This is a genomic window from Clostridium sp., assembly GCF_050717635.1.
Classification (GTDB): domain Bacteria; phylum Bacillota; class Clostridia; order Clostridiales; family Clostridiaceae; genus Clostridium_AD.
Window position 1 is genome coordinate 1 of the sequence record NZ_JBOITO010000040.1, and the last position, 83,589, is coordinate 83,589.

Consider the following 83,589-nt stretch of genomic DNA (forward strand, 5'->3'; position numbering starts at 1 on the left):
ATTGGATTAACAACTATCCCAGAAGGATTTTTAACGGTTTATCTGCTAATATGATGGAACAGAAAACCTTTACAGCTTAACATTATTTTTTCTTGAAATTTTCGGACATTTTATATTGCAATCTACAGCTGATGCTACAATATCATCATCTTTTTTTAAATAAGAAGCATAGTTTTGAATAATCCCCATACCAAGTGACAACGTAAAGAAAATTTGACCTGCTGCTGCAAGAGCTCCTTTAAAACTTAAATCTGCCCATCTTGGAGTCCAAAGGTAATTAAGACCCTTGATAGCTGACCAATCTGGATTAACTGGTGATCCTATAGTTAACGCTTTATAAATTAACACAAATCCAAATATATAAAGAGCAGGCATCATTAATTTTGCCCAAGATTCTATGCCCTTTTGAATTCCTCTTGTAACTGCTAGTGCTAAACAGGATAAACTAATGATCCAGAAAGTAAATACATAAACAGGATTTTGTATATAGTTCACAAAAAACTCTCCTGTGCTTACAGCCATATCTGAGTATCCACCAGTGGCAGATAGAACAGCATAGCCCAGGGTCCACCCTATTATGTGATTATAATATGAATTTACGAGTAATGTGACTCCAATAACTAACATTCCACATATAGAACCTAGTATGATTGCTTTTTTAGGTTTAATCTTGTCCCTTGATTGAATATAAATCATAAATCCTACAGTACCATGTCCATATCTTCCACCGAGTCTTCCCATCATCCATTCTACTAGCATTAGTGGAACTCCGATTAAAAGAAGGGCTAGTACATAAGGAATCATGAATGCTCCGCCGCCATTTTTTGCAGCTTGATATGGAAATCTCCAAAAGTTTCCAAGACCAATTGAATTTCCCGCCATTGCTAAAATAAGTCCAATTTTCGAACCCCAGTTTTCTCGTTTCTCAACCATTATTAGCCCCCTTTTTATTTGAATTTTAAAAACCAATTATATATAATATATTAATTTTTTTAAAATATATTACAAATTAAATTTGCTTTAATCTGTGTATTCATGATGCAACAAATATGCTATAATTTAGTAAATAAAATAATTAACTAAGGAGGTAATGTTTTATGAGAATTGGTTTTATACTTTCTTTAATTTTTGCTATTATAGTAACACTATTCGGTATTCAAAATGCCTCAATTACTACAATTAATTTCTTATCAGCAAAATTTGATGTGTCATTGTCTCTTGTAATCTTTATATCTGCAATTATAGGTGCTATAATTGTGACTTTGTTGGGTTTACAAAAAGAATTTGTATTAAGTCGTGGTAATAAGAGGTTAACAAAAAAGGCTAATAATTTTGAAGAAGAAATTGAAACCATTAAAAGTGAAAACACTGATTTAAAGGTTGAAAATGAAACTTATAAAAATAAAATAGAGCTATTAGAAGCTAATAATAAAATTTCAACTGATGAAATAAGTACGCTAAATGTTGAAATCAAACGACTTAATGATAATCCTAAAGACGAAATAATTCTTTAATGCATGTCAAATCCTAGCAATACAAAAATGAGCAGTAGTAGCTATTTATAGCTACTACTGCTCATTTTTGTATTTTACCATCTGTTTTTCTATTCTAAACTTACTAATTAAAAAATATCATTAACAATATATTAATTACTTTATAGCCTTTAATTTAGCAATATCTGACCAATTATTGGCTGTGATAATTTCCACACTACTCATGTCTTTTCTCATACTCTTAACTTCACCTTTAATTTCTGCAACATCATGCTTCATATTTTCTTGTTCAGCTGCTATAACATCAGTCTTATGCTCCAAAGCTCTCAATATTTGAGTATGTTCATTCTGTGTGGTTTTAATTGAGTTCATCTCTCCATGCATGGAGTTCATATCCACTTTCATTTCTTTCATATCACTTTGCATTGCTTTTAGAATATCTAATATTTCCTTATCCATAAATCCACCACCTAAGTGTTTTCTTTTATTATATCATATCACAACTGTGGTTGAAATCATAAATATATTTTAACCACAACTTCCAAAATTTACACCCCTGGGGTGTCTTCCAACAAAATGAGCATCAGCAGCTATTCTATAGTCACTAATGCTCACTCTAATTTTTCGCCGTCTTTTGTTCTTCTGCTATCACTATCTATTGCACTAACCTGTGCCGCTAACTTGTCTAACCTATGATTCAAATTTCTAAGTTGTAGCGGAGTGACAACAGCTTGCTTACCTTGTTCAGCTATCTCTCTCATTTGTAGCAGCTTTACTTCTTTGAGGTTAAGAAGAATCTGTTTCTCCTTTGCCCACTTTATTTCCTGTTGCAGCTTTCTATGTAGTTCTTCTTTTTTATCCATTTGATTATCTGCAATTGCATCTAATTTCTGTCCTAGGTTAGAGTCTATTGCAACATTGCGTATCCTTTCTATATTTGGATTAGCATTTTCTTTCTGTAAATCCATAGGCGACTTTATTTCTACTATATCAGCACGTTGTTGAACCTTTGATAGTGCTGCTATATCCATATGATTACCCCCTATTTACTTTTTTTCTTAGTTCTCTATCTATTTCTATGCAATAGTATCCAAGTTCTGTCCTACATTAGTGTCTACTGCAACATTATTTCAGTAATCTGAGTAACATTTTCCTTTCCAACATTCATAGCCATCTTCATTACTGCAATGCCAGCTGATTGTTGCACTCTAGATTGACTCATTATCATTGATAATGCCCCTATGTCCATTATATTACCTCCCGTTTGATCTTAAAAATAGAAATAATTCACTCTTTAATTTTGTATCTAATTGTAATTTCCAAATTTTACACCCCTGGGGTGCTTGCGAAGGCTTGCCAGAGCTTGCTAATCATTATTTCCCATTATATCAGTCCGCGTAGCCGTATTCATCCCTACTGTATTAGGATATTGTTGAACTTTAGGTTGACTCACTTCCATTAATAGTGATGCTATATCCACATGATTACCACCTATCTATTTTATTGAGTTTATTATGTTATTTCTATAGCCACTGATACTTATTCAACTATTCTTTCACTTTCTATATTTTTACTTTCCTCATCTATTGCATTCACCTTTGATGCTAGATTGTTTAACTTAGTATTTAAAACTTCTATTTCCATAACACTCAAATTCTCATCTTTTGCCTGCTGCGCTATTTCTCTCATTTGAAGTAACTTCACTTCCATGATTCCTAGCATATTATGTCTGTAATTTACCCTGTTTAATTCCATCATTAGTTCTTCTCTTTCACCCATACCTATGCCCAAGTATCCAAGTTCTGTCCTACACTAGGGTCTACTGCAACATTCTTCATTATTTCTGTCATCTGAGCAGCAGATTCTTTTCCAGTATCCATTGCCATCTTCATTACCGCTACTCCAGCTGATTGGTGCACTCTTGACTGACTCATTATCATTGATAGTGCTCCTATATCCATTTTATTACCTCCCTTTTGATCTGATAAATAAAAATAAATTACTCTTTAATTTTGTATGCAATTGTATGATTTCCAAATTTTACACCACTGGGTACTTGGCGGACCATCGGGACGCCTTGCTATATTCCCATATACTAGGTGGCTGACACGACCCCCTTCCAATAAATGTATGAAGCGTAGCGAATACGTTTATTGGTTGCTAGAAATAATTCACTCTTTAATTTTGTATCTAATTGTAATTTCCAAATTTTACACCCCTGGGGTGCTTGCGAAGGCTTGCCAGAGCTTGCTAATCATTATTTCCCATTATATCAGTCCGCGTAGCCGTATTCATCCCTACTGTATTAGGATATTGTTGAACTTTAGGTTGACTCACTTCCATTAATAGTGATGCTATATCCACATGATTACCACCTATCTATTTTATTGAGTTTATTATGTTATTTCTATAGCCACTGATACTTATTCAACTATTCTTTCACTTTCTATATTTTTACTTTCCTCATCTATTGCATTCACCTTTGATGCTAGATTGTTTAACTTAGTATTTAAAACTTCTATTTCCATAACACTCAAATTCTCATCTTTTGCCTGCTGCGCTATTTCTCTCATTTGAAGTAACTTCACTTCCATGATTCCTAGCATATTATGTCTGTAATTTACCCTGTTTAATTCCATCATTAGTTCTTCTCTTTCACCCATACCTATGCCCAAGTATCCAAGTTCTGTCCTACACTAGGGTCTACTGCAACATTCTTCATTATTTCTGTCATCTGAGCAGCAGATTCTTTTCCAGTATCCATTGCCATCTTCATTACCGCTACTCCAGCTGATTGGTGCACTCTTGACTGACTCATTATCATTGATAGTGCTCCTATATCCATTTTATTACCTCCCTTTTGATCTGATAAATAAAAATAAATTACTCTTTAATTTTGTATGCAATTGTATGATTTCCAAATTTTACACCACTGGGTACTTGGCGGACCATCGGGACGCCTTGCTATATTCCCATATACTAGGTGGCTGACACGACCCCCTTCCAATAAATGTATGAAGCGTAGCGAATACGTTTATTGGTTGCTAATTAGAAACTGATTGAATGATTGCAGACTATTTAGTTTCTTATTGATGGTGTTGATTTCATAGTTACTTTGTACAAGTTCACTCTTATAGGAAGTTATGTGAAATCTCTTCATATTTCCTGTGAAAATGTTGCCCTTAGACTCCAACCATTCAAGAAAGGCTCTAATATCTCCTGTATAGCTCTCTACTGTTTTAGGTGCCTTACCATCTGCAACTAATGATTCCTCAAAGCTAGATACTATTTTTTCAGCTACTATTTCAGTGTGATTATCATTCATGGCTATTTCCCATGTACTTCAGTAGTTCTTTAGGTGTTAGACTTAGTAGTATTATGAGACTTATACTATAGTCACTGCTCAGAAGCATTAGGGAATTGGTATAGCTGTCTCCATTTTCACAAGATATTAGCTCAACATACTCTGGTAATGTATATCCAAAATCTATTAGTTTCTTTATAGTTTCCACATCTTCTGGAACCTCTGCTATTAGTATATAGCCTCCTAGGTCATGGTCTATATTCCTTGTTTCTCCGTAGTTATCTTCAAGAATAGTTGTAATCTCCATCGCTTTTACTACTACTTCTACTGGTAGATTTGGTATAGTTATTACTTCTCTTTTATGAGCTATCTTTATCATTATTACTCCTCCTTGAATTCTATTTCTATTACTCAAGGTAATAATATATCTTTGATTTTCCAGTAGTTACAGGCACAAAAAAATAGCCTAAGACAGATTTTACTCCATCTTAGGCTATTACCTTTTCACTGCATTATTTAGATTATGCAGTCAAACTTTTGTGTCTGATTTCCTGTTAACCCTTGCACTACAATAGATGTTGCTACTGTAGCCATTACACTATATTTTTGCAGTGAATTTTCACATAGTTTTGCAGTGAACCCATCTTTCTCCCCTAGATATCGTCACTATCGACATACTACTTTTAGAGTGCCAATAGTGCTGATATTTTAGGCTTAGTACTGTCTTTTCAGTACAATTTTCAGTCTACTTCCACACCTACTTATATTCTAGAGGGCTTTTAGAGCTGAAAACTATGCCCTCTTTGCCTTACAAAATAGGAGTATCCCTATCCACCACAACAAAATGAGCACCAGTAGCTAATCCAATAGCCACTAATGCTCACTCTAATTTTCTTCCGTCTTTTGTTTTTCTGCTATCACTATCTATCGCACTAACCTGCGCTGCTAACTTGTCTAGCCTATGATTCAAGTTTTTTAATTGCTCTGGAGTAACGACAACTTGCTTACCTTGTTCCGCTATCTCTCTCATTTGTAGCAGCTTTACTTCTTTGAGGTTAAGAAGAATCTCTTTCTCCTTCGCCCACTTTATTTCCCGTTGTAGCTGTTTATGTAGTTCTTCTTTTTTATCAATTTGATTATCTGCAATTACATCTAAATTCTGTCCGATATTAGGATCTATTGCATCAATATGTGTCTTTTCTTTCATTTGGTTATTGTTCTTTACCTCTGTATCCATAGCCGCTTCCGTTTTTATTATGTCAGCACGTTGTTGAACCTTTGATAGTGCTGCTATGTCCATATGATAACCCCCTATCTACTATTTTTCAATACCTATGCCCTTACATCCAAGTTCTGCCCTACATTAGGGTCTACTGCAACTTTGCCCATCATTTCATTAATCTGAGTTGCTGCTTGCTTCCCAGTATCTATAGCTATCTTCATCACTGCTATACCTGCTGATTGTTGTACTCTTGATTGACTCATTATCATTGATAGTGCTCCTATGTCCATTTGATTACCTCCTTATTAAGAATTCATTAGTATATCCATTTTGACCACACTTTCACATTTTTTTCTTGCTTCATCAGCTGTTTTTCCAGCACCATCTATATTTTTATAAGAAGCAGCAGCGTAGAATGGATATTCTTTATTACTAGTTTTACTGATAGTAATATCAATATTCTTATTACAAATCATTACTTGATATGTTTCCATTAATTAATACCTCCATTTAAGAAAAAAGAGCCAGAGTTTTCACCCTGACTCCTTAATATTACTTTTATAAGTTTATCAATTATCTTAATAATTGAAGAACTTGTTGTGGTTGTTGGTTTGCTTGTGCAAGCATTGCTTGAGCAGCTTGATTAAGAATGTTGTTCTTTGAGAATGTTGACATTTCTTTAGCCATGTCAACGTCTCTGATTCTTGATTCAGCTGATGTCATGTTTTCTGATGCAGTTCCTAAATTAGCTATTGTGTGCTCTAATCTGTTTGAGAAAGCACCAAGTTTTGATCTTTCTGATGAAACAGTATCAATTGCAGTTTGGATTGTAGTAATAGCTGCTGTTGCTGTAGCAGAATCAGTAACTTTAACTCCAGCTGTTCCTAAAGCTGCAGATCTCATGTCAGCAATGCCTACATTTAGCATTTGACCTTCATTTGCTCCAATTTGGAATGATAGTGTACCATTGTTATCAACTGTAGAAGTTGCAGTACCACCTGTAAACGTACTAAGAACATTTAATTCTAATCCTTTACCTGTACCATCTTGAATAGTTACATTATTTCCAACAGCTGAATATTGAGCTCCACCTGCAATAGTAACTACTGCATCTGTTCCTGTATCAGTAGCTATGCCAGCAAAATCTCCTGTTACTCCTGAAATATCCATTTTAGAAGCACTTCCAACACTATTAGCAGTAATGTTAAATGTACTAGATGCATCTAATGTAGCTTTTACACCTACTCCAGCATTATTAATAGTATCTAATACATTCTGATTTGTAGTTCCTAGTTCAAATGAAAACGATGTTCCATTTACTGTAATAGTACTAGCTGCAGCTAATGCAGTCGTAGATTGAGCAGTAGTAGCTTTATCAGTGGCAGCAGTAGCTACAGTTGCAGCAGTCATTGTTACAACAGCTCCTTTAGTAGTATCTCCAGTACCTCCTACTATAGCTATGCTTGCTGCATCTGCGCCTGTAACAGTTCCACTTACATTAGCTCCACCATTAAGAAGTTTCTTAGTATTGAACTCTGTGTTATTACCAATTCTATCTGTTTCAGCAACTAACTGATCCATTTCTTTTTGGATTTGTCCCCTATCATTTGAATTTAGAGTATCATTTGATCCTTGAACTGCAAGCTCTCTCATTCTTTGAAGTATTGAAGTAGTTTCATTTAATGCACCTTCACCAGTTTGTAATAATGAAATACTGTCTTGGGCATTAGCTCCAGCCTGGTCAAGTCCTCTAATTTGTCCTCTCATCTTCTCTGATATAGCAAGACCTGCTGCATCGTCTCCAGCCTTGTTAATTCTAAGACCTGAAGAAAGTTTCTCCATAGATTTGTTAGCGTTACTTGCGTTTATACCCATGTTTCTGTTAGCGTTCATTGCACCTAAATTGTGATTGATTATCATAATATTATTCCTCCTTGAAATTTTAGTAGGACATCCTTGTCCTCTAGTTTTATTTATAGTTAAGCTCGCTCTGAGCTGTACTAACTTGTTGAAATGTTTCTTTTCAATTTGTCATTGTTGCTTTTTGTTGAATTTCATCATATTTGCGATATCAAGGCTTTCAGAGCATTGTAAACATCAAGTTGATTTTCAACAGTTAGGCAACCTTCTGCCGTCATTTCCTTCTAATCTGAAGAAGTTTATTTGTAATTTCAACTTCTAATATTAATATCGTAAGTTAAATTTAATACTTTATAGTTTTATGAAAATAATTTTTAATTATATTTTCGACCTTTTTTCTAGAATATAACTTACTCATCTTCTTCATAATAAGTATATCGTACGAAACATTTCATACTTTATAGTTATTTGAAAATATTTTATACTTATTATATTTGTTTATCAAATGTCCCTGAATTTGCATAAAAACTTTTGTTATAATTCCTATTAGCACTCCTCGTAACTTGTATCTTATCTAATTCACATTTTGTACTTTCTTTCTTCTCTAGCATTAATTCTGATAATTCTTTCTCTGCATTTAATATATCTAGTTCACTACATAGCTTTCTGAATTCTTCAGTAGAACACTGAAACTTCTCCATATTCTCGATAACCGTTTGCCTACTATTAAGTAATTCATCTAACTTATAAATTTCGTCCTGTTTAAGTACCTTAATAAGCTCTACAGTCACTTGCTTGAATTGTACTAACATTTGTTTTAATTCACTCATAAACATTTCTCCATTTTATAGATTTTACTGACCTTGGCTAAATTGTTGAGTTAACCAACTTGATTGAGAATTCAATTTATTCATTGCAACTTCTAACCTAGCAAACCTTGTATAAAAACTATTTTCCCTAACAGCAAGCTTTTTAGTAAGTTCACTTATAAATTTATCTTTTTGTTTCATCTGTTCAGATAAAAGGTTTTTAAATTCTGTAGTATTACCTTTTATACCTGCTTTTTTAAGTAATATTCCTTTTTCGCCAAAAGGATTAGTATAGTCTTCCACTATAGCATTTAATTTCTGGAATATGCCCTTTTCATTATCATTTTCACCAGATTTACTAAATAAATCAGCAACTCCAGGTCCATTACTTTTTAATGCATCAGAAAATTTCTTTTTAGCTTGGTCAGCTGTTAAACTCTCATCAACAACAATTTTTCCTCTCTGCGTATAGTCCTTTGAAGTAGTAAATCCTAAATCTTTAAGAGTAATGGAAACTCCCTCCACAGAATCAAAGAAAGCACTTCTCATTGAACTTAGCATAGAATTCAGATTGCTATCTCCCTTAATTAAGCCTTCTTTGGCTTTATCTTCCCATATTTTTATTTCTTCTGGTTCCATTTCTTTCTTTTGGTCCTCTGTTAAAGGTTTGAAACTATATTGTTTCTTTTGTTCTACTTTTTCCTTTACTTTATCAATAAGTTCATTGTATTTAGTTATAAAACCCATTATTTTATCATAGGTTTTATCTGTGTTTACTGTTACTGATAATGTTGTTTCTCCTATTCCTTTTAATGCATAATTGATTCCATCTATAGTAAAATTATTTGTTGCTTTGTTGTCTACAGAAATTGGATTGTCAATATCTCCACCAGGAGGTACTACAGTTAGATTAGCATATCTCCCTAATTTCTTTGCTAAAGTTATTATGCCACTTGTTGGATCAAGTGGATCTTCTAAAATCGCTGGAATTCCACCATCAATCTTTAAAGCCTGCATTAAATCTTCTGATCCAGATATATCTAAAGTAGCTAATTCACCTTGCCCTTTTGTTTCGAAGGAAAAACTCTGCGTAAGTTCACTAAATCTTGCAATTACAGTTCCATTTGTTTCACTATCGACTTTGTCTGTAAATTGTTGAATTGTCATACTAGCAGCACCATCAACAGTAATATCAATAGCCGCTTCTCCATTTACAGCAAATGTAATCTTGTTTCCATCAAGTAAATTAGGAGTTAACTCTGATAACTTACTTGAAGTAGTTTTACCCACTAAAGCTATTCCACTTACTTTGGCTCCCTTAGCAAGTTCCGTTACATTTACTATATAATTTCCTTCCACAGCGCCAACCCCAGCTGTTGCTGTTGCCGATGATGAACCTACACTACTTGAAATATCATATCCTGAATAATTCTTCTGCATTAATAAATTATCATTTGGCTTAATATTATCCATATAAGAATTTTTAAGCCCTCTAGTGTCATTTATAAGCTCTCTATATATATCCTGCTTCCATTGAATAACTTGTTTATCTTGCTTTTGTTTATCCACTTTCATATTATAAGGCTGCATCATTTGCTTCACTAATGTATCCGTATCAAGCCCCGTAGCCATACCGCCAATTCTCATACCTGCCATATATTATCATCCCCTATTTTATTTCTTACCTTTAGTCCTCTTATAAGCCTCATTCCAAGTGTCCCTAACATCATCAATCAGTGGAATTATTTCATTCATAATCTCTTCACTCTTCTTCATATTTGCATCTGCAAGTCTTCTAACTATAAAATCATAAACCTTCATCAAACTCTCTGCCCACTCTCCACCTTTTGCCACATCCAAAGTTACCATTAACTCATAAAATATATTCTGCGTTTTCACAATATTCTCATGAGCCTTTTTAACATCTCTATCTATAATTGCTTGTCTACCTATTTTTGCGAACTTCGTAGCTCCCTCAACTAGCATTAAAAGGAGTTGATCCTTTGATGCAAAATTCACGCTATTATTTTTATAAGTATTAAATGCATTTCCATAAGCGTTCATTGCCATACTCCTCCACCCCTACTTTTTAGTATCTATAAAATTTCCAATTATTCTTTGCTCTTTTTCCAATGCCTCTTTAAATACCTCAATCTCATATTGATTATTTCTCGACGCACCTATGGATATTTTATGTTTCTTCTTATATTTTGAAAGCTTGTACTTATATTCTTCATAGGAGCTTGAATTATCTCTAGGATTTCTATCTTTGTTTACAGTTATTGCATTTTTCCTATGAACTACACCAGATTTTGTTGTATCCTTAACTCTTTGTCTTAATTCAACATCAATTTTATTTAATTTAAATTCCATAATAGCCCTCCTATCTTTATTCTAAAGGGTCATGCTTTTTTATTTACTAAAATACCAGCCATTTCACACATTTTAGCTACCATATCCAATATCTTTTTAGAAGGAATTTCTTTTATCACTTCATTGGTGTTATTATCAATTACGCTTACAATCATTTGGTTAAGAACATCATGCTTTTGATATCTAACATGGGTACCTTCACCTTCTAAAAATTTATTAATTTTAATAACTGCATTTTTAATTTGTTTTTCACTATCATCTTTTTCATTAAATAAATTATTAACTTCAACAGGTTTTGATACCACAACAGTTTCTGGTGCTTTGTAAAATCTATCTATATCCATCGTACTACTTTGACCAATACCCCCAATATTCATAACTTCCCCCTAATTTATTTCTTTAACTTTTCTAACGCTGATGCATCAAAGGTCATAGCTTTTTGATTTTCAGACTCTACTTCTATATAGAGCTCTTTCCGAAGTATTCCAATTTCTTTTGGTGCACTTATTGCAATTTTTACTGAACCATTTTCAATCTTTACTATAGTTATCTCTACATCTTCACCTATAAGTAATGATTCACCTTTTTTCCTACTGATTACTAACATTACCTGTCCCCCTTGCTTCTCTTTATCATGATAGAAATTATTATTTATTGACTACTTTAAATAGAGGTTCTTTTACTTTGTATTTATCATTATCTAATATTAATTGTTCCCCTAATTTTGCTTTTATATTAATAATGATTGGGGCTTTTAAATTAGTAGTCATATTCTCTATATTTGAATTTAAAGTTACTGTAGTTAGTACTTCTACATCTTCAGGTATCTCTATTCCAAGTTCTTTTAAATTAGTTTCTGGTATTTTAAATTCATAATCTATAAGGATGGTAAAGGGGGATACCAAAACTAAACCAATTGCAATATTTTCAATTGAGTGTAATATACTAAAGGCCTCATTACTTTTTAGTGGAAAAATTATAAACTTTTTAAGTTCCTTAAAGCCTGGTAACCCTTTTTTGAACACTATAACATCTTCTTCGCTGTATGATACAACTCCATGGTACTTAGTAACTATCTCCATATTACAAACTCACTCCCTTAGTTTTAATCTATCTTAAGTAATCAAGTAATGTAGGTTGAATAACCTTAGCACTTGTTTGAAGAGATGCCATATATATATTTTGCATAGTAGCATATTCCATTACTGTTTCTGTAATATCTATATCTTCTGTTGCAGATAAAATTTCAGTCATATTAAAGTTTGCATCTACATTTCTAGATTCAGCACTTTCCATTCTGTTTTGCTTAGCACCAACTTGTGAACGTAGTTTTAGTATATTAGTCATAGCACTTTGAATACCTTCCAAGTCTCCACCAGTCAATTCACTAGTAGCCCCATCATCAAGATGGTTTGTAATATTACTCAATAATTCCATAAGATTATCCCCATCTCCATAGTTCATAATTTCTGTGGCTGTAACATTGTACTCCATAGTTACTCCTTGGGATACTTCCACTGAAATCTTTGAATTTATTTGATTATATTCTGTAGCACCTGCTCCTGTAATATCTACTAATTCTCCTCCTCCAACCTGTGAATATACTAATCGGCTATTCTTATCGTCTATACCACCCGAGGCTATTTCTGTAGGTTTAGTAGTTCCTCTTGTCCCACCAAATATAAATTTACCATCAAAAGATGTATTTAATAAATTTGACAGTTCCTCTACTCTTTGATTTACTTCATCCTTAACAGCTTGTCTTTGATCATCACCATAGCCACCATTTCCGGTAGAAACTAAAAGTTCGTCTATTCTTCCTACTACAAAGCCCATCCTATCTAATGTTTCATCTGTCATGTCAAGCCAATTTGTTGTACTTTTTATATTACTATTATATTGCTTATTTGCATCTATTTCTGAATACATTTGCATTATCTTAGATGCTTTAGCAGGATCATCTGAAGGTTTTGTTATTTGTTTACCTGAACTCATTTGGTTCTGTATCTTACTCAGATTTGTTAAATTTGTTCTCATATCCCTTAAAAAATTGTTAGATAGCATTTTATTGGTTATTCTCATATCTTCACCCCTTCATACAATTGAATTTATTATTTATCTTTTTAAGCCATTAATAATAAGATCTAGTAGTTCATCAACAGTTGAAATAATCTTTGCATTAGCTTGATAAGCATGTTGATATTGAATCATATTAGCCATTTCCTCATCCAAAGATACGCCTGATATGGAGGCCCTTGACTCATTTAATCCTGCTAGTAGCACTTCATGGTTTTCAACAGTTTTTTTAGCTGTTTGTGTTTGAACTCCTAGTCTACTTACGAAATCTGTAAAATAGCCGCTAATAGTCATTCCATTGGAAGATGAGTTAATAGAACTAACTTTTGTAGCATCGAGATTTACTTTACCGGTCAAAAATAGATCTCTTGTTGTACCCTCATTTATACCTTGAATCTCTAATTTAATATATCTAAGCTGGGCAATAGCAACTGCTCTGGTATTATCAGTTGGCCCAGATGTAGCATCTTTCCCAGTGTTTATAAGCATTGGATTTTCAAGGATATCTTCATTAACTGTAATGTTCCCTGCTGTAATTTCTGTTTCACCAGAAACATTATTATCACTGTTAACGAAAAACTTAAGGCCATCACCTGCTTCAGTTAGACTACCACTATGCACAGCATTTATAGAAAAAGCAATCCCTTTAGCTAAGGCATTTAACTCTCCTACATATTTATCTATATCCTTTTGTACAGACATATATCCTTGTAATTCTCCAGTTTTAGGAGTAAATAGTTTTAAATCACTAAACTCTGGATCAGTTATATCTTCAATTTTAGTACCAGCTCCATCTATGGCATTGCCATCCTTATCTGCCCATAGAACTCTACCTTGATCTAAACTTTTATATTGGTCATCAGTCAATTCCATATTTATAGTTACTTTATTAGCATCCGATGACGTATCCCCATTTTTATAATAAGTAACATCATAAGTTGTTCCATCTACATTTTTTTCTATTGAACTTATGTAAGAAAATCTTCTAACATCATCGTTAGGACTAGACTTTATAAGATATGAGTTTACCATACCACCATTTTTGTCCGTTCTAATATCTTGCCCACCAAGCGTTTTCTTTTCAATAGTAATACCAAACTTTACACTTAGCTGATCTACTAGAAGATCCCTTTTATCCATTAAATCATTCGGCTCATTTCCACCAACTTTTACAGCTACAACCTGTTGATTTAACTCATTTATTTGATCAAGCATATTATTTACATCCACAACATTCAGCTTAATAACATCTTGACTATTGCCTTTTATTTTTATAAGTTGGTTATAAGTATTGTTTAATTCATCTGTAAGCGCTCTAGATTGTTCTGCTACCACTGTTCTTGAGTTAGAGCTTTCAGGGCTTCTGGTAAGATCTTGCCAAGAATTAAACATCTCATCCATTAAGCTTGACACACCACTGTCACTAGGTTCATTCATAATACTCTCAATCTCTGAAAGGAATTTTTCGCGCCCTGCGTAGTAACCCATTGTTCCATTTTCCGTTCTTACCTGATAATCTAAAAAGGTATCTCTAATTCTTACTATGGCGGATACCTGTACACCAGTACCGAGTTGTCCAACACCCATAGCATTATTCATACTAGGCATTCCAAAAGGCCTTGTCGTCTCCATAGTAGCTCTTTGCCTTGAATAGCCTTCTGTGTTAGCATTAGCTATGTTATGACTAGTTACATCAAGCGCCTTTTGTTGAGCGCTCATACCCCTTGTAGCCACATTAAAAGTTGAAAATAATCCTGACATTTAAATCACCTCACACTATTTGTTTATTTTACCTCTTGAATTGTAAGTTGCTTTCTCTCTTACTGGATTTAATATATTAAGAATTCTACTTGTAAAACTAAGTCCTTGTTTTATAAGTAACTCATTAGTATCCTTTTGCACTTTAACTTCTTGTAATATAGCTTTAATTTTATAATAATTTTTCTCAATCTCTACGTCTCTAAATTCTTCAACTATCTCACTCATAGCTCTGTTTTCAGTGATTTTTCTCCGGGAAACTTCCATAGCTGCAATGTTTGTATTAGCTTTTTTTATGGTATCCACGCAATTTTCCATTCCAAAGATGTCACTTTTAATTATGCATCTATGTTGCTCTTCAAGTGCACTCAGAAGCGTGGTCACAGCTTCTATTTCCTGAATCATAACAGTATTTAGTTTATTTTTCATAACTAAATATCTCTCCCCTTCATTATATCCATCATCTTTTTAGCAGTTAAAGCTGAATCCATCTTGTAAGTACCCTTATTTACATCATTTTTAATTGCTTCTATTTTCTCTTTCGAATTGTGCATTTTACTATCTAATGATAATGCACTTAGGTTTTTCCCAGCCGAGGATAACTCTATTGTGTCTTTTTTTATAGCAGTTGCCTTTGGCTGTGTTTTAGCTTCACTTTTTTTATAGAAATTAACTACATTATTTTTTACTCCATCTATTTTCATTTATATCCACTCCTTGCTTTTTATATGTTTTAGTCCTCACGGTATTCTATCTATTTATATTATCGTATATAACACTCGAAAGTTTATACAGTATTTTATTATTAATGATTTATTTACATATACATTTAAATAAGTAGTCTTATTTTCAATGTATCTTGTATATAATAAAGCTATAAAAAAATAAAAGGGAATAAATTTTCATTATTCCCTTTATAAAATATATAATTCATATAATATTATTCTACTAATGCCTTAACTCTTTCTTCTCCACTAATTATGCTAGTAATTCTAACTCCAAAATTCTCATCTACAACTACAACTTCTCCATATGCTACCTTTTTGCCATTTACCAATATATCTACTGGCTCTTCAGCTAGCTTATCAAGTTCAATTAGAGAACCTGTTCCCAAATTTAAAATATCCCTAATGTTCTTTTTAGTTTTTCCAAGAACTACAGAAATTTCTAAGGGTACATCTAATATTAAGTCAATGTTTCTAGTAGCATTATAAACCGGAGCTTTTGTTAGTGGTTTAAATTCTGCCTGTCTAACCTCTACTTGCGGCTGCTGCCTCTCAATTGTTTTTGGCTCATATTCTGGTTCTGGCTGAACATTGTTATAAGTTGGTGCATATTGTGGCACTTCTGTTACAGGAGCTGGTACAGGTGTAGGAGTACTTTCCACCTTAGGAGCTTTAGTTTCTTCTGTGCCCATCATAATAGCCACTATTTTTTTAGCAGTCTCCGTAGGTAATACTTGCATTATAACACTATCTATTAACTCCCCTATAGTTATTTTAAAGGCTACCTGAACAATTTCCTCGTTTTCATCTATACTATCACTTAGTGGTGAAGTGGTTGCATCCCAAATCTTAGAACTTGGAGGTGAAATATTCACTTCTCTAGCAAACATTGTCGCCATAGATGTTGCCGCAGACCCAATCATTTGATTCATAGCCTCCGAAACAGCACTAATTTCAATTTCTGATAGCACCGGCACTCCTTCAAGTACACCATCTCCGCCCATCATTAAACTGGCTATAACTGCTGCATCAGTAGTTTGCATTACTAAAAGGTTTCCACCCGTTATTCCACTTGTGAATTTCACGTCTAGTGCAATACTTGGATCTGGATATTGTTCTTTTAACTTTTTAAGCGTACTTACCGTAACTACTGGCGTAGCAATGTTAACTGGCTGCCCTACTATAGTGGAAAGAGCTGTTGATGCTGATCCCATAGAAATATTTCCAACTTCACCTAGCAAATCTTTCTCAATATCAGAAAGCTCAAACGCCTGTATAGGTTCAGGAGTTATGTCAGGTTCCGAACTCATGTCGCCTCCATTTAAGAGAGCGTCAATTTCTTCTTGTGAAAGAAAGCCGTTACTCATAATTTTCCACATCCTTATCTATTATATCTAATATCTGAATCCCCTTATTTTTACCTATAGTACCAGGAATACCTGTATAACACAATTGTCCTTCCACAAACACTTTGACTGGACTATCACTGGTGTTATCCAGTGTTATAACATCACCCTCGGTTAACTGTAAAAACTCATCTACAGTAATATTGGTTGAACCTAGAAGTCCTGTTAGTGGAACACTTACTATATTTAGTCGTTCTTTTAATCTAGTTCTAGAATCACTGACAATGTCTTCATCATTTTCTCTAAACCAATATTGCACAACTAGCTTATCAAGTACTTTTTCAATACTTAAATAAGGAATACAAATATTTATGAAATTATTAGTATTCATCATTTCTACCGAAAAAGTAATTAGTGCAACAGGTTCATTTGGAGCTAGTGTTTGATTAAGTGCAGGATTGGTCTCAAGTGCCTCAATCTCTGGTTGTACATCTAAAACATCTTCCCAAGCAAGTTTTAAGTTAGATATAAGTCCGGCATTAACCTTTTTCAATATGTTTTTATCTATATCAGAAAAATCTTTTAATTTGATCTTTCTATTTCCCATCCCTCCAAGGAGTATGTCAATTACTTGAAACGCAAATTGAGGATTAGTTTCAAATAATATAGAACCACTTAATGGTGGCATTTTAAATATAGTTAAAACAGTAGGATTAGGAATTGAATGAATAAATTCATCATAGGTTATTTGCTGAATACTTTCAATTTTAACCTTCACATTGTTTCTAAGTTGCGCCGATAAATAACTTGATATTATTCTTCCATAATTATCGTGAATAAGCTCAAGCGTTCTTAAGTGATCTTTTGAGAACTTTTGAGGGCTTCTAAAATCATATAGCTTAATTTTATGTTTTTCATCTTCGCTTGGAATTTGGTCTGCTTCTATTTCCCCAGAGGATAGGGCAGACAAAAGTGAATCTATTTCACTTTGTGATAATACTTCTGCCATATTTCTACCTCATTTCTCCATATGCATTAGGATTATTTCTCTTATTGTTCAATCAATTTTTATCTTTCGATCAGCTTGTTAATATCAATTAATGTGACAATTCTATCTTTAAAGTTTATAACACCACGAATATAACCTTTATCTCTTTCATTTTCAACTTTTTCTATTTGGTCTTCTTCAATTTCTAATACTTCATCAACTTGATCTACAGTTACCCCAACAGATTCTTCTTCTAGTTTCAATATAATGATGTTTTCTTGGCTCTCTGCTGCATTTTCTATATTTAAAAGAAGGTTTATATCTAGTAGAGAAATTATAGTCCCTCGTAGATTAATTAGACCTTTTATATAATCTTCCGACTTTGGTACTTTTGTTATTTCCATCATGTCATTAATACTTTGAACTTTAGATGCTTCCACTGCAAATTGTTCCTCGTTAACCTTAAATACAACTACTTGCATAATGTTCCCCTCCTAGCCTACAACTTTTTTTATTGCTTCAAGTACTCTATCTGCTTGAAACGGTTTAACAATAAAATCTCTTGCACCAGCTCTTATTGCATCCATAACCATAGATTGTTGACCCATAGCACTACACATAATTATTTTTGCAGTAGGATCAAAAGCTTTAATAGCTTTAACAGCTTCAATTCCATCCATATCTGGCATTGTAATATCCATAGTAACAACATCTGGTCTTTCTACTTTGTATAGCTCCACAGCTTTAATTCCATTGTTTGCTTCACCTATAACATTAAACCCGTTCTTCTCTAATATGTCTTTTATCATCATTCTCATAAATGCCGCGTCATCAACAATTAATACTTTAGCCATTTTATATTACCTCCAATTAATTTACACCTAATGAATTCAATATTTTTTCTAGTGATCCGGGCATTGGTATATAGTAGAAATGCCCACTGATTTTTTGATTTTCCTGTAAAAAATGTGTTTCTAAATCAAGTATATATTCATCGAATTGCCCTGACTCAATAAACGTAGTTGAAAGTATTGCTCCAACCATATCTAAAGCAACTGCTGGCACCGAAGGAACAAGCACAAGATTTGTAAGTTTTGCTATTGCATTCATGAAAGAGCTGGAAATAATATTTCCTATTTCACACAAGGCCGAACTCCCGATTTCCGTTATTTCCATCTGTTCCTCGCCCATAAGTTTCGAAATGAATTTCAAAGCAGTTTCCTTATCTAAAGTATACAGTATATTTCCTGGTATATCACCAAGAACTCGCACGATTACACCAATTACTATTTCTTCCACACCAACTTTACAAAAAATATCATCAAAAGGAATAATATTTACTGATGGCACCGTCATATCTACCTTTTGGTTCAATAATTGTGATAATGAAGTAGCTGCATTCCCTGCACCAATATTTCCTACTTCTTGTAGCACATCTAATTGCATAGGACTAAGCTTTGAATAATCCATATAATAATATCCTCCTTAGACTAAAGCAGCAACATCTAATATTAATGTAACTAAGCCGTCTCCTAAAATCGTTGCTCCTATATATTCTTTTAGTCCATGAAGAGTCTTCCCTAAAGGCTTAATTACAATTTCTTGTTGCCCCAGAAGGGAATCTACTAAAAGACCTACTGTTTTCTCTCCTACTTTTACGATAACAATATATTTCTTTGCTTTACTCTCCGTTTCTGTTTGTAATCTTTTACTCACCCTTACTAATGGAATTACACTATCATTATAAAAAATAACTTCTTTATTATTAGTTTTCTTAACGAGTGTTTCTTTATAATCTATTACCCTATCAATATAACCAAGAGAAATAGCCATTGTTTCATCGCCAATTTTTACAAGAAGAGCTTGTATAATCTGTAGTGTCAGTGGTAATCTTATAATAAAAGAGGTACCTTTGTCAATTTCACTAGTAGCATCTACGCTTCCACCTAAGGCTGCAATCTTAGTTTTAACAACATCCATGCCAACTCCACGCCCTGAAATATCTGTTACTTCTTCATTAGTACTAAATCCTTGTGCAAAAATCAAATTCTTTATGTCTACATCTGACATTCCATCTGTGTTTATACCTACTTTATTAGCTTTGGCCACTATTTTCTTAACATCTAAGCCCTTTCCGTCATCTTCCACTTTTATTATGGCTTTAGTACCTTCAGCGTAAGCTATAAGCCTAATTGTCCCAATAGGATTTTTACCCTTTGAAATTCTCTCTGCACTGGATTCAATACCGTGATCCGCTGCATTACGAAGCAAATGTAATAATGGTTCACCTATTTCATCAATAACTGTTCTATCAAGTTCTGTTTCCTGTCCTTGTATTTCAAGTTCCATTTCTTTTTCAAGATTTTTGGATAAATCTCTTATCATCCTTGGAAACCTATTGAATACTACTTCCAGTGGAAGCATCCTTATTTTCATTACTAAATCTTGTAGTTCTGAAGTTGCCCTACCCACTTGTTCTAGTGTTTCGTTTAAATCATCCAATTTATGAACACTACTTATTTGTTCCAGTCTTGTTCTGTGAATTACAAGTTCTGACACCATATTCATAAATTTATCTAACCTATCTAGTTCAACTCTTACAGATTGATGAGCTTTTTTATGAACTACCGCTTCTTTTTTATCTTCATTTTCATTTTGAACAACTTCCGAACCTTTTACTTCTATTTTTTTAAATTCCCCTATGTTTTCTGCCAGTTCATCATCACTATTTTTTAACACAACATCTTCCACTATTACCTGATCTACTTCGGAAATGCTCATCAAAATGTCAACAACTTCATCTTTAGTTTTACTGGTAATATAAATTAACTTTATTTCAAATTCAAAGTTCTCACTTTCTAAATCTTCAGCTCCAGGTATAGATTTTATTATTTCACCATGTTCCTCTAAGCTCTTAAAAATGAGAAACGCTCTTGCTGATTTAAGCAGCGTATTTACACTTATTAAAATATTTATATCAAAAGCATTATACGATTTCTCCATAGCTTGCTTAACAATATTAACGTCATATTCATTAAGGATAATTTTATCACTTTTAGTAGAATTATTAATCGTAACAGGAGCTTCTTTTTTTGTTTTAGCAGAAATATTCTCTCCTTCTGCTATGGAATGTAAGTCATCTATTATATCTTGTATTAAAAGTTCTTCAGATATACCCTCTGAAATATTATTCACCATTTTTTCTAATGTATCCAGACATCTAAATAAAACAGTTACAACCTTTTCAGTTACGTTAAGTTTACCTTCTCTAAATTTAGATAGAACATCTTCCATTTTATGTGTTAATTCAGCCATCTGACTAAATCCCATAGTTGCAGCCATACCTTTTATGGTATGAGCTACTCTAAATATTTCGTTTAGTTTATCTATGTTTTCTGGCCTCTGTTCTAGCTCAAGAAGTGACTCATTCAATGTCTGCAAATTTTCTATTGACTCTTCTAAAAACATTGACATATATTGTGATGTATCCATTTTTTTCCCTCCCATTAATTGTTATAACTTTTACATTTTTTTATAAATAAATGTAGACGCTTTTTCAAATCCATATTCTTTATAATTATATATACTTTCTGTAGCCCCTACAAACAGTAATCCTCCTTTTTTTAGAGATTCACTAAATTTTTTATATATTTTATCCTTAATGTCTGCATTAAAATAAATAACTACATTTCGGCACACTATCAGATCAAAATTGCACTCATACTTATCTAAAATAAGATCATGTTTCTTAAAATTTACCATTTTTTTAATTGTAGAATTAAGACAGTGTTTATCTCCCACAACCACAAAATATTTATTTAAAAATTCACTTGGTACATTTTTAATTTCTGCGTAAACATATTCGCCATTTTTAGCCTTTTCTAGTATTGTGCTATCTATGTCTGTAGCTAGAATCTTATGACTGGCTCTAGGATATAAATCATCCATAATCATAGCTAGCGAATAAGGTTCAGCTCCAACAGAACATGCTGCACTCCAAATTTTAAGCCCTGATCTATATGGTAGCTCCAATGCTATTTTTTTTGAAAACTCTGAAAATATTTCAGGATTTCTAAAAAATTCTGTTACGTTTATTGTGATGAAATCTAAGAACTTTTGCTTTTGCAAAGGATCACTCTTTAATAAATTAATATATTCATCTACAGAATTAACTCCAACTCTAGACATTAAGCTTAAGATTCGTCTATGTAATTGATTAGATTTATATGCTGATAAATCTATCTTATATTCTTTTAAAACCCATTGCTGAAAATAAATTAAGTCCATTGCTATCTCATCTCCCTACTAGAATTTTACTGATTCTTTCAGCAATATCCGAAAGTGGGATGACTTCATCCACTTTACCCGTTTCAAAAGCTGCCTTTGGCATGCCATAAATGATGCAAGTAGACTTATGCTCAGCTATTGTAATTCCTCCATTATCTTTAATCACTTCGGTTCCATTTGCTCCATCACGTCCCATTCCAGTGAGTATAACACTTAGTAGCCTTGGTCCATAAACTTTAGTAGCAGATAAGAAGAGTTTATCTGCGGCGGGTCTAACGCCCCATAGCGTAGGTTCTGTATTTAGATGTATCTTCTTGTCAGTACCTACCTCCATGTGAAAACCACCAGGAGCTATATATACTACATTTTTTTCTAGGATGTCACCATCTTGTGCTTCTACAACCATAATTTCACTGTTCAAATTAAGTCGCTGCGCAAAAGCCTTTGTAAAGCCTGCTGGCATATGTTGCACTACAAGTACCGGCACCCCTAAATCTTTAGGTAATTCTGTTATTACTTTATATAATGCTTTGGGACCACCAGTGGAAGCTCCAATAACTATAGCCTCTATGCCGCAAGCTCCTAAATTTTTAGTGTGGACCGCCACCTTTTGAGAGTTATTTATACTTAATTCGATATTTTTTTTAACTTTCATTTTGTTTTCAGCCATACTACGAGTAAAAGCTAATTTTATCTTTTGCACCAGTTCATCTTTAACTTTATTAATGTCTAGTGATATTGCCCCAGATGGTTTTGCTATAAAATCAAAAGCTCCTAGCTGTAGACATTCCATAGTGAGTTCCGTTCCAGTTTTAGATATACTACTAAGCATGATAACTGGTATATCAACGTTATTTTTTTTAAGTTGCCCTAAGGTTTCAATCCCATCCATTTTAGGCATTTCAACATCCAAAGTTATTATATCAGGTTTTTCAAGGGTGATTTTTGATAACAGTTCTTCGCCATTTTTTGCTGTATCTATAACTTCCATTTCTGTTTCGCTATTTACCATATCAGAAATTATTTTTCTCATTAATGCTGAATCATCCACTACAATAACTTTAATTTTTTTTGACAATATATTTCACCCCATTGTGGTTTGCATAAAATCTAAATTTCCCTTATACCTATACCTACAGTTCTAATAGACAGCAATCCACTAGCGGTATCGAATATCAGTGTTCTTCCTTTATTCCCACCAATATCTTCTGCTATTATCGGTATAGATAGTTCTTTAAGCGCATTTTTCACAGCTATACCATTTCTATTACCAATGTCCATTATTATACTTTTATCTGCAAAATTAAACATGGAAGCTCCACCTGCTATTTTAGCTCTCATATTTTTAAGCTTTGCACCTTTTTTTATCATGTCGCGGACGAGTATTGGTATAGCTAAATCTGCAAATTTTATTTCATTGGTTACTTTGTTAAACTGACTACTATCTGGAAGCATTATGTGTGCCAATCCTCCAAGTGATAGTACTCTGTCATAAATTGCAATACCCACACAAGAGCCCAGGCCCACAGTTATTAATTTATCCGGAGAGTATGCTACATTTAAATCTGCAATTCCTACTTTTATTTCAATATATTCCATCTCAACACCTTTTTTACATTATTTGTATTTTTTCTTGCTCTGTTAATATACCTGAAAGGTTTAAATATATAATTATTTTACCATCAATTTTAATAAATCCTTTGATGTATCTTTTTGAAATTCCAGAAATCATCTCAGGTGAATCTTCTATGCTATCGCACTTTACATCCTTAACTTCAGAAACAAAATCAACTATTATACCTATTTTGCTATGGTTTTGCTTAGCAACTATTATCTTAGTTTGTTCTGTGTTTTCAGTAATAGGCAAATCGAATCTTTTCGATATTGATATAATCGGCAAAATTCCACCTTCATAATTTATCACACCTTCAACAAATGCTGGTGAATCTGGAATTTTAGCTGCTTTTTCGTATCCTAGTATTCTTTCTACTTCCATAATACTAGTAGCATAATGCTCATCATTTACACTAAAAATCAAGATTTTAATATCTTGGTCCTTCATATTAGCTCCCCCTACAATAGTAATTTATCAACAATTAGCTCTCCAGAATCGTCTATATAAGCATGTACATTTTTACTATCAATATCTAAAACGTATTCTCTAGCCCCTATAGTAAACCTAGTATTTGAATAAGCAACTTCTGCCCATATTTGACCATGGTTTTCAACAATAAGCTGAGTCGATACCCCCCCATGTCCACCAACTGTTTTACATTTAATTTCTTTCCCGGCTTTTATAATTCCACCTCTGGCTACACTTTTATCTTTTTTGAATATCACACTATTGCTTGCACATATTTGTGATACATATTGTCCTTTTCCACTAAAGATTACATTACCTGAACTCTTAATTGTTGAATCTTGACAATAATCTAGAACTACATCCACAGGAAGAGTTAAATCTATTGTGAGGTTTACAATTTTATTGTCAATAATTGTAACAACATCATTTAATTCCTCATAATGTTCTATACTAAGAGGGCCTAAATTAAGTATTTTATGTTTTATGATAAATATTAATGGATCCTCTTCACTTTCCGACTGTGACATTTGTTCAAGAACCTTAATTGATGTTTTAGGAAGTTTCTTAAATTTAGTTTCAAGCAAAATTTTAATTAATTCACCATCACTAGTATTTTTTTCTAAAAGGTTCATATCTTTAAGTTGACCTATTGAAGCAATTATTTTCCCTAGATCGTTTTTCATGCTCTTTAAATCGCACAAATATTCTTGAGTTAATACATCTTCTTTACCGGCAGAAACAGATGAATGAAATATATTGCCGCGTATTACAATATCTCCGTTAGCAGTAATTATCGCTTCTGCTACATTATCTTTAATTAAAATAGAATTACCCGATTCTACGCTCATTCCTTCGTGTACACTGCCATGGATAATTATATCTCCTAAAAATTTAACATTCCCAGTTTTAAGTTCCACATCTCCATTTACTTCATAGGTTTTATAAACAAAAAAAGTACTTCCCTTAGCAGAGGGTCTACCTTCACTTGCTGCTACAACAGTACATGCATCTTTCATTTCAGCACCAGAACCAGCAGCTAATACTATTTTTTTGGCATTTTTAGCTTTTACAGCTTTCCCTGTAATATCCATTCCATCTTCTCCATCTGCTCCTGGATAAAGAATAGCTAAAACTTGTCCTTTTTCAACTGCATTAACGGTTCCTATGGCCTTATAGTCTACAATTTGTTCGGTTTCATAATTTTCAGAGTGTTCTTTGCTTGCCAAATCATACTTGATTTCAAGCCTGTCATCTATTTTCTTTATAGGCTCTTTTCCTTTTGCAATTAATAGTTCACAGGTTTCCATAGCTTCAGAACATTTTATAACTTCATCTTTTAAAATACCATATTTAATATTATGATTTATAAGTTCATTTTCAATTTCAAGTACAGTGAATTTCGGTGGTACAATTTCCTCTTTTTTTTCTATTTCTAAGGCAACTGAACTTGTGGCCTTCACATCTTTTAGTTTATAAGTAATCTTAGGTTCGTATATAATACTAATATAAGCTTCCATCTTATCTAAACTTGTCCTTAAATCCATCTTCCTTTTAGCTTCATCTTCTTTAATTAAAACTTCTATAATACTTTCCGTGTATACAGGTGTACGGAGGTTTACACTTTCACCATCCACTGTTATCGTAAGATTATTTGTAGTAGAAATTAGTGCTGGCTTTCCACCTTGTTTAGGATCTTTTATAACAATTTCACCAAACAGAATTTCTATAGTTCCATTTATTTCTTCACTAGGTGTTTGTTTTTGTTTTAAGTAAGCTATATCATCTATAGAAATCACAGCATGTTTCTTAAAAAAACCATTTTTCTCTTCTAGAATTGAATATTTAATCTTTTCTACTGGGATACCTAAACTAATACTCGCATTTTGTAAACACTCTAAAACATTAGCCCCTTGAAAATTCTTAGTGCCTACTTTATCTATCAATTATACCACCTCTTTCTATATTGAAATTATACCATGATTTATCCTTATATTTGTGTATAATACAAGATGTTTTATTTATTTATCGTCTTATTCGAAAGAAACTTTATAAATTTCTTTTTATCTTGATTTAATTCAACATCAAATCCTACCATTATTGAATTTATAATAGGATTTTGTGATGAATTAAAAGAGTACTCATCCACACTTTTTATTGGTAATACCTTTGGTGAGGTCCCTGAAATAAACAAACCCGTTAAATCCTTTAAATCACTTTCATGGATATCGTCTTCTTTAAAGTTTAAATTTAAATTCTTACAAACTTTTATAATAAATTGTCTTGTGATACCTGGAAGCACTTTTAAAACCTTTGAAGTTACTACAGTAGTTCCCCTTATCATGAAAATATTTGATTTACTACCTTCAGTAATAAGCCCCTGATTGTCTATAAGAATTGCCTCATATGCCTTTGTATTTGCAATCTCTCTGTTTACACCCTCTCTAAAAGCACTATCAATAACTTTAGCATTTGGATTACTACGTTCGCCATGATATGTAATGGTTTTCACACCTTTTTCATATTGCTCCCGTGAGGGATAGTCATGTGGAATAAAATAAGCTAAGAATGTTTCACTGAAAGTATTACTATTTTCACCTTTCACCTCTGTTGGGTCATAATTTATAATTAATTTTAAATTTTCATTTTGAGCACTATTTATATCTATTAATTTAATAATTCCATCTATAATTTCATCCCTTGTAATATGGGGACTATATTTCATAATGCTTGCAGAGTTTTCTAGCCTATCTAGATGTTCCATAAGAAAAATCGGAATTCCATCACTTACTCTTATAACTTCATATAAGGTTTTACCTTCACTCTTATAATAGCCATCGAATTCTGCACTGTTTTTAATTTCTTCTCCCAATAAAAAATATGAATTTGTACACTTTTCCATATATATTTCCCCTTCGTTATTCTATTATTTTTATTTGTTATTTCCATTTTAAAATTTCTATTTTATCGTGTGTTTTCTTAAAGTTTATTAAATATGGATGCCCCACTAAGTTGAAAAGTGGCAGATCTGATAGAGAATCAGAGTACATATATGAACCTTCAAAATCAACCTGAATATTTTCTTCCTTTAGTACCTCTTTTAATCTTATTACTTTTTCCTCGCCTTTGCAATTTTCTCCAATAATTTCATTTCTATGAAAGCCGCCATCAGTCAAAAACCTAGTTCCTATTACCTTGTCAACTTCCTTTATATTATATAGTTCACACAAATAGAATTCTGCAGAAGCTGAGATCAAATAAATCTTGTACCCCTGTGCCTTCATCTTTTTAATGGTGTCAATAGCATCCTTGTATAATATTTTACTTAATCGTGTTTCATAAAATTCACTTACGATTTTCTTCATTTCCTCTTCCTCTATACCGTCAATAAATCTTATAAAAATTTTCTTCAATTTTGAAGCATCATATATCTTAAAAGCGTAAAATATAGATGAAAATATACTTTCAGGTAAATATTTTATTAGTCTACGATTTTTTTTCATCATAAATAGATAAAACTCTACTAATGTTTCTCGTTTAGTTAGAGTGTAATCCACATCAAAAATAGCCAATTTTTCTTTCATAAGTTCTCCTCTCTTAAAAAACATATTAATATTGTTATTATTACCATAAGCTTACTATTAATGCTTTTTAAAAAAACTTTAAAAAGAGCCGATGCATATGCAACGACTCTTTTATAAAATTATTTTTCTTCTTTAATCATTTTTTCGTAATATGCAGTTACTTCTGCAAATTCTTCATCTTCAGGAATAACGAGTTCTCCTGTTTCTTCATCTCCAACTACCTTGAAAAGATAAATTGAATCATCCTCAGGATTTTGAACTAACGCAAATTCATTATCTTTATAAGTAAATCCATCTACTACTTCACATGGAATTACATTACCATTTTCATCCTCTAAATCTACTGTTAATGCTTCGCCTTCTCCTTCTCCGCAACCACAACCACAACCTTCATCGTCATGCTCATGACCTCCGCATCCACAACCTTCATTTTCATTGCTTCCACATCCGCATCCTTGGCTTTCTATTTCATTTTCTTCTTCGTTACAACCGCATCCGCAATTTTTCTCTTCATTCATAATGTAATACCTCCTATTTTGAGTATGTTATAATTTTACCCTTAATTATACTATTTTAAAAGGGTTTTTTGAATTATTTTTATTAAATTATTGTTAAGTTTTTAATATAATCTAAAATTCAAAAGAAGATAGAATTTAATCTATCCTCCTTTGAATTCATAATTCTAAAAATTATTTTTGGTTAGCAAGTTTTTTGTAACCTTCTAATCTTTCCATAGCTTCTTTTTCTGTTTTAATAAATAATTCTTCTGCTATTTCTGGATATACTTTTGCAAGTGATGAGTATCTTACTTCACCCATTAAGTATTCTCTAAATGATGTAGTTGGCTCTTTAGAATCTAATATAAATGGATTCTTTCCTGCTTCTTTGAGTTCTGGATTAAATCTAAACATACCCCAGTATCCTGATTCAACAGCTCTCTTAGTTTCAAGTTGTGTACAACCCATTCCAACTTTGAGGCCATGATTGATACATGGTGCATAAGCAATTATAAGTGATGGTCCTTTATATGCTTCTGCTTCTTTTATAGCTTTTAGTGTTTGATTTTTATCAGCACCCATTGCTATTTGAGCAACATAAACATAACCATAGCTCATTGCCATCATACCTAAATCTTTTTTCTTAGTTCTCTTTCCAGTTGCAGCAAATTTAGCTATAGCAGCTGTTGGAGTAGATTTTGAAGCTTGACCTCCAGTATTTGAATACACTTCTGTATCCATTACAAATATATTTACATCTTCGCCAGATGCAAGTACATGGTCAACTCCGCCGTATCCAATATCATAAGCCCAACCGTCTCCACCAAATATCCATTGAGACTTCTTGATTAAATGATCTTTTATACTAAACATTTCTTTTAGTGCTTCACTACTATCTTTTTCAGCAGTTAATAGTGGTAATAATTTAGATGTTGCAGTTTTTGAACCCTCTGAATCATCTTTGTTTTCTATCCATTCATTAAGTGCTGCTTTTAATTCTTTGCTTGTGTTTGATGTTAATGCTTCAACAGCTAACATTTCAACCTTATCTCTTAATTGCATAGTTGCAAGGTACATTCCAAGTCCAAATTCAGCATTATCTTCAAATAATGAATTGGCCCAAGCAGGTCCTTTACCACATTCATTAACTGTATATGGTGAAGCTGGTGAACTTCCTCCCCAAATTGATGAACATCCTGTAGCATTAGCTATAAGCATTCTATCACCAAATAATTGAGTAATAAGTCTAGCATATGGTGTTTCTCCACATCCAGCACAAGCTCCGCTGAATTCCATCAATGGTTGTTCAAATTGGCTTCCTTTAACAGTTGCTGTTCCCATTGGGTTTTCTTTTTTAGTTAATGATAGTTCAAATTCCCAATTTTCTATTTTTGATTCTTGAGTTGCAATTGGTTTCATAATTAATGCTTTTTCTTTTGCTGGACATACTTCTGCACAATTACCACAACCAGTACAATCTTCTAAACTAATACCAATAGTGAAATTAAGACCTTCAAATTTCTTTCCACCAGCAGCTTTTTTACTTTCATAACTAGCTGGAGCATTCTTAATTTCTTCATCAGTTGCTAAGAATGGTCTTATTACAGCATGTGGGCATACATATGCACATTGATTACATTGTATACATTTATCTACCTGCCACTCTGGTACATTAACAGCAATACCTCTCTTCTCGAATGCAGCTGTTCCTGGTACTATACTTCCATCTTCTATTCCAACAAATGCTGAAACAGGAAGTGAATCTCCTTCTTGTCTGTTCATTACATCAGCAATATTCTTAATGAAATCTGGTCTAACTTTATTTGAAGTTTCAGTTGTATCTTTAGCATTTTTCCAGCTTTCTGGTACATTTATCTTAACAACTGATTCAATTCCTCTGTCTATTGCAGCATTGTTCATATTAACGACTTTTTCACCCTTTTTACCGTAAGATGTAACAACTGCTTGCTTAAGATACTTAACTGCATCTTCTGCTGGTATAATGTCAGCTAGTTTAAAGAACGCTGATTGCATTATCATGTTTGTTCTTCCACCAAGACCTATGGATTGAGCTATACCAACTGCGTCAATTATGTTGAAGTTAATATTGTGATTTGCAATATATCTCTTCATTGTCGCTGGTAAATATTTCTCTAACTCTTCCATATTCCATATGCAGTTTAATAAGAATGTTCCATTATCTTTAATTCCTTTTAGAACATCATATTTATTTACATAAGACTGGTTACCGCAAGCAACATAGTTTGCAGCTGTAATTAAGTATGGTGATTTTATAGCTTTCTTACCGAATCTTAAGTGAGAAACAGTTATTCCACCAGATTTTTTAGAATCATATGCAAAGTATGCTTGAGCAAACATATCTGTATGATCTCCTATTATTTTTATAGCACTCTTGTTAGCTCCAACAGTACCATCTGATCCAAGTCCCCAGAATTTACATTCTTTAGTGCCCTCTGGAGTTGTTGTTACAGTTTCTCCAATAGAAAGTGATGTGTTAGTAACGTCATCTACTATACCTACAGTGAATCCTGTTTTAGGTGAATCTGCTTTTAATGAATCATATACAGCAACAATGTGAGCTGGAGTAGTATCTTTTGAACCGAGTCCATATCTTCCACCAACTATAATTGGTCTAATTGCTTTATCAAAATAAGCATTTCTTACATCTTGGAATAATGGTTCTCCAATAGATCCTGGTTCTTTAGTTCTGTCAAGTACAGATATTTTTTTAACTGTAGATGGTATGTATTTGAAGAAGTGGTCTAATGAGAATGGTCTGTAAAGATGTACTTTAAGTACTCCAACCTTTTCTCCTTTTGCCATTAAGTAATCTATAGTTTCTTCAATTGTATCACAAGCTGATCCCATTGCTATTATCATCCTATCTGCATCAGGTGCACCATAGTAATTAAATAAATGGTAGTCAGTTCCGATTAATGAATTAATTTTTCCCATGTAATTTTCAACTTTTTCTGGAAGAGCATCATAGTATCTGTTTGCTGCTTCTCTTCCTTGGAAATAAATATCTGGGTTTTGTGCTGTTCCACGAGTTACAGGGTGCTCTGGGTTCATCGCATTATTTCTAAATGCTTCTACTGAGTCTTTATTTATAAGACTTCCTAATGTTTCGTAATCCCATATTTGAATTTTTTGTATTTCATGAGAAGTTCTAAATCCATCAAAGAAACTTACAAAAGGAATTTTACCTTCAATTGCTGATAAATGAGCAACTGGGGATAAGTCCATAACTTCCTGTACTGAACCTGATGCAAGTATTGCACATCCTGTTTGTCTAGTAGCCATTACATCTTGATGATCCCCAAAAATATTAAGAGCATGAGTAGCAAGTGATCTAGCAGCTACATGGAATACTCCTGGTAGAAGTTCTCCTGCTATTTTATACATATTAGGAATCATTAGTAGTAATCCTTGAGAAGAAGTAAATGTAGTAGTTAGTGCTCCTGCTTGAAGCGAACCGTGAACTGTTCCTGCTGCTCCAGCTTCTGATTGCATCTCCACAATTTTAAGTACTTGACCAAATACATTTTTTGTACCTTTTGCTGCCAATTCATCACAATATTCAGGCATGTTTGAAGATGGTGTTATAGGATAAATTGCTGCCACATCAGTAAATGCATAGGCAACGTGTGCTGCTGCTGTATTACCATCCATAGTTTTCATTTTTCTCATTTAATATACCTTCTTTCATTAAATAGTATTGCTCAGATAAAAGCTTAATTGAGACATTTTTACGCTTAGTTTTTAGTTTGACCATATAAAGAGCTTTTATCCAAATTGAAATAACCTTATGTACAAGATAATTTGCTCACAAATTATCTTTTCTTTACATAGTCACAAGAATTTATATAATTAAATGCTATTTTACCAAACTTTTTCCCATTTCTTCTGCTAGTACTAATTGCTCATTAGTAGGTGCTTCGTTAACAGTTAAACTTTGAACAACATTAAATTGGTAATCTTTCATTAAACTTATCCATTTGTTCATAAATTCTCCGTCATCCCAACCATAAGATCCAAATAATCCTGTAACTTTATTTTGGACTGGAATTAATTTGAATTTTTCAATATAAGGTTGCATTTCATGTTGCTCAATCCTATTGTTATCCATTGATGGGCTTCCAAAGGCAACCGCATCTGCTGAAGTTACATCTTCCACAGTAGCTTCACTAACTAGTTTAATTAGTACCTGTGCACCTGCTTCTTTTGCTCCTTTAGCTACATGATTTGCCAAAACTTCAACATTTCCACCATTGCTCCAATAAATTATTGCCAATTTTTTAATTACAATCACCTCACGAATTTATATTAGTAGATAGTTTTTAATACCCTTTAATTATACATCAAAAATAAAAACATTCAAGTTTATTTGTTGTAAATATTCCAATATGGGCTAAGATTTTCATCATAATGTATAAAATAACTAAATTCTTCTAAATTCTTCTTTTAAATGTATTTATTGATTCAAATTATACTTTTCATTACTCTTAACTATTACAGAATCGTATTTCTTCAAATCCAAAAGTTCCTTAAAACACTTTTGAGAATCTGCATCCCCGTGTACCAGGAAAACCTTTTTAGGTTTTATCACAATATTTTCTAGAAAGTTAAACAAGCCATTTCTATCTGCATGACCAGAAAGCCCTTGCAAATTATATATTTTTGCTGCCACTGAAATATCTTCCCCGAAAATTTTAACCGTCTTATTTCCATCTAAAATCCTTCTACCTAAGGTACCCTCTGCTTGATATCCTACAAATACCAGTGAATTTTCACTTTTCCACAAATTATGCTTTAAATGATGTTTTATTCTGCCTGCATCACACATTCCACTGCTTGATATGATAATCATTCCCGTTTCTATATCATTCAGCTTCATAGACTCCTCCGCTGAGTGCGTAAAAGTAAGTCCTTTAAACTTCAGTACATTACTATCATGTTTTTGATACTCCTTTGCATCAGCATCGAAATATTCTGTATTACTTTCAAAAATTCTCGTTGCTTTTTCTGCAAGAGGGCTATCCACATAAACACTACAGTTTTTAATAATATCTTCTTCAACATACATATTAAGCGCATATAGTACTTCTTGCGTTCTTCCCACTGCAAAAGATGGGATTATAACATTTCCACCTCTATCAAAAGTTTCTTTTATTATATTAGCTAACTCTTTTAATACATCTTCTAATTTACTATGTACCTTATCACCATAAGTAGTCTCCATAATTACATAGTCTGCACTATCTATAATTGTAGGATCATTTATTAGTGGTATATTTAAATTTCCTAAATCACCACTATAAACAAGTTTTACTGGTTTTTCATTTTCTTCTTTTATTTCTAGTTCGGTAATAGCTGACCCAAGTAAATGACCTGCGTCCTTTAAAACAATTGACAACCCGCAAAAGGGCTTTATTTCCTCATTATAATTATAACCTTTAAAAAGTTTTATACATTCTTCTGCTATTTTTGAAGTATACAATGGTTCTTTCAGCAGTAGGCCTTTCTTTTCAAGTTTCTTATTTTCCCACTGAACTTCCATCTCTTGAATATGTCCACTATCGGGTAGCATAACACTACATAACTCCAATGTAGCTTTGCTACAAATTATTTCACCACCAAATCCATTCTTATATAATAGTGGAATTCTACCACTATGATCTATGTGAGCATGGGACAATATCACTAAATCTATATCCTTTGGATCAAACCCAAAACCTTCATTTTTACCTTGGTCTCCATCTTTTCCTTGGTATAACCCACAATCCAGTAGAATAGTTTTGTCTCGTAACCTTAGAATATGACATGAACCTGTAACACACTGCGCGGCACCAAAAAATTCAAGTTCCATTTTCTCCTCCTTTAATTTAAATTATTATTATATCCTTATAATTACAGTCTTCACCACTTTCGTTTTTTTTATATACAAAATATTTTTTTAATAATTACTAGCTAATTAGAACAGAATAAAAAGATGAAGAATTTATACATTCCTCATCTTTTTCTATATTTTTCTATTAACTCAACTATTAAGTCAATACTTTTTTCTGTATTACTAGAACTCATGTTTTTAATATATTTATATCTATCATTATAGAGTTCATTAATTTTTATTTCTAAATATTCACAGGTGAGCTCTTCCTCTTGGATTACCATACTATAACCGCTTTTTTGAAAAGACTCTGCATTAAGTATTTGATCTCCTCTGCTCGATTTACCGGATAAAGGAATTAATAAATTAGGCTTCCTCATTGCCAAAAGTTCAAAAATAGCATTGGCTCCTGCCCTTGACACAACAAAATCTGAGCTAATAAGTAAATGAGGTAATTCATCTTTTACATACTCATACTGCACATAACCATTTTTATTTTCAAGTGATGTGTCAATATTGCCATTGCCACAAATATGAACAACATTATAGAGTACTAACAATTTTTCAAGTTTTGATCGTATTGCGTCATTTATAATTTTAGAGCCTAAGCTCCCACCAATAACCATAAGTATTGGCTTATTATTTTTAAAACCACATATTTCTTTACCTTTTATCTTGCTTCCCTGAAATAATTCGGCTCGTATAGGATTTCCAGTTAATACACCTTTATTATTTTTTATTTCTTTTAAGGACTCTGGAAAAGTTACACATAATTTAGTACAATAAGGAGCTACTAGCTTATTAGCAAGTCCTGGTGTAATATCACATTCATGTGCAATTACTGGCACTTTATTTAGGTATGCTGCAATCACTACAGGTACAGAAACGAAACCACCTTTAGAAAATACAATGTCTGGTTTTTGCATTTTTATAATTTTTTTAGCCTCAAAAATACCCAAGATCACTTTAAAAGGGTCAGCAAAATTTTTAAAATCAAAATATCTACGAAGCTTTCCGCTAGATATAGCATAATATTTTATATTTTCTCCCTCTATTATTTTTCTTTCAATACCATCCTTTGTACCTATATATTCAATTTCATAATCTAGACTTTTAAGTTTTGGTATAAGTGCAAGATTTGGTGTTACATGTCCCGCAGATCCGCCACCAGTCATTATTATTTTATGTTTTACCACTTTAACACTCCTTCTGAAAAACATGTTTTAATCAGTATATTCTACATTATTATATACCAAGTTGGATGAAAAGTTCCAGTATATATTAAAAAACTAGTGAACACTAAAATTATAGTTGTCCATAATTTACTAAAGTGTATATAATATTCAAATCTATCCTTCAACTCACTATAATAAAAATAAGATATACGGATAAACTACTATTATAAAATAATCCCACAAAAAAAAAGGAGGAATTACAAATGGCAAACAGAACATTAGTACCAGAAGCAAGAGAAGGACTAAACAAATTTAAAATGGAAGCTGCTAAGGAAGTTGGCGTTAGTTTGAAGAATGGATACAATGGAGATCTTACTTCTAGACAAAACGGTTCCGTTGGCGGACAAATGGTTAAAAAAATGGTAGAACAATATGAGAAAAATTTATAATTAAAATTTAAAATTAGTCAAGAGGTATATGCTAGTCATATACCTCTTGACTTTATATAATTAATTTTTTAAAGTATGTTACTTTTTTGCAATTAAAATAATTTATTGATATATTGGATACAATTAATTTAATATATTGTACTTGCCTTATTTCCCTTAAATATTCTGTTATATATTTTGAATTTCTGCACAGAATACTATCATAACACAAACAAAATATAATTTAAAAGGAGTGATTAACAATGTCAAACAGAAAATTAGTACCTCAAGCTAAAGCTGGATTAAATTCATTTAAAATGGAAACTGCAAAAGAATTAGGTGTTAATTTCACAGATTATAATGGTGATTTAACTTCAAGGGAATGTGGTTCTGTTGGCGGAGAAATGGTTAAGAAAATGGTACAACAATACGAAAGTAATTTATAATTTTTAAAAAGATATAACAAAGACACATAGGCGCAATGTCTATGTGTCTTTAATACTTTAATGTATCTTAAATTCTATAATTTTTAATTGAATAGATGTGCGTCCATTATATTCATTAATTTGAGGTGAATAAATTAGATCTAGTTTCATACCCCTAGGGTTTTTAAGATAGTTCATATGATCTTGTCCATAGGTATCACTTAGCATTTCTATAAATTCATCAACTCTATTAAAACATATTCCATCTATTGTTTTATTTTCTCCTGGCATTATGAATTTTATTTTTAATGTATTAGCTTTTTTACCTAGTATATCTATCTTTAAAACAGAAATATTCTTTTCAGCAAGCAGTGGCGCTGGATTACCTTTACCAAAAGGTTCTAGGATTTCTAATTCTTCAATTATTTTGTAATTTATTTTGTTTAACGGCATCCGCTTATCTATCCTTACCTTTGGAATTATATCCTCATCTGTTAATGTGCAAATGCGATTTAACTTTTCCCTTAACCTATCTATATTTTCTTCTTTTATAGATAGCCCGGCAGCCATGGGATGACCACCAAATTTCTCCATAAGTTCTTCACATTTTATTAGTTCCTCAAATAAATTGTATTCTTCGATAGACCTTGCAGAGCCTTTTGGGTTATCTTTTCCCTTAGTGAGTATTATAGTGGGAACATGAAAAGCTTCCCTAACACGCCCTGCTACAATTCCAGCTATGCTCTCATGAATAGTATCTTTATAAATTACTAGTACTTTATCACTTTTAAAAGTAGAATTTTCTATGAGATTTATTACCTCCTCTACATTATCTGTTGTCATCTCTTGTCTTGTTTTGTTAAGTTCAAATAATACCTTAGCTAGGTCCCTTGCTCTAGTTTCCTCTTCACATAGGAGTAACTCCACGGAAAGTGCTGCTGTGTCTAACCTTCCTGTAGCATTTATGCATGGTCCTATTTGAAACCCAACATGGTAAGATTTCATCTGCTTGCCTTCAATGCACAAAATTTCCTTTAGACATTTAAGTCCAAGATTTTTTGTATTTGTTAACATTTTTAAAGCGTTTTTAGCAATTATTCTATTCTCTGAAACCAAATCTACTACGTCGCATATAGTTCCTATCCCTGCTATCTCCATAAATTCTTGTATCTTTTCACAATCAATCCCAAGTTTTATATATAATGCTTGTACAAATTTAAAAGCTATACCTGCACCACATAAATTTTTAAATGGATAATTGCATTCTACTTGTTTTGGATTTATAACCGCATCTGCCAGTGGAATTTTAAAAGTTCTTACACCCTTATCATCTTCGTCAAATGCTAACTCATGGTGATCAGTGACTATAACCGTCATTCCTAGTTCTTTTGCTAGTTTAACCTGTTCAATAGCAGCTATTCCATTGTCACAAGTTAAAATTAGCGAAACTCCCTTTTGCTTTAGTTTTCTTATTCTATCACTATTTATCCCATATCCTTCATTTTCTCTATCTGGAACATAGTAATCTACCAGTGCACCGCAGTATTTTAGTGCCTTGTACAGTATGACAGTACTAGTAACTCCATCCGCATCATAATCTCCATATACAACTATTTTTTCACTATTTTTCATAAATACTACTATTAAATCTATGGCTTTTTCCATATCTTTCATTAAAAATGGATCATACAAATCCTCTACACTGGCCCGCATAAATTTTTTTATTTCTATTTCATTATTTAATCCTCTATTGATTAAAATCTTAGCAATAACTTCACTTACCCCAGAGTTTTTTGCAAGTAAACTAATATCCTTCGAGGTATTTCTTAGTAACCACTTTTTCTCCATATTTATCTCCTATTTATCATTATTTAAATTTGGCATTAGTACTTGTATAGTAGGATTCACTAAAACACTATTTACTACTGCCATTATTTCACTTTCACTTATACTTTGCATACCTTGAATTTTAGAAAATATTTTCAGTCCATTTGCATACATGATTTCGTGTACACATAAATTCATGCTAGTCTGAATTGATTTCTCTATTGCTAGCATTCTTTTTAATTTGTAACTTTTGCATAGCTTTAAAATACACTGCTCATCAAAATAATTTCTAAGTTTTTTAACTTTCTCTATTTCATCATTAATGATTTTAATAGTATTATGGACATTTTCATAGGAAGTTCCAAGGGAAATTATAAAGAGTTTTATCCCTGTTTCATTTTTAATTTTACTACCAATATCATAGACAAGACCTCTCTTAGTTCTAATTTCATGATACAATATGCTACTTGTACCTTCTCCGAACACTAAATTAAATAACTTTAGCGCACTAATTTCTCTAGAATTTAAATTTTGTATTGAGAAACAATATTGAATTTTCGCCCCTTGAATACCATCTTTATATTCAAAGTAGGTGCCAGGATTATTGTTTTCGTATACGTACTCCTCATTCTCATCCAATATACAGTTTTCACTAGAGTGGTTTGGATTAAAATTATAAAGATGCTTCTCTACTATTTCTGAAACTTTAGTAAGACTCATAGAAGATACTACGCTTACTACACAATTATCCGCGGTGTAATGCTTGTGGTAAAAATCTATAATTTGCTCTATAGTGATGGAATGAATGCTTTCCTCTGTTCCAATAATTAGATTTTTTAGTCTTCTATTTCTAAAACAATTATAGTACATGGAATCTTCACAGCACTGGTTTAAGTCATCCTTCCAGTCTTTTAGTTCTTCAATTATCACTCCAACTTCTTCTTTGAATCCATTTAGTGGAAAAGTTGGATTTATAAGAATATCAGAGTAAATTTCAAAACCCTTTTCAAAATCCTCATCTAGGGTAGTTCCATAATAAACTACATAAGGATAATTAGTCATTGCATTACAAAATCCAAAGGTTTCATCACATAATTTATTTATTTGGTATTCTGTAAGGGAAGCTGTTCCCTTAAAAACCATATGCTCTACCATATGTGCAATTCCCAGTTGTTCTTTTTTTTCACTATTTGCACCAGCATTAAATCCTATTGTAAAAGATGTTAAATTATTTTCTGCACTCTTATATAATAATTTTATTCCATTTTTAAGTATTATTTTTTCCATATAAACACCTTCATTAATTTTTATTTTTTTAAAATATAAAAAAGGCATGCTAAGATTAGTTTTATATAAACTCACATTGCATGTCTTTTTTTATTTCTATTCTAAAATAACAACCTCTACGTAATCGTCTACTAATGCATTGGTCAAGTTCTTACCTCTACCAGCTCTATTTTGAACGTTTATATCATCGAGTCTTATAATCTTTTTTTCACCTTTAAAGGAACTAACTGTTAGTGATAATCCCTGGTCTAATGTAGCAACTACTTCACTACTAGATTCTGTGTTTTTCGTTACTGCAACTACCAAATCCACAAAAATAACTTCATCATCATCTTTTAAACTTATTCCCGTTACCCCAGAGGCAACTTTTCCCATATAATTAATATTATTCACATTAAATCTTATGCACATTGCCTTTTTCGTTACTAACAATACGTCTTTCTCTACAGTATCAATGTTAATTTTTACAGAAGTTATTTTATCTTCCTCTGTTTTAAGCTTATAAACAGGTGTTGACAAAAAGTCTCCCTGAAGTTCACTAAGCTTAGTTCGTTTTGTAAACCCTCTTTTAGTAAAGAAATATATGCTAGCTTCTACGTTAAAATCGTCAACGGAAACAATATCTACTATTTTATCGTCAAGGTTAAAATCATCTAATAGTGTATTAATAAGTATACTCTTTTTTAAGGTATTCTGAATGGTATAGCTAGGTAATTTATGAACTATGCCCTTTTCAGTGAATATAAGTAATGTAGAAGAGGATTTAGTATAAGTACTTAAGGGAGCATTACTCCTTCTATTAGATATTTTAATTGCACCTTTTCCATTTATACTAATATTAAATTCCTTATAGTCCGAAACCTCTGTAAGTTCTATTTGGACAACTTGATCCCTTGAGGTTAGATGGAATAACTGAGTGCCCATTGTATTCCTATCAATAGCTTCAAGCTCTGGCCTTTCTACAGAAAAATCCAAACCTTCCTGAGTTACTACCTTTATAAACTTCTCTTGCTTTCCCTTGCCTATTAGCCAAACACTTAGAAGTGTTTCATTTTCTCTTAATCTCAAAGCTGTTAATTTAGTATAACTAGTAACAAATTTATCTAAATCAGTTTTCTTTATATTCCCTTTGCTAGTAAAAAACATAAATTCATTATGTGCAGATAAATTCCCCACTGAAAAACAAGCAACAATCTTTTCTCCTGTAAGATCTATCCCTTTGATAAGAGTATCAAGTCTTTCACCTTTTTCTTTCCACTTATATTCTGGAACTATATCTCCTTTTAACTTATACATATTTCCTACCTCAGTAAATATCATTAAAGTATCTTTAGTGTTTGTATCAATTAAGTGTGTATTAAAATCTCCCTCTCTATACTCAATATCTTCTATATTAGTGTTAGACCTATTATAAGATTTCATAGGTACTCTCTTTATATATCCGTCATTGGATAGGGTTATCATAACATCCTCTACCACGATTAACTCATCTAGGTCTATTTTAGCTTCGTTATCATCTTCAATAATTTCAGAACGCCTTGGGTCATTATATTTTTCTTTAATTTCTATAATTTCCGTTTTTATCACTTTCAAAAGTTCATTTTTATTTTCAAGAATTTTCTTATATCCCTTAATTAATATTTCTAATTTTTTATACTCTTTTAGAAATATTTTTAATTCAAGACCCGTAAGCTTATATAGCATAAGTTCGAGTATAGCTTCCGTTTGAATAGCTGTGAAACCAAACTGTGCTTCAATATTTGCACCAGCATCCTTTTTAGATTTTGAGCTTCTAATAGTGGCAATAATTTGATCCATCACATCTATAGCCTTAATAAATCCTTCTACGATATGAAATCTCTTTTCTGCAACTTCTAATTGACTTTGAGTTCTTCTAGTAACAACATCCTTTTGATGATTTAAATAATGCATTAATATAGTTTTAAGTCCCATAGTTTCAGGTTTTCCATTGGCCAGGGCTACCATATTAAAAGGTACAGTACATTGAAGTTCTGTTTTCTTTAATAAGTATCTAAGTACCATAGCTGCAGTGTCCTTGCTTGTAGACTTTTTAAATTCAATTACTGATCTAAGTCCACTTCTATCAGATTCATCCCTAATATCTATAATGGATTCTAATGCTTTTGAATGCTTTTTATCTGCTGTCATCTCAGAAATAGATCCTAGTAATTTCGCCTTGTTTTTCCTGTACGGGAACTCTGTGATAACTATGCCAAGACGTCCAGTTTCTAGCATTTCAATGTTAACCTTAGAACGTAGTGTTACCTTACCTTCTCCAGTTTCATAAGCAGATCGCATAGCATTCTTGCCAATTAAGATTCCACCTGTTGGCAAATCTGGTCCTTTGATATACTTCATTAATTCTTTTGTGGTAATTTCCTCATTATCAGCATAAGCTAGTACTCCATCAATTACCTCTCCTAAATTATGAGGGGGTATGTTTGTAGCTATTCCTACCGCTATTCCAAAAGTTCCATTTACAAGTAAATTAGGATATCTTGCTGGAAGTACAGCTGGTTCTTTCTCTGTGTCAGAATAATTATCTACCATATCCACAACACCTTTATCAATATCCCTTATCATTTCAAGCGCAATAAGAGAAAGCCTTGCTTCTGTATAACGCATAGCAGCTGCATTATCCCCATCTTGACTTCCCCAGTTTCCATGACCATCTATTAATGGTTTTCTTGTAGAAAAACTTTGAGCAAGGATTACCATAGCCCCATAAACAGAACTGTCTCCATGTGGATGATATTTACCAAGTATATCTCCAACAATTCTTGCTGATTTAAAGTAGGGTTTATCCGGAAATGCCTTTAGCATATACGCTCCATAAAGAATTCTTCTATGCACTGGTTTTAAACCATCTCGTACATCTGGAAGGGCCCTTTCTCTAGCAACTTCCACGGCATAAGGAAGATAGTTATCTGGCATTGCTTCTTCAATTGGAGTCATTATTATATTATTATCTTTAGGTATATCAATTTTTTTTGCCATTTAATAAATTCCTCCTAAAATTCAGCGTATTTGTACATGTAATTTTTTCTAGGTGCAACAACATCCCCCATCAAAAGTGAAACCATTTTTTCTGCCTTAGCTGCATCTTCTATAGTCACCTGTTGAAGTGTCCTAGTAGTAGGATTTAATGTAGTTTCCCAAAGTTGATCTGGGTTCATTTCCCCAAGACCTTTGTATCTTTGAATAAGGTAACCCTTACCGATTTCTTTTTTCGTCTTAACTAATTCTTCATCACTATATGCATATTTGGCAACTTCACCATTTTTTCCATTTTTATAAACTTTATAAAGTGGAGGCATACCCATATAAAGATGACCATTTGCAATTAAGGGTCTCATATATCTATAAATAAAAGTCATCCATAGTGTTCTAATGTGATATCCATCAACATCAGCATCACTTAAAATAATGATCTTATCGTATTTTAAGTCTTTTTCATTATAATTGCCCAAAACACCAGTTCCAATAGCAGTATTGAATATTTTAAGTTCTTCACTAGCTAGTACGTTTTCTAGCTTCTGTTTTTCAGTATTCATAATTTTACCTTTCGAAGGCATTATAGCTTGAAATCTTCTATCCCTAGCTTGCTTTGCACTTCCACCAGCTGAGTCACCTTCCACCACTATAAATTCTGTAACTCCTGAATCTTTTAGTGTACATACTGCAATCTTACCTGCAAGAGGAGATGCTCCCTTACCTACTTTTTTTCTTTCAGCGTCATTAATTTTTTTTATTTTATCCCGTCTTGTTGCAGCTGACACTGCATTATTTATTATGTTAGTAGCTATTTCTTTATTGTCTTCTATCCATTCTGAAATTTTAACATAACACAGTTCATTCATCATACTATAAGCTTCATTATTACCAAGTTTGCTTTTAGTCTGACCTTCAAACATTGGGTTACTTATTTTAATTCTAACAATTGCCGTCATTCCTTCTCTTAAATCATCACCTTCAAATTCCTTATCCTTATCTTTTAAAAGGTTAAGCTTTTTGGCTCCTTCTTTAAAAGCTCTTGTCATCCCTGTTTTAAACCCTGTTTCATGAGTTCCTGATTCTGTAGTTGGTATATTGTTAACATAACTTGCAATGTATTCTGTAGTAGAATCTGTAAATTGCATACATATCTCTCCATATAATTGCATTTCATTTATTTCTTTTTCACCTTGAAAGAATATAGCCTCCTTATGTAGGAGCGTTTTGCTTTCATTTAGATAATCAATAAAATCTAATAGACCTCTCTCAGAATGATATTCCTTTTCTGTTTTTTCTTCCTTACGCTTGTCTATAAACACTAAGGTAATTCCCTTGTTTTGGAAGGCTAATTCTTGTAATCTTTCATCAATGACATCTGTTTTAAACTCTAAAGTAGTAAATACATTTTTATCAGGCATAAAAGTAACCTTACTACCAGTTTTTTTTGTTTCCCCTGTGATTTCAAGCTTATTTATCGGAGTACCTGGCATAAGTCTTTTTAGATTCTTATCGTAAGCATATTCAAATCTTTGAGTAAAAACTTTCCCCTTTTGTCTTATTTCAACTACTAACCATTCTGATAATGCGTTTACAACTGCGGCTCCAACACCATGAAGCCCTCCAGAAGTTTTATAATTTTTATTATTAAATTTTCCACCAGTGTGCAGCTCAGTAAACACCATCTCTACACCAGATTTATTTTTTATAGGATGCATTCCCGTAGGAATACCACGACCATTATCTACAATAGTAACACTTTTATCTTTATTTAAAATTAGCTCTGCTCTATCACCATAGCCATTAGCTATTTCATCTATAGAATTGTCCAAGATTTCCCATATACAATGATGTAATCCTTTGCTTCCTGTAGTTCCTATGTACATACCAGGTCTTATTCTTACAGGCTCTAGTTTTTCTAGAGAAGTTAAGTCAGTTACATCATAGGTTTGCATTTCTTCAACATCTAAACTCATAAAAATCCTCCAGTAAAATTGTTTTTATCCAACTTTTAATTTCTTCAGTAGCAGTTTTTATATCTACTACTTGAACTTCTAATGCATATTCATATTTATTAGAACCATGAGTGTACATAGGGTCATAATGCTTTATCATAAGTTCACTTACCACTTCATAGTATTCTGATTTTAAAACTAACTCCGAATACCTATCAATATTTTTTGCCCCAATATATTTTTCCAGTCTTTTTAAACATTCAATTATTTCCTCGTTACAATTTTCAAGTTTTGTATATTCATTAACAATAAGCTCTACTCTAAACCCAATATCTGCTTGTACAAAAATATGTATACCCGTTTTCATTTTCTGAAATATAAAATCAGGTATTGTAGCGTTTCCTATTCGTTTGCTTTCTGCTTCAACAAATACGTAAGAGCCTTTAGCCTTTTGTAACATATGAAATATATTAGATTCAAATTGTTTTTGACTAGTAGATTTACCAAGCCCTACTGTTCCTAATAGTGATCCTCTATGATTAGCATATCCTTCTAAGTCTAAAATATGAAATCCATCTTGCTGTAACTGTTTAAGAATTTCAGTTTTTCCAACACCAGTGTTACCATGTAAAACAATATATTGAACACTTTCGTTAACCTTTGGTAGGTTTTCAACTACAAACCTTCTATATCCTTTATATCCCTCATTTATTCTCTCTGTATTTACCCCAAATGCGCTGAGTAGCGAACCAAGTATACCACTTCTCATTCCTCCTCTAGCACAAAATAAAATAATTTTATCATATTGTTTCTGGAGTTCTTTAATTTCATCATAAATATGGAGTAATTTTGTAGAAGCTACTTCAAGACCTATTCTTTTTGCCTTTTCAACACTTTCCTTTGTATACACGGTACCAATAATTTTTCTCTCTTCATCATCAAATAAAGGGATATTTATTGCTCCATTTATAGTTCCATCCATGAATTCACCTGGACTTCTTACATCAACTAATATATAATTTCCTTCAATTTCTCCATATTCTATAGTTCTCAACATTAATTTTGCCTCCTAGTGTAACTCATACTTTCAATGTTATCTTTTATAAAAACATTAACCGGCAGAATTAAAAACTCCTACCGGTTAATACAGTAATTCGCTCTAATTTTGTTAAGTCCTTAACCAATTGTGTTACTAGTTGGTGGCAATAATGCCACAGCAAGTCTCACCAGATATTTTATGCTTTCGTCATCTATGTTACTTTGAAAACACAATAAATTAGTAGCATTCTTTGAAAGTTGAATAGCTTTCTCTTCTTTAAAGTTATTATCTTTATCACTATAATTAGTTTCTACATATTGAACTGTTTTTGAAATTACTCTAATGACTTTTTTTACATTTTCAGCTGTAGCTTCTCCCTGGTCTAAAGATCCAAGTATTACATAATTGAGTCCATAATAGTCATCCACAATATTTACATCATTATCCTTTAGCAAATAAACTAAATATCCAAGGCCTATCACTAAAAGAAGTATTAATACATATTGAATAATTATCTCTACCATGAACGTACCCCCTTTATTTGAATTTATACTACTTTATATGCAATTCAAATAAGAAAGGGTACAAGTTTCGGTTTAATCTGAAAATGTTTTTTTAAATTTTTACTAAATCCACAATAGTCTCTATGTGTGGAGTATGAGGAAACATGTCCATAAGTACTATCTTTTGCACACTATATCCTCTACTCATCATTTCCTTTAAATCGACTACTAAACTTTTAGGGTTGCAAGAAACATAAACTATATGAGGCGCATCAAATTTTATCACATAATCTAAGGCTATAGGATGAACTCCAACTCTTGGTGGATCTAAAATAATGCTATCCGGTTTATACTTTATATTTTGAATAACCTTAGCAATATCACCTGCTATAAACTCACAATTATTAAGGTTATTAATTTTTGCATTTTCATTTGCAGCAGCCACCGCTTCTTCTATTAATTCAATTCCCAAAACTTTTTTTGCTTTAGGTGCAACAATTTGTCCAATAGTTCCCGTTCCACAATATAAATCAAACACTGTTTTTGATTCTGAATCCCCAAGAAAGTCCCTAACAATACTATAAAGCTTTTCTGCTCCCTTTGTATTAGTTTGAAAAAAAGCTAAGGGATTAATTTTAAATTTAAGATCTAATAATTCTTCAATAATATAATCTTTTCCGTATAGTATTTCAGTTTTATCATCTTTAACCATATCTGACAACGAGTCATTAAACATATGTATTATTCCTGTAATGTTACCATCACATTTTAATGCTATAAGCATGTTAGTTAACTGCGTAAGGTCAAGGTCAATTTGAGTTGTAGTTACTAGATTAACTAATATTTCACCAGTATTTTTAGCCTTTCGTACAACTAAATTTCTTAAATACCCCTTACGCGTCATTACGTTATATTGTGGCAATTTAAGTTCTCTAAAATAATCTAATACTAGTTTTAATATTTCTCTAAAATCATTATCTACAATTTTACAATCTGATACATTAACTATACTAAAGCTTCTTCCTTTGGTATGCATACCTAGAGCAAGTTCTCCACCCTTTTGAAAATCACCGAAAGTAAACTCCATCTTATTTCTGTACTCGAATATCTCAGGACTTTTTTCAACACCTAAAAACTCAAAATCTTTAATTTCTGCCTCCTCAAACAATTTCAATACCTGTTTCTCTTTTAATTCTAATTGTTTTTCGTAAGAAAGAAATTGATGACTACATCCACCACATAAATCCGTAATGCTACATCTAGGCTCAATTTTATAGTCTACATCTTTGAGTATTTTTATTAGTTTAGCTTCTACACCTACTTGTTTCTTTTTTGATACTCTACCAATTACTGTTTGCCCTGGTAGTGTACTTTTAATTGAAACTTTTTCACCTTCATAAAAGGCTATGCCCTGTGCTGGAAATTCTATATCTTCTATGTAAAATTCATATTCTTTTCTTTTTTTCATAATATTTCAGAATCTCCTATCCTTTTATAATCGTTAATCCTGATAATTTCTTACCAAGTGTAGTTGACGCTTTTCCACTTTCCATAATACTCATATATAATACCATTACAACCATAAATATTATAAATGACATTTGGAATTTTTGAGTTAAATAATACCCTGTTAATCTAAGAATGGAATCTGCGATAAATACTAATGCCGTTGATATTCCACCTATAACTATTAAATCTATAAGGCTAGCTTTTAAAGTATCTATAAACCTAGGTTTTATCGATTTATCTACCTTTATATTTTCAGATATACCTTCTTTGTTTTCTACAACTTCATTTTCTATATGGTTTAATTCCTCACTATTATCTTTATTTACTTCATTTTGTTCTAACATTTTAAATCCTCCTATAATTTTGCTTTACTTTCCTTCAAGGGAAAAAGCTTATGTTTTTTTAACCCCATCTATATATAATACGTATATATTTCATATAAATCAAGGGGATATGTATATCTTTAAGAAATATGACATTAATAACCCTTACATTTATGCCTATAATCAATTATAATGATTATGAAATATTGTACATATTTTAGCTTAAATAAAATTAGGTAGGTGTTTTATGTTAACTATTATCTTTCTATGCATAGCTGGTTTTTTAGCAGCTTTTGTAGACTCAATAGCAGGTGGTGGAGGCTTAATAAGCGTACCAGCCTTTATGCTTACAGGACTACCTATTCGCATGGTGCTTGGAACCAACAAATTTAGTGCAACTGCTGGTTCTTTTACCTCTTCTCTTAAATTTATAAGATCAGGTAAAGCCAATTTTAAGCTTTTAAAATTTCTCATTCCCTTTACTTTCATAGGTGCTATGTTAGGTGTTAGATCAGTATTATATGTAGACCCTAAATTTTTACGTCCCTTGGTTTTAATTCTTATCATGTTTATTGGAATTTATACTCTTTTTTCTAAATCCTTAGGGCTTGAGGATAAATTTCAAGGACTTTCTAAAAAAAATGTGGGATACGGAATAATACTTGCTCTTTGTCTCGGCTTCTATGATGGTTTTTTTGGACCTGGTACTGGATCATTTTTAGTTTTTGGATTTATAAATATTTTTGGATTCAATTTCTTAATTTCATCTGCTAATGCTCGAGTTTTAAATTTCACCAGTAATGTTACAGCCCTAGTTTTATTTGCTATAAACGCAAAAATTAATTATACATATGGAATCCCAGTGGCAATATGTATGATAATAGGGGCTAGAATGGGGACAACCGTTGCATTAAATAAAGGTTCAAAACTTATTAAACCTATATTTGTAACAATGTCTTTAGCCATTGCCGTTAAAATGCTTTTAGACATGATTTAAAGATTACATAAAAAAAGTAGTTGGATGATATCCAACTACTTTTTTAGTTTTATACATGAATTATAAATATCTCCTTATTATTTTCAAAATTGCTTTCTTTTTTATACTCTTTGCTTTTATTAAAGTTAAATATAACTAAAAAACCTTTATTCATACTATGAATATCCAAGTAATCACTAAGCTGATTTAAACCATCTTTATGATATTTTTCGCCTCTCCATATTTTAAGTTCAATAATATACTTAAAGCTATTGTATGTTATAACTATATCTAACCTTTTTTCTTCGGAAATCTGGACTTCTTTAAAGTCAAATCCTACTCCATTAATTATAGGCTTAATAAACGCAAGGAATAATAATCTACCTTCTCTCTCTATGAATACAGCATCTACATGACTATATTGTTCCTTCATAAATTGTTGAAACTTGCATAGTATCTTTTGAATATCTAATCCACCTTGATCAGTTATAAATTTATCTTTAAAATTATATTGACTCATATCCTTCTGAGTTGTCCTCGACTTTGATATTATATAATTATAAATTACTTCCTCAAATACTTTATTACTTATAACAACTCCGTTAACTCCTTCTTTAAAAATACCATAAATTACTCCTATATTAATTACGGGATCAAGTGCATTAAAAATTATTATTTCACTATTTATTAAGATTCTTTTTACCAAAAGATATAATTCCTCATTATTTTCAAGATTTTTAACTATACTTTCAAACAATGTATTAACTTCACCTATTATTAATTTAACAGCCTTATCAATGTCCTTTATATTCCAAGGACTTTTATTATCCGGGTAAATCTTCTCATCTATAGTTTTACATACCCTACTTACTAGAAATGGATACCCACCTGTTAAAAAATAAATTCTATCTGATAATTCCTCTATATCCAGTTTCAATTTATGATGATTTGCATATTCTTTAAGCATTGAACCTATTTCAACTCGATTAAAGCTCATATCGACATCAAAATCAACTGCTATATTCCAAGGGCTATTTAACTTCTTTTCATCCTCATCTCTAAGTCTTATTTTGAGATTTTTAACATCATGTACTCCAGCTAAAATTACAGATAAAAAGGTAAAATCACGTTCTTTATTTCTAAGAAGATACTTATTTCTTAAAGTACCAAGGAAACTTAAAAACAATTGATTATTACTTGATTTATCAACCTCATCAATTATCAATATAACTTCTCTCGTAGACTCTTTAATGAATTGGGTTATTACTTTTGAAACATCGTTTAGATTTGAAATATCCCCACATAATCCTTTTAATCTCTTAGCTTCCTTCTCATCTTGAAATTCTAAACTCCTCTCCATAAGCTCTAAGAATATATTAGAAAAACTTTTTTCTTCTTTGAAAACTGCATCTCCAATGCCCTCTAAACTTATAGATATAGTCAAAAACTTTTTTTCTAATTTTTTCTCCAACATATCTAAAGTTGTAGTTTTCCCAAATTGGCGTGGTCTATTTATAGTAAAATAGTCTCCCATATTTACCATATTTTCTATAGCTTTTAATTTATCATCTACATTTACCATGAAATGTTTTTTAGGAACACAATTACCTGTAGTATTAAATCTTTTTTCCAATATATCCACCTCCCTCAAGTTATATAAAGCTTATACATTAAAACGAACTACATATATGTAAGTTTCTTGAAATATTCCTACTATCTAATATTATAACCAAACTTTATGTGTTATAGCAACTCATTATTTATCATCCCAAATAATTTATCAAGATAATCGTATGCTATAAACTCTCCATTGCATACCATTTGTTTAATTTCCGTCTCACTTACCCATTTTGCGTCAGCAACTTCCTCATACTGAAGTTTTAAATCTCCTATATCTACATTTTGACGTACAAGCCATACATCATCAAAGCCACTAGAAAATTTAATTGAAAATAAATTTTCACCTTTACTAATATTTAAATCAATACCCAATTCTTCCTTTGTTTCACGCATAACTGCATCTACACTACTCTCCCCTAGTGTTGCACACCCAGCAGCAGACCCATCCCACATATTAGGCCATCCCTTTTTCCAAGACTGTCTCTTTTGAATTAGATATTCTCCACTCGCATTAACAATCCAGACATGAATCACCAAATGATAGTCGCCTTCCACCATAGGCATACCTCTTTTATGAGTCCCTCCAGTTTTCTCTCTATTTTCATCATAAATATCCCACAATTCCATAATAATTTCCTCCTAAAACAATCTACATTACAATATAAAAAAGCAGATGATTTATTTCATCTACTTTTTTATAATTATTCTACTTTCCCACGATTATAATATTTACCCACCTTGTGAAAACCTGATTTTTCTATTACACTGAGCACTATACTTTGAATAAGATAAGATTGAATAGTATCCTTATCAAGATCTTTTATTTCTCTTTCAATGCTCCTAGCTAAATTCTCAATATCTGATGTATTTAATGGTTCATTGGCATCATCAGAAGCTCTATATATGCTAGTTTTTATTCTTTGTACATCAAAACTTTGGAGTCTTCCATCTTGCTTAATAACTTTCACATTTATCATCTCCTATATATAAATTTCATCAATTGTAATTTACCTTATTACTATCATCATATAAAACATTCACACAATATTCAAGCTTTTTATTTCCATAATCCAGGAATCAGCATTTAAATTTAATTACGCCATTACTCTACACTCACCACCGGTGTAATCTTAATTTGCGGAAACTTTTCTCTCCACTCTTCCAGGTTATAAACTTCAAAATTTGATATTATTTCTCGTACCATTTTCTTACCTTCCAATTTAAATGGTAATTGCTTTATTATTTTAATCTTTAATTGTTTTCTTAATTTTATATCAATTATTGGATGTTCAATTAATAAAACATATGTTATTGGTAATTCTTTTTCATTTCCTTTACAAGCCCAAAACAAGAAAAGACTATCATAATATTTACGAGCTATTCTCTTATAAAAATCCTCACCCTTAATCTTTTGTAGCATTCCATTTGGATTTACCGCACCTTCTATGCTAGCATTCTTATATTCAATAAATAATACCTCTTTATCAGTCTCAGTAATAAAATCCACATCACTAAGCATTATATTGTTTGTTAAATCATGCATTTCCCATACATACTCTAAATCTGAAAAATCAAACTCATACTTTTTATTTTCGTCTAACAATACCTTGTTTTTCATATATTTACTCCACTAAATTCTTATCTATAACTTCATCTAAAAGTTTAGAATCAGCCTCAATTATAGAATTATTTTTTAATTCACCAAAATATTCTTTGCTTTCAGACTTAATACCCTCGTTGGTTTTATATAAATTATGATAAATAACATTATCTTTACTATTTCTCTTTATTTCAAAATACTTAGAAAAATTGTAGCTATGAGTTGCCACAAAAACCTGAACCCCTTCTCTTTGTAATGTAATAATTATATCTACAATAACTGGTATTAATTCCGGATTAATATTAGCTTCTGGCTCATCCCATATAAGTATTGTATCTTTATCAATTAATCCATTTCTTATTAGCTTCCACAAAAGTCCAAACTTACGAAGGCCTTCTGCTTCTAATGAAAATTCTACTTTTATTCCATTGGTTTTTAACACATAAAAAGTATCATTCTCATATACTACTTCTCCATCAATTATTTTTGAAATAACTTTTAACAGCCTTTGATTTAATGGTGATATTGCTTTAGTTTCTGGAAGCTCAGCATTGGTAATGCTATCAATATAAGTTTTATCAAAGGGCATATCATACTTATTATTTAGTGCTAAAAACCCTTTTGAATGTGATAACATCTCCTTTGCTGGAATGAATAAGGCTTTTTGCTCTTTATCAGGAAATCCTATTTCATAAGAACCTGTATAATCACTGCTCTCCTCTAAATTAAACATAACTTGATTAGTTGATTTATCTGATAAATGTGAATGTGATTTCCCAATTAAATATTTCTTATCCTTTATGATTCTACCATACTCTGGTATAACATCTAACACTAGTGGCTTTGTAATTTTTGTAAAAAATTCGCCTTTCTTTAATACACCAACAAAATAATTGCTAATATTATCAATGTTCCTATTTCCTTCTTTAGATATTTCACAAGCAGCATATATGCATTTTAATAAATGTGTTTTTCCAGTACCATTCTGACCTATAATTACATTAATACCTTTTGAAAATTCTAAATTTTCTTCTTTAAAAACAGTAAAGTTCTTAATGTATATTTCCTTTATACTCAATAGTCATCACACCTCAACTTTCCTTTTGTTTTCTATATTTTAAAATTTGCCTGTAATTATTAGTCTTCCTATGCAATTATATTATAACCCATATTTTTGTATTTTCCTATATTAACCTTCATTTTGTCTCTCCAACTTAGTTCATCTTTTATTTTTATAATCCAAGAATCAACAACTGATCATCTATCCTTCAAATATTGACGAAATTTCATCAATATTTATTGAACATTTCTGTTTCCCTACCAATGCCTTTAATGTGTTTCCTTCAACCTCTTTAATCTCTGCAAACAAATATGTCGCACCACCAAAATATCCATTAGGATTAGCATAAATGTTGCATTTCCCTATCATGTTTTTTAACAAATTGATATCATATGTTATATCTTCTTCTACACTATTCTCCTGGTCGTTGTTTTTAACCAATACAGAATGCACAAATTTTCTGTTAGTAAGTCCTTTTTTACCTTTCCTTATAAAAAAAATGTATTTTTGATCACATGAAACGATTTTCACGTTTCTATATACGCTCTTAATAAGGCTTTTCATCTTCAAGTCACAAACTTTACCGATGTATTGAGAATAATCACTTTCTTTAATTGCTTCATTTATTTTGTCTTTTTTTAGAATTTCATCTTTTATCAAATAATCAATGGTCACATCATATATTTTAGATAAACATACCAGTTTTTCCATTTCAGGATAAGCTATTCCAGTTTCCCATTTAGATATAGCCTGTCTACTTACTCCACATTTTTCAGCTAAAAATTCCTGTGAATATCCTTTTATTTTTCTAAGCGATTGTAATTTTTCTGGAAAATCCATACTATTTCCTCCCCGAATTGTTTTGATGACTTGATTATAGATGTTCACTCAAAATACTACCACCAACCATTGTTCGCATCTGTCAACCGTTGGTTGCAATCTAAGAAAAATTTGATGAACTTGTTTTTTAAATAAATAAAAGAAACTATTAGCTTATCTTTACATACATGTAAAAATAAACACCCCAGGGGTACTTTTGAAGGCGGAACAACTATGCATAATATTCTCCTAAAAAACTTATTTATTATTTATCATATATCACTTTATTAATTAATTTTACTATTGTTTTAGTTTAAATTCAGCATTATCTGTTATCTTAATTCCAAATCTATTATCCGTCAAATTCACCTCTGATGATCCATCTTTCTGAAAACTAAGTTTATCTCCTTTTACTTGAAATAAATACTTATACTTTCCATCAGTTGTCTTCATTGTTAATATATCGCCCTCTATTTTATATGTTCCATATGGAAAATAACTGCTTAAAGCATCATATGAAAATGAAATATTTTCTTTAGAAATAGTAACATTTGGTAATGCAACCGCCTTTGTTTCTGTTTGCTCCAAAACATAAGTCCCGTCTTTTACAGAGATTACAACATTACTGGAATTACATGCAGTCAGAAATAACAAAATCAATATCATAATCAAACTAACCCCTATTCTTTTCATCACTAATCATTCTCCTCTCTAATTCCATTCTATATGATTTACTTCGTTATTATCTAACTATTCTTCATCAATTGTTTATTTGCAATTGATGAAGTATTTTATACGAATGTGGCGTATCACCTGTGGTCATATTTTGTTAGTTGAAGTCCGTTGCTCTACATTAAAAAAATTATAGTGTCTTCTGCCACTCACAGTATTTTCCGCATTCTATAAAGCCAACACTCTTATACAGAGCTTGCGAAGCAATGTTTTTACCTCCTGTACCAACATACATATATTTAGTTCCATGATTTTTCGATATGTTCATTCCATATAACAAAGTACTTTTCATAATGCCCTTACGGCGATATTCCTCTACACAGGCAACTGGTTCTAATATTGCTATTTTACTGACAGGATCATCCCATATTGTACAGTAGGCAATTATCTCTGCATTATCCGTTTCAACTACCAAATCCGTTGCATCACAATATGAGGGAGATTTCATCATTCTTTCGTATCTTTCTGATGTTGTTCTTACCCCTCCAGTAGGAATTCTAAATAGTTCTACACGTCTTGCTACATCTCTCTTTTGCGATATACGGATGCTTAATCCATATGACAATGGCGAACAGATCGCTATTTTAGATAATTCACACATACCCACATAACCAAAATCGTCGGTTTGAGTATACCCTCCTTCTTCCAAAATACTAATTAACATTCTATCCTCACTATTAATTTCCGTTGTTATGGTTGTACCCTTTGTATAACAATTATGTTCAATATAATTCATTATATCCTGTGTAAGATGTTTAAACTCTGAAAGAACGGTGATGGAAAAGTATTCTTCCTCTGATGTAATAAAACCTATTTCAATGTTATTATCATACACAATCCAATTTTTCTTATATGATATATCTGGGCTTTCTTCGCAAGCGAATCTGTCAAAATCAAGATTTCCTATATGTAGCTGTGGATATAAATGTCCTGTTTGCAGACAATTCTGCTGAACTAAACGACGCATAATATTATAATCACTCTCTTTATCAAATTTACGGTAACTTAGCATTTTTAACATACCTCCATGTATAAAACATTATCACCATGAATATTAATCATAGTTTCCTCCTCAAAAATCATAATATAAATAACCTTTTCTTCGTCATATTCTACCCTTGTTCAACTATCGCTTTTTATGATTCACTCACTATTTAAGAATGTTTCATCATTTATGTAAATTAACTAATTTTGTAACGCAATACGACATCCCAATCATGCCACCAATACCAACTATAATCAATATTGGTTCAAATTCTACATATTTCATACTAAATGCAAATGCTAAAAACCCAATGACTGTACCCAAAATATATATATATAATGACTTATCTTTCATAGTACCCCCTTAAGTTATAAAATCTTATTAAAATTTTTCTGTTCTTTATTTCCGATATAGCCACACTTTATATAAAATGCGTGAGCTCCAACTCTTGTTGCTCCTGACACCAATCATGCCATAAGCACCTGTGTCTTGTGCCCATTTTTCAACCTTACTTAAAAGCATTTTTCCAGTACCATTTCATTTGTATTTAGTAAAATAATTTCTGCATAGTCCTGTGCTGTGCATTCTCTAATAATAATTTTCACATTAAAACCCCCAAGGAATTATAAATAATCAATAATATATTCTAAATAATAATTACAACCTACTATAAAAATCAACACTCGGTTCATTATAAGATTCTATTTCATCTTAATTTAAGTGTTTTCTTATGTAGAAATGGTTGGATTTGTGGAAAGGTTAGCTTTTCTGGTAATTCATCAAATAATTTAACCTCGCCTATTTCTGAATTTGGTAATTCACCTATTTCATTTATCTCACTAAAGAACAATCTTCCGAATAGTTTGCCGTTAGAATTATTCATTGAATAATCACAGACTGGTTTTATGATAAATACTTTTGCACCAGTCTCTTCAAACAATTCCCGCTTAGCAGTAGTAATAATACTTTCACCTATTTCTCTATGCCCACCTGGAATTTCCCAAGTATCTCTCTTCTTATGTCTAACATAAACCCATTTTCCTTTATATATTGTTGATATTACTGCAAACTTTAGGTTTTCTTCATCAACCTCTCCTAACTCACAAAATTCTATTTCCATAGATTTCACACCCCATTTTTATAGATTTTTTCTTCATATCTAATCATAACTGAATATTGAATTGTTGTAAGAAAAAAGCCACCACTAAAAATATTAACTTTCCACTTCTTTATTTACTTTTGGATTTTTATATCTCATCCTTATAAAGTCATATACAGTTCCATCGCATTCATCACTGTATTTTTCAACGAATTCAAAACCACATTTTTCATATGCTTTAAAGGCCCTTTTATTAAAAGAAATCACGTCTAATAAAACATATTCTCTATTATAATTATATTTAGTAAGTGCAAAGGCTAAAGATTGCGAAATTAATTCTGGTCCGTAGCCTTTTCCGATAAGGTCTGGTTTCATTCCTTGACCATAAAACATGTCCGCCTGCTCAAATGTATTATCTAACCCCTCTGGCAAATCATAATTATATAATGTTACCTCTGCAACTAAGTCATTATTTCTGTCTAAAACTGCATACATATCTCGCCAATTATTGGGGTCCAATAAACAGTCATCATGTTCATAGCTGTAGATTGAATATTCTCCCTCATATGCCCATGTGTGAATTACATTGGCATATTCTGAATTCATGTTAATAAATTTATATTTCATTTGCCTGCTCCCCCCTTAGATTATTTACAGTTAACATTATATTTTTTTGTAATAAAAATATAATTCACTTTCTGATCTGAATTCTCAACTCATTTATTCGCCCTTAAATACAAAGTTGCATATAGGGTAATTATTAGATTTACACAATATATGCGGATATATTAAAACATTTGGTTGAATCTATGTATTTTTTTGTTACTTTCATATTGACTTTCTCATAAAAACACTTGTTTCAAGACCATTTTCATCAGTTGTGTATTCAACAAATGTCCAACCATGCTTTTTATAATAATCAGATGTGTGTTCTGTTCTCAAAAATACTGTATTATAATTTATATTTTTACAAATTTCAAGAACTCCAGTTATTAGTTTATCAGCGACCCCCTTACATCTACAATTAGGATTTACATATAGCCCTGCAAGCCAAGGGGTCAATTCTGGTCTCGTTTCTAAATCATTATCAAAAATAGAGACAACACCTACACATTCATTATCAATTAATGCAATTAGAGAAAGTGGAATTTTATTTAAATCCCTGCTTTTAAACCTATTAATTACATACTCAAGAGTTCTATCTGGGTTACCTTTACCAAATTCTTGATAAATCCAATTTGCAACCATCTCAATATGTTGGGGATATAACAGTAAATTTTGAATTTTAATATCTTCTTGTAACATATCTATCACTCCTATTATTTGTAGGATACAACCACTACTGACTTCTTTTATTTTTCATGTTAATTCGCATTTTTTTACGATTATTCATCTATCGTAGTTTTAAGATGATGAACAATAAAATAATGATGTTCACTAATTAAATTTAAGTTTATATTTTAGAATATGAAATCTATTAATTTTACACTCTGAGGAGAAAACATAAATAAAGCAAATAAAATAAATATAATACTTATAATAAAAGTAATTTTATTTGCTTTGTTCTTCTTATAGTCTGATATAGCCTTTATTAAAAAAATAATTCCTATAAATACTACCTAGTTATATACACTATATTTCTTAGTATATTATTATAATTTTAAATTCTCCTTGACCAAATGTTAAAAAATCTGATTCACTACTAATTGTATTAACATACTCTAAAATTTTATTTAGCTTATTTTTACATACATGTAAAAATAAATACCCCAAGGGTACTTTTGAAGGCGGAACGACTGAAATTGATACAAATTAATTAAAAAATTTACGCCTCCCCATAGTATTTTGCAAAATAGAAAAATCCTCTTTTCTTAACTATATAACTTTGCTCTGAAGTGCCTGTGGCTTCATGATAAGGAGGTATACCTAATTCATAACAATGAGCATTTTTAGTTTTAAGAAATTCACTATCTACCCTATTATGTAATTCATCATCATTTATTGCTGTTATAAACGCTATAATAGGATGACCACTAATAAATAAGTGAGTTCTTAATGCTCCGTGTGGTGTAACACATGAAGCATTAAAAATAACAATTATACATATAATAACACCTGCTAATTTCAGTTTTTTTATTTTTTCTAATTTTTTAATCATGTCTGATTTTTTCAAATTTACTCCCCCTAAAAATAGAAATGTAACTTATTATAGTTGCATCATATATGAAGATTGTGAAGGAAATTATTGTTTGAACCAATCTTCCATAATTGATACTTTCTTTTCTGTAGCGTCAAGTTCAATCTCACACCCAATTGGTAGAGTAAGCATTGGAAATGTATGACAGCAATCAAAATCTGCAATGAATGGTAGCTTCTTATCCCCTAATACTTCTAATAGTATTTCATAGGGTTTTCTGCCTGTCTTTAAGTCATCAAATAATTCATGTTTACCTAAGATTATTCCTGAAATCCTATCTAAAACTCCATTTACTTTTAATAAAGAAAAACTTCTTTCTACTGTTGCACAATCAATTAAAGAATCCTCTATAAAAAGTATATCTCCATCCTTTATTTCAGGCATATATTTGCTACCCCATATTCCTCCAATTGTATTCAAGTTTCCACCTATTACTCTACCTCGGGCAACACCCCCATAGACTGTAATCCATTGATTTACACTTTTTTCTTTGCTTATATCTTGTGTTTCCCAATTAATGTACTCATCTGTCCAATATTCAGGAGTTTGGAAGAGATAAGGAAATTTAATTTTATCCATAGTTATTTCTTTGAAATATTCGTAAGTAGAATCAACAAATGGTGGCAATTCTCCAAATGAAGCCACTAATGCAGGTCCATAATAGGTATTTATTCCAGTTTGGGTGTATATAGCAAGTAAAATTGCAGTAACATCAGAATAACCTATTATTATTTTTGGATTTCTTTTAAAAGCCTCATAATCTATATATGGGAGAATAGAATTTGAGTTCATTCCTCCAATTGTAGACATAATGCACTTTACTTCTGGATTTCTAATTAACTCATTTAATTCTTCAACTCTTTCTTTAATGCTACCTGACCTATAGAAATCGTATTTTCCTGTAAGATTTCCTTCTATAATCTTAAAGCCCTTATCTTGTAAATATTTTTTTGCCCGTTCAAATCTTTTCGGGCATGAGTGTGTTATCGGTGATGATGGTGAAAAAATACCAATCGAATCACCAGCCTTTAATTTAACTATATTGTTCATTGTCAATCCCCCTCAACCATAATATCTTTTAGTTCACCATATTCTACAATGTTGCATACATCGTATTTATTGAATTTGCACAGCATATAAGAAAAATATGTATTTATATTACTTTCTTCATTATAATAAATTCAAATTCTCCACCATTTGTTTTTTGCATGTATTTATCTATATATTGAAACCCTAACTTCTCATATGCTTTTATTGCTCGTTTATTAAAAGAAGCAACAGCTAACATAATACATTTCTGTTTATAATTAAACTTTTCCACTCCAAAGTTAATACCTGCAATCACAAATTCAGATCCAATTCTTCTTCCTGTAAACGCAGGTTTGCTCCCCAAACCTATGTTCATAATTCCACATTCAAAGAATAATGAACCCCCTATTCAAATTAAATAATCTTAATAATACTCTACAATTATCCTTAAATCGTAGTTTTGCGATAGATAAACAATATTATTGTTCCATTATAATCCCCCTTTGACTGTTTTAATTAACGATTATTACAAGTATTAATTATCATTATATATTAACTGAAAATATATTACCAATATTTTCAATTGTAACATTATAAAAGTATCCTTTTCACTGTTATTTAATTGTACTATAACCCATTTACTTAATATAAAAAGAGAGTGCAAAAATCATAGCGATTTTGCACTCAAAAGTTATTTTATTTACCTTTTCGTCCTCTAAAGTAAATCTGTTAAAGTTATCTTACTTTATTCTCTACTATAAGAACGCCCCTACATGCCGAACCTTCACGATGTTATTTTAAATCTAATTTTCCGATATCTTTTCTGTATTGCATTCCTTCAAACACTATTTTCTCCATATCCCCATAAGCCATTTCCCTTGCCTTCTCTAGTGTTTCACCAAACCCTGTTACTCCTAAAACTCTTCCACCAGCAGTTCTCATAACACCATCTGTATCACTAGCCCCTGCAACATATAACTTACCCTCTAGTTTACTTAGTTCACTTATTTCAAGTCCTTTACTATAATTGCCTGGATATCCCTTTGATGCAGCAATAACGCAACAAGAATGTCCATCCTTCCACTGTAAGTCAAAATCCGTAAGTTTTCCATCTAAAGCACTAATTAAAAGTTCAGTAAAATCACTCTTCATAAGTGGCAGCACAGCTTGAGTCTCAGGATCTCCAAATCTTACATTGTACTCAAGCAGATATATGCCTTTATGTGTTATCATTATGCCAAAGAATATTATACCCGTATAGTCCATTTCTTCCTCTTGAATCCCCTTAAGAGTCGGCCTTAGTATATTGTTTTGGAACTCGTCTAATACACTTTTATTACAATATGGATTTGGTGCTATAACCCCCATGCCTCCTGTATTAGGCCCTTTATCTCCGTCGAATATCTGTTTATGATCTTTTGAAGATATAAAAGGAGTTATTATTTTACCGTCAGTAATAGACAGTATAGATGCTTCTATGCCCACCAAAAACTCTTCAATTACAATTTTCTTTCCGCTACCCTTAAATATATCTAAAATCATAAAATCATTTATGCTCTTTTGTGCCTCTGCGTAATCATTACAAATGACTACACCTTTCCCTGCTGCCAAACCATCTGCTTTAATCACTACAGGGTATTCACAATTTTTTAAATACTCGGTAGCATCATTATCATTTTCAAAAACCGCGTAAGCTGCTGTTTTTATATCATATTTTTTCATGAATTCTTTAGAATAAGCTTTACTCCCCTCAAGCATGGCTGCCTTTTGGCTGGGTCCTAATATCTTAAGCCCATTCTCTTTAAATTTATCAACTATTCCTTGTACAAGCCATTCTTCTGATCCAACTATGGTAATATCTATTTTGTTTTTAACAGCAAATTCTAAAAGCTCATCCATTTTTGTAATATTGACATTCTCACATTTATTTTCTCTACTTGTACCACCGTTACCAGGAGCACAATATATCTTTTCTACCTTTGAATTCTCTGCAACCTTCGACACTAGTGCATGTTCTCTTCCACCAGAACCAATAATTAATACCTTCATACAAACCCCTCCTATTATATTTATTAAGCTCATGATGGGGATAACTAGGTTATTCCATCATGAGCTTTATGCTTTACATTCTTAATGTTTAAAATGTCTTGTACCCGTAAACACCATGGAAATTCCATTTTTATCGCAAGCCTCTATGGACTGTGCATCTTTAATAGAACCACCCGGTTGAATAATGGCTTTTATGCTATATTTTGCAGCTAGTTCTACCACGTCTCCAAATGGAAAAAACGCATCTGACGCAAGTATCGTAGCATCTCCTGCTCTCTCTAAAGCTTGCTCAGCTGCCCATATTCTATTTACCTGTCCTGCGCCAATACCCTTAGTCATACCGTCTTTCACAACAACAATAGCATTTGATTTAACATATTTAACTACTTTCATAGCAAATATTAAATCTTTCATTTGGTCATCTGTTGGACTATTTTTAGTAACTACTTTTATATCCTCGATTAATTTATCATCAGAACTTTGTACGAGTATTCCTCCATCAACTTTAACCATCTGAGTTTTATCAATTGCTTTACTCGAACATAATATAATTCTTAAATTCTTCTTACCTTTTAATATTTCTAAAGCCTCATCGTCAAACTCTGGTGCAATAACCACCTCTAAAAATATCTTTATAAGTTCTTTAGCAGTTTCACTGTCTACTTTTTTATTAAAAGCAACAATGCCACCAAATATAGACATAGGATCACACTCGTATGCATTCTTGTATGTCTCAAGTACGCTTTTTCCTGTGGCAACACCACAAGGTGTATTATGCTTTAATGCGCAACAAGCTGTTTCATCAAATTCACATACCATCTTCCAGGCAATATCCATATCCTTTAAATTATTATAAGATAATTCCTTACCATGTAACTGCTCCATATCCTTCATTGCTCCACTTTCTGCTGTGCTGACGTAATAAGCTGCGCTTTGGTGAGGATTTTCGCCATATCTTAAATCCATTTGTTTTTTATAGGAAACAGCAAGATATTCAGGATATAAATCCTCCCCTAATAAGAAATTACTTATAGCTGCATCGTAAGCTGAAATTAAATTAAATACTTTTCCTGCTAGATGTTTTCTAGTTTCAAAAGGAACTTCCGCTTTGTCATCCATTATACTTATAATGTTTTTATAATCTTTTATATCACTAAGCACAATAACATCCTTGAAGTTTTTAGCTGCCGCTCTTAGCATAGTTGGTCCACCAATATCAATAAATTCAACTTTTTCTTCAAAACTTATATTTTCTGTTACTTTATCAAAGAAGGGATAAAGATTTACTACTACCATATCGATAGGTTTTATTCCTTTAGCCTTAATAGTTGCCATATGCTCTTTATTATCTCTTATAGCTAAAATCCCGCTGTGAATTGTTGGATGTAGTGTTTTAACTCTTCCATCTAATATCTCATCAAAGCCAGTTACATCAGATATCTCCAAAACTTTTATGCCATTTTCACTTAAATACTTAAAAGTTCCACCTGTAGATATAATTTCTACACCGTTATTTTGAAGTGATGTTGCAAGTTCTAAAATATTTGTTTTATCGAAAACACTTATAAGTGCTGTTTTAACCATTTTTATTCCACCTTCCCAACTTTTCTTCCCTGTATTTTCATTGTTCCCTCACTTATGTATTTAATAGCTTCAGAAAGTGCTATATGTTCCTCTTTTAAAACTCTTAACTGTAAATCTTTAGCTGTATCTTCACTATAAACCTCTACAACCTTTTGAATTATAATAGCACCTGAATCTGTGCATTTATCTACAAAATGCACAGTGCACCCGGAAACTTTAACTCCATATTCTATTGCACACTCATGAACTTTAATACCATACATACCCGGTCCACAAAAGGCTGGTATAAGGGAGGGATGAACATTTATAATTTTATTTTCAAAAACTTCTATTAAATTTCCCTGAAGTATAGATAAAAATCCTGCCAGTACGATTAAATCTATTTTCCCTTGCACTATATCTAATATTTTATCAGAAAGCTTAGCGCCATATTCTTTTTTATCTACTACATATGTTTTTATATTTTTGGACTTTGCTCTTTCTAAGCCATATACATCCTTCTTATCACTAATCACTGCCTCAATAGAGCAATTTAGGTATCCGCTATCTATATTATCCATTATAGCTTGAAGATTGCTTCCACTGCCTGACACTAATACGGCTATTTTAAGCAAACTCCCGCACCTCCAGATTCAATATGACCGATTTTATATGCTCTATCACCTAAATCCGAAATGGTCTTTATAACCTTTAAAGTATCCTTATCTTCAACACATAATACATAGCCTATACCCATATTATATGTGTTATACATATGTTCCTCTGTAACTCCTTGGGACATAAGGTATTTAAAAATATCTGGAGTATTAAAACTATTTTTATCTATAACTGCTGTAAATTTTTCATGGAACATTCTTGGTATATTTTCATAAAAACCACCACCAGTTATATGAGCCATACCTTTTATATCAAATTTTTCCAAAAGATTTAGTACAGTTTTAGTATAAATTTTTGTTGGCGTCAAAAGTATATTTCCAATCTTTTGTCCATTAAAATCAATGTCTAAATCTGGTATTAATTTTCTAACTAGTGAAAACCCATTACTATGAAGTCCTGAAGACTCGATTCCTATAAGTGAATAACCATCTTTAATACCTGAACCATCAATAATTTTGTGTTTATCCACTATACCAACAGTAAACCCTGCCATATCATATTCGCCATCTCTATAGAATCCTGGCATTTCTGCAGTTTCACCGCCTATAAGTGCACAATTAGATTGAATACACCCATCGGACACACCCTTTACTAGTTGTGCTGCCGTCTGCGCATGTAATTTACCACAAGCTATATAATCTAAAAAGAAAAGTGGCTTAGCACCATTACAAAGCACATCATTTACACACATAGCAACACAATCAATACCCACTGTATCATATTTGTTCATTCTAAATGCAATATCAAGTTTTGTACCAACTCCATCAGTACCAGAAACTAAAACGGGATTTTTATAACCCTCACCTATTTCAAACATACCAGCAAAACTTCCTAAATGATTTAAGACACCTTCCGTAAATGTTTTGGCTGCATATTCTTTTATTAAACTTACTGACTTATACCCTTCTTCAATATTAACGCCTGCATCTTTATAAGTTATCATAAATATACCCTACCTTTCTAATCTATCTTTGTCATTTTCAAAGGGAGCCGATACTGGATATGTACCCTTAAAGCAACCTAAGCAAAAGTTGGTACGACCCAAAGATTTTAACAATCCCTCAATACTTAAGTATCCCAAACTATCTGCACCTATCTGTTGTCTTATTTCCGAAACTTCTATATTAGCCCCAATTAGATCTTTTCTATAAGGGGTATCAATTCCAAAATAACATGGATATTTTACTACTGGTGAACAAACTCTAAAATGAACTTCTGTTGCCCCAGCTTTTTTTAATATTTCAACTAATCTTTTACTTGTAGTTCCACGAACTATTGAATCATCTATAAGAATAACTCTTTTACCTTCTACATTTATTTTTAAGGCATTTAGTTTTACAGATACTGCCCTTTCACGAGTTTCTTGAGTTGGACTTATAAATGTTCTACCTACATATCTATTTTTTATAAGACCCATTCCAAAAGGTATTCCAGAGGCTTTAGAATATCCTATAGCAGCTGCCATACCAGAATCGGGAACCCCTATAACCATATCAGCGTCGATTGGTGATTCTTCGAATAACTGTTCTCCAGCTCTAACTCTTGAAGCATACACATTAATCCCATCAATTGTACTGTCAGGTCTTGCAAAATATATATATTCAAATGCACAAGTTGATATTTTAGCTTTTTCCGCAAAATTAATAGAGGTAAGTCCATTCTCATCTATTATGACTATCTCTCCTGGCTCTACGTCTCTTAAAAACTCTGCACCTACTGCATCTAGTGCACAACTTTCTGATGCAATAACATAACTATTTCCTATTGTACCAATACAAAGAGGTCGTATTCCGTTTTGATCTCTAACCCCAATTAATTTATCCTTTGTAAGCATGACTATTGCATAGGACCCTTTAACAGCCTGTATAGCATCAACTACAGCCTTTTCAACCCCTTTTTTAGCGCCTCTAGCTATTAGGTTTAATATAACTTCTGAATCTATTGATGTTTGAAATATATGGCCACAGTCTTCTAGTAATTCTCTTATGACCTCTGCATTTACTAAATTTCCATTATGAGCTATAGCTATATCTCCTAGTTTAAATTTAGTTAGAAGTGGTTGTGCATTTTTCACTTCACTACTACCTGTTGTAGAATATCTTACATGACCAATTGCAGCATAACCCTTCATCGCTTTAAGATTCTGCTCATTAAAAACATCACATACAAGACCCATTTGCTTTTCACAGGTAAGGTTAACACCATCAGAACATACTATTCCTGCACTTTCTTCTCCTCTATGTTGCAATGCATAAAGTCCATAATAAGTTAAAGTTGATACATCTAAATCTTTTTCAGTTGAAAAAATTCCAAACACACCGCATTCATCTTTAAATTTATCTTCGTATTTATAATCACAACTATCATATAACTTCTCTTCATAATTCTTAGATATTTCCTTCAATTCTTTACTTAGCTTCAAGCAAATCCCTCCTTGATGTGATTCTTTCATTTAACACATGAATGTTATTTATTTATTCTACTCAATATTTCCTCGTAAGCTTCTGTTACATTCCCTAAATCTCTTCTGAATCTATCTTTGTCCAGTTTTTCACCTGTTTTAACATCCCAAAATCTACAAGTATCAGGTGAGATTTCATCTGCTAAAATAATTTCTCCATTGAATCTTCCAAATTCTAATTTAAAATCTATTAAATTAATATCTTTTTCAAGGAAAACACCTCTTAAAATATCATTTATTTTTGAAGCTGAATTATATATTGCTTTTAATTCTTCTGGTGTAGCAAGTCCCATAGCTACTGCATGTGAATCATTTATAAGAGGATCACCTAAATCATCATTTTTATAGCTTAATTCAAACACTGTTGTTTTTAGCTCTGTACCTTCTGCTATTCCATATCTTTTTGCCATACTACCAGCTGCAACATTTCTCACAATTACTTCTAGAGGCACTATCTCAACCTTTTTACAAAGTTGTTCTCTGTCACTTAGTTTTTTAATAAAATGGGTTTTTATACCTTTTTTCTCTAATAGTTGAAACAAACTAGTAGTTATACTGTTATTTAAAATTCCCTTATTCTCAATTTGAGCCTTTTTAATACCATTAAAAGCTGTTGCATCATCTTTAAAATATACTCTAACCTCATCTTCCTTATCTGTGCTGTACATTATTTTAGCCTTTCCCTCATATAAAAGTACTGAATCTCCCATTAATAACCACTCCTTAATATTTAATTTTTAATCTTAAAATTCAACGCCTTGTTCATTATCTGCTATAAATTTTTCTTTCATGTCTTTTCTATATTTCATTAGTTTATTTTTAAGTTCTAAATCCTTAAGAGCTAAAATTTGAACTGCTAGCATTCCAGCATTATAACTGTTATTTATCCCCACCGTAGCAACTGGAATAGCTTTTGGCATCTGCACAATTGATAGTAGTGAGTCCATACCCTGCAGTGCAGCATTAATTGGCACTCCAATCACTGGCATCACTGTATGAGATGCAATTACACCTGGAAGATGTGCTGCAAGCCCTGCCCCCGCTATGATGCATTCTACCCCGTTATTTTCCATTTCTACTATTACTTCCATTAATTTTTCTGGGACTCTATGAGCTGATAAAATATGTACTTCATAATCTACGCCAAATTCCTTTAACGCCACTGCTGCATTTTTCATTATGTCACTATCTGATTTACTTCCAAAAATAATTCCAACCGTCATTTTCCTACCTCCAATATAAATTATTCACCTTTTATAATTACTAATAAAAAAAGGATTATACCATAAGAAAATATATTCTAATGGTATAATCCTGAATTAAAGGGAATAGAAAATAGCCCTTAGTATAAGGTCAATTCAAGATTCACCAATAGTGAGAAGTTTAAGGCCTCTCGTAGAAACTTCTAAACCATATCTTTAGAAATATATAGATGAACTAATTATTGTTTTGTATTGTGAACTATTTTTATATTAACATCTATTATTTACTAAGTCAATGCATTATACATAATATAATTATTATTGTTCGTATTTATGCATATATATTAACAATTTAACACTTTAACAATAATTAAAGTTCGTGTTATTGATTGTTATTTAAAGTAATTCACTCCTGCTTCAAATATTTTCTGGTCCTTTTCACCAATAATGTTCTTTAGTGTATTTGTAGTAACTCTTTCAGAATGACCCATTTTGCCAAACACTCTTCCGTCCATACTAGTTATCCCCTCAATAGCATACATAGAACCATTAGGATTAAAGTTTATATCATAACTTGGAATACCGTTAAAATCTACGTACTGTGTAGCTACTTGACCACTTTCAAATAATTTTTTAATTAGTGCATCATCTGCTACAAACCTTCCTTCACCATGTGATATGGGTATGGAATGAATGTCACCAACTTTTAAATTACTTAACCAAGGAGACATATTTGAAACTACTTTAGTTTGAACAATACGAGACATATGTTTTCCAATTTCATTATATGTTAAGGTTGGGCTTTTTTCTGTTATGCCAGTTATCTTTCCATATGGAAGTAATCCAAGTTTGATTAGTGCTTGAAATCCATTGCATATCCCCAGAATAAGTCCATCCCTATTTTCTAATAACTCACTTATGCACTCCCTTATTATAGGGTTTCTAAAAAATGTAGCAATAAATTTACCAGATCCATCCGGTTCATCTCCTGCACTAAATCCACCTGGTAGCATAACAATTTGAGCTTTCTTTATTTTTTCCGCAATAATTTTTATAGATTCTTCAATTTGTCTCGGTGATAAATTATTTACTACCATAATCTCCACTTCAGCCCCAGCTTTTTCAAAAGCTCTCATAGAATCATACTCACAATTAGTACCTGGGAACACAGGGATTATAACTTTAGGCTTTGGAATTTTAATACTAGCCAGAGTTTTTATTTTTGAGTTTCCAAGAGCTCCATAGGTTTTGCCTGTGCTAATATTTTCTACTCCACTATTTACTTTTGTGTTAAACACACTTTCTAGCGGTGCTTCCCATTTACTTATAGCTTCTTCTAGACTAATAGTTTCACCTAACACATTAATAAATGGTTCAGCTTTGGTATTTCCTAGTATCACAATATTTGCGCACTGCAAAATTAACTCCGAATTCAAATTCTTATCTATTTCCATTACTATACTTCCATAATCCTCTTTAAATATGCTACTGGCGTCTATATCATGGGCAAATGTAAATCCTATGTTATTACCAAAACACATTTTTGATATAGCCTCGCAAAGACCACCCATTCCTACTGCATAGGAAGATAAAACACTACCACTATCTATTAATTTCTTTACTAATTTATAGTTTTCGCGAAGTCTTTTAAAATCAGGTAATCCATCTTCACCTCTAGTTGCATAAATTAAAACCACCTGACTATCACATTTTTTAAACTCAGGAGATATTATAACATCCGTATTTACAACGTCCACCGCAAAGGATACCAAGGTTGGTGGTACATTAATATCATTAAAGGTACCCGACATGCTATCTTTTCCACCAATAGCAGCTATACTAAACTCCTTTTGTACATGAAATGCTCCAAGGAGCGCTGAAAATGGTTTGCCCCATTTATAAGGTTCGTTTGACAATTTTTCAAAATACTCTTGGAAGGTAAGTTTAATGTTTTCATAATCTCCACCACAAGCTACTATCTTTGTTACAGAATCTAGCACTGCATAAGCAGCTCCATGGAAAGGACTCCATTTAGATAATTTAGGATTATATCCATAGGACATTATTGTACCTGTATTTGTATTTCCTTTAAGTACAGGTAGCTTTGATACCATAGCCTGAATTGGTGTTTTCTGAAACTTTCCACCAAAAGGCATTAATACTGTTCCTGCCCCTATAGTGCTATCAAAACATTGAGATAATCCCTTTTGACTACAAATATTCAAATTCGATAATGTGGAATTCCACGCTTCTTTTATTGATTCCCTACTACTTGGTAATTTATCTTTTGAAAAATAGTATTCACTTTCACTTGGTGCTGATACTTTTACATTAGTAACTTGTTTAACCCCATTAGTATCTAGAAAAGTTCTACTTATATCAACAATAGTATTTCCCTTCCATGTCATTTTAAGCCTATTATCATCAGTTATCCTACCTACAAGTGTTGCCTCTAGATTCTCTTCTTCTGATAGGTTTATGAACGTCTGTGCATCATCTAACCTTACAACAACAGCCATACGTTCTTGGGATTCGGATATAGCAAGCTCTGTACCATCTAGTCCATCATATTTCTTAGGCACTGCATCTAAATTAATTACAAGTGCATCTGCTAGTTCCCCTATAGCTACGGATACTCCACCTGCTCCAAAATCATTACATCTTTTTATAAGTGTAGTTGCCACAGGATTTCTAAACAGTCTTTGAATTTTTCTCTCTGTAGGTGCATTTCCCTTTTGAACTTCTGCTCCTGAAGTTAGAATCGAGCTCTCGCTATGCTTTTTGGAGGAGCCAGTAGCGCCACCACATCCATCTCTACCTGTTTTACCACCAAGAAGTATAACTACGTCTCCAGGCATTGGCTGCTCTCGGACCACATTCTTATATGGCGCTGCTCCAATAACTGCACCTATTTCCATTCTTTTAGCCACAAAATCTTTATCGTAAACCTCAGAAACAAGTCCTGTTGCAACTCCTATTTGATTTCCATAAGAGCTATATCCATGTGCTGCGTCAAGGGTTATTCTTCTTTGAGGAAGTTTACCCTTTAAGGTATCTGAAATTTTTCCTGTAGGGTTAGCGCATCCGGTAACTCTCATTGCTTGATAAACATAGCTTCTACCTGATAATGGGTCTCTTATTGCTCCACCAAGGCAAGTAGCAGCGCCACCAAAAGGTTCTATTTCAGTAGGATGATTATGAGTTTCATTTTTAAACATTACCAGCCACTTTTCCATTTCTCCATCAATATTTGCTTCTACAATTATACTACAAGCATTTATTTCGTCTGAAACATCAAGATCTTTTAATTTGCCTTTTTTCCTCAAGTCCTTCATACCAATGATGGCCATATCCATAAGTGTAACATCTCTGCTCTTAGGGCCATAAACAAACTCTCTAGTGTCTAAATATTCTGCATAAGCTGCCATAATTGGTTTAGAATATTTACCCTCGTCAATATGTACATCTTGAATTACAGTATTAAACGTTGTATGTCTACAATGATCTGACCAATAGGTATCTATAACTTTTATCTCAGTTATAGTCGGGTTCCTCTTTTCAGTTTCATTAAAATAATCTCTACAGAATTTAAGGTCATAAAAACTCATTGCGAGACCATTATCTTTTAAAAATTCTCTTAAATTCTCATCATTCATATGGGTAAAAGCTTCAACTATACTAACTTTATCTGGCTCAATAAAATTCTGTTCTAAATCTGTTGGTTTTTCCATCACTGCTTGTCTAGAGTCTACTGCATTTATACAATATTCTTTAATTGTGCTTAGTTCACTTTCGGTAATCTTACCCTTTAGTATTATAACTTTTGCAGTTTTAACTATTGGTTTATCTTTTTGAGTTAAAATTTGTATACACTCCGCAGCTGAATCTGCCCTTTGGTCATATTGCCCGGGCAAGAATTCAATAGCAAATACTAAATCTTTTCCTTCCATCACTAACTCTTCATCATAAACCACATCTACTGTAGGTTCTGAAAATATAGTATTCCTTGATTCAAAGTACTGCTCCTCTGATATTCCAGTAATATCATATCTATTAACTATCCGAATATCTTCTAAGCTTATCACCCCTAAATTCTCTTTTATATCTTTCATCATTTTTTTGTTTTCAACATTATAGTTCGCTTTTTTTTCTACATACAACCTATATATTTTATTTTTCATTGTCATTACCTCCAAAAACTAAAATTTATACGAATGTTATTTGTTTAATCTATTTTATAATTCGTTATAATGTGATTATAGTATACTTTATGCAATAATTAAAGTCTATTTCATAATAAATATATTTTTTTCTTACTTTAGTATAATTCCACATTACCTACGTTTTAATCTTTTTTAGATATAAATAAAAAAACAGAATGGCATAAATAAATGCCATCCTGTTTTTATATTACATTTTAAATACTAGTTTTTCTTTTCAAAATCATCTTCATAATTTCTCAGTGTTTTTCTAACTAGTGCTCCAAGCCCTAATAATGCAAGTAAATTTGGTATAACCATGAGTCCATTAAACGTATCTGCTAGTTCCCAAACTAATTCAACTTTTAGTGCAGAGCCTAATATTATAAATATAAGTACTAAAAATCTATATATATTTAATGCTTTTTTACCAAATAAGTATTTAACATTGGCTTCTCCAAAAAAATACCAAGCTATTATTGTAGAAAATGCAAAGAAGAACAACGCTATAGCTATAAATGGACCTCCAAAACTTCCCATACCACTTATGAAAGCCTTTTGTGTTAGTGCTATACCAGTAGTTGTTCCATCTAACGCTCCTGTAGTTAATATAACAAGTGCAGTTAATGTTAATATTATGAAGGTATCAATGAAAACACATACTATTGCAACAAGGCCTTGCTCTGCTGGGTGCTTAACTTTAGCAACTGCGTGAGCATGTGGTGTTGAACCCATACCAGCTTCATTAGAAAATAATCCTCTTGCAATACCATATCTCATAGCTTCTTTTACGGAAACTCCAATTAAACCACCTGTAGCAGCTCTAGGATTAAAAGCGCCTACGAATATCATTTTAAATGCTGGTACTACATCAACGTAATTCCCTATTATAATTACCAAACTACCTATTATATAAAACACAGCCATAACAGGTACTACTTTTTCAGTGAAGGCTGCAATTCTACCAACTCCACCAATAAAAATCATTCCAGCTAATGCTGCAACAATTATTCCAACAATTAAACGAATATTAGTATTTGAACTTATAGCTGCCCCTATGGAATTAGCTTGCACCATGTTACCTATAAATCCTAAAGCAATTATTATAGTTACTGAAAAAAATGCTGCTAGCTTTTTACTTCCAAGACCTTTACTGATATAGTATGCAGGTCCTCCTGTTACTTCTCCATCAATAGTTTGTTTAAATTTTTGACCAAGCACTGCTTCTGCAAAAATAGTTGCCATTCCAAAGAAAGCACTTATCCACATCCAAAATATAGCCCCTGGCCCTCCTGATGCTATGGCAGTTGCAGCTCCTGCTAAATTTCCTGTTCCTACTTGAGCCGCTATTGAAGTGGTTAAAGCTTGGAAGGATGACATTCCATCTTTTCCTGCTTTATGTCCAAATTTAACTCCGCTAAAAGTTTTTTTAAATGCAGCTTTAAATTTTCTAATCTGAATAAATTTTAGAGTTATTGTAAAGTATATCCCTGTACCACATAACAGAAATATTAATAAATACCCCCACAAATAATGATTAATTACTTTAATAATTGATAAAAAGTCCATAAATACTCTCCCATCTAGGTATTTAACTCCAATTACAGATACTTTACTTTGCAAAGTTAAACCCATTTTCATTTGTTACTTGTTAATATTTTATCATTATATCATAATTTTCGTATTTGTCAGAATCTTTTTAATTTTTTATTGTATGCCTAAATTCAAAAGCACTATTTTAAACGCTTAAATTTTAATATTTCTTTAGAGTTAGTAGATATAATCGAAAGATTATTTTTATCTGCAAATTCTATTGTTAAAATCTCAGCATTAGACTCATCTCCAACTTCTTTTATAATTATAGTATTTTTACTTTCAGATTTTTTTTCTACCATATAGTTAATTGTATCAAAATCTTCATTTCCGGCGTTTATAAGAAGCTTTCCATCCTTTTTAAATTCTAAAGTAACAGTTTGTTCGTTAACAACACTACTCCACTTACCAATAATGTTTTTTTCAGGTGAACTATTTTTAAAAAACAAAAAAGTTGTTCCCAAAAGAATACAAATAATTATTATTCCATATTTAATTTTTTTTGTTTTAAAATTAAAAGTATTTTTACTTTTTAGACTTTCAACAGTATTTTCAATATCTGTTTTAGTACTAATTTCACTATCTGTTTCATCACTGGATATTACTTTTCCTCCGCATTCATAACAATAAACATCGTTATATAATAATTGAGCCCCACATTTACTACAGTACATATAAAAAAACCCCTTCCCCTGTAACTCATGTTAAAATACATTCATAATAATACAATAACACATTTAAAAGGAAACTATTACATTATTTATATCAAACTTTGAATTATTTTTAAAATAGAAGTTAAATGAGACAATAAAAAAACACCATGCGTTAACATAGTGTTTCCCATAGTGTGACTAAGTCTATAAGCCGAGTTCTGTATTCAATCTTTTCATCATTTATATGGATTTTCTTATATTTTCTTATATCTGCTAGTATTGATTTTACTGTGTTTGATATTTTTTCTATATTAAATTATATTTATTTCTGTTTAATAATATTTTATAGAGCGGTGGCAAATCGGTGGCAAACGATAAATTTGCCACCGCTTAATTTGGTTTATACTCTATGGTTTATACTCTATGGTTTACACCTCCAGTTCAACCCGCGACCTTCAGATTCGAAAGAAATGATTTTTACTAAGTTTATATAACCTCCAAATTCTTATAAATAGTCATTTTACATTTTAACTAAGTTTAGGTAATACCTGTTTTTTTATTTGGAATTAATTTATTACCTCACTTTTAATTTCTACTCTGCTTATATTCAAGTTCGTATTACGTAAAGCTAAAGTTCGTATAGAATTTAAGTAAGTTAGTAATATAGATAAAGTTCGTTAAATAATCCTAAGATGAATTAGTATATTCTATATACATAATTCCAATTCCTAATAATTTAATCATTTCTGCTTATGGACAATAAAAAAAAATGTAGGTATAGAATAGAAATAAAGCAACCACCAAGTAGGTATATTAATTGATATACCTACTTGGTGGGTTGCTAATTATTCACCAGAAGTAATAAGAGTCATAATTTTTTCTATCGTATGGCAAACATCAATAAAGTCTATATCTTTGGCATAGTCAAAATCTTTTTGGTATGATCTCCAGTGATTGTTCATCACAGTGCTTTTCATGATGGCACCTAAAATTTCTTCATATCGAGGTATAATATGTCCAGTTTTTCTTTTTTCGGCAGTGCTATAAAATGCGTTTCTTAGAGTGTCTATATCGATATTCTGACACTGCAAATTATTCAAAATAAAGACATCATAGAAATCTCTCGGGCGTGTGTTTTGATCACCACGTGAAATAATAGTTTCAAGCTTTTCAGCCAATATCGATTCAAGATTATAAGCTAAAACCATGATTTTCCTCTGCTCGAAGAGCAGGCTGAATTCATATGCAATTTCTCTTGGTGTGATTTTATCACCCGTTGTGATATCAATTTTAAGTGGTACTGCCATAGGTGGATAGATTGCTTCAAAAGAGACTCGCATACCGTTATACTCATCATTTTCCCTAATAGCGTCGGCACGTTTTAATTTAAATGTAATACCATCATCTATTTGAACTTCACATATTTCAGTGAATTTTTACAAGGGCCTTTAGTTGTGTAGCATTTTTCATAATAGTACCTCCAAGTAAGGACGCAACCGTTTTTCTACTTTAAATAATTTTGCATATTCAGACAGTAGAGGAATATCCTTTTTTGTTTGCTGCGTATATTGTATTATTGCTTGTGTTAACACCTGTAGATCTGTATTACTCCTTTTTTGGAGAAGATCACAAAGAGTACGTTCTTTATTATATACTCTGACCTCTAAACCACAGGGGGTAGTCATTGTGGTAATGCCAACCTCATATCTATCTTTTATTGAATAATAAGTGATTACATTTTCATTCTTTGCAGAAGTTGTATTGTAACCAGCAGGAAAAGTCATTTTATATCTTATGGGTGTGCGATCGGTTAAATCATGCAGGAACAAGGCTGTTTCATGAGAGAAAACTCCTTTTTTAAATCGGTTCTGTAAATTAAACATTTCATCATCAAACACGCTTGGTGAGACATAGACACCGCGGGCAGATTGTTCTAATAAACCACTGTCTACAAGTAATTTAAGGTAAACACGTGGGATATGCTCATTGGTAACTTGTAAAGAAGTAATATAACCGTTGTTTTCACTTGTCATTGCCAAAATTCTTTTAGTATAATCCATTATCGACACCTCCTAGGTTTAGAATGAATTTTAAAAACTATCATTTCTATTATTTACTTATATACTTAATAGTATACAGTTATTAAGCATAAAAGTAAATAACATTTAACTTTCATGCTTAATAACTAAACAGAATTAAGCATAAAATAAAAGTATACAAAACGACTATATTTGAATCAGCGGCAATGGACATGATATATTAAGACTATCTAGACAAGCAATCTGTCATCGAAGCTACAGCTAAAAGAACTAAAATAATAAATTCTAAAGAGTTGGAAAAATTATTAGAATTCTGTAAGAAACGATCTAAAAAATATAAAGCAAAAGTATTATTCTGTGAAATAGAAGCTTAACCCTAGAAGCTGTTTGATGAACAATAATAGCCTATTGTTAAATAAACTATAAGTGCTTACTTTAAAAACACAAATGACTTGAAACCAAAATTTCACGGGCATTTGTTGTATACCTATGTTATGTTATATCACTTTTGTAACCATATATATTTAATCTTTAAGAATCTAAAACTTCACTGAAATATTTTTTTCTCGAAATAAAATAGAATATAGTCTGAAGCAAAAGATAAAGTAATGCAACTATCATTGAATCAACTAATAGTCTTTTGTATAATGCAAAATTCACAAATAGTACTGCAATATATCCAATGCCTAACATGCTCCCCAGTATAACAGGTAGAAAGAAAATTGGTTTTAACTCCTTTGATATTACCTTTTTCATCTCATATTCTGTAATTCCTATTTTAAAAAGTTTTTTATATCTTATTTTTGTGTCATCTAAATCTGTATAAATTTTAAAATATAATACAACTCCACTTGATATGAAAAATAAACTTCCAATAAAACACATTACAAAAAGATAAAACCCATATTGTTCAAGAGCTCTGTCATACATCAAAAGTTTTGAAACTGGCTTAAGGTCCTCTTCTGAAATGCCATTTGATTTTTTTAACTTGCTCGTTAGGCTACTGAAAATGCTTTCTGTGCTTTTCCATTGCTTAAAATTAAACAGATGAAATTCACATATTTCATTATCTTTTAAAAGCTTGTTATAATCCTCATCATCAAGTATTATTCCAAATACAGTATCATATCGCGAGTTAAAATTATAATTCCCCAATGAACCATATATTTCTTGTTGAAAATCAAATTTATAGGTCTTGTTATTTTTTGCATCTTCTAGCTTTATTACTTCCTTTTCTTTATACCATGGATTTACCTCTTTACTGTGCTTTGATGTAATAGCATGACCTTTTTCTACGTCTATTTTTTCAAGTAATAATTTATTTACTTCATTTTCTGAGTATATTGTAGTTTTTCTACTAAATAGTTCATATTCTTGGATATTATTCATTTTATAAAGCTCCATTTGAATAAAATCTATAGCCTTACTTTCCTCAAGTGATGTCTTGTCATTATTTAAAATCACATTTAATTCTTCCTCAGCTAATTTATTCTCCGTTGAAGTTTCCATGTACATAATATCATAAGGATATCGATTTTCTATAAATTCATTTGTACTAATATAAGAACTAAAGGTTAATCCTATAAAGAATATTGCTGCACCACTTAATATAGATACAACATACAGTACTTTTTTATATTGATTAAACTTATGATTTATCTCTGTTATACTAATAATATTTTTATAATATCCACTCTTTCTCCTTCTTGAAAAATGAATAATCATACTTCCAAACTGTGATATGCAAAGATATAATCCTACAAGGCACATGATTATAAATACAGTTATGGTAGAAAACTGATTCTTAAATATAACCCCTGTAATTGTTAGATACATTAATATAAAAGAAGCTACTAATGAAGCCATTCCTAATAATCCTATAATTGGATGGTTTAATTTATTTATTTCTGATTTTCTACTATTTTTTAAAAGTTCTATAATCTCTAGCTTATTTGTATAAATTTTAGTTAACAATAACACAATTATATATATTAATAAAAACACACCTATACTTAAAGCATAGCTATTATAATTTATAATATAATTAATGTCTTTCAGTTGCAATATCCTGGTAACTACCATAAAAAACAATTTTGAAAAAACAGTACCCACTATCAACCCAAATATTAAAGATAGTAAAATTATTATTCTATTTTCAACCTTTATAATTTTGTTTATATCCTTTTTTGTCATACCTAAGGTTAAAAACAATCCAAATTCCCTATTACGTGATTTCATAAAGGAAGAATGGGCATAGCTTATAAAGAAAAAGCTGAATGTAGCTATAACTATGAGTGCAACCTTCATCATATCGTAAATAGGAGTATCTATAAGTTTTTTCGTGAGTTCATTATTAAATAGTAATGTGCTGTACATAAATAAAACCATTATAGAAAAGCTACTACATAGAAAATATGCAAAATACCTTCTGAAGTTAAATTTAAAATTCTTTACCGCTACATCCTTAAATGTCATTTCTATCACCGCCCATAATGGCCTGACAGTCTAAAATTCTATCAAAAAATTCTTTTCTATCTCCTTTTCTCACAATTTCCATATTTATATTTCCATCTTTGATAAAGATAATTCTTTTACAAAAGCTTGCTGCAAAAGGATCATGAGTTACCATTAAAATAGTACTATTTCTTTCTTCATTAATTTTCTCAAGGCATTTCATAACATTATTGGATGATTTAGAATCTAAATTTCCAGTAGGCTCATCTGCAAGTATAATATCAGGATCATTTACCAGTGCTCTGCTTGCAGCTACTCTTTGCTGCTGACCCCCTGACACATTATATGGGTACTTATCACATATATCATATATTTCAAAAAAATCCATGATTTCCTTTGCCTTTAATTCCATAATATCTGCTTTCACTTTATTAAGTATCATTGGAAGCATTACATTTTCCTTTAATGTTAAACTATCCATAAGATTAAATTCTTGAAATACAAACCCTAACTTCTTTCTTCTAAAAATTGCTAACTCATCCTTACTTAAAGCTTCAATGTTTTTATCCATGATTTTAACAGTACCTGACGTAGGTTTATCTATTCCACCTAAAATATTTAAAAGAGTAGTCTTACCACTTCCTGATGGTCCCATTACCCCTACAAATTCGGCACTTTCAATTCTCATATCTACTCCATTTAAAGCATATGTAGAACTTCCATCATTTTTACCTCCATAGATTTTAATGAGCTGTTTAGTTTGTAATACTATCATCCTTCTCCCCCTATCTATTTCTTGAAGATGCTTTAAATCCTCTTTACAATATAAATTATACTTTATCTAGATAAAGTGAGAAATGCATTTTTCTTACCCTAACCTTACAGTTTTGAAAGGTATTTTATTTTAAGCAAAGTTCCGTTTCCTTCTTCTGATTCTATTAATATTTCATGTCCTAATTTTTCTGATATAACCTTACATATATATAATCCTATTCCTGTGGACTGTTTGTATTTTCTCCCGTTTTCTCCTGTAAAAAAAGCTTCAAAAACTCTATTAATATCATAGTATGGTATGCCTCCCCCGTCATCCTTTATAGTAAGAACGATATATTTATTTTGTTTTTCAATATGAAAATACACATACTTACTTCCTTCTTTGTTCTCATTACAGGTTCTACTATATTTGATAGCATTTGAAATGATTTGCCCAATCATAACCTCATTCCATTTAGTATCCGTTAAAATCTTTTCCGCGTTACACACGCATTGTACTTTTGGGAAAACATTATTATAAATAAATTGACTTTTTCTTTCATTAATCACCTTTTTTAATGAATCATATAAATTCACAGCCTCTGGCTGATAATCCATTGAAAAGTCTTCTAAACGCATCATATTAAGTATCTGATCTAAACCATTTAAAAGTTTAGTATTTTCTTCTCTTATTTCTTCAATGAGTCTTAAATCAGTTTGTTCTTTATACATAAGCTTCTGAACAATTATTTCTATGACAGACACAGGAGTTTTCATATTGTGCACCCACTGTGAAAGGAATTTATTGTTCACTTTATTTTCTTCCTTCTTTTCATTAATAATATTTATATAATTTGTATGTATTGAATTTATAACTTCACTAACTACTTTATGCTCATTAGTTTCTACAACAATATCAAAATTTACATTTTTCATTGCTCTTTTAATACTTGTATTAAATCTATAGTATCTATAAAAATCAAAGCTAATATATATTATATATACAAAAATCGAAACAAGTACAGGATATAGTAGTTCCACTTTATCATCTACATAAAGATAGAAAAACAACGTTATTAATAAAGTATTAATAAAATAAACAGCTGTAATTAGTAATTTGTCTTTAATAAAATTATCAACTATATCTTTCATGTGATACATCTATATACCTACTGCTTTAGAATCAAATATATATCCAATGCCTCTTTTAGTTTTAATAACAGTTTCTATACCAATATCCTTTAATTTATTCTTAACTCTTGTTACATTTACAGTTAATGTATTATCGTCTACAAAAATGCTGTCATCCCAGAGAATTTCTAATAGTTCTTCTCTTTTTACTATTTTATCTTTGTTTTCTATAAGCTTTTTTACAAGTTTAAGTTCGTTTTTGGTAAGTTCTAACTCTTGCTCTTTATAAATCATTTTGAAATTGCTTTCATCTAATAATAATCCATTTACATTAATGATATCATTTTTATTTTCTGCATATTCTCCTGTGGTTCTTCTAAAGCATGCCCTAATTTTAACAAGTAGCATTTGAAGGCTAAGAGGTTTTACTATATAATCATCTGCACCTAATTCAATGCCCATTATTTGTTCTGTCTCCGCTGTTCTTGCTGATATAATTATTATTGGAATTTTAGATCTTTTTCTAAAAATACGACAAAAATAAAAGCCATCATAGTAAGGCAAGTTTATATCTAAAAGAACCAAATCTGGATTTACATTATCAAATTGATTAGCTATTTCTTTATAGTCGTCTACTGTAACAACATCATAATCATATCTCTCAAGGTATTCTTTTATATGCTCCTTTAATTTTTCATCATCTTCAATAAGGAAAATCTTGTACATATTATATCTCTCCTAAGAATAATTTTAATTTTCAACCCTCAATATTTTAATATTAAGATATTTTCTTCTATTTTTTTAAGTAATAATATATAATCATTCTTTCTTAAATTATACCAACCTTGGCATATATTTTCAATAAGTGTTATACAACTTGCTATAAATTTAAAAACCTATCTTTTTTAAAAGTATGAAGATGAAAGAAAGGCGTTTATAAGTGGAAAATGTTCAACTTTATATTTATTATATTAAAGTGTTCTTTTAAAGTAAATATATTAAATGAACTGATTATAGGTATATTCACCACCAAATAATGCCACTTTGAAGGCTATTAATTCGCGTTCGTCTGCGGTATACTCTAAACTAACACTTCATTTGTTTCATTAAGAATTAAACTTGAAAATCATAAAACAAGCTACTCTACTCCTATCAAATTAAAGCATAATAAGAACCACAACAAATAATTAATTAGTTGTGGATTTTACTGGTGGAGACGAACCGATACTAATTATATCGCTGTCCATTGATAGAAAATCATTATACTATACTTAGTATAAATTTAAATATTTACAAATCACTTTCTTTATTTTTTTCAAAAACTTAATATTCTTATATTATTTTAGGCTTCAAATCAAATAAAAATCCATTAAAACGCTTTAACTATCGTTTACTGTTTAGTACTCTTTGCTCAAACTGTAACTTTGCTTTTTGTATTGCCTTATGCAATTTATCTTCAAATATTTCTTTTGAAGGCATCTGAGTCAAATATTGCGCTACATGTATACCACTATTACCTAATTCTAAAAGTTCAATAGTTTCACTAGACTTCTCAGCACATAATATTATAGCAAGAGGACTCTCTTCTCCATCCATTTTCTCATACTTATTCAACCATCTTAGATAAAGTTCAACCTGACCTTTATGTTCTGGTTTAAATTCTTCTAACTTAAGTTCAATAATAACTAGTCGTTTCATTCTTCTATGATAGAATAAAAGGTCTATATAATAATCTTTATTATCTATAGTAATTCTTTTCTGTCTACCTAAGAAAGCAAAATCAATTCCCATCTCTAATATAAATTTCTCAAGTTCTGATAATATGGCATTCTCTAAATCTTTCTCACTATATGTATCTTCAAGTCCGAGAAAATCAAGTACATATGGATCCTTGAAGAATAAGTCTGACGTCATTTTATGTTCTTCCCTAAGTAGCTTTAAATCATTTGTAATTGTAATCTCCGGTTTCTTAGATATAGCCGTTCTCTCGTACATCATAGAACTCTTTCTCTCTCTTAAAGTTCTTACACTCCATCTTTCATTACTACAAATAGTAGCATAAAATTCTCTTTTCAAATCATCTTCGATTGAAATAAGCTCAACAAAATGGGACCAAGTCAATTGTGCCGACACTGTCGTCACTATTTCACAATCCATAAATGATTCATAAAATTTAATCATTCTAAACAAATTTCTTTTGCTGTACCCTTTACCATATTGAACTGATAATTCTTTTGCTAGCTCCTCAATAAGCTTTTCACCATATCCCGCTCTTTCACCTTTGATTATGTCTTCCTTTATTGTTTTCCCTATATTCCAATATAACAAAACAATTTCAGAGTTTACAGAGTGATATACCTTTTTTTTAGTTGTTTCTATTAAATCTGAAACATTATGATAAAGTAAAGATGTTTCCTCACCATTATTTACAATCTCATTAGACATATCTTGGTCTCCTTCTTAAATTGGCATTATATATAATTTAAATGTCTCGTTTCAGAAATTCAAATCATAATTTGCACCTTTTATATTTAATTATATCACCTTATTGTATCAATTTATATTTAATTATATCACCTTATTGTATCAATTTATATTAACAATATTTATTTTTAATTTTAGTAACTGCCTTACTCGTGCTGTTTAATATTTTCTCTTTCTTAATGTGCTACAAATGAAATTTTACTGTATCATTAAGTATACCATTTAATACGATAATGCTTTCGATCCAATTCACGCCCCCCATAAAGGGAGCGACTCGACAATAACGGTGGCAATCGAGTAGGAGGCTAATCATTATTTGATTAGCCGACCTCTCACACCACCATGCATACCGTTCGGTACACGGCGGTTCCATAAGAACTAACAAGTTCTAAGATAATATTTCGTTATACTGATTAG

General features: G+C 31.4%; 87 protein-coding genes and 1 riboswitch. Of the genes, 4 read left to right on the forward strand and 83 right to left on the reverse strand.

Features of this window, described 5'->3' with window-relative positions:
• Positions 1-69 precede the first annotated feature (69 nt).
• Positions 70-933, reverse strand: a complete 864-nt coding sequence (locus ACREWB_RS20715) for an SLC5/6 family protein (protein ID WP_431549375.1) — start codon at positions 931-933, stop codon at positions 70-72.
• 164 nt (positions 934-1,097) lie between these two features.
• On the opposite strand from ACREWB_RS20715, the gene ACREWB_RS20720 reads away from it, so the two are divergent.
• Entirely contained in the window at positions 1,098-1,514 is a 417-nt protein-coding gene (locus ACREWB_RS20720; protein ID WP_431549376.1) for a LapA family protein, read from the forward strand.
• Between the two features lie 135 nt (positions 1,515-1,649).
• On the opposite strand, the gene ACREWB_RS20725 is transcribed toward ACREWB_RS20720, so the two are convergent.
• The 42 genes from ACREWB_RS20725 to murG all read right to left on the reverse strand — a co-directional run bounded on the left by ACREWB_RS20725 (position 1,650) and on the right by murG (position 35,509).
• Entirely contained in the window at positions 1,650-1,952 is a 303-nt protein-coding gene (locus ACREWB_RS20725) for a hypothetical protein (protein ID WP_431549377.1), read from the reverse strand.
• A gap of 152 nt (positions 1,953-2,104) precedes the next feature.
• Positions 2,105-2,524 carry a hypothetical protein gene (locus ACREWB_RS20730; protein ID WP_431549378.1) on the reverse strand — a complete coding sequence of 140 codons (420 nt, stop codon included), beginning with the start codon at positions 2,522-2,524 and terminating at the stop codon, positions 2,105-2,107.
• A gap of 83 nt (positions 2,525-2,607) precedes the next feature.
• Complete coding sequence (locus ACREWB_RS20735) at positions 2,608-2,742, reverse strand: YjfB family protein (RefSeq protein WP_431549379.1); 135 nt, start codon at positions 2,740-2,742, stop codon at positions 2,608-2,610.
• 290 nt (positions 2,743-3,032) lie between these two features.
• Positions 3,033-3,272, reverse strand: a complete 240-nt coding sequence (locus ACREWB_RS20740) for a hypothetical protein (protein ID WP_431549380.1) — start codon at positions 3,270-3,272, stop codon at positions 3,033-3,035.
• 2 nt (positions 3,273-3,274) lie between these two features.
• Positions 3,275-3,454, reverse strand: a complete 180-nt coding sequence (locus tag ACREWB_RS20745) for a YjfB family protein (RefSeq protein WP_431549381.1) — start codon at positions 3,452-3,454, stop codon at positions 3,275-3,277.
• A 462-nt stretch (positions 3,455-3,916) separates the two neighbouring features.
• Positions 3,917-4,156 carry a hypothetical protein gene (locus ACREWB_RS20750; RefSeq protein WP_431549380.1) on the reverse strand — a complete coding sequence of 80 codons (240 nt, stop codon included), beginning with the start codon at positions 4,154-4,156 and terminating at the stop codon, positions 3,917-3,919.
• A 2-nt stretch (positions 4,157-4,158) separates the two neighbouring features.
• On the reverse strand, positions 4,159-4,338 hold the full coding sequence (locus ACREWB_RS20755; RefSeq protein ID WP_431549381.1) for a YjfB family protein: 180 nt from the start codon (positions 4,336-4,338) through the stop codon (positions 4,159-4,161).
• 189 nt (positions 4,339-4,527) lie between these two features.
• Entirely contained in the window at positions 4,528-4,818 is a 291-nt protein-coding gene (locus ACREWB_RS20760; RefSeq protein ID WP_431549382.1) for a site-specific integrase, read from the reverse strand.
• Positions 4,811-5,176 (reverse strand): hypothetical protein, encoded by a 366-nt coding sequence (locus tag ACREWB_RS20765; RefSeq protein WP_431549383.1) that lies wholly within the window; start codon positions 5,174-5,176, stop codon positions 4,811-4,813. The genes ACREWB_RS20760 and ACREWB_RS20765 overlap by 8 nt, the downstream gene beginning before the upstream one ends.
• 501 nt (positions 5,177-5,677) lie before the next feature.
• On the reverse strand, positions 5,678-6,097 hold the full coding sequence (locus tag ACREWB_RS20770) for a hypothetical protein (protein ID WP_431549384.1): 420 nt from the start codon (positions 6,095-6,097) through the stop codon (positions 5,678-5,680).
• A gap of 32 nt (positions 6,098-6,129) precedes the next feature.
• Positions 6,130-6,309, reverse strand: a complete 180-nt coding sequence (locus tag ACREWB_RS20775; protein WP_431549385.1) for a YjfB family protein — start codon at positions 6,307-6,309, stop codon at positions 6,130-6,132.
• A 15-nt stretch (positions 6,310-6,324) separates the two neighbouring features.
• Entirely contained in the window at positions 6,325-6,513 is a 189-nt protein-coding gene (locus ACREWB_RS20780; RefSeq protein WP_431549386.1) for a hypothetical protein, read from the reverse strand.
• Between the two features lie 79 nt (positions 6,514-6,592).
• Entirely contained in the window at positions 6,593-7,939 is a 1,347-nt protein-coding gene (locus tag ACREWB_RS20785) for a flagellin N-terminal helical domain-containing protein (RefSeq protein ID WP_431549387.1), read from the reverse strand.
• 428 nt (positions 7,940-8,367) lie between these two features.
• A complete protein-coding gene (gene fliT / locus ACREWB_RS20790) occupies positions 8,368-8,709 on the reverse strand; it encodes a flagellar protein FliT (RefSeq protein WP_431549388.1) in 342 nt (113 codons plus the stop codon).
• A 24-nt stretch (positions 8,710-8,733) separates the two neighbouring features.
• Positions 8,734-10,344, reverse strand: coding sequence for a flagellar filament capping protein FliD (fliD, locus tag ACREWB_RS20795; protein ID WP_431549389.1), 1,611 nt, complete (start codon positions 10,342-10,344; stop codon positions 8,734-8,736).
• 18 nt (positions 10,345-10,362) lie between these two features.
• Entirely contained in the window at positions 10,363-10,758 is a 396-nt protein-coding gene (gene fliS / locus ACREWB_RS20800) for a flagellar export chaperone FliS (RefSeq protein ID WP_431549390.1), read from the reverse strand.
• 12 nt (positions 10,759-10,770) lie between these two features.
• A complete protein-coding gene (locus tag ACREWB_RS20805) occupies positions 10,771-11,061 on the reverse strand; it encodes a hypothetical protein (RefSeq protein ID WP_431549391.1) in 291 nt (96 codons plus the stop codon).
• A 29-nt stretch (positions 11,062-11,090) separates the two neighbouring features.
• Complete coding sequence (locus tag ACREWB_RS20810; protein ID WP_431549392.1) at positions 11,091-11,438, reverse strand: flagellar protein FlaG; 348 nt, start codon at positions 11,436-11,438, stop codon at positions 11,091-11,093.
• A gap of 14 nt (positions 11,439-11,452) precedes the next feature.
• Positions 11,453-11,668, reverse strand: a complete 216-nt coding sequence (gene csrA, locus ACREWB_RS20815) for a carbon storage regulator CsrA (RefSeq protein ID WP_431549393.1) — start codon at positions 11,666-11,668, stop codon at positions 11,453-11,455.
• A 40-nt stretch (positions 11,669-11,708) separates the two neighbouring features.
• Entirely contained in the window at positions 11,709-12,143 is a 435-nt protein-coding gene (gene fliW, locus ACREWB_RS20820) for a flagellar assembly protein FliW (protein WP_431549394.1), read from the reverse strand.
• 28 nt (positions 12,144-12,171) lie between these two features.
• Entirely contained in the window at positions 12,172-13,143 is a 972-nt protein-coding gene (gene flgL, locus ACREWB_RS20825) for a flagellar hook-associated protein FlgL (RefSeq protein WP_431549395.1), read from the reverse strand.
• A 33-nt stretch (positions 13,144-13,176) separates the two neighbouring features.
• On the reverse strand, positions 13,177-14,898 hold the full coding sequence (flgK, locus tag ACREWB_RS20830) for a flagellar hook-associated protein FlgK (RefSeq protein ID WP_431549396.1): 1,722 nt from the start codon (positions 14,896-14,898) through the stop codon (positions 13,177-13,179).
• Positions 14,899-14,913: 15 nt separating this feature from the next.
• The gene (locus ACREWB_RS20835) at positions 14,914-15,324 is read right to left on the reverse strand and encodes a flagellar protein FlgN (protein WP_431549397.1); all 411 of its coding nucleotides are present in this window, start codon (positions 15,322-15,324) and stop codon (positions 14,914-14,916) included.
• A gap of 2 nt (positions 15,325-15,326) precedes the next feature.
• Complete coding sequence (gene flgM / locus ACREWB_RS20840; RefSeq protein WP_431549398.1) at positions 15,327-15,599, reverse strand: flagellar biosynthesis anti-sigma factor FlgM; 273 nt, start codon at positions 15,597-15,599, stop codon at positions 15,327-15,329.
• Between the two features lie 236 nt (positions 15,600-15,835).
• The gene (fliY, locus tag ACREWB_RS20845; RefSeq protein ID WP_431549399.1) at positions 15,836-16,987 is read right to left on the reverse strand and encodes a flagellar motor switch phosphatase FliY; all 1,152 of its coding nucleotides are present in this window, start codon (positions 16,985-16,987) and stop codon (positions 15,836-15,838) included.
• The gene (gene fliM, locus ACREWB_RS20850) at positions 16,980-17,975 is read right to left on the reverse strand and encodes a flagellar motor switch protein FliM (protein ID WP_431549400.1); all 996 of its coding nucleotides are present in this window, start codon (positions 17,973-17,975) and stop codon (positions 16,980-16,982) included. The genes fliY and fliM overlap by 8 nt, the downstream gene beginning before the upstream one ends.
• A 59-nt stretch (positions 17,976-18,034) precedes the next feature.
• Entirely contained in the window at positions 18,035-18,436 is a 402-nt protein-coding gene (locus ACREWB_RS20855; protein ID WP_431549401.1) for a chemotaxis protein CheW, read from the reverse strand.
• Between the two features lie 12 nt (positions 18,437-18,448).
• Positions 18,449-18,808, reverse strand: coding sequence for a response regulator (locus tag ACREWB_RS20860; protein WP_431549402.1), 360 nt, complete (start codon positions 18,806-18,808; stop codon positions 18,449-18,451).
• A 16-nt stretch (positions 18,809-18,824) separates the two neighbouring features.
• Positions 18,825-19,424: a chemotaxis protein CheC gene (locus tag ACREWB_RS20865; RefSeq protein ID WP_431549403.1), complete on the reverse strand. Its 600-nt coding sequence runs from the start codon at positions 19,422-19,424 to the stop codon at positions 18,825-18,827.
• 15 nt (positions 19,425-19,439) lie between these two features.
• Positions 19,440-21,446: a chemotaxis protein CheW gene (locus tag ACREWB_RS20870; RefSeq protein WP_431549404.1), complete on the reverse strand. Its 2,007-nt coding sequence runs from the start codon at positions 21,444-21,446 to the stop codon at positions 19,440-19,442.
• Positions 21,447-21,476: 30 nt separating this feature from the next.
• Complete coding sequence (locus ACREWB_RS20875; protein ID WP_431549405.1) at positions 21,477-22,241, reverse strand: CheR family methyltransferase; 765 nt, start codon at positions 22,239-22,241, stop codon at positions 21,477-21,479.
• A 7-nt stretch (positions 22,242-22,248) separates the two neighbouring features.
• Positions 22,249-23,274 carry a protein-glutamate methylesterase/protein-glutamine glutaminase gene (locus tag ACREWB_RS20880; protein WP_431549454.1) on the reverse strand — a complete coding sequence of 342 codons (1,026 nt, stop codon included), beginning with the start codon at positions 23,272-23,274 and terminating at the stop codon, positions 22,249-22,251.
• Positions 23,275-23,351: 77 nt separating this feature from the next.
• Positions 23,352-23,840, reverse strand: coding sequence for a chemotaxis protein CheD (locus ACREWB_RS20885; protein WP_431549406.1), 489 nt, complete (start codon positions 23,838-23,840; stop codon positions 23,352-23,354).
• 13 nt (positions 23,841-23,853) lie between these two features.
• On the reverse strand, positions 23,854-24,303 hold the full coding sequence (locus ACREWB_RS20890; RefSeq protein WP_431549407.1) for a chemotaxis protein CheW: 450 nt from the start codon (positions 24,301-24,303) through the stop codon (positions 23,854-23,856).
• Positions 24,304-24,314: 11 nt separating this feature from the next.
• On the reverse strand, positions 24,315-26,267 hold the full coding sequence (locus ACREWB_RS20895; protein WP_431549408.1) for a flagellar assembly protein A: 1,953 nt from the start codon (positions 26,265-26,267) through the stop codon (positions 24,315-24,317).
• Positions 26,268-26,338: 71 nt separating this feature from the next.
• Positions 26,339-27,223 (reverse strand): aminotransferase class IV, encoded by an 885-nt coding sequence (locus tag ACREWB_RS20900; RefSeq protein WP_431549409.1) that lies wholly within the window; start codon positions 27,221-27,223, stop codon positions 26,339-26,341.
• Between the two features lie 37 nt (positions 27,224-27,260).
• Positions 27,261-27,905, reverse strand: a complete 645-nt coding sequence (locus ACREWB_RS20905) for an HAD-IB family hydrolase (RefSeq protein WP_431549410.1) — start codon at positions 27,903-27,905, stop codon at positions 27,261-27,263.
• A gap of 119 nt (positions 27,906-28,024) precedes the next feature.
• Entirely contained in the window at positions 28,025-28,423 is a 399-nt protein-coding gene (locus tag ACREWB_RS20910) for a DUF1292 domain-containing protein (protein WP_431549411.1), read from the reverse strand.
• Between the two features lie 171 nt (positions 28,424-28,594).
• Positions 28,595-32,113 (reverse strand): pyruvate:ferredoxin (flavodoxin) oxidoreductase, encoded by a 3,519-nt coding sequence (gene nifJ, locus ACREWB_RS20915; protein WP_431549412.1) that lies wholly within the window; start codon positions 32,111-32,113, stop codon positions 28,595-28,597.
• A 187-nt stretch (positions 32,114-32,300) separates the two neighbouring features.
• Positions 32,301-32,726 carry a flavodoxin gene (locus ACREWB_RS20920; protein WP_431549455.1) on the reverse strand — a complete coding sequence of 142 codons (426 nt, stop codon included), beginning with the start codon at positions 32,724-32,726 and terminating at the stop codon, positions 32,301-32,303.
• Positions 32,727-32,897: 171 nt separating this feature from the next.
• Positions 32,898-34,292, reverse strand: a complete 1,395-nt coding sequence (locus ACREWB_RS20925) for an MBL fold metallo-hydrolase RNA specificity domain-containing protein (protein ID WP_431549413.1) — start codon at positions 34,290-34,292, stop codon at positions 32,898-32,900.
• A 143-nt stretch (positions 34,293-34,435) separates the two neighbouring features.
• Positions 34,436-35,509, reverse strand: a complete 1,074-nt coding sequence (murG, locus tag ACREWB_RS20930) for an undecaprenyldiphospho-muramoylpentapeptide beta-N-acetylglucosaminyltransferase (RefSeq protein WP_431549414.1) — start codon at positions 35,507-35,509, stop codon at positions 34,436-34,438.
• Between the two features lie 242 nt (positions 35,510-35,751).
• Between murG and ACREWB_RS20935 the strand changes: the two genes are divergently transcribed.
• Positions 35,752-35,937, forward strand: coding sequence for an alpha/beta-type small acid-soluble spore protein (locus ACREWB_RS20935; RefSeq protein WP_431549415.1), 186 nt, complete (start codon positions 35,752-35,754; stop codon positions 35,935-35,937).
• A 242-nt stretch (positions 35,938-36,179) separates the two neighbouring features.
• Positions 36,180-36,362: an alpha/beta-type small acid-soluble spore protein gene (locus ACREWB_RS20940; protein WP_291642652.1), complete on the forward strand. Its 183-nt coding sequence runs from the start codon at positions 36,180-36,182 to the stop codon at positions 36,360-36,362.
• A 57-nt stretch (positions 36,363-36,419) separates the two neighbouring features.
• Here the strand turns inward: ACREWB_RS20940 and recJ are convergent, their stop codons facing one another.
• The 8 genes from recJ to ACREWB_RS20980 form a co-directional block, all read right to left on the reverse strand.
• Positions 36,420-38,189 carry a single-stranded-DNA-specific exonuclease RecJ gene (recJ, locus tag ACREWB_RS20945; protein WP_431549416.1) on the reverse strand — a complete coding sequence of 590 codons (1,770 nt, stop codon included), beginning with the start codon at positions 38,187-38,189 and terminating at the stop codon, positions 36,420-36,422.
• Between the two features lie 9 nt (positions 38,190-38,198).
• Positions 38,199-39,455, reverse strand: coding sequence for a M16 family metallopeptidase (locus ACREWB_RS20950; RefSeq protein WP_431549417.1), 1,257 nt, complete (start codon positions 39,453-39,455; stop codon positions 38,199-38,201).
• 96 nt (positions 39,456-39,551) lie between these two features.
• The gene (locus ACREWB_RS20955; RefSeq protein ID WP_431549418.1) at positions 39,552-42,473 is read right to left on the reverse strand and encodes a DNA topoisomerase IV subunit A; all 2,922 of its coding nucleotides are present in this window, start codon (positions 42,471-42,473) and stop codon (positions 39,552-39,554) included.
• Between the two features lie 14 nt (positions 42,474-42,487).
• Entirely contained in the window at positions 42,488-44,443 is a 1,956-nt protein-coding gene (locus ACREWB_RS20960) for a DNA gyrase/topoisomerase IV subunit B (RefSeq protein ID WP_431549419.1), read from the reverse strand.
• Entirely contained in the window at positions 44,427-45,479 is a 1,053-nt protein-coding gene (mnmH, locus tag ACREWB_RS20965) for a tRNA 2-selenouridine(34) synthase MnmH (RefSeq protein ID WP_431549420.1), read from the reverse strand. The genes ACREWB_RS20960 and mnmH overlap by 17 nt, the downstream gene beginning before the upstream one ends.
• Before the next feature lie 119 nt (positions 45,480-45,598).
• Positions 45,599-45,985 carry a hypothetical protein gene (locus tag ACREWB_RS20970; protein WP_431549421.1) on the reverse strand — a complete coding sequence of 129 codons (387 nt, stop codon included), beginning with the start codon at positions 45,983-45,985 and terminating at the stop codon, positions 45,599-45,601.
• Between the two features lie 91 nt (positions 45,986-46,076).
• Entirely contained in the window at positions 46,077-47,432 is a 1,356-nt protein-coding gene (gene rlmD, locus ACREWB_RS20975; protein ID WP_431549422.1) for a 23S rRNA (uracil(1939)-C(5))-methyltransferase RlmD, read from the reverse strand.
• Positions 47,433-47,448: 16 nt separating this feature from the next.
• Complete coding sequence (locus ACREWB_RS20980; protein ID WP_431549423.1) at positions 47,449-47,817, reverse strand: RDD family protein; 369 nt, start codon at positions 47,815-47,817, stop codon at positions 47,449-47,451.
• A gap of 226 nt (positions 47,818-48,043) precedes the next feature.
• Here ACREWB_RS20980 and ACREWB_RS20985 point away from each other — a divergent pair, with 226 nt between their 5' ends.
• Positions 48,044-48,793 carry a TSUP family transporter gene (locus ACREWB_RS20985; protein ID WP_431549424.1) on the forward strand — a complete coding sequence of 250 codons (750 nt, stop codon included), beginning with the start codon at positions 48,044-48,046 and terminating at the stop codon, positions 48,791-48,793.
• A 49-nt stretch (positions 48,794-48,842) separates the two neighbouring features.
• On the opposite strand, the gene ACREWB_RS20990 is transcribed toward ACREWB_RS20985, so the two are convergent.
• The 32 genes from ACREWB_RS20990 to ACREWB_RS21145 form a co-directional block, all read right to left on the reverse strand.
• Positions 48,843-50,414: a P-loop NTPase family protein gene (locus tag ACREWB_RS20990; RefSeq protein ID WP_431549425.1), complete on the reverse strand. Its 1,572-nt coding sequence runs from the start codon at positions 50,412-50,414 to the stop codon at positions 48,843-48,845.
• 101 nt (positions 50,415-50,515) lie between these two features.
• On the reverse strand, positions 50,516-51,019 hold the full coding sequence (locus ACREWB_RS20995; protein WP_431549426.1) for an NUDIX hydrolase: 504 nt from the start codon (positions 51,017-51,019) through the stop codon (positions 50,516-50,518).
• A 74-nt stretch (positions 51,020-51,093) separates the two neighbouring features.
• Positions 51,094-51,360, reverse strand: a complete 267-nt coding sequence (locus ACREWB_RS21000) for an ATP cone domain-containing protein (RefSeq protein ID WP_431549427.1) — start codon at positions 51,358-51,360, stop codon at positions 51,094-51,096.
• A gap of 134 nt (positions 51,361-51,494) precedes the next feature.
• Positions 51,495-52,010: a hypothetical protein gene (locus ACREWB_RS21005; protein WP_431549428.1), complete on the reverse strand. Its 516-nt coding sequence runs from the start codon at positions 52,008-52,010 to the stop codon at positions 51,495-51,497.
• 4 nt (positions 52,011-52,014) lie between these two features.
• A complete protein-coding gene (locus ACREWB_RS21010; RefSeq protein ID WP_431549429.1) occupies positions 52,015-53,070 on the reverse strand; it encodes an AAA family ATPase in 1,056 nt (351 codons plus the stop codon).
• A 183-nt stretch (positions 53,071-53,253) separates the two neighbouring features.
• Positions 53,254-53,892 (reverse strand): helix-turn-helix domain-containing protein, encoded by a 639-nt coding sequence (locus tag ACREWB_RS21015; RefSeq protein WP_431549430.1) that lies wholly within the window; start codon positions 53,890-53,892, stop codon positions 53,254-53,256.
• A gap of 279 nt (positions 53,893-54,171) precedes the next feature.
• Positions 54,172-54,567, reverse strand: coding sequence for a hypothetical protein (locus tag ACREWB_RS21020; RefSeq protein WP_431549431.1), 396 nt, complete (start codon positions 54,565-54,567; stop codon positions 54,172-54,174).
• Between the two features lie 166 nt (positions 54,568-54,733).
• Positions 54,734-55,615 carry a GNAT family N-acetyltransferase gene (locus ACREWB_RS21025; RefSeq protein ID WP_431549432.1) on the reverse strand — a complete coding sequence of 294 codons (882 nt, stop codon included), beginning with the start codon at positions 55,613-55,615 and terminating at the stop codon, positions 54,734-54,736.
• A gap of 156 nt (positions 55,616-55,771) precedes the next feature.
• On the reverse strand, positions 55,772-55,942 hold the full coding sequence (locus tag ACREWB_RS21030) for a hypothetical protein (RefSeq protein WP_431549433.1): 171 nt from the start codon (positions 55,940-55,942) through the stop codon (positions 55,772-55,774).
• A 352-nt stretch (positions 55,943-56,294) separates the two neighbouring features.
• Positions 56,295-56,708, reverse strand: coding sequence for an NUDIX hydrolase (locus tag ACREWB_RS21035; RefSeq protein ID WP_431549434.1), 414 nt, complete (start codon positions 56,706-56,708; stop codon positions 56,295-56,297).
• Positions 56,709-56,801: 93 nt separating this feature from the next.
• A complete protein-coding gene (locus tag ACREWB_RS21040; protein WP_431549435.1) occupies positions 56,802-57,314 on the reverse strand; it encodes a GNAT family N-acetyltransferase in 513 nt (170 codons plus the stop codon).
• Positions 57,315-57,515: 201 nt separating this feature from the next.
• Complete coding sequence (locus tag ACREWB_RS21045; protein ID WP_431549436.1) at positions 57,516-57,992, reverse strand: GNAT family N-acetyltransferase; 477 nt, start codon at positions 57,990-57,992, stop codon at positions 57,516-57,518.
• Positions 57,993-58,512: 520 nt separating this feature from the next.
• Entirely contained in the window at positions 58,513-58,860 is a 348-nt protein-coding gene (locus tag ACREWB_RS21050; protein ID WP_431549437.1) for a YjcN family protein, read from the reverse strand.
• A gap of 69 nt (positions 58,861-58,929) precedes the next feature.
• Positions 58,930-59,934 (reverse strand): S66 family peptidase, encoded by a 1,005-nt coding sequence (locus tag ACREWB_RS21055; RefSeq protein WP_431549438.1) that lies wholly within the window; start codon positions 59,932-59,934, stop codon positions 58,930-58,932.
• 103 nt (positions 59,935-60,037) lie between these two features.
• The gene (locus tag ACREWB_RS21060) at positions 60,038-60,289 is read right to left on the reverse strand and encodes a GNAT family N-acetyltransferase (protein WP_431549439.1); all 252 of its coding nucleotides are present in this window, start codon (positions 60,287-60,289) and stop codon (positions 60,038-60,040) included.
• A gap of 416 nt (positions 60,290-60,705) precedes the next feature.
• Positions 60,706-61,962 carry a phosphoribosylamine--glycine ligase gene (gene purD, locus ACREWB_RS21065; RefSeq protein ID WP_431549440.1) on the reverse strand — a complete coding sequence of 419 codons (1,257 nt, stop codon included), beginning with the start codon at positions 61,960-61,962 and terminating at the stop codon, positions 60,706-60,708.
• Positions 61,963-62,043: 81 nt separating this feature from the next.
• A complete protein-coding gene (gene purH / locus ACREWB_RS21070; protein WP_431549441.1) occupies positions 62,044-63,546 on the reverse strand; it encodes a bifunctional phosphoribosylaminoimidazolecarboxamide formyltransferase/IMP cyclohydrolase in 1,503 nt (500 codons plus the stop codon).
• A 2-nt stretch (positions 63,547-63,548) separates the two neighbouring features.
• Positions 63,549-64,160 (reverse strand): phosphoribosylglycinamide formyltransferase, encoded by a 612-nt coding sequence (gene purN / locus ACREWB_RS21075; protein WP_431549442.1) that lies wholly within the window; start codon positions 64,158-64,160, stop codon positions 63,549-63,551.
• On the reverse strand, positions 64,148-65,146 hold the full coding sequence (purM, locus tag ACREWB_RS21080; protein ID WP_431549443.1) for a phosphoribosylformylglycinamidine cyclo-ligase: 999 nt from the start codon (positions 65,144-65,146) through the stop codon (positions 64,148-64,150). The genes purN and purM overlap by 13 nt, the downstream gene beginning before the upstream one ends.
• Positions 65,147-65,155: 9 nt before the next feature.
• Positions 65,156-66,598, reverse strand: a complete 1,443-nt coding sequence (gene purF, locus ACREWB_RS21085) for an amidophosphoribosyltransferase (RefSeq protein ID WP_431549456.1) — start codon at positions 66,596-66,598, stop codon at positions 65,156-65,158.
• Between the two features lie 71 nt (positions 66,599-66,669).
• Entirely contained in the window at positions 66,670-67,374 is a 705-nt protein-coding gene (purC, locus tag ACREWB_RS21090; protein ID WP_431549444.1) for a phosphoribosylaminoimidazolesuccinocarboxamide synthase, read from the reverse strand.
• A 33-nt stretch (positions 67,375-67,407) separates the two neighbouring features.
• The gene (gene purE, locus ACREWB_RS21095; RefSeq protein WP_431549445.1) at positions 67,408-67,887 is read right to left on the reverse strand and encodes a 5-(carboxyamino)imidazole ribonucleotide mutase; all 480 of its coding nucleotides are present in this window, start codon (positions 67,885-67,887) and stop codon (positions 67,408-67,410) included.
• Between the two features lie 129 nt (positions 67,888-68,016).
• A riboswitch (purine riboswitch) is annotated at positions 68,017-68,116 on the reverse strand.
• A gap of 142 nt (positions 68,117-68,258) precedes the next feature.
• Positions 68,259-72,047 carry a phosphoribosylformylglycinamidine synthase gene (locus ACREWB_RS21100; protein WP_431549446.1) on the reverse strand — a complete coding sequence of 1,263 codons (3,789 nt, stop codon included), beginning with the start codon at positions 72,045-72,047 and terminating at the stop codon, positions 68,259-68,261.
• Between the two features lie 243 nt (positions 72,048-72,290).
• Positions 72,291-73,634 (reverse strand): alanine/glycine:cation symporter family protein, encoded by a 1,344-nt coding sequence (locus tag ACREWB_RS21105; protein ID WP_431549457.1) that lies wholly within the window; start codon positions 73,632-73,634, stop codon positions 72,291-72,293.
• Positions 73,635-73,798: 164 nt separating this feature from the next.
• Complete coding sequence (locus ACREWB_RS21110) at positions 73,799-74,332, reverse strand: hypothetical protein (protein WP_431549447.1); 534 nt, start codon at positions 74,330-74,332, stop codon at positions 73,799-73,801.
• 824 nt (positions 74,333-75,156) lie between these two features.
• Complete coding sequence (locus ACREWB_RS21115; protein ID WP_431549458.1) at positions 75,157-75,735, reverse strand: nucleotidyl transferase AbiEii/AbiGii toxin family protein; 579 nt, start codon at positions 75,733-75,735, stop codon at positions 75,157-75,159.
• A 42-nt stretch (positions 75,736-75,777) separates the two neighbouring features.
• Positions 75,778-76,371 carry a type IV toxin-antitoxin system AbiEi family antitoxin domain-containing protein gene (locus ACREWB_RS21120; protein WP_431549448.1) on the reverse strand — a complete coding sequence of 198 codons (594 nt, stop codon included), beginning with the start codon at positions 76,369-76,371 and terminating at the stop codon, positions 75,778-75,780.
• Positions 76,372-76,881: 510 nt separating this feature from the next.
• Positions 76,882-78,825 (reverse strand): ABC transporter permease, encoded by a 1,944-nt coding sequence (locus ACREWB_RS21125; protein ID WP_431549449.1) that lies wholly within the window; start codon positions 78,823-78,825, stop codon positions 76,882-76,884.
• Complete coding sequence (locus tag ACREWB_RS21130; protein ID WP_431549450.1) at positions 78,815-79,579, reverse strand: ABC transporter ATP-binding protein; 765 nt, start codon at positions 79,577-79,579, stop codon at positions 78,815-78,817. The genes ACREWB_RS21125 and ACREWB_RS21130 overlap by 11 nt, the downstream gene beginning before the upstream one ends.
• Positions 79,580-79,683: 104 nt before the next feature.
• The gene (locus ACREWB_RS21135; protein WP_431549451.1) at positions 79,684-80,709 is read right to left on the reverse strand and encodes a sensor histidine kinase; all 1,026 of its coding nucleotides are present in this window, start codon (positions 80,707-80,709) and stop codon (positions 79,684-79,686) included.
• 9 nt (positions 80,710-80,718) lie between these two features.
• Positions 80,719-81,414: a response regulator transcription factor gene (locus ACREWB_RS21140; protein WP_431549452.1), complete on the reverse strand. Its 696-nt coding sequence runs from the start codon at positions 81,412-81,414 to the stop codon at positions 80,719-80,721.
• A 657-nt stretch (positions 81,415-82,071) separates the two neighbouring features.
• Positions 82,072-83,133 (reverse strand): PDDEXK nuclease domain-containing protein, encoded by a 1,062-nt coding sequence (locus ACREWB_RS21145; RefSeq protein WP_431549453.1) that lies wholly within the window; start codon positions 83,131-83,133, stop codon positions 82,072-82,074.
• Positions 83,134-83,589: the final 456 nt, after the last annotated feature.

Coding starts and splice junctions, on each gene's coding strand:
- ACREWB_RS20715 (WP_431549375.1), bottom strand. CDS start 933: ATGGTTGAGAAACGAGAAAACTGGGGTTCGAAAATTGGACTTATTTTA.
- ACREWB_RS20720 (WP_431549376.1), top strand. CDS start 1,098: ATGAGAATTGGTTTTATACTTTCTTTAATTTTTGCTATTATAGTAACA.
- ACREWB_RS20725 (WP_431549377.1), bottom strand. CDS start 1,952: ATGGATAAGGAAATATTAGATATTCTAAAAGCAATGCAAAGTGATATG.
- ACREWB_RS20730 (WP_431549378.1), bottom strand. CDS start 2,524: ATGGATATAGCAGCACTATCAAAGGTTCAACAACGTGCTGATATAGTA.
- ACREWB_RS20735 (WP_431549379.1), bottom strand. CDS start 2,742: ATGGACATAGGGGCATTATCAATGATAATGAGTCAATCTAGAGTGCAA.
- ACREWB_RS20740 (WP_431549380.1), bottom strand. CDS start 3,272: ATGGGTGAAAGAGAAGAACTAATGATGGAATTAAACAGGGTAAATTAC.
- ACREWB_RS20745 (WP_431549381.1), bottom strand. CDS start 3,454: ATGGATATAGGAGCACTATCAATGATAATGAGTCAGTCAAGAGTGCAC.
- ACREWB_RS20750 (WP_431549380.1), bottom strand. CDS start 4,156: ATGGGTGAAAGAGAAGAACTAATGATGGAATTAAACAGGGTAAATTAC.
- ACREWB_RS20755 (WP_431549381.1), bottom strand. CDS start 4,338: ATGGATATAGGAGCACTATCAATGATAATGAGTCAGTCAAGAGTGCAC.
- ACREWB_RS20760 (WP_431549382.1), bottom strand. CDS start 4,818: ATGAATGATAATCACACTGAAATAGTAGCTGAAAAAATAGTATCTAGC.
- ACREWB_RS20765 (WP_431549383.1), bottom strand. CDS start 5,176: ATGATAAAGATAGCTCATAAAAGAGAAGTAATAACTATACCAAATCTA.
- ACREWB_RS20770 (WP_431549384.1), bottom strand. CDS start 6,097: ATGGACATAGCAGCACTATCAAAGGTTCAACAACGTGCTGACATAATA.
- ACREWB_RS20775 (WP_431549385.1), bottom strand. CDS start 6,309: ATGGACATAGGAGCACTATCAATGATAATGAGTCAATCAAGAGTACAA.
- ACREWB_RS20780 (WP_431549386.1), bottom strand. CDS start 6,513: ATGGAAACATATCAAGTAATGATTTGTAATAAGAATATTGATATTACT.
- ACREWB_RS20785 (WP_431549387.1), bottom strand. CDS start 7,939: ATGATAATCAATCACAATTTAGGTGCAATGAACGCTAACAGAAACATG.
- fliT (WP_431549388.1), bottom strand. CDS start 8,709: ATGAGTGAATTAAAACAAATGTTAGTACAATTCAAGCAAGTGACTGTA.
- fliD (WP_431549389.1), bottom strand. CDS start 10,344: ATGGCAGGTATGAGAATTGGCGGTATGGCTACGGGGCTTGATACGGAT.
- fliS (WP_431549390.1), bottom strand. CDS start 10,758: ATGGCAATGAACGCTTATGGAAATGCATTTAATACTTATAAAAATAAT.
- ACREWB_RS20805 (WP_431549391.1), bottom strand. CDS start 11,061: ATGGAATTTAAATTAAATAAAATTGATGTTGAATTAAGACAAAGAGTT.
- ACREWB_RS20810 (WP_431549392.1), bottom strand. CDS start 11,438: ATGAATATTGGGGGTATTGGTCAAAGTAGTACGATGGATATAGATAGA.
- csrA (WP_431549393.1), bottom strand. CDS start 11,668: ATGTTAGTAATCAGTAGGAAAAAAGGTGAATCATTACTTATAGGTGAA.
- fliW (WP_431549394.1), bottom strand. CDS start 12,143: ATGGAGATAGTTACTAAGTACCATGGAGTTGTATCATACAGCGAAGAA.
- flgL (WP_431549395.1), bottom strand. CDS start 13,143: ATGAGAATAACCAATAAAATGCTATCTAACAATTTTTTAAGGGATATG.
- flgK (WP_431549396.1), bottom strand. CDS start 14,898: ATGTCAGGATTATTTTCAACTTTTAATGTGGCTACAAGGGGTATGAGC.
- ACREWB_RS20835 (WP_431549397.1), bottom strand. CDS start 15,324: ATGAAAAATAAACTAAATACTGTTATGATTCAGGAAATAGAAGCTGTG.
- flgM (WP_431549398.1), bottom strand. CDS start 15,599: ATGAAAATAGATGGAGTAAAAAATAATGTAGTTAATTTCTATAAAAAA.
- fliY (WP_431549399.1), bottom strand. CDS start 16,987: ATGAGTAACGGCTTTCTTTCACAAGAAGAAATTGACGCTCTCTTAAAT.
- fliM (WP_431549400.1), bottom strand. CDS start 17,975: ATGGCAGAAGTATTATCACAAAGTGAAATAGATTCACTTTTGTCTGCC.
- ACREWB_RS20855 (WP_431549401.1), bottom strand. CDS start 18,436: ATGCAAGTAGTTGTATTTAAGGTTAACGAGGAACAATTTGCAGTGGAA.
- ACREWB_RS20860 (WP_431549402.1), bottom strand. CDS start 18,808: ATGGCTAAAGTATTAATTGTTGATGACGCGGCATTTATGAGAATGATG.
- ACREWB_RS20865 (WP_431549403.1), bottom strand. CDS start 19,424: ATGGATTATTCAAAGCTTAGTCCTATGCAATTAGATGTGCTACAAGAA.
- ACREWB_RS20870 (WP_431549404.1), bottom strand. CDS start 21,446: ATGGATACATCACAATATATGTCAATGTTTTTAGAAGAGTCAATAGAA.
- ACREWB_RS20875 (WP_431549405.1), bottom strand. CDS start 22,241: ATGGACTTAATTTATTTTCAGCAATGGGTTTTAAAAGAATATAAGATA.
- ACREWB_RS20880 (WP_431549454.1), bottom strand. CDS start 23,274: ATGAGAAAAATAATTTCTGATATGGTAAATAGCGAAACAGAAATGGAA.
- ACREWB_RS20885 (WP_431549406.1), bottom strand. CDS start 23,840: ATGGAATATATTGAAATAAAAGTAGGAATTGCAGATTTAAATGTAGCA.
- ACREWB_RS20890 (WP_431549407.1), bottom strand. CDS start 24,303: ATGAAGGACCAAGATATTAAAATCTTGATTTTTAGTGTAAATGATGAG.
- ACREWB_RS20900 (WP_431549409.1), bottom strand. CDS start 27,223: ATGGAAAAGTGTACAAATTCATATTTTTTATTGGGAGAAGAAATTAAA.
- ACREWB_RS20905 (WP_431549410.1), bottom strand. CDS start 27,905: ATGAAAGAAAAATTGGCTATTTTTGATGTGGATTACACTCTAACTAAA.
- ACREWB_RS20910 (WP_431549411.1), bottom strand. CDS start 28,423: ATGAATGAAGAGAAAAATTGCGGATGCGGTTGTAACGAAGAAGAAAAT.
- nifJ (WP_431549412.1), bottom strand. CDS start 32,113: ATGAGAAAAATGAAAACTATGGATGGTAATACAGCAGCAGCACACGTT.
- ACREWB_RS20925 (WP_431549413.1), bottom strand. CDS start 34,292: ATGGAACTTGAATTTTTTGGTGCCGCGCAGTGTGTTACAGGTTCATGT.
- ACREWB_RS20935 (WP_431549415.1), top strand. CDS start 35,752: ATGGCAAACAGAACATTAGTACCAGAAGCAAGAGAAGGACTAAACAAA.
- ACREWB_RS20940 (WP_291642652.1), top strand. CDS start 36,180: ATGTCAAACAGAAAATTAGTACCTCAAGCTAAAGCTGGATTAAATTCA.
- recJ (WP_431549416.1), bottom strand. CDS start 38,189: ATGGAGAAAAAGTGGTTACTAAGAAATACCTCGAAGGATATTAGTTTA.
- ACREWB_RS20950 (WP_431549417.1), bottom strand. CDS start 39,455: ATGGAAAAAATAATACTTAAAAATGGAATAAAATTATTATATAAGAGT.
- ACREWB_RS20955 (WP_431549418.1), bottom strand. CDS start 42,473: ATGGCAAAAAAAATTGATATACCTAAAGATAATAATATAATAATGACT.
- ACREWB_RS20960 (WP_431549419.1), bottom strand. CDS start 44,443: ATGAGTTTAGATGTTGAAGAAATGCAAACCTATGATGTAACTGACTTA.
- mnmH (WP_431549420.1), bottom strand. CDS start 45,479: ATGTTGAGAACTATAGAATATGGAGAAATTGAAGGAAATTATATATTA.
- ACREWB_RS20970 (WP_431549421.1), bottom strand. CDS start 45,985: ATGGTAGAGATAATTATTCAATATGTATTAATACTTCTTTTAGTGATA.
- rlmD (WP_431549422.1), bottom strand. CDS start 47,432: ATGAAAAAAAGAAAAGAATATGAATTTTACATAGAAGATATAGAATTT.
- ACREWB_RS20980 (WP_431549423.1), bottom strand. CDS start 47,817: ATGTTAGAACAAAATGAAGTAAATAAAGATAATAGTGAGGAATTAAAC.
- ACREWB_RS20985 (WP_431549424.1), top strand. CDS start 48,044: ATGTTAACTATTATCTTTCTATGCATAGCTGGTTTTTTAGCAGCTTTT.
- ACREWB_RS20995 (WP_431549426.1), bottom strand. CDS start 51,019: ATGGAATTGTGGGATATTTATGATGAAAATAGAGAGAAAACTGGAGGG.
- ACREWB_RS21005 (WP_431549428.1), bottom strand. CDS start 52,010: ATGAAAAACAAGGTATTGTTAGACGAAAATAAAAAGTATGAGTTTGAT.
- ACREWB_RS21015 (WP_431549430.1), bottom strand. CDS start 53,892: ATGGATTTTCCAGAAAAATTACAATCGCTTAGAAAAATAAAAGGATAT.
- ACREWB_RS21025 (WP_431549432.1), bottom strand. CDS start 55,615: ATGCTAAGTTACCGTAAATTTGATAAAGAGAGTGATTATAATATTATG.
- ACREWB_RS21030 (WP_431549433.1), bottom strand. CDS start 55,942: ATGAAAGATAAGTCATTATATATATATATTTTGGGTACAGTCATTGGG.
- ACREWB_RS21035 (WP_431549434.1), bottom strand. CDS start 56,708: ATGGAAATAGAATTTTGTGAGTTAGGAGAGGTTGATGAAGAAAACCTA.
- ACREWB_RS21040 (WP_431549435.1), bottom strand. CDS start 57,314: ATGAAATATAAATTTATTAACATGAATTCAGAATATGCCAATGTAATT.
- ACREWB_RS21045 (WP_431549436.1), bottom strand. CDS start 57,992: ATGTTACAAGAAGATATTAAAATTCAAAATTTACTGTTATATCCCCAA.
- ACREWB_RS21055 (WP_431549438.1), bottom strand. CDS start 59,934: ATGAACAATATAGTTAAATTAAAGGCTGGTGATTCGATTGGTATTTTT.
- ACREWB_RS21060 (WP_431549439.1), bottom strand. CDS start 60,289: ATGAACATAGGTTTGGGGAGCAAACCTGCGTTTACAGGAAGAAGAATT.
- purD (WP_431549440.1), bottom strand. CDS start 61,962: ATGAAGGTATTAATTATTGGTTCTGGTGGAAGAGAACATGCACTAGTG.
- purH (WP_431549441.1), bottom strand. CDS start 63,546: ATGGTTAAAACAGCACTTATAAGTGTTTTCGATAAAACAAATATTTTA.
- purM (WP_431549443.1), bottom strand. CDS start 65,146: ATGATAACTTATAAAGATGCAGGCGTTAATATTGAAGAAGGGTATAAG.
- purC (WP_431549444.1), bottom strand. CDS start 67,374: ATGGGAGATTCAGTACTTTTATATGAGGGAAAGGCTAAAATAATGTAC.
- purE (WP_431549445.1), bottom strand. CDS start 67,887: ATGACGGTTGGAATTATTTTTGGAAGTAAATCAGATAGTGACATAATG.
- ACREWB_RS21100 (WP_431549446.1), bottom strand. CDS start 72,047: ATGAAAAATAAAATATATAGGTTGTATGTAGAAAAAAAAGCGAACTAT.
- ACREWB_RS21105 (WP_431549457.1), bottom strand. CDS start 73,634: ATGGACTTTTTATCAATTATTAAAGTAATTAATCATTATTTGTGGGGG.
- ACREWB_RS21110 (WP_431549447.1), bottom strand. CDS start 74,332: ATGTACTGTAGTAAATGTGGGGCTCAATTATTATATAACGATGTTTAT.
- ACREWB_RS21120 (WP_431549448.1), bottom strand. CDS start 76,371: ATGGATTATACTAAAAGAATTTTGGCAATGACAAGTGAAAACAACGGT.
- ACREWB_RS21125 (WP_431549449.1), bottom strand. CDS start 78,825: ATGACATTTAAGGATGTAGCGGTAAAGAATTTTAAATTTAACTTCAGA.
- ACREWB_RS21130 (WP_431549450.1), bottom strand. CDS start 79,579: ATGATAGTATTACAAACTAAACAGCTCATTAAAATCTATGGAGGTAAA.
- ACREWB_RS21135 (WP_431549451.1), bottom strand. CDS start 80,709: ATGAAAGATATAGTTGATAATTTTATTAAAGACAAATTACTAATTACA.
- ACREWB_RS21140 (WP_431549452.1), bottom strand. CDS start 81,414: ATGTACAAGATTTTCCTTATTGAAGATGATGAAAAATTAAAGGAGCAT.
- ACREWB_RS21145 (WP_431549453.1), bottom strand. CDS start 83,133: ATGTCTAATGAGATTGTAAATAATGGTGAGGAAACATCTTTACTTTAT.